At 36.1% G+C, this 115,343-nt stretch carries 114 protein-coding genes, 1 tRNA gene, 2 pseudogenes and 2 riboswitches (2 of these 119 cut by a window edge); of the genes and pseudogenes, 38 read left to right on the top strand and 79 right to left on the bottom strand.

What is annotated here, in order from left to right; all coding sequences use genetic code 11:
• Window positions 1-245 carry the 3' end of a biotin synthase BioB gene (gene bioB / locus AC5YGB_RS05020; RefSeq protein ID WP_496136812.1) on the top strand. The gene continues 736 nt to the left of window position 1, outside the view, so 245 of the gene's 981 nt are visible here — the last part of the coding sequence; its start codon lies beyond the left edge, outside the window; it ends in the stop codon at window positions 243-245.
• On the opposite strand, the gene murG is transcribed toward bioB, so the two are convergent.
• Both murG and ftsW read right to left on the bottom strand, forming a co-directional pair.
• A complete protein-coding gene (gene murG, locus AC5YGB_RS05015; RefSeq protein WP_496136811.1) occupies window positions 196-1,221 on the bottom strand; it encodes an undecaprenyldiphospho-muramoylpentapeptide beta-N-acetylglucosaminyltransferase in 1,026 nt (341 codons plus the stop codon). The two genes, bioB and murG, sit on opposite strands and share 50 nt — an antisense overlap.
• Window positions 1,214-2,341 (bottom strand): putative lipid II flippase FtsW, encoded by a 1,128-nt coding sequence (gene ftsW, locus AC5YGB_RS05010; protein WP_496136810.1) that lies wholly within the window; start codon window positions 2,339-2,341, stop codon window positions 1,214-1,216. The genes murG and ftsW overlap by 8 nt, the downstream gene beginning before the upstream one ends.
• Before the next feature lie 142 nt (window positions 2,342-2,483).
• Here ftsW and AC5YGB_RS05005 point away from each other — a divergent pair, with 142 nt between their 5' ends.
• The 9 genes from AC5YGB_RS05005 to AC5YGB_RS04965 all read left to right on the top strand — a co-directional run bounded on the left by AC5YGB_RS05005 (window position 2,484) and on the right by AC5YGB_RS04965 (window position 12,726).
• Window positions 2,484-4,070 (top strand): ABC-F family ATPase, encoded by a 1,587-nt coding sequence (locus tag AC5YGB_RS05005; RefSeq protein WP_496136809.1) that lies wholly within the window; start codon window positions 2,484-2,486, stop codon window positions 4,068-4,070.
• A gap of 118 nt (window positions 4,071-4,188) precedes the next feature.
• Window positions 4,189-4,788, top strand: coding sequence for a riboflavin synthase (locus AC5YGB_RS05000; protein ID WP_496136808.1), 600 nt, complete (start codon window positions 4,189-4,191; stop codon window positions 4,786-4,788).
• Window positions 4,789-4,794: 6 nt separating this feature from the next.
• The gene (gene ribB / locus AC5YGB_RS04995; protein WP_053820028.1) at window positions 4,795-5,871 is read left to right on the top strand and encodes a 3,4-dihydroxy-2-butanone-4-phosphate synthase; all 1,077 of its coding nucleotides are present in this window, start codon (window positions 4,795-4,797) and stop codon (window positions 5,869-5,871) included.
• Complete coding sequence (gene ribH, locus AC5YGB_RS04990) at window positions 5,871-6,329, top strand: 6,7-dimethyl-8-ribityllumazine synthase (RefSeq protein WP_496136807.1); 459 nt, start codon at window positions 5,871-5,873, stop codon at window positions 6,327-6,329. Before ribB ends, ribH begins: the two co-directional genes overlap by 1 nt.
• Window positions 6,326-6,739 carry a transcription antitermination factor NusB gene (gene nusB / locus AC5YGB_RS04985; RefSeq protein ID WP_271802791.1) on the top strand — a complete coding sequence of 138 codons (414 nt, stop codon included), beginning with the start codon at window positions 6,326-6,328 and terminating at the stop codon, window positions 6,737-6,739. Before ribH ends, nusB begins: the two co-directional genes overlap by 4 nt.
• A 298-nt stretch (window positions 6,740-7,037) precedes the next feature.
• On the top strand, window positions 7,038-8,033 hold the full coding sequence (locus AC5YGB_RS04980) for an ABC transporter substrate-binding protein (RefSeq protein WP_020024405.1): 996 nt from the start codon (window positions 7,038-7,040) through the stop codon (window positions 8,031-8,033).
• Window positions 8,034-8,147: 114 nt separating this feature from the next.
• Window positions 8,148-8,951: an ABC transporter ATP-binding protein gene (locus AC5YGB_RS04975; protein ID WP_020025396.1), complete on the top strand. Its 804-nt coding sequence runs from the start codon at window positions 8,148-8,150 to the stop codon at window positions 8,949-8,951.
• Window positions 8,951-10,219: an ABC transporter permease subunit gene (locus AC5YGB_RS04970; protein WP_496136806.1), complete on the top strand. Its 1,269-nt coding sequence runs from the start codon at window positions 8,951-8,953 to the stop codon at window positions 10,217-10,219. The genes AC5YGB_RS04975 and AC5YGB_RS04970 overlap by 1 nt, the downstream gene beginning before the upstream one ends.
• A 38-nt stretch (window positions 10,220-10,257) precedes the next feature.
• Window positions 10,258-12,726 carry an FAD-dependent oxidoreductase gene (locus tag AC5YGB_RS04965; RefSeq protein WP_496136805.1) on the top strand — a complete coding sequence of 823 codons (2,469 nt, stop codon included), beginning with the start codon at window positions 10,258-10,260 and terminating at the stop codon, window positions 12,724-12,726.
• Window positions 12,727-12,729: 3 nt separating this feature from the next.
• Here AC5YGB_RS04965 and AC5YGB_RS04960 read toward each other — a convergent pair whose 3' ends face one another.
• Both AC5YGB_RS04960 and pdxR read right to left on the bottom strand, forming a co-directional pair.
• Window positions 12,730-13,485 (bottom strand): TSUP family transporter, encoded by a 756-nt coding sequence (locus AC5YGB_RS04960; protein ID WP_496136804.1) that lies wholly within the window; start codon window positions 13,483-13,485, stop codon window positions 12,730-12,732.
• 5 nt (window positions 13,486-13,490) lie between these two features.
• Window positions 13,491-14,975: a MocR-like pyridoxine biosynthesis transcription factor PdxR gene (gene pdxR, locus AC5YGB_RS04955; protein ID WP_496136803.1), complete on the bottom strand. Its 1,485-nt coding sequence runs from the start codon at window positions 14,973-14,975 to the stop codon at window positions 13,491-13,493.
• Window positions 14,976-15,090: 115 nt separating this feature from the next.
• Between pdxR and AC5YGB_RS04950 the strand changes: the two genes are divergently transcribed.
• The 4 genes from AC5YGB_RS04950 to AC5YGB_RS04935 all read left to right on the top strand — a co-directional run bounded on the left by AC5YGB_RS04950 (window position 15,091) and on the right by AC5YGB_RS04935 (window position 20,018).
• Complete coding sequence (locus tag AC5YGB_RS04950; protein WP_496136802.1) at window positions 15,091-16,452, top strand: aminotransferase class III-fold pyridoxal phosphate-dependent enzyme; 1,362 nt, start codon at window positions 15,091-15,093, stop codon at window positions 16,450-16,452.
• 34 nt (window positions 16,453-16,486) lie between these two features.
• Window positions 16,487-17,605 (top strand): alanine dehydrogenase, encoded by a 1,119-nt coding sequence (gene ald, locus AC5YGB_RS04945; RefSeq protein WP_496136801.1) that lies wholly within the window; start codon window positions 16,487-16,489, stop codon window positions 17,603-17,605.
• 24 nt (window positions 17,606-17,629) lie between these two features.
• Window positions 17,630-19,402, top strand: coding sequence for a sulfoacetaldehyde acetyltransferase (gene xsc, locus AC5YGB_RS04940; protein ID WP_496136800.1), 1,773 nt, complete (start codon window positions 17,630-17,632; stop codon window positions 19,400-19,402).
• Window positions 19,403-19,466: 64 nt separating this feature from the next.
• Entirely contained in the window at window positions 19,467-20,018 is a 552-nt protein-coding gene (locus AC5YGB_RS04935) for a DUF924 family protein (protein WP_496136799.1), read from the top strand.
• A gap of 10 nt (window positions 20,019-20,028) precedes the next feature.
• On the opposite strand, the gene AC5YGB_RS04930 is transcribed toward AC5YGB_RS04935, so the two are convergent.
• The 5 genes from AC5YGB_RS04930 to aceA form a co-directional block, all read right to left on the bottom strand.
• Entirely contained in the window at window positions 20,029-20,451 is a 423-nt protein-coding gene (locus AC5YGB_RS04930) for a heme-binding protein (protein WP_496136798.1), read from the bottom strand.
• A gap of 270 nt (window positions 20,452-20,721) precedes the next feature.
• Window positions 20,722-22,863 (bottom strand): malate synthase G, encoded by a 2,142-nt coding sequence (locus AC5YGB_RS04925; protein WP_496136797.1) that lies wholly within the window; start codon window positions 22,861-22,863, stop codon window positions 20,722-20,724.
• Complete coding sequence (gene rraA / locus AC5YGB_RS04920; protein WP_496136796.1) at window positions 22,860-23,339, bottom strand: ribonuclease E activity regulator RraA; 480 nt, start codon at window positions 23,337-23,339, stop codon at window positions 22,860-22,862. Before rraA ends, AC5YGB_RS04925 begins: the two co-directional genes overlap by 4 nt.
• Entirely contained in the window at window positions 23,340-25,133 is a 1,794-nt protein-coding gene (gene aceK / locus AC5YGB_RS04915; protein ID WP_496136795.1) for a bifunctional isocitrate dehydrogenase kinase/phosphatase, read from the bottom strand.
• A gap of 67 nt (window positions 25,134-25,200) precedes the next feature.
• Window positions 25,201-26,508, bottom strand: a complete 1,308-nt coding sequence (gene aceA, locus AC5YGB_RS04910; RefSeq protein WP_496136794.1) for an isocitrate lyase — start codon at window positions 26,506-26,508, stop codon at window positions 25,201-25,203.
• 214 nt (window positions 26,509-26,722) lie between these two features.
• On the opposite strand from aceA, the gene AC5YGB_RS04905 reads away from it, so the two are divergent.
• The 7 genes from AC5YGB_RS04905 to AC5YGB_RS04875 all read left to right on the top strand — a co-directional run bounded on the left by AC5YGB_RS04905 (window position 26,723) and on the right by AC5YGB_RS04875 (window position 35,307).
• Complete coding sequence (locus AC5YGB_RS04905) at window positions 26,723-27,412, top strand: IclR family transcriptional regulator domain-containing protein (RefSeq protein WP_496136793.1); 690 nt, start codon at window positions 26,723-26,725, stop codon at window positions 27,410-27,412.
• A gap of 161 nt (window positions 27,413-27,573) precedes the next feature.
• Complete coding sequence (betB, locus tag AC5YGB_RS04900) at window positions 27,574-29,028, top strand: betaine-aldehyde dehydrogenase (protein ID WP_496136792.1); 1,455 nt, start codon at window positions 27,574-27,576, stop codon at window positions 29,026-29,028.
• Window positions 29,029-29,041: 13 nt separating this feature from the next.
• The gene (gene betA / locus AC5YGB_RS04895; RefSeq protein ID WP_496136791.1) at window positions 29,042-30,739 is read left to right on the top strand and encodes a choline dehydrogenase; all 1,698 of its coding nucleotides are present in this window, start codon (window positions 29,042-29,044) and stop codon (window positions 30,737-30,739) included.
• Between the two features lie 85 nt (window positions 30,740-30,824).
• Window positions 30,825-32,027: an enolase C-terminal domain-like protein gene (locus AC5YGB_RS04890; RefSeq protein ID WP_496136790.1), complete on the top strand. Its 1,203-nt coding sequence runs from the start codon at window positions 30,825-30,827 to the stop codon at window positions 32,025-32,027.
• Window positions 32,028-32,048: 21 nt separating this feature from the next.
• On the top strand, window positions 32,049-33,014 hold the full coding sequence (locus tag AC5YGB_RS04885) for an NAD(P)-binding domain-containing protein (RefSeq protein WP_496136789.1): 966 nt from the start codon (window positions 32,049-32,051) through the stop codon (window positions 33,012-33,014).
• 93 nt (window positions 33,015-33,107) lie between these two features.
• On the top strand, window positions 33,108-35,036 hold the full coding sequence (locus tag AC5YGB_RS04880) for a M3 family metallopeptidase (protein WP_496136788.1): 1,929 nt from the start codon (window positions 33,108-33,110) through the stop codon (window positions 35,034-35,036).
• Between the two features lie 52 nt (window positions 35,037-35,088).
• Window positions 35,089-35,307, top strand: a complete 219-nt coding sequence (locus AC5YGB_RS04875) for a hypothetical protein (RefSeq protein WP_053820046.1) — start codon at window positions 35,089-35,091, stop codon at window positions 35,305-35,307.
• A gap of 6 nt (window positions 35,308-35,313) precedes the next feature.
• Here AC5YGB_RS04875 and fabF read toward each other — a convergent pair whose 3' ends face one another.
• The 15 genes from fabF to AC5YGB_RS04800 form a co-directional block, all read right to left on the bottom strand.
• Window positions 35,314-36,555: a beta-ketoacyl-ACP synthase II gene (gene fabF, locus AC5YGB_RS04870; protein ID WP_496136787.1), complete on the bottom strand. Its 1,242-nt coding sequence runs from the start codon at window positions 36,553-36,555 to the stop codon at window positions 35,314-35,316.
• Between the two features lie 121 nt (window positions 36,556-36,676).
• Window positions 36,677-36,904 carry an acyl carrier protein gene (acpP, locus tag AC5YGB_RS04865; RefSeq protein ID WP_020024381.1) on the bottom strand — a complete coding sequence of 76 codons (228 nt, stop codon included), beginning with the start codon at window positions 36,902-36,904 and terminating at the stop codon, window positions 36,677-36,679.
• Window positions 36,905-37,087: 183 nt separating this feature from the next.
• Window positions 37,088-38,971 (bottom strand): DNA topoisomerase IV subunit B, encoded by a 1,884-nt coding sequence (gene parE / locus AC5YGB_RS04860; RefSeq protein WP_496136786.1) that lies wholly within the window; start codon window positions 38,969-38,971, stop codon window positions 37,088-37,090.
• A gap of 83 nt (window positions 38,972-39,054) precedes the next feature.
• On the bottom strand, window positions 39,055-40,695 hold the full coding sequence (gene groL, locus AC5YGB_RS04855; protein WP_020025419.1) for a chaperonin GroEL: 1,641 nt from the start codon (window positions 40,693-40,695) through the stop codon (window positions 39,055-39,057).
• A gap of 12 nt (window positions 40,696-40,707) precedes the next feature.
• Window positions 40,708-40,998, bottom strand: a complete 291-nt coding sequence (locus AC5YGB_RS04850; protein WP_020025420.1) for a co-chaperone GroES — start codon at window positions 40,996-40,998, stop codon at window positions 40,708-40,710.
• Window positions 40,999-41,041: 43 nt separating this feature from the next.
• Window positions 41,042-41,869, bottom strand: a complete 828-nt coding sequence (gene rpoH / locus AC5YGB_RS04845; protein WP_271770484.1) for an RNA polymerase sigma factor RpoH — start codon at window positions 41,867-41,869, stop codon at window positions 41,042-41,044.
• A 50-nt stretch (window positions 41,870-41,919) separates the two neighbouring features.
• Window positions 41,920-42,546 carry a guanylate kinase gene (gene gmk / locus AC5YGB_RS04840; RefSeq protein WP_496136785.1) on the bottom strand — a complete coding sequence of 209 codons (627 nt, stop codon included), beginning with the start codon at window positions 42,544-42,546 and terminating at the stop codon, window positions 41,920-41,922.
• Between the two features lie 22 nt (window positions 42,547-42,568).
• Window positions 42,569-42,835 (bottom strand): oxidative damage protection protein, encoded by a 267-nt coding sequence (locus AC5YGB_RS04835; RefSeq protein WP_496136784.1) that lies wholly within the window; start codon window positions 42,833-42,835, stop codon window positions 42,569-42,571.
• A complete protein-coding gene (murJ, locus tag AC5YGB_RS04830) occupies window positions 42,832-44,361 on the bottom strand; it encodes a murein biosynthesis integral membrane protein MurJ (RefSeq protein WP_496136783.1) in 1,530 nt (509 codons plus the stop codon). Before murJ ends, AC5YGB_RS04835 begins: the two co-directional genes overlap by 4 nt.
• A 16-nt stretch (window positions 44,362-44,377) precedes the next feature.
• Complete coding sequence (gene lpxA, locus AC5YGB_RS04825) at window positions 44,378-45,175, bottom strand: acyl-ACP--UDP-N-acetylglucosamine O-acyltransferase (RefSeq protein WP_496136782.1); 798 nt, start codon at window positions 45,173-45,175, stop codon at window positions 44,378-44,380.
• A 2-nt stretch (window positions 45,176-45,177) separates the two neighbouring features.
• Complete coding sequence (gene fabZ / locus AC5YGB_RS04820; protein WP_496136781.1) at window positions 45,178-45,624, bottom strand: 3-hydroxyacyl-ACP dehydratase FabZ; 447 nt, start codon at window positions 45,622-45,624, stop codon at window positions 45,178-45,180.
• Window positions 45,625-45,628: 4 nt separating this feature from the next.
• Window positions 45,629-46,627 (bottom strand): UDP-3-O-(3-hydroxymyristoyl)glucosamine N-acyltransferase, encoded by a 999-nt coding sequence (gene lpxD, locus AC5YGB_RS04815; RefSeq protein ID WP_496136780.1) that lies wholly within the window; start codon window positions 46,625-46,627, stop codon window positions 45,629-45,631.
• Window positions 46,624-47,082, bottom strand: a complete 459-nt coding sequence (locus tag AC5YGB_RS04810) for an OmpH family outer membrane protein (protein ID WP_496136779.1) — start codon at window positions 47,080-47,082, stop codon at window positions 46,624-46,626. The genes lpxD and AC5YGB_RS04810 overlap by 4 nt, the downstream gene beginning before the upstream one ends.
• Before the next feature lie 46 nt (window positions 47,083-47,128).
• The gene (gene bamA, locus AC5YGB_RS04805; RefSeq protein ID WP_496136778.1) at window positions 47,129-49,438 is read right to left on the bottom strand and encodes an outer membrane protein assembly factor BamA; all 2,310 of its coding nucleotides are present in this window, start codon (window positions 49,436-49,438) and stop codon (window positions 47,129-47,131) included.
• A 129-nt stretch (window positions 49,439-49,567) separates the two neighbouring features.
• On the bottom strand, window positions 49,568-49,930 hold the full coding sequence (locus AC5YGB_RS04800) for a gamma-butyrobetaine hydroxylase-like domain-containing protein (protein WP_496138017.1): 363 nt from the start codon (window positions 49,928-49,930) through the stop codon (window positions 49,568-49,570).
• Between the two features lie 84 nt (window positions 49,931-50,014).
• Between AC5YGB_RS04800 and dapF the strand changes: the two genes are divergently transcribed.
• On the top strand, window positions 50,015-50,833 hold the full coding sequence (gene dapF / locus AC5YGB_RS04795; protein WP_496136777.1) for a diaminopimelate epimerase: 819 nt from the start codon (window positions 50,015-50,017) through the stop codon (window positions 50,831-50,833).
• Here dapF and AC5YGB_RS04790 read toward each other — a convergent pair.
• The 8 genes from AC5YGB_RS04790 to AC5YGB_RS04755 all read right to left on the bottom strand — a co-directional run bounded on the left by AC5YGB_RS04790 (window position 50,830) and on the right by AC5YGB_RS04755 (window position 55,990).
• Window positions 50,830-51,633: a symmetrical bis(5'-nucleosyl)-tetraphosphatase gene (locus tag AC5YGB_RS04790; RefSeq protein WP_496136776.1), complete on the bottom strand. Its 804-nt coding sequence runs from the start codon at window positions 51,631-51,633 to the stop codon at window positions 50,830-50,832. The two genes, dapF and AC5YGB_RS04790, sit on opposite strands and share 4 nt — an antisense overlap.
• 8 nt (window positions 51,634-51,641) lie before the next feature.
• Entirely contained in the window at window positions 51,642-52,019 is a 378-nt protein-coding gene (gene apaG / locus AC5YGB_RS04785) for a Co2+/Mg2+ efflux facilitator ApaG/CorD (protein WP_020025433.1), read from the bottom strand.
• On the bottom strand, window positions 51,997-52,752 hold the full coding sequence (rsmA, locus tag AC5YGB_RS04780; RefSeq protein WP_496136775.1) for a 16S rRNA (adenine(1518)-N(6)/adenine(1519)-N(6))-dimethyltransferase RsmA: 756 nt from the start codon (window positions 52,750-52,752) through the stop codon (window positions 51,997-51,999). Before rsmA ends, apaG begins: the two co-directional genes overlap by 23 nt.
• Entirely contained in the window at window positions 52,742-53,698 is a 957-nt protein-coding gene (gene pdxA / locus AC5YGB_RS04775) for a 4-hydroxythreonine-4-phosphate dehydrogenase PdxA (protein WP_496136774.1), read from the bottom strand. Before pdxA ends, rsmA begins: the two co-directional genes overlap by 11 nt.
• 7 nt (window positions 53,699-53,705) lie before the next feature.
• Entirely contained in the window at window positions 53,706-54,089 is a 384-nt protein-coding gene (locus tag AC5YGB_RS04770) for a DUF2177 family protein (protein ID WP_496136773.1), read from the bottom strand.
• 64 nt (window positions 54,090-54,153) lie between these two features.
• Window positions 54,154-55,101, bottom strand: coding sequence for a lipoyl synthase (lipA, locus tag AC5YGB_RS04765; protein ID WP_496136772.1), 948 nt, complete (start codon window positions 55,099-55,101; stop codon window positions 54,154-54,156).
• Window positions 55,085-55,696 (bottom strand): lipoyl(octanoyl) transferase LipB, encoded by a 612-nt coding sequence (gene lipB, locus AC5YGB_RS04760; RefSeq protein ID WP_496136771.1) that lies wholly within the window; start codon window positions 55,694-55,696, stop codon window positions 55,085-55,087. Before lipB ends, lipA begins: the two co-directional genes overlap by 17 nt.
• Window positions 55,697-55,702: 6 nt before the next feature.
• Window positions 55,703-55,990, bottom strand: a complete 288-nt coding sequence (locus AC5YGB_RS04755; protein ID WP_496136770.1) for a DUF493 family protein — start codon at window positions 55,988-55,990, stop codon at window positions 55,703-55,705.
• A gap of 70 nt (window positions 55,991-56,060) precedes the next feature.
• On the opposite strand from AC5YGB_RS04755, the gene AC5YGB_RS04750 reads away from it, so the two are divergent.
• The 4 genes from AC5YGB_RS04750 (at window position 56,061) to mnmH (ending at window position 59,221) form a co-directional block, all read left to right on the top strand.
• Window positions 56,061-56,378: a rhodanese-like domain-containing protein gene (locus AC5YGB_RS04750; protein ID WP_496136769.1), complete on the top strand. Its 318-nt coding sequence runs from the start codon at window positions 56,061-56,063 to the stop codon at window positions 56,376-56,378.
• A 63-nt stretch (window positions 56,379-56,441) separates the two neighbouring features.
• Window positions 56,442-57,092, top strand: a complete 651-nt coding sequence (locus tag AC5YGB_RS04745) for a dUTP diphosphatase (RefSeq protein WP_496136768.1) — start codon at window positions 56,442-56,444, stop codon at window positions 57,090-57,092.
• A complete protein-coding gene (gene selD, locus AC5YGB_RS04740; protein WP_496136767.1) occupies window positions 57,093-58,136 on the top strand; it encodes a selenide, water dikinase SelD in 1,044 nt (347 codons plus the stop codon). It abuts the gene before it with no gap.
• Window positions 58,133-59,221 carry a tRNA 2-selenouridine(34) synthase MnmH gene (gene mnmH / locus AC5YGB_RS04735; RefSeq protein WP_496136766.1) on the top strand — a complete coding sequence of 363 codons (1,089 nt, stop codon included), beginning with the start codon at window positions 58,133-58,135 and terminating at the stop codon, window positions 59,219-59,221. The genes selD and mnmH overlap by 4 nt, the downstream gene beginning before the upstream one ends.
• On the opposite strand, the gene AC5YGB_RS04730 is transcribed toward mnmH, so the two are convergent.
• The 9 genes and pseudogenes from AC5YGB_RS04730 to AC5YGB_RS04690 form a co-directional block, all read right to left on the bottom strand.
• Window positions 59,218-59,481, bottom strand: coding sequence for a 2Fe-2S iron-sulfur cluster-binding protein (locus AC5YGB_RS04730; RefSeq protein WP_020024353.1), 264 nt, complete (start codon window positions 59,479-59,481; stop codon window positions 59,218-59,220). The two genes, mnmH and AC5YGB_RS04730, sit on opposite strands and share 4 nt — an antisense overlap.
• Window positions 59,482-59,495: 14 nt before the next feature.
• Window positions 59,496-60,632: a class Ia ribonucleoside-diphosphate reductase subunit beta gene (gene nrdB, locus AC5YGB_RS04725; RefSeq protein ID WP_496136765.1), complete on the bottom strand. Its 1,137-nt coding sequence runs from the start codon at window positions 60,630-60,632 to the stop codon at window positions 59,496-59,498.
• Window positions 60,633-60,644: 12 nt separating this feature from the next.
• Window positions 60,645-62,960 carry a class 1a ribonucleoside-diphosphate reductase subunit alpha gene (gene nrdA / locus AC5YGB_RS04720; RefSeq protein WP_496136764.1) on the bottom strand — a complete coding sequence of 772 codons (2,316 nt, stop codon included), beginning with the start codon at window positions 62,958-62,960 and terminating at the stop codon, window positions 60,645-60,647.
• A 164-nt stretch (window positions 62,961-63,124) separates the two neighbouring features.
• Window positions 63,125-63,994, bottom strand: coding sequence for a DMT family transporter (locus AC5YGB_RS04715; protein WP_020025446.1), 870 nt, complete (start codon window positions 63,992-63,994; stop codon window positions 63,125-63,127).
• 372 nt (window positions 63,995-64,366) lie between these two features.
• Entirely contained in the window at window positions 64,367-64,771 is a 405-nt protein-coding gene (locus AC5YGB_RS04710; protein ID WP_496136763.1) for a Fic family protein, read from the bottom strand.
• Between the two features lie 126 nt (window positions 64,772-64,897).
• The gene (locus tag AC5YGB_RS04705) at window positions 64,898-65,641 is read right to left on the bottom strand and encodes an ATP-binding cassette domain-containing protein (RefSeq protein ID WP_496136762.1); all 744 of its coding nucleotides are present in this window, start codon (window positions 65,639-65,641) and stop codon (window positions 64,898-64,900) included.
• 14 nt (window positions 65,642-65,655) lie between these two features.
• Window positions 65,656-66,802, bottom strand: a pseudogene (locus AC5YGB_RS04700) (amino acid ABC transporter permease).
• Window positions 66,803-68,012: pseudogene (locus tag AC5YGB_RS04695) on the bottom strand (amino acid ABC transporter permease).
• Window positions 68,013-68,123: 111 nt separating this feature from the next.
• Entirely contained in the window at window positions 68,124-69,131 is a 1,008-nt protein-coding gene (locus AC5YGB_RS04690; RefSeq protein WP_496136761.1) for a transporter substrate-binding domain-containing protein, read from the bottom strand.
• A gap of 435 nt (window positions 69,132-69,566) precedes the next feature.
• Here AC5YGB_RS04690 and AC5YGB_RS04685 point away from each other — a divergent pair, with 435 nt between their 5' ends.
• Complete coding sequence (locus tag AC5YGB_RS04685) at window positions 69,567-71,441, top strand: NAD+ synthase (protein WP_496136760.1); 1,875 nt, start codon at window positions 69,567-69,569, stop codon at window positions 71,439-71,441.
• Window positions 71,442-71,449: 8 nt separating this feature from the next.
• Here AC5YGB_RS04685 and AC5YGB_RS04680 read toward each other — a convergent pair whose 3' ends face one another.
• The 6 genes from AC5YGB_RS04680 to AC5YGB_RS04655 form a co-directional block, all read right to left on the bottom strand.
• Window positions 71,450-72,739: an aminodeoxychorismate synthase component I gene (locus tag AC5YGB_RS04680; RefSeq protein ID WP_496136759.1), complete on the bottom strand. Its 1,290-nt coding sequence runs from the start codon at window positions 72,737-72,739 to the stop codon at window positions 71,450-71,452.
• A gap of 4 nt (window positions 72,740-72,743) precedes the next feature.
• Window positions 72,744-73,391 carry a tetratricopeptide repeat protein gene (locus AC5YGB_RS04675; RefSeq protein ID WP_496136758.1) on the bottom strand — a complete coding sequence of 216 codons (648 nt, stop codon included), beginning with the start codon at window positions 73,389-73,391 and terminating at the stop codon, window positions 72,744-72,746.
• A 46-nt stretch (window positions 73,392-73,437) separates the two neighbouring features.
• Entirely contained in the window at window positions 73,438-74,286 is an 849-nt protein-coding gene (locus tag AC5YGB_RS04670) for an OmpA family protein (RefSeq protein WP_496136757.1), read from the bottom strand.
• A gap of 10 nt (window positions 74,287-74,296) precedes the next feature.
• The gene (gene tolB / locus AC5YGB_RS04665) at window positions 74,297-75,571 is read right to left on the bottom strand and encodes a Tol-Pal system beta propeller repeat protein TolB (protein ID WP_496136756.1); all 1,275 of its coding nucleotides are present in this window, start codon (window positions 75,569-75,571) and stop codon (window positions 74,297-74,299) included.
• Entirely contained in the window at window positions 75,568-75,765 is a 198-nt protein-coding gene (iscX, locus tag AC5YGB_RS04660) for a Fe-S cluster assembly protein IscX (protein ID WP_496136755.1), read from the bottom strand. Before iscX ends, tolB begins: the two co-directional genes overlap by 4 nt.
• A 75-nt stretch (window positions 75,766-75,840) precedes the next feature.
• On the bottom strand, window positions 75,841-77,946 hold the full coding sequence (locus AC5YGB_RS04655; protein ID WP_496136754.1) for a RelA/SpoT family protein: 2,106 nt from the start codon (window positions 77,944-77,946) through the stop codon (window positions 75,841-75,843).
• A gap of 144 nt (window positions 77,947-78,090) precedes the next feature.
• On the opposite strand from AC5YGB_RS04655, the gene AC5YGB_RS04650 reads away from it, so the two are divergent.
• The 3 genes from AC5YGB_RS04650 to ssb are packed head-to-tail and all read left to right on the top strand — an operon-like array spanning window position 78,091 to window position 80,522.
• Window positions 78,091-78,864 carry an outer membrane protein assembly factor BamD gene (locus AC5YGB_RS04650; protein WP_496136753.1) on the top strand — a complete coding sequence of 258 codons (774 nt, stop codon included), beginning with the start codon at window positions 78,091-78,093 and terminating at the stop codon, window positions 78,862-78,864.
• Between the two features lie 15 nt (window positions 78,865-78,879).
• Window positions 78,880-80,037: an MFS transporter gene (locus AC5YGB_RS04645; RefSeq protein ID WP_496136752.1), complete on the top strand. Its 1,158-nt coding sequence runs from the start codon at window positions 78,880-78,882 to the stop codon at window positions 80,035-80,037.
• 17 nt (window positions 80,038-80,054) lie between these two features.
• A complete protein-coding gene (gene ssb, locus AC5YGB_RS04640) occupies window positions 80,055-80,522 on the top strand; it encodes a single-stranded DNA-binding protein (protein ID WP_020028110.1) in 468 nt (155 codons plus the stop codon).
• A 3-nt stretch (window positions 80,523-80,525) separates the two neighbouring features.
• Here the strand turns inward: ssb and acpS are convergent, their stop codons facing one another.
• The 8 genes from acpS to AC5YGB_RS04600 form a co-directional block, all read right to left on the bottom strand.
• Window positions 80,526-80,915, bottom strand: coding sequence for a holo-ACP synthase (gene acpS / locus AC5YGB_RS04635; protein ID WP_496136751.1), 390 nt, complete (start codon window positions 80,913-80,915; stop codon window positions 80,526-80,528).
• Window positions 80,912-81,643: a pyridoxine 5'-phosphate synthase gene (pdxJ, locus tag AC5YGB_RS04630; protein WP_496138016.1), complete on the bottom strand. Its 732-nt coding sequence runs from the start codon at window positions 81,641-81,643 to the stop codon at window positions 80,912-80,914. Before pdxJ ends, acpS begins: the two co-directional genes overlap by 4 nt.
• Window positions 81,644-81,651: 8 nt before the next feature.
• Complete coding sequence (gene recO / locus AC5YGB_RS04625; protein WP_496136750.1) at window positions 81,652-82,338, bottom strand: DNA repair protein RecO; 687 nt, start codon at window positions 82,336-82,338, stop codon at window positions 81,652-81,654.
• Window positions 82,331-83,215, bottom strand: a complete 885-nt coding sequence (era, locus tag AC5YGB_RS04620; RefSeq protein ID WP_496136749.1) for a GTPase Era — start codon at window positions 83,213-83,215, stop codon at window positions 82,331-82,333. Before era ends, recO begins: the two co-directional genes overlap by 8 nt.
• Window positions 83,215-83,877: a ribonuclease III gene (rnc, locus tag AC5YGB_RS04615; RefSeq protein ID WP_496136748.1), complete on the bottom strand. Its 663-nt coding sequence runs from the start codon at window positions 83,875-83,877 to the stop codon at window positions 83,215-83,217. The genes era and rnc overlap by 1 nt, the downstream gene beginning before the upstream one ends.
• Window positions 83,878-83,880: 3 nt before the next feature.
• Entirely contained in the window at window positions 83,881-84,675 is a 795-nt protein-coding gene (locus AC5YGB_RS04610; protein ID WP_496136747.1) for a thymidylate synthase, read from the bottom strand.
• Window positions 84,672-85,460: a prolipoprotein diacylglyceryl transferase gene (gene lgt / locus AC5YGB_RS04605; protein ID WP_496136746.1), complete on the bottom strand. Its 789-nt coding sequence runs from the start codon at window positions 85,458-85,460 to the stop codon at window positions 84,672-84,674. The genes AC5YGB_RS04610 and lgt overlap by 4 nt, the downstream gene beginning before the upstream one ends.
• Before the next feature lie 131 nt (window positions 85,461-85,591).
• A complete protein-coding gene (locus AC5YGB_RS04600) occupies window positions 85,592-86,068 on the bottom strand; it encodes a DUF1643 domain-containing protein (RefSeq protein WP_496136745.1) in 477 nt (158 codons plus the stop codon).
• A gap of 77 nt (window positions 86,069-86,145) precedes the next feature.
• On the opposite strand from AC5YGB_RS04600, the gene AC5YGB_RS04595 reads away from it, so the two are divergent.
• Complete coding sequence (locus tag AC5YGB_RS04595) at window positions 86,146-87,129, top strand: D-cysteine desulfhydrase family protein (RefSeq protein ID WP_496136744.1); 984 nt, start codon at window positions 86,146-86,148, stop codon at window positions 87,127-87,129.
• Window positions 87,130-87,137: 8 nt separating this feature from the next.
• Here the strand turns inward: AC5YGB_RS04595 and AC5YGB_RS04590 are convergent, their stop codons facing one another.
• The 13 genes from AC5YGB_RS04590 to AC5YGB_RS04530 form a co-directional block, all read right to left on the bottom strand.
• The gene (locus AC5YGB_RS04590; RefSeq protein ID WP_271770573.1) at window positions 87,138-88,634 is read right to left on the bottom strand and encodes an ABC transporter permease; all 1,497 of its coding nucleotides are present in this window, start codon (window positions 88,632-88,634) and stop codon (window positions 87,138-87,140) included.
• Window positions 88,627-89,691: a quaternary amine ABC transporter ATP-binding protein gene (locus tag AC5YGB_RS04585; protein ID WP_053820092.1), complete on the bottom strand. Its 1,065-nt coding sequence runs from the start codon at window positions 89,689-89,691 to the stop codon at window positions 88,627-88,629. The genes AC5YGB_RS04590 and AC5YGB_RS04585 overlap by 8 nt, the downstream gene beginning before the upstream one ends.
• Window positions 89,692-89,756: 65 nt before the next feature.
• Window positions 89,757-90,719, bottom strand: coding sequence for an ABC transporter substrate-binding protein (locus tag AC5YGB_RS04580; protein ID WP_020024322.1), 963 nt, complete (start codon window positions 90,717-90,719; stop codon window positions 89,757-89,759).
• A gap of 152 nt (window positions 90,720-90,871) precedes the next feature.
• Complete coding sequence (locus AC5YGB_RS04575) at window positions 90,872-91,621, bottom strand: alpha/beta fold hydrolase (RefSeq protein WP_496136739.1); 750 nt, start codon at window positions 91,619-91,621, stop codon at window positions 90,872-90,874.
• Between the two features lie 34 nt (window positions 91,622-91,655).
• On the bottom strand, window positions 91,656-92,033 hold the full coding sequence (locus AC5YGB_RS04570; protein WP_496136737.1) for an NUDIX domain-containing protein: 378 nt from the start codon (window positions 92,031-92,033) through the stop codon (window positions 91,656-91,658).
• 37 nt (window positions 92,034-92,070) lie between these two features.
• Complete coding sequence (locus tag AC5YGB_RS04565) at window positions 92,071-92,844, bottom strand: surface-adhesin E family protein (RefSeq protein WP_496136736.1); 774 nt, start codon at window positions 92,842-92,844, stop codon at window positions 92,071-92,073.
• Window positions 92,845-92,935: 91 nt separating this feature from the next.
• A complete protein-coding gene (locus AC5YGB_RS04560; RefSeq protein WP_026364836.1) occupies window positions 92,936-93,364 on the bottom strand; it encodes a thermonuclease family protein in 429 nt (142 codons plus the stop codon).
• Between the two features lie 160 nt (window positions 93,365-93,524).
• Entirely contained in the window at window positions 93,525-93,893 is a 369-nt protein-coding gene (locus tag AC5YGB_RS04555) for a DUF4174 domain-containing protein (RefSeq protein ID WP_496136734.1), read from the bottom strand.
• A 128-nt stretch (window positions 93,894-94,021) separates the two neighbouring features.
• Window positions 94,022-94,351: a hypothetical protein gene (locus AC5YGB_RS04550; RefSeq protein WP_496136733.1), complete on the bottom strand. Its 330-nt coding sequence runs from the start codon at window positions 94,349-94,351 to the stop codon at window positions 94,022-94,024.
• Window positions 94,352-94,424: 73 nt separating this feature from the next.
• Entirely contained in the window at window positions 94,425-95,039 is a 615-nt protein-coding gene (locus AC5YGB_RS04545; RefSeq protein ID WP_496136732.1) for a tetratricopeptide repeat protein, read from the bottom strand.
• A gap of 200 nt (window positions 95,040-95,239) precedes the next feature.
• Window positions 95,240-95,521 (bottom strand): hypothetical protein, encoded by a 282-nt coding sequence (locus AC5YGB_RS04540; RefSeq protein ID WP_496136731.1) that lies wholly within the window; start codon window positions 95,519-95,521, stop codon window positions 95,240-95,242.
• Window positions 95,522-95,529: 8 nt separating this feature from the next.
• Complete coding sequence (locus AC5YGB_RS04535) at window positions 95,530-95,748, bottom strand: hypothetical protein (protein WP_496136729.1); 219 nt, start codon at window positions 95,746-95,748, stop codon at window positions 95,530-95,532.
• A gap of 3 nt (window positions 95,749-95,751) precedes the next feature.
• A riboswitch (SAM riboswitch) is annotated at window positions 95,752-95,819 on the bottom strand.
• Between the two features lie 90 nt (window positions 95,820-95,909).
• Window positions 95,910-95,986, bottom strand: a tRNA-Arg gene (locus tag AC5YGB_RS04530).
• Between the two features lie 236 nt (window positions 95,987-96,222).
• Between AC5YGB_RS04530 and AC5YGB_RS04525 the strand changes: the two genes are divergently transcribed.
• On the top strand, window positions 96,223-96,414 hold the full coding sequence (locus tag AC5YGB_RS04525; protein WP_496136728.1) for a zinc ribbon domain-containing protein: 192 nt from the start codon (window positions 96,223-96,225) through the stop codon (window positions 96,412-96,414).
• 32 nt (window positions 96,415-96,446) lie between these two features.
• Here the strand turns inward: AC5YGB_RS04525 and AC5YGB_RS04520 are convergent, their stop codons facing one another.
• From AC5YGB_RS04520 to AC5YGB_RS04510, 3 genes are all read right to left on the bottom strand, one after another.
• Entirely contained in the window at window positions 96,447-97,271 is an 825-nt protein-coding gene (locus tag AC5YGB_RS04520; protein ID WP_496136727.1) for an XAC2610-related protein, read from the bottom strand.
• 376 nt (window positions 97,272-97,647) lie between these two features.
• Entirely contained in the window at window positions 97,648-98,865 is a 1,218-nt protein-coding gene (locus AC5YGB_RS04515) for an MFS transporter (RefSeq protein WP_496138015.1), read from the bottom strand.
• A 16-nt stretch (window positions 98,866-98,881) separates the two neighbouring features.
• The gene (locus tag AC5YGB_RS04510; protein WP_496136725.1) at window positions 98,882-99,340 is read right to left on the bottom strand and encodes a thioesterase family protein; all 459 of its coding nucleotides are present in this window, start codon (window positions 99,338-99,340) and stop codon (window positions 98,882-98,884) included.
• Between the two features lie 177 nt (window positions 99,341-99,517).
• Here AC5YGB_RS04510 and AC5YGB_RS04505 point away from each other — a divergent pair, with 177 nt between their 5' ends.
• Window positions 99,518-100,945 carry a S41 family peptidase gene (locus AC5YGB_RS04505; RefSeq protein ID WP_496136724.1) on the top strand — a complete coding sequence of 476 codons (1,428 nt, stop codon included), beginning with the start codon at window positions 99,518-99,520 and terminating at the stop codon, window positions 100,943-100,945.
• A gap of 44 nt (window positions 100,946-100,989) precedes the next feature.
• Here the strand turns inward: AC5YGB_RS04505 and lepB are convergent, their stop codons facing one another.
• The 5 genes from lepB to pheA all read right to left on the bottom strand — a co-directional run bounded on the left by lepB (window position 100,990) and on the right by pheA (window position 106,270).
• Window positions 100,990-101,904, bottom strand: a complete 915-nt coding sequence (gene lepB / locus AC5YGB_RS04500) for a signal peptidase I (protein ID WP_496136722.1) — start codon at window positions 101,902-101,904, stop codon at window positions 100,990-100,992.
• 64 nt (window positions 101,905-101,968) lie between these two features.
• Window positions 101,969-103,273, bottom strand: coding sequence for a 3-phosphoshikimate 1-carboxyvinyltransferase (aroA, locus tag AC5YGB_RS04495; protein WP_496136721.1), 1,305 nt, complete (start codon window positions 103,271-103,273; stop codon window positions 101,969-101,971).
• 8 nt (window positions 103,274-103,281) lie between these two features.
• On the bottom strand, window positions 103,282-104,133 hold the full coding sequence (locus tag AC5YGB_RS04490; RefSeq protein ID WP_496136720.1) for a prephenate dehydrogenase/arogenate dehydrogenase family protein: 852 nt from the start codon (window positions 104,131-104,133) through the stop codon (window positions 103,282-103,284).
• Window positions 104,127-105,194 carry a histidinol-phosphate transaminase gene (hisC, locus tag AC5YGB_RS04485; protein ID WP_496136719.1) on the bottom strand — a complete coding sequence of 356 codons (1,068 nt, stop codon included), beginning with the start codon at window positions 105,192-105,194 and terminating at the stop codon, window positions 104,127-104,129. Before hisC ends, AC5YGB_RS04490 begins: the two co-directional genes overlap by 7 nt.
• Entirely contained in the window at window positions 105,191-106,270 is a 1,080-nt protein-coding gene (pheA, locus tag AC5YGB_RS04480; RefSeq protein WP_496136718.1) for a prephenate dehydratase, read from the bottom strand. The genes hisC and pheA overlap by 4 nt, the downstream gene beginning before the upstream one ends.
• 123 nt (window positions 106,271-106,393) lie before the next feature.
• Window positions 106,394-106,511: riboswitch (cobalamin riboswitch) on the top strand.
• An 89-nt stretch (window positions 106,512-106,600) separates the two neighbouring features.
• On the opposite strand from pheA, the gene AC5YGB_RS04475 reads away from it, so the two are divergent.
• The gene (locus AC5YGB_RS04475) at window positions 106,601-108,607 is read left to right on the top strand and encodes a TonB-dependent receptor domain-containing protein (protein WP_496137998.1); all 2,007 of its coding nucleotides are present in this window, start codon (window positions 106,601-106,603) and stop codon (window positions 108,605-108,607) included.
• Between the two features lie 22 nt (window positions 108,608-108,629).
• The gene (cobO, locus tag AC5YGB_RS04470; RefSeq protein ID WP_496137997.1) at window positions 108,630-109,223 is read left to right on the top strand and encodes a cob(I)yrinic acid a,c-diamide adenosyltransferase; all 594 of its coding nucleotides are present in this window, start codon (window positions 108,630-108,632) and stop codon (window positions 109,221-109,223) included.
• 4 nt (window positions 109,224-109,227) lie between these two features.
• Here cobO and radA read toward each other — a convergent pair whose 3' ends face one another.
• From radA to glyA, 3 genes are read right to left on the bottom strand one after another with little or no spacing between them, the layout of a single operon-like run.
• Window positions 109,228-110,589: a DNA repair protein RadA gene (radA, locus tag AC5YGB_RS04465; protein ID WP_496137996.1), complete on the bottom strand. Its 1,362-nt coding sequence runs from the start codon at window positions 110,587-110,589 to the stop codon at window positions 109,228-109,230.
• Window positions 110,590-110,593: 4 nt separating this feature from the next.
• Complete coding sequence (gene nrdR / locus AC5YGB_RS04460; RefSeq protein WP_020028140.1) at window positions 110,594-111,046, bottom strand: transcriptional regulator NrdR; 453 nt, start codon at window positions 111,044-111,046, stop codon at window positions 110,594-110,596.
• Window positions 111,047-111,051: 5 nt separating this feature from the next.
• Entirely contained in the window at window positions 111,052-112,305 is a 1,254-nt protein-coding gene (gene glyA, locus AC5YGB_RS04455) for a serine hydroxymethyltransferase (protein ID WP_496137995.1), read from the bottom strand.
• A gap of 223 nt (window positions 112,306-112,528) precedes the next feature.
• Here glyA and AC5YGB_RS04450 point away from each other — a divergent pair, with 223 nt between their 5' ends.
• The 3 genes in view from AC5YGB_RS04450 to AC5YGB_RS04440 are tightly spaced (at most 50 nt apart) and all read left to right on the top strand, a layout consistent with a single transcriptional unit that may run on beyond the window.
• Window positions 112,529-113,815 carry a D-amino acid dehydrogenase gene (locus AC5YGB_RS04450; RefSeq protein ID WP_496137993.1) on the top strand — a complete coding sequence of 429 codons (1,287 nt, stop codon included), beginning with the start codon at window positions 112,529-112,531 and terminating at the stop codon, window positions 113,813-113,815.
• Window positions 113,808-114,887: an alanine racemase gene (gene alr / locus AC5YGB_RS04445; RefSeq protein ID WP_496137992.1), complete on the top strand. Its 1,080-nt coding sequence runs from the start codon at window positions 113,808-113,810 to the stop codon at window positions 114,885-114,887. The genes AC5YGB_RS04450 and alr overlap by 8 nt, the downstream gene beginning before the upstream one ends.
• A 50-nt stretch (window positions 114,888-114,937) precedes the next feature.
• On the top strand, window positions 114,938-115,343 hold the start of the coding sequence (locus tag AC5YGB_RS04440) for a phytanoyl-CoA dioxygenase family protein (RefSeq protein ID WP_496137991.1). Its footprint extends 410 nt past the window's final position; only the first 406 of its 816 coding nucleotides appear in the window; the start codon lies at window positions 114,938-114,940; its stop codon lies beyond the right edge, outside the window.

Genomic DNA, 115,343 nt, shown 5'->3' with positions numbered 1-115,343 from the left:
GAACAATTGCTGTAGCAAGAATTTTAATGCCTAAGTCAGTTGTTAGACTTTCAGCTGGAAGGCTCGATATGGGAGAGGGTATGCAGGCGTTATGTTTTTTTGCTGGCGCAAACTCAATCTTCTATGGTGAGCAGTTATTAACAACAGATAACCCAACGGTCGCAAATGACAAACTCCTTTTTAGCCGTCTTGGAATTAATGGAGAAGATTATCAGCAATCTGTTGCTCAGGAGTTGACACTTTAAGTGATTCTAATTTTTTAGCCATCTCATGTAGCTTGTCTTTACTGAGAGCCTCTATCTCTCTGTCGATTGCTTCGGGATTAAGATTTTCTTCTTCTAAAAGAATACCAGCTTTATTTTTAGAGAGAATCTCAGCATTAATTTTTTGATGACCGTCTATTGCATAAGGAAATGGAATGATTATAGCTAGTGAATTGGAAGCAATCAATTCAGAAATTGTCATAGCTCCAGCTCTAGAAACTACCAGGTCTGCCCAAGCATAAGCTTCTGCCATATTTTCTATAAATGGCTCAATTTTTGTTCCAGAATGCTGTGAGTTTTTATATAATAATTTTACCTCTTCCAGATGATTTTCTCCAGTCTGATGCCAGATTTTTAGAGGTGTTTTAATCTGAGGAATGGTTTGATTAATTTTTTTGGCACCCAAAGAACCACCCAGAACCAGTAAGTTTTTAACTGATTTAGGCTCGTTTTTAGGGATTGGATTAAACAGTATCGGATTTCCAGTCGTAATTGCGCCTATACTCTCAGGAAAAGTATTTTCAAAAGCTTGAAAGCATTTGAAAGCAAGTCTGCTCAGAAGTCTGTTTGTTGTTCCAGGAACACTGTTTTGTTCATGAATAAATAAAGGTATAAATAACAATTTAGAGATTAAACCACCAATTCCTGAGGCATATCCACCCATTCCAATGACAATGTTTGGCCTATACTTTATAAAAATAATAACAGTTTGAAAAAACCCACAGCCTAGAAGAAAAAAAGCTTTCAGAATAACTAGTAAATTTTTACCTCTAAGGCCACTGCTGGAGACTCCATGGAATTTATAGCCGTGCCTAGGAACTAACCTACTTTCCATAGCATTTTTGCCACCAAGCCACTCTACAACTGCATCTCTTTCTTGAAGCTCTTTTGCAATAGCTAGTGCAGGAAAAATATGACCACCAGTACCACCAGCCATAATGAGAATTTTTTTAGACATAATTTATTTGTTTTGAATACTTTGTTCTATTTTCCATATCAACTCGAACAATAATTGCCAGTGAAATAATTGCAAAAATCATAGAAGTGCCTCCATAGCTCAACAAAGGCAATGTAAAGCCTTTAGGAGGCAAAAGACCTAAATTCATTCCAATATTTACTGTTATTTGCATTGCAAACCAAGTACAAATTCCAAAAACAACATAAGAGCTATATTGACGCCCTTTTTGAAGGGCAACTTTAGCAATAGAGAATCCTTTTAAGAGAATAAAAAGGAATGATAGTAAAACAAATAACATTCCCACAAAGCCTAACTCCTCCCCAATAACTGCAAAAATCATATCAGTATGCCTTTCTGGAAGAAGTGCATATTTTTGAATACCTGCGCCAATCCCAGTTCCAAACCAGTCTCCTCTGGCAATCCCAATTAAGGCTTGCTGAGTTTGGTGTACCTTAGGATCTGTGCTTCCCCAAAAATCATCAACCCAAAAGGATGTTAAACGGGCCATTCGATTTGGGTTAAATGCAATAAAAATACCAACAAAAATAAATAAAAGAGATGTGACAATACTGAGCTGCTTTAGATAAACCCCTGCAGCGTATAGCATTGCCATTGCAGTTAAGGATATTATCAGAGTAGCACCAAAGTCTGTTTCAAGCATCAATAGGATATCAGCTAGACCAATAATTACTAGTGTTTTTACAAAGCCCTTCCATGGCTTTCTAATGTCTTTTTCTTGGCGGATTAGAAAGCCCGCCATAAAAAGTATCATGGATAGTTTCATCAGTTCTGAGGGCTGAAATTTAAAAAATACTAGGTTAATCCACCTCGTTGAGCCATTAACTGTATGACCTATGGGTGGAGGAAAAAATACAACTGCAAGAAGAAGCAAGGATAGTATAAATAAAGGAATAGAATACTTTTGAAGGACTGAAATGGGTGTATTTAGAACAATGAATCCAGCAAATAAACCTGCACAAATAAAGAAGCTTTGCTTAAAAAAATAAGAATAACTTGAAAAATATGCCAATGAGGCAGAAAAGGACATAATCCAACCAAATATTAACAAAGCCAAGATTGTGAACAATAATGACTTGTCAGGCATTTGTCTTGTTCGCATTTTCGGATTTAATCTCATAAGCAAATATATTTTATACTTTTATTTATTGAAAAGTTCTACTAGATATTGATGTGTTTAATTGATGAGCTATTTTTGAGTCTATATGGGATAATCTTGTCTTTTTATAATTTTTATTTAAACAATGATTTCTACTGCTAACATCACCATGCAGTTTGGTGAAAAGCCTTTATTTGAGAATATTTCAGTCAAATTTCAAGCTGGTAATAGATACGGCTTGATTGGTGCAAATGGTTGTGGAAAATCAACCTTAATGAAAATATTGACTGGAGAATTAAAGCCCACCCATGGCTCTGTTTTGGTTGGAGAAGGCCAAAGACTTGGTGTCTTATCGCAGGATCAGTTTGCTTTTGAGAAGTATCGAGTTGTAGATACGGTAATCATGGGTCACAAAGAGCTATGGAAGATAAAAGAGGAAAGAGACAGGATATATGGTCTTCCAGAAATGAGTGAGGAAGATGGAATAAAGGTGGCTGAATTAGAAATGGAATTTGCTGAAATGGATGGTTATTCAGCAGAATCATCAGCTAGTGAGTTACTTCTAGGTCTTGATATACCTTTAGATCAACACTATGGGCTAATGAGTGAAATTGCTCCTGGCTGGAAGCTTCGAGTTCTTTTAGCGCAAGCTCTGTTTTCAGATCCAGAAATTCTTTTATTAGACGAGCCTACCAATAACCTTGACATAAATTCTATCAGATGGCTTGAAGGGGTTTTAAGTGCAAGAAAATCAACTATGGTTATTATTTCGCATGATCGTCATTTTTTAAACGGCGTCTGTACTCATATGGCTGATCTAGATTATGGCGCACTAAATGTCTTCCCAGGAAGTTATGATGATTTTATGGTTGCCGCAACTGCAATTCAAGAAAGGATGCGCTCCGATAATGCTAAAAAGGAAGAAAAAATTAAAGATTTAAAACATTTTGTATCGCGATTTTCTGCGAATGCTTCTAAATCGAAGCAGGCGACATCTCGTCTTAAACAGCTAAATAAGATTGAATTAGATGATATTAAGCCTTCTTCAAGAGTTAGTCCATATATTATTTTTAATCAAAACAAAGAATTATTTAGAAATGTACTAGAAGTCCAGGGTTTGAATAAAAGCTTTGAAGATGAGCAAGTTTTAAAAGATATTAATATCATGATTGAAACTGGTGAACGGGTTGCAATTATTGGACAAAATGGTATTGGAAAGAGCACTTTGCTTAAAACCATATTTGGTGAAATTGAGCCCGATGGTGGAATTACAAAATGGAGTGAAAATTCAAATATTGGATATTATGCTCAAGACCATAATGACGAATTTGAGAAGGATATGAATGTTTTAGATTGGATGACACAATTTAAAAACGAAAAAGATGATATTCAAGTTATGCGATCTGTCCTTGGAAAAATGCTTTTTGGAAAGGAAGATGTAAAAAAATCTGTCAAATCTTTGTCAGGTGGTGAAAAAGGAAGAATGATTTTTGGAAGACTTATGTTGCAAAAGCCAAATATATTGTTAATGGATGAGCCAACAAACCACTTGGATATGGAATCTATTGAGGCCCTAAATCTGGCATTGGACAATTACAAAGGTACTTTAGTATTTGTCAGTCATGACAGGGAGTTTGTTTCTTCTTTATCAACTAAAGTAATCGAGCTTAAAGATGATGGAGCTCACTACTATTCAGGAAATTATGAAGATTACTTGTTGACTCAGGTGTGAATTAAATTAATGCTTGCATAGAAATCTATTAATTACTGTATCTATTAATTGATGGTTAAATAGTTAGTAGAAATATATTAAATATAAATATACTCAAACTTATAAAAATATTTGTCAAATGTTTACAGGGATTATTCAAGCTATAGGAAGTATTCAAGAGTTTCGTTCTTCAGATAATGGCGCTAATTTGAAAATCAATTCAAATACACTTGATATAAGTGATTCTAAGATTGGAGATAGTATTGCTGTTAATGGGGTATGTTTAACAGTCACCCAAATTTCAGGTGAATGGTTTGCTGCAGATGTTTCAAACGAAACGATAAATTGCACAACTTTTTCAGATTTATCGCAAGGTGATGATGTTAATCTTGAAAAATCTCTTAGATTTAATCAAGGGATTGATGGGCATTTGGTAAGTGGTCATATTGATGGAGTTGGTTCAATTCAATCCATTAATAAAGATGGAGATAGTTTTCGCTTTAAGATTTTGGTTGAGGGCGAAATTATTAAATATATTGCTAAAAAAGGCTCAATATGCATCAATGGAGTAAGTCTAACTGTCAATAGCGTTAAGGATAATATTTTTGATGTTAATATAGTTCCCCATACTTTTTCAGTAACTACGCTAAGAGATCTTTCTACTGAGTCAAATGTAAATTTAGAGATTGATCTAATTGCTAGATATGTTGAAAAACTTAAAATTTCAGATAAAGATTAGACAATTATGAATGCTTCAATAAAGGAACTTATAGAAGATTATAAGCAAGGAAGAATGATTATTCTTATGGACGATGAGAATCGTGAAAATGAGGGTGATTTATTAATTGCATCTGAAAAAGTTACAAAAGAAGATATTAACTTCATGGCGACGCATGGACGAGGTTTAATTTGTCTTACTTTGACTCAGCAGCGTTGTCAACAACTAAACTTGCCTTTAATGGTGTCTCAAAATAGTGATCTTCATTCTACAAACTTTACAGTATCTATTGAAGCTGCATCAGGTGTCACTACAGGAATTTCAGCTGCAGATAGAGCTAAAACAATTTTAGATGCTGTTGCTAAAGATGCTAAGCCAATAGATATCGTTCAGCCTGGCCATGTTTTTCCTTTAATGGCCCAACAAGGTGGTGTTTTAATACGTGCTGGCCACACTGAGGCGGGCTGCGACTTAGCTCGTTTAGCGGGATTTGAAGCTTCATCAGTGATTGTGGAAATATTAAATGATGATGGCTCAATGGCTAGAAGCGATGATTTGTATAAGTTTGGGAAAAAGCACGGTATTAAAGTAGGCCATATTGCTGATTTAATTCATTACAGAGTTGAAAATGAAAAAACAGTTGAAAGAATAAGCCAAAGGCCTTTTAAAACAAAGTATGGTCAATTTGAACTTTTTTCATATTTAGATACAATCCATAACGATATTCATATTGCCCTTGTAAAGGGCAAAATTAATGAAACAACTGAGCCATATGTCAGAGTCCATATGGAGAATATCTTTAAAGATGTCTTACAAGAAAATAATCGAGGTTTTAGTATTAATAGTGCATTAGACATGATTTCAGAGGTTGAAAATGGTGTCTTCTTACTTTTACGTAAACAAGATAATCAGGCTATCCTTGAAAATATAGATAACCAGGACTATAGAAGTAATGATGATGGAAAAACTTTTGGAATCGGTGCGCAAATTCTTTCTGACTTGGGTGTTACGAATATGAAGTCACTAGGAAAGCCAAGAAAATGGCCAGGTCTAGAGGGTTTTGGTATCACAATAACTGAGTACGTAAATATTAAGGAGAAGTAATGAATAATATTGAGGGTGATTTAACTATTAACAATAAGAAAGTGGCTTTAGTTGCAGGTCGATTTAATTCTTTTATAGTTGAGCATTTAATTAGTGGGGCCAAAGAGGCTTTACTTAAGAGTGGAACTAAAGAATCAGACATTGATCTTATTTATGTTCCAGGTGCTTTTGAAATCCCACTTGCCCTTAAAAAAGCCTCAAGTACTGGTAAGTATGATGCCATCGTAGCTTTAGGTGCAGTAATTAGGGGCGGGACTCCTCACTTTGAATTCGTTGCCGGAGAGTGCGTAAGAGGTATATCCAAAATTTCTCTAGAGAATGAAATACCAATTGCTTTTGGTGTGCTCACTGTTGACACAGTTGAGCAGGCTATAGAGCGCTCTGGAACGTCTGAAAATAAAGGCACTGAGGCTGCAGAAAGTATTATTAGAATGATCAATTTACTAGAAAAACTGTGACTCCTAAGCAGCGTTCAAGAGCGAGAGTAGTCCAAGCTTTGTATCAGTGGTTAGTTTCTGGAGGCAATATTAATGACATAGAATTGCAATTCTTAAATCAAAAAGAAGGCAAGATTTCAAAAGCTTTTTTCTCAAATTTATTATTAAACATTCCAAAAAATATAACTATTCTTGATGAAATTATTAAGCCATCACTTGATCGTGATATTGATGAACTTGGCCCAACAGAAAAGGCAATTTTATATTTAGGTGTTTATGAATTGAAGTTCCAGCCCGAGGTACCTTACAAAGTCGTTATTAATGAAGCTGTCGAATTATCTAAACTTTATGGTGCTGATGGTTCATATAAGCTTGTTAATTCGTCACTTGATAAAATTGCCCCAGAGCTAAGATCCCTTGAGATTTCTTAAATAGCTTTATTTGAATAGAGTGTTTTTTTGTAAATTTATACAAAGCGTAAAAAATGAATTTTTTCAAATGGACTACTAAAAAATCTTAAGCTGGTTCTATAGTTCTTTTTTTATTCTCTCTTGAAATAAATTAAACTGATCTTGAAAAATTGATTGATTTTATCTTTTTTCATGGTAGTATTTCAGTTCGGCCATAAAAAATTTATCTATTTTTTTAACAGGTTTAAATAATATCCTGGTGAAATTTTTTTTATGAAAGAAATGGTACAATAATATTTATATTAATTTAGGAGAAATAATGAAAAGTATTTATAAAAAACTTGGAGCAACAATTGTCAGTGCTATGGCTACTGTCAATGTAATGGCTCTAGATGAGTTAAATGTCGCTTATTTTGAAGAGTGGCCAATGCCTTTTGAGTATGCAAAGCAAATTGGTGCATATGATGAAGCATTAGGAATGAAAGTTAACTGGAAGGCTTTTGGAACAGGTACAGCAATGTCGGCTGCAATGGCTTCTGGTGATATTCATATCTCTGTGAGTCAAGGTGTTCCTCCATTTATCGTGGCAGCTTCAACTGGCCAAGACATTCAAATCGTTGATGTGGCAGTAAGTTATGCAGACAACGACAACTGTGTTGTAGCTTCAGGTTTAGAAATTGATGCAAGCAATGCTTCAGAATTGGCTGGTAAAAAAGTGTCAGTTCCAATTGGAACAGCTGCTCACTATGGTTTCTTAAAGCAAATGGAGCATTTTGGTGTTTCAGTCGATTCGATGCAAGTAGTTGATATGGCTCCACCAGAGGGTGCGGCTGCTTTAGCTCAAGGAAGTATTGATATGTTTTGTGGATGGGGTGGTTCACTTCGTCGTGCTCTAGATCATGGTAATGTGCTTCTAACTGGTGCTGAAAAAACTGCACTAGGTATTTTAGTTTGGGACGTTACATCTGTACCAGCAGGATTTGCTGATGAAAATGCAGAAGTTCTTCAAACATTCTTAGGTGTTACTGCAGCGTCTAACGCGATGTGGAACTCAGGAGGTTTTACTTCATTGATGCTACCTCATATTGCTAAGGATGCTGGTATGGACGAAGATGCTACAGCAGAAACAATGGCTACTTTTGTATTCCCTTCAGTTGCTAACCAACTTGGTGATAACTGGCTTGGTGGTTCAGGTGCGGCTTTCCTTAAAGGTGTAGCAGATGTATTCGTTAATAGCGGAAATATCCCAAGTGCTCGTGGTTCATATGCTAATGCTATTAATACTGATGGTTTAGAAGGATTGGCAGCACAATAAAGTACTTTGTTATTAGGCTTAATTAAAGTCTATTAATAATGTATTAGTTATACAAAAGGTGGCGCACTTCTAGTGTGCCACCTTTTTAATGATTTAAAGAATTCGGAGCTAACTTTGAAAGGTTTATCAATTGAAAATATATCGATGCGGTTTGATTTGAAGAATGGTTCTTCAGTGCAAGCACTCAAAGACGTATCTTTGGACATTGAAGCAGGACAAATTATTACTGTTCTTGGTCCCTCAGGTTGTGGAAAAACAACATTATTAAATATCGTTGCTGGTTTTCTTGCGCCGACGGAAGGAAAAGTCGTTCTTAATGGGCAAACTGTTCAAGGTCCAGGAGCCGAGCGTGGAATGGTTTTTCAACAGGGTGCTTTGTTTGAGTGGATGGATGTTCGTGCTAATGTTGCTTTTGGTCCTCGTATGAAAGGAACTCCAAAAGCAGAACAAGATGAAAAGGTTAAGCGCCTTCTAGAAATTGTTGGATTAGCTGATTTTGAAGATAAAGCTGTTTATGAGTTATCGGGCGGTATGCAACAAAGAGTCGCTTTGGCGAGATGTCTCGCAAATGATCCAGATGTCATTTTAATGGATGAGCCCTTAGGCGCTCTTGACGCACTAACAAGAGAAAAAATGCAGGGTTTGGTTTTAAAACTTTGGAAGGAAACAGGAAAAACAATTTTATTAATTACTCACTCAGTTGAAGAGGCTGTCCTTTTGGGCGAAAGACTTTTGGTTCTTGCTCCAAGACCAGGAAGAATACATAAAGAATACAAGTTGCCGTTTGCTGAAATGGGAGTCAATATGGACTTAAGAGAGGTTAAAAAATCTGAAGGCTATTCTGAAACTCGAGATGAGATCCTCTCTATTATTTGGGAGATGGAAGAAGAAATTATGGGCAGGGCGGACGAAAACTAATGACTATTTTAATTATTTATATCTTAATTTTCATAGCTGCTTTTTACTTAGTAAAGATAGTCAGTTCAATTAGAACCGTAAAAGATGATTTTACAAGTTTAAAGACTGTTACATTTGGTGACGAAAGTGCAGTATCACCCAATAGAGCTGCATCCATTATTTCAGTTATTGCAATTTTTGCAATTTGGGCTGCGTTTACTGGCTCTAAATATATTCCAGTTCATGTTCCTGGGCCATTTATTGGTGAACTTTCGTTTGAGTACACTGCAATGAATGCATTAGGACAAACTGATGATGCTGAAGTTACAGTTACAGTTTATGATGTTCAGTCTGGAGATATTCCAGATAAGCTAGAAGTTGATCCTGGCTCAGGTTTTGCTCTAAACGATACTGCCCAGATTATTACTTACAGAAGTGGTTTAGTAAAAGTCCAAAAAAATGATGTTGGCGGCAAAGAAAAAGGTTACAAAGTGATTGCTATTAATGGCCAAGAGATATCACCAAGTACTGAGCTTTTTATTGACAATGCCCGAATCTATATGACAGCAAAGGGCACCTTGAGTGTAAAACCTGAACAAGGATGGCAGATGCAGCCTGTTTGGCTTCCTGCTCCAGAAGCTGTCGGCTCAAGATTATTAAAAGTTTATAATGAAGGTTTTAAAAACTTCACACTTTTTGAGCATCTAGGTTGGTCCTTGCTTAGGGTTGTTGTTGGCTTTGTGGCTGGAGCTATTGTTGGAATTCCTTTAGGTTACGCAATGGGACTTTCTGGATGGTTTCGTGGTTGGTTTGATCCGATAGTTGAATTTATGAGACCAGTGCCTCCATTAGCTTTAATTCCATTAGTCATCATCTGGTTTGGAATTGGTGAACAAGGAAAGATTATCTTGCTATTCCTTGCTTCACTTTGGATCATGACAATTTCTGCTAGGGCGGGCGTATCTGGTGTAAAAATTTCTAAAATACATGCCGCATACTCCTTAGGCGCTTCTAAGTGGCAGATTATGAGATTAGTTATTGTTCCAAATAGTTTGCCAGAGATATTTACTGGTGCCCGAGTGTCTATGGGTGTCTGCTGGGGAACTGTTGTTGCGGCAGAGCTTGTTGCCGCTCAAAAGGGTGCTGGCATGATGATTATTAATGCCTCTAAGTTTCAGATGACTGATCTAGTTATTATGGGAATTGTACTAATTGGAGTTATTGGATATGCAATTGACATATTAATGCGTTTTTCAGAAAATTATCTTGTCCCATGGAAAGGTAAATAGCTTTTTATAATTTCTTACTTTTTTTGCTGGAATAAATAATGTCCCAAATATTACCCAAACAAGCACAAGTTGTCATTATTGGAGGGGGAGTTGTTGGATGCTCGGTAGCCTATCATCTCGCTAAACTTGGTTATACAGATGTTGTGCTTCTAGAACGTAAAAAACTTACCTCTGGAACCACATGGCATGCGGCAGGACTTGTTGGCCAAATGCGCTCTTCTCTCAATTTGACACAAATGGTTAAGTATTCAGGCAATCTTTATGAAACTTTAGAGGCTGAAACTGGTATGGCAACTGGCTACAGACGGACTGGCTCTGTGAGCCTCGCCACTAATCAAGAAAGGCTTACTGAATATAAGCGAAATGCCTCGCTTGCAAAAGTGCATGGCGTAGATGTTCAAATTTTAACGACTGATGAGTTAAGGGATAAAGTCAATTTCTTTAATCTTGATGATGTAGTTGGTGGTGCGTGGATTCCAAAAGATGGAAAAGCTGATCCAGCAAATGTTGCAATGGCCTTAGCCAAAGGTGCAAAAAATAAAGGTGTTAAAATTTTTGAGGATGTAAAGGTCACTGGAATTCTTAAGGAGAATGGAAAAGCAACTGGAGTTCAAACTGAGTTTGGGGAAATTAAATCTGAAGTAGTTGTTAATTGCGGCGGAATGTGGGCCAGAGAAGTTGGAAAAATGGCTGGTGTTTCAGTGCCGCTTCATGCATGTGAGCACTTTTATTTTCTAACTTCAGCAGTTCCAGGGTTAGGAGATATGCCTGTAGTAAGAGTTCCTGATGAGTCAGCATACTACAAAGAAGATGCTGGAAAAATTCTGGTTGGCTTATTTGAGCCTAATGCTAAACCTTGGGCTCAAAATGGAATTCCCGATGATTTTTGTTTTGATCAAATTCAGGATGATTTAGATCACTGTATGCCTTATCTTGAGTTAGCAATGAATAGGGTTCCAGTAATGGAAAGCCTTGGTATTGAAACTCTTTTTAATGGACCTGAAAGTTTTACTCCAGATGACAATTTCCAAATTGGAGAGTCTCCAGAATTAGGAAACTTTTATGTAGCAGCAGGATTTAACTCAATAGGCATTCAGGCTGCCGGTGGAGCTGGAAAGTACCTTGCAGAGTGGATTATTGCAAAAGAGCCTCCTTGTGACTTATGGGATGTTGATATCAGAAGAAATCAGTCCTTTCAAAGCAATAAAACTTATTTAGCCAACAGAGTAACTGAAACTCTGGGTTACCTTTATGAAAATCATTTTCCATACCACCAGTACGAGACTGCAAGAGGGCTAAGAAAAACACCTCTTTATGATTTCTTTAAAGAACGTGGGGCTTGTTATGGAGAGGTTGCAGGTTGGGAGAGGCCTAATTGGTTTGTTCCTAAAGAAATGATTGGAAAAGTTGAGCCAAAGTATGAATATTCTTGGGGCAGACAAAATTGGTTTGAATTTCACAAAATTGAGCAACAAGCTATTAGAGAAACGGTAGGTATGTATGAAATGTCTTCATACGCCAAAATTAGGGTTAAGGGTTCTGATGCGATGGATTTCCTCCAGCTTGTCTGTGCTAATGATGTTAATGTTGAGTCTGGTAAAATGGTTTACACTCAGTGGCTAAATGACAAAGGTGGTATTGAGGCAGATGTAACTGTAACCCGTTTAGAGGCTGATGATTATCTTATAGTTAGCGGAACAGTGTGCCTTAATAGAGACATGCATTGGCTTCAAAAAAATATGCCAAAAGACGCTAACTGCTCATTGTTTGATTCAACAAGTTCTGAGGGGTGTATTGCCATTATGGGCCCAAATTCAAGAGATTTACTCCAATCCCTTACAGATACTGATATGAGCAACGAAAGCTTTCCATTTGCAAATGTTCGAAATATTGAGATAGGCATGGCAAATGTTAGAGCTCATAGAATTACTTATGTTGGTGAGTTAGGATGGGAGCTATACTTTCCAATTGAATTTTCAAGTTATGTTGCTGAGTTAATTGATGAAAAAGGTATAGAGTTCTCTCTCAGGCAGATTGGAATGCATACGGTTGATAGCTGCAGAATTGAAAAAGCGTATAGACATTTTGGCCATGATATTACTGATGAAGATCATGTCATTAATGCAGGCCTTGGATTTGCAGTAAAGCTTGATAAAAAACCTTCTAAATATGGCAACTTTATTGGCTATGACTCAGTTCAATCAAAAAAAACTGTTGGGTATGATATGCGAGTCATGCAATTTTTATTAAATAATTCAGATTTAATGCTTTACCATAATGAGCCTATTCTAAAAAATGGGGAAATTGTTGGTCATTTAACTAGCGGAACATATAGCCATACTCTGGGAAGTGCTGTTGGTCTTGGCTATATACCCTGCAAACCTAATGAAAGCCAAGAGGATATCTTGAGCGCTGATTACTCAGTCGAGGTAGAAGGTGTTATTGAGAAGTGTAAGGTTTCTCTCAAGCCAATGTATGATCCACTAAATGAGAAAATTAGAATCTAATAGTTAGTTTTGCATAAATACGCCTATTAATGTTGCTACTCCAACTATTCCAAGTGCTATCAGAGAGAAGTTTCTATAGTATTTATTCCCAGAAACATTAAAAAACCTTGTGCCTAAATATGTAGAAAAAACATAGAGTGGGGCGGTTATTGCACCTGTCAAGAGAATATTTTTTGTAAATAGACCAAAAAAGTAAAGGCTAATAATAGCGCTTATTACTAGACCAGAAGTAATAACTAAAATATTTGCACGTGCAACTTCATCACTGTCGTTCTTAGATAATAGAACAGTTACATATGGTGGACCTCCCATACCTGTTGCTCCCTGCATTAATCCACTAATAGCTCCTCCTAGGGTGAGAACATGATTAGTTATCGTAGATTTAATTCTCCAACCACTACCAATAAGAATAACAAAAAATATTAATAAGATAGACATCAAAGTTTTTATGATTTGTTCATCTATTGAAACTAAAAATACTGTTCCTAAAGGAATAGTCAACATCATTGTTAACATCATAGGGGTTATCTCTTTCAAATTAGATTTCTTAACGCCAATAAAAGTCAAGTATATAGTTGCCGGGATTTCAATGACAATATTGAAAACCATCGCAAAGATTGGAGAGTAGAAATAGGATAAGATTGGGATCATAAGTAACCCTGATCCAAAACCAATGAACCCTCTTAAAAAACCAGAAAGAACAACAACTATAACGATTAAAAAATAATTATCAGGAACAAAGTTAAAGAAACCTTCCATTAAATTTAGTGAGATTTAGAAATCAAAGATTTAATTTCTTTGATGATAATATCCATACCCTTATTTATCTTGTTTGTATCTATAGCGGAATACCCAAGATGTAAAAAATTTGAAGGAGGGTTTTTCTCATTAAATAATGTATTTCCAGATCTTACTGAAACACCTTTTTTTAAAAGTCTCTTGCAAAGTATATCGCTATCAACTGATTCAGGAATTTCAACCCAAAAAGTTGAGCCTCCAAGAGTTGGTGCACAGGACAATAGTGGCTCTTGATGAATTTTTTCATTAATTAGTCCCCATCGTTCTTTATTTGTTTTTTGTATTTTGGTAAACATGTTATGGTAATGACCTAAGCCAATAAATAGAGCAACGGATCTTTGGTTGTTTGCAGGTATGTGTCTTATCATCAAGCGCCTTAATGCTTTAGCCTCTTTTATGAAGCTCTCTGGTGCAACCATATATCCAAGCCTTAAGCCTGGCGCAAATGCTTTAGAGAAGCTTCCAACATAGATGACGTTATTATCTTTATCAAGACTTTTTAATGAAGGATGAGGTTTTTTTTGAAAGTTAATTTCAGCTTCATAATCATCCTCAATAATAACCATTTGATTTTCTTTGGCAACTGATAGAAGTTCATTTCGTCTATCCATGCTCATAGTGACACCGGTTGGATATTGATGACTTGGAGTCGTAAAAATAATATCAGTTTTAGGGTCAATATCTTTGATGACAATTCCATCCTTATCAATACTAATTGGGACAATATTGTCAGTTTTTGAGCTAAATATATTTCTGACATCTGGATATCCTGGGTTCTCCATACCCACAACAGTGCCTTGTTTGGTAAGTAAGCTGGCGATTATATATATCGCATTCTGACTTCCTGATGTAATTAGAATTTGATCTTTATTTGCCCAAATACCTCTCTTTGGAAGTACCTTAGATTGAATCTGTTTAATTAAAGAGGGGTCATCATTGTCGACATGATCTATATTCCATTTTTGAATTTCAGGAAGTGTCGATGAATGCCTGACTACTTCTCTCCATTCGTAGTAAGGAATTAGACTTTTGTCAATTTGACCAATAGTAAATGAATAGGGGAGACTTTGCCAGTTCTCTGGATTATGAATATTTGTTTGGGTCGATGGTTTTTTTGTGATTAACTTATCATGCCATATAGGTGATTCAACATTACTTGACTGTTCACTATCATTTGAATTGTAGCTCTCATAAAACTGCTCATTAACATAATACCCTCTCCTTTCTTGAGGAGTAATATAGCCATCAAATTCTAACTCTTTATAGGCTGCAATGACTGTATTTCTTGCAACTTTAAGAGCACTTGCGAGATTTCTGGATGATGGGAGGGGTTCATTTGGACCAATTAAACCATTTGTAATTGCATCAATCAACTGCTGGCGAATTTGAAGTTGAAGGGTCCGAGGCTTATCATGCCTAAGAGAAAAAAACTGGTTCCACATTTCATCCATTATTCTGGCCTATTAATTGTAAGTTTCCTGGTTCTATATATATGTTAAATCAGGACCAGTTATATTTTACAATTCGTTTCTTAAAAAATGCACTGAATTTGAACAAGGAGGGAGTATGTCAAATACTACAGTTGTAGATAATGCTAAAGATCACGTCTGGCACCATTTAACTCAACATAAAGCTTTTGAAGAGAACGATCCTTTAGTGATGACTGAAGCAAAAGGTATGATCATAACAGATTCTAAGGGTGATGAATATCTAGACGCCACCTCTGGAGGTGTTTGGACCGTTAACCTCGGCTATGGAAGAGATGACATGGTTAAGACAGTCTCCGATCAACTTTCAAAAATACCATACTTTGCTGGTGCCTTTGGAAATGAGCCAGCGTCTCATTATGCTCAAGAAATAACATCTCTTATGCCTGGAATGAATCGCGTTTATTATTCAAACTCAGGCTCTGAGGCGAATGAAAAGGGATACAAAATGGTCCGTCAGTTAGCACATTTTGATAACGATGGAAAAAAACATAAAATTATTTTTCGTGATCGTGACTATCATGGCACCACTATTGGAGCTATGAGTTCATCGGCTCAAATTCAAAGAAAGAAACAGTATGGGCCTTTTGCGCCTGGTTTTGTAGAAATGCCTAATTGTTGTTGCTATCGTTGTCCGTTTGGTAAAAAGTATGGGGAATGTAATATTGAATGTGCAACAGTACTTGAAGATATTATTTTGAAAGAAGACCCTGATACTGTTGGTTCAGTTGTGCTTGAGCCGATTACTGCTGGTGGCGGTGTAATTCCTCCAGTTCCAGAGTATTTCCCAATCATTCAGTCGATTTGTAAAAAATATGACGTTTTGTTACACATTGATGAGGTAGTTTGTGGACTTGGAAGAACAGGAAAATGGTTTGGTTATCAGCATTTTGATGTGCAGCCTGACATTGTCACAACAGCAAAAGGTTTGGCGGCTGGATATGCGGCAATATCTGTAACTATTACATCTGAAGAAATTTTTCAAAGATTCAAGCAAGATCATACTAACCCAGATAGTTACTTTAGAGATATTTCTACTTTCGGTGGCTGTACTGCTGGTCCAGCAGCAGCGCTTGAGGTGGTTAATATTATCAAAAAAGAAAATCTCCTTGAAAACGTAACAAACATGGGTAACTATCTTAAGGATAAGTTGAATGCTCTTCAAGATAAGTATGAAATTATTGGAGATGTTAGAGGAAAAGGATTGTTTTGTGGTGTTGAGCTAGTCAAAGATAGGCAAACTAAAGAGCCAGTTCATGAAAGCGTTGCAATAGCTATTGCGGGGCATTGTTTAAAAAATAAAGTAATGATTGGAAGAACCAATCGTAGCTTTGAATTTAATAACAATGTACTGCTTTTTAGCCCTTCTTTCATATGTTCTAAAAATGAAATTGATCTAATTGTAAATGCTGTTGATAATGCAATTTCAGCAAATACATAAATAACTTTATAAATAAATTTATAGGAGAATTACTATGATTATTGGTGTTCCAAAAGAAATTAAAAACCATGAGTACAGAGTAGGATTAACGCCTAGAAGTGTTAAGGAGTTTATTAATCATGGCCACAAAGTTTTAGTTCAAACCAATGCAGGTGTTGGAATTGGCGCAAGTGATGATGAATATTTAGATACTGGGGCTGAAATCATATCTACTGCCAAGGAAGTTTTTGATAAAGCGGAAATGATTGTAAAAGTAAAAGAGCCACAAGCAGAAGAAATTGAAATGCTTAGAGAAGGTCAAATTCTATACACTTATCTTCATCTCGCTCCAGATCCAGAGCAAACTAAGGGTTTGGTAGAAAGTGGTGCAATTTGTATAGCCTATGAAACAGTCACATCTCCAAGAGGGGGCCTTCCATTATTAGCGCCGATGTCAAAGGTTGCTGGAAGAATGGCAGTCCAAGCTGGCGCTCACTTTTTAGAGCATCCAAATGGTGGCATGGGTGCACTACTTGGTGGTGTTCCAGGGGTTGATCCACTTAATGTTGTGATACTAGGTGGTGGTGTTGTTGGTGCACACGCAGCCCACATGGCTGTTGGAATGGGAGCTGATGTTTGGGTACTGGACAACAATCCTGATACTCTGGAGCAGCATTGGCAACAGTTTGGAAGAAGCACAAATACTGTCTTCTCTACAAAAAGCTCAGTTGAAGAGTATGTGCTTCAGGCAGACCTGGTTATTGGTGGTGTTTTAATCCCAGGTGCTGAGGCACCAAAATTAGTTTCTAAAGAGATGATTAAGGCAATGAAGCCTGGATCTGTGATTGTTGATGTTGCAATTGACCAAGGTGGTTGCTTTGAAACTTCGAAAGCAACAACACATGCTGAGCCAACTTATATTATTGATGATGTGGTTCATTATTGTGTGGCAAATATGCCTGGAGGCGTTCCAAAGACATCTACTTATGCCCTGAACAATGTAACATTGCCGTTTGGGCTGAGTATTGCAAATAAAGGCGTTAAGCAAGCTTTATTAGATGATGAACATTTGAGAGCGGGATTGAATGTCCACAGCGGACAAGTAACCTGTCTTGAGGTGGCTCAAGATTTGGGATATGATTATGTCCCAGCGCTTGATATGCTCAATAAATAAATAATATAAATAGGAGAGAAAGAAATGGCAAAGATGACCTCAAGTGAGGCTTTCGTTGAAACAATGGTCGCTAATGATGTAACTGATATCTTCGGCATCATGGGCTCAGCTTTTATGGATGCAATGGATATTTTTGAACCAGCAGGTATCAGATTTATTCCAGTAGTTCATGAACAAGGCGCTGCGCATATGGCGGATGGGTACTCAAGAGTTAGTGGTAGACATGGTGTAGTGATTGGTCAGAACGGTCCTGGTATCTCCAACTGCGTAACAGCTATTGCTGCTGCTTACTGGGCTCATAGTCCTGTTGTTATTGTTACTCCTGAAGCTGGAACTATGGGCATGGGCCTTGGAGGCTTTCAAGAAGCTAATCAGCTTCCTATGTTCCAAGAGTTTACTAAGTACCAAGGTCATGTTGTTAATCCCATGAGGATGGCTGAATTTACGGGTCGTTGTTTTGATAGAGCTATGAGCGAAATGGCTCCTACTCAGTTAAACATTCCAAGAGATTACTTTTATGCAGATGGTGAGTTTACAATTCCTACTCCAAGAAGAATTGATAGAGGATCTGGAGGCGAGGATACTTTAAACGAAGCTGTTGCTTTAATTGCAAAGGCTAAGTTTCCAGTTATTGTTTCAGGTGGTGGCGTTGTTATGGCGGATGGCGTTCAAGAATGTGCTGCATTAGCGGAACGTCTTGGTGCACCGGTCGTTAATAGTTATCTTCACAATGATTCTTTCCCCGCGAGTCACGATTTATGGTGTGGTCCACTAGGTTATCAAGGCTCAAAAGCAGCTATGAAGTTAATCTCAAAAGCAGACGTGGTTATTGCTCTAGGGACTCGCCTTGGTCCTTTTGGTACGCTACCTCAGCACGGGATGGATTATTGGCCTAAAGATGCTCAAATTATTCAAATTGATGCTGACCACAAAATGTTAGGTTTAGTAAAACCTATCAATGTTGGTATCTGTGGTGATGCGAAAGCTGTAGCTGAAGTTCTATGTCAAAAACTCAATTCAGAAACGTTGAGCTGTGATTCAACTAAGTCTGAAAGAGCCTCAACAATTGCTGATGAAAAATCAGCTTGGGAACTCGAGCTTGATGAGTGGATTCATGAAACTGACTCTTATAGTATGGATATGATTGCTAACAAAGAAGAAGGATGGCTTCATCCAAGACAAGTCCTACGCGAACTTGAAAAAGCTATGCCTGAGGATGTCATGGTCTCTACTGATATTGGAAATATCAATTCTGTAGCAAACAGCTATCTTAGATTTGAAAAGCCACGTAGTTTTTTTGCAGCGATGAGTTTTGGAAACTGTGGTTATGCCTTTCCAACAATTATTGGAGCCAAAGCAGCTGCTCAACACAGACCCGCTGTTTCTTACGCAGGTGATGGTGCTTGGGCAATGAGCATGGTTGAAACTATGACTTGTGTGCGTCATGATATTCCAGTGACAGCAGTTGTTTTTCATAATCGTCATTGGGGCGCTGAAAAGAAAAACCAAGTAGATTTTTATGACAGACGTTTTATTGCTGCTGAGCTTACTGATCAGCACTTTGTTAATATTGCAGAATCAATGGGTGCTGAAGGAATACGAGTTGATAAACTTGAAGATGTAGGTCCAGCTCTTAAAAAAGCGATAGATATGCAAATGAATGAAAGAAAGACAACAATTATTGAAATTATGTGTTCAAGAGAGCTTGGAGATCCGTTCAGAAAAGACGCGTTAAGCAAGCCAGTTAGATTCCTTGATAAGTATAAAGATTTTGGTGAAAAATCTCCTCATAGATAAGTCTTAACTATCAATCCCTCAGAGTGGTATATTATTGCGCTCTGAGGGAATAAATTTTTATACAATGAATGAAAATTTGATAACACCATCTGATGTTTTAGATTATTGGTTTTCAGAAAAAAGCAAACAATTCTGGTTTGCTTCAACTCCCCAAGGAGACAACGAAATTAAAGTACGCTTTGAAAGCGTTTGGGAAAAAGCTGCTGAAGGAGAATATAGTCAGTGGAGAGAAACAGCTGATGGCTCTGTTGCTCTTATAGTAATTTTGGATCAGCTTCCCCTAAATATGTTCAGATCAGATCCAAAAGGCTTTCAAACAGAGAATATGGCAGTTGAAGTAGCTTTAAATGCAATCAACAATGGGTTTGATGAGGAGCTCAATGATGAAAAGCTATTGTTTCTGTTTATGCCATTGATGCATAGTGAAAATATTGATCATCAAAATTTACAAGTTTATTTGTTTGATAAGTACAACTTTAACCTTGAGTTTTCAAAGCATCACAGAGATCTCGTTAAAAAATTTGGTCGCTTCCCACATAGAAATGAAATTTTAGGGCGCATGAGTACCATGGAGGAGCTTGACTATCTTCTTTCTGATAACGCATTTAAGGGTTAGGACTTATTATTTATTTAACAGAAAGTATTGCGTCAATCCCTGCTTGAGAAACCACTATATCTTGGTCAGAGCTGCCAGAACTGCAACCAATCCCACCAACAATCTGACCATTAACAAAAAGAGGCAGGCCACCACCAACTACACAAAAACGACCTTGATGTGAGGTTTGAATACCAAATGCTGGCCCATGATTAATAACAGATTTACCATAATCTAAGGTCGCCTTTCTAGCTGCCGCAGCAGTAAATGCCTTATCGATAGAGACATTAATGCTTGTAATTTTTGCATTATCCATTCTTGTAAATAACATGAGGTGGCCACCATCGTCCACAATAGCGATATCCATATCTATTCCTAGTTCAATTGCTTTATTAATTGCACCATCCATCATTTTCTTTGTATCTTCAAGTGTAAGTTTTAGTACTTGTTTCATAATATAACTCGAAAAGCAGCTAATTCGTTTAGTTGCAAACTCTGTTTAACTTTATCATAGATAATATGACTCATAAAAACCCCTTTATATTGATCACTTTCGTAATAATATAGCTACATTTTCAATGAGTAGATTTAGTAATTATCAAAGGTGATTTAGGTCAAATCAACTGACATATTTATTGCGGTTTAATATTTAATTTAAGTTAGCGTTTCATAGAAGATAAGAACTACTCGTTTCCAAGAAAAATTGACAACTCATCTACTTTACCTACTTAGCTTCAAGAAATTTACGTCTAAACCTTATTAATATATCTTCTGTGTATCCATTTGCCTGATCTGCTCCTTCAAATGCAAGCGCTATTGAGGCTTTGTAAGCAAAACTATTATAGTTTGGCGCTAATGCAAGATAGTTAGGATCATGTTTGTTTTGTTCATCTACAATTAGAGCCATATCTTGAAATGCTTTATTTACTTGATCTTTCGTACATATTTTATGATGAAGCCAGTTTGCCATATGTTGTGAAGAAATTCTTAGTGTAGCTCGATCTTCCATTAGACCAATATGATTGATATCTTGGACTTTTGAGCAACCAATTCCTTGATTAATCCATTTAACGACATACCCTAAGATGCTCTGCGCATTGTTATTGATTTCTTTAATAATCTTCTCTTCAGATAATTGATCAGCTAACTTTAAAAATGGAATTTTATACAGGTCGTCCTGGTTTGGTTTTTGGTGCTTAGATAAGAGCTCTTGTTGCTGTCTAAATACATTAAAACGATGATAATGGGTAGCATGTAAAGTTGCTGCTGTTGGTGAAGGAACCCATGAACAGCTTGCTCCAGCCTCTAAATGGACCATTTTGTTATCTAGCATTTGACGCATTTGGTCGGGCTGAGCCCACATACCTTTTCCAATTTGTGCTCTTTTATAAAGACCACATTCAAGGCCTGAACTGACATTATTTTCTTCATAGGCAGAAAACCATGCCTCTTCTTTTATGAGGTTTTTGCAGCGCATCGCTCCCGCCATCATAGAGGTATGTATTTCGTCACCCGTTCTATCAAGAAATCCAGTGTTAATAAAAATGATGCGATTTCGAGCTTCGTAAATACAGGCTTTTAGGTTTATAGTTGTTCTTCTTTCTTCATCCATAACCCCAATCTTAAGGGTGTTTTTCTTAATTGACAGTGCTTTTTCAACTGCTGAAAATAAATCCATAGTGAATTTAACTTCTTCAGGGCCATGAAGCTTAGGTTTGACAATATAGATACTACCTTTTTTGGAATTCATTTTGAGTTTTAAATCATGAAGGGCAATCAGTGAAGTGACCATTGCATCCAAAATACCTTCTGGGATTGGTGATCCATCATTATTCGTGACCATTTCAGTTGTCATGTGGATGCCTACATTTCGAACAAGCGTTAAACTTGTTCCAGGTAGCTTACAGATAGCACCATGAGTATCAGTATAGGTCTTATCTTTATTCAATGATCTCGAAATAGTTTCACCACCCTTTACAAAAGAGGCACTTAATTCACGCTTCATGAGTCCAAGATAGTTTCGATATGCATGAATTTTTTCTTCGTCTGAGACAGTGGATGCAGAATCCTCAAAGTCAACAATTGTAGTCACAGCAGACTCCAATATGACATCAAAGATCCCACTCTTATGAAGGCTCCTTTCTTGGTCACATACAATCTCAATATGAAGATTATTATTTTTTAATAATATATTTCCATTTTCAGTAAGCCCAATATATTGAGTAGGGTTTATTAAGGTTGCTACTTCACCGTCATTCAAATTAAAAATTAAAGTTCCCTTATACTTAACTTGAGTTGTAATTTGTCGATATGAAGTGCCCTTGAGGGGTGCAATTTCATCGAGAAAATCACAAGCAAGTTCTGCTGTTCGATTCACTCTTTGAAGATTATGCGCAAATGAGGTACTCATGCTACCTTTATTAGGTATGACATTGGTTCCATAAAGTGAGTCAAAGAGGCTACCCCATCTTGCATTTACAGCATTAAGGACAAATCTTTGATTAGTAATAGGGACAACGAGTTGAGGTCCTGCAATTTGAGAAATTTCATCGTCAACCTCTTCTACTTCAATAGAGAATTCATCTGGCTTTTCAGCGACATAACCAATACTCTCCAAAAATTCTTTATATTTCTGAGGATCGATACGTTTATTTTGAAGATGCCACTCATCTATTTGTGATTGTAATACATCACGTTTATCCAAGAGTAATTGGTTAGACTCTTGAAGTTGACTCAAAATTTTCGAAAGCGATTCGAAGAAATCGGTTGCAGTGATTTCTAATCCATCACATACTTCGTGATTAATAAAGTCAAAGAAGATTTTATCAACTTTAATATCTTGAATTATTTGTTGGTCAACGTTCATGAATTTACCTTATTTTCAATTACAATTACACCATCTTCATCAGCATAAAGATAGTGATTTGGGATAAATTTTACATTTGAAAAGTCAACAGTTAAATTTCTTTTTCCTTTTCCTTTTTTAATACTTTTTCGAGGGCAAACGCCTAGAGCCCTTATGCCAATAGTCATGGAATTAATCTTTACAGAATCCCTAATTGATCCATTTACAACAATTCCCTCCCACTCATTTTTAATTGCGTCTGATGCTCTTTGATCGCCGAGCATTGCACACCCCAAAGATTCTCCAGCATCGATAACTAAAACGCAGCCTTTGCCATTCATTTTTAAAGCTTCTTCGACGAGAGAATTATCTTCAAAGCATTTGATAGTAACAATGCGACCTGAAAAAGCAGTCTTATCTCCATAGCTTTTAAATATGGGATCTAAGTACTGAACATGTGGATGCAGCTGATCTGAAATATCACAGGTTGACATCATTTAGTTGTCCTTATAAATTTCACACATACGCTTTTCAGAACCATAGGGGTAATAATCCATCACACCATTTTGTTTGATTTTTTCTTGAATAGAAACCCAATAGTCAGCATCTAGTAATTTTTTATACTTTTTATTGAATACTTCCTTCATGTAAGGATTTGGCAGCATAAAGTATTTAAATTCTTCAGGAAATACATCGTTCTGACCCACGTAATACCAGGGTTCAGAGGCCATCTCTTGTTCATATGTTTTAGCTTTAGGTATTTTTTTAAAGATAGGAGTGCTCATTAATGTAATTTCATCATAATCATAAAACACAACTCTATTCTGGCGGGTTACACCAAAATTTTTGGTTAGCATGTCTCCAGGGAAAATATTTGAATTAATTAGCTCGTCAATAGCCTTTCCATAGTCATTAATGATATGATTTTGTTGTTTTTTATTTGCAGTTTCAAGATACATATTTAGAGGCGTCATTTTGTTTTCAATATACATATGTTTGATTATGAGCAGGTCATTCTCTATCTCAATATTGGAACTCGCCTTTTTTTCTAATTCTTTAAGTAAAGCATCATCGATATCTTTCAATGGAAAGGCAACATTTGAAAATTCCCAGGTATCAGCTAGCCTTCCAATTCTGACATGATTTTTTACGAAATAGTATCTATCCTTGACCATTTCTTTTGTGCCCATCTTAGGAGGTGCAAATTGATCATTGATTACTTTAAAAACATAAGGATACATAGGAAAAGTGAAAACCGACATGACCATCCCTTTAATGCCCGGAGCAATAATTAATTTTTCACTAGTGATTTTTGAGTATTTAAGGAAATGCCTATATAAAAGCGTTTTGCCTTGTTTGTGAAGGCCAATTGCGCTATAGAGGACAGCCCTTGTTTTTCCAGGTAGAAGTTCTTTTAGATACTCTACAATGGCAGAAGGGTAATCAGTCGTTATAAAAAAATAGGATCTAGAAAAGCTAAAAATAATAGATATTGATCCAATATCAGTCAGCAAACTATCAACATATAGCCCTTTATTTTCATCATTCAATAGTGCGATAAGAACAGGGACATCAGAATGGAGCTGGGTGACAATTTTTCCTACAATATAAGCACATTTTCCTCTAATAAAAGGGGTACTGATAAATTGAAGCTCAAATACCTCAGACTGAAGTCTTGGCATTTGTTTGATAAGTTGTTCTTGAAGTCTTTCGATGTCTTGATTAAGATTCCTAAATTTGCACTTAAATTTATAGTTATTTAGGACTGAAGTTAAAGTCTCTTTAAGCTGACCATCATCGACAAAATAGCTATCGATAACTGGCTCATCCATATCGATATAGTTCAGAGAGACGCAGGGTTTAGTAAAAATATATTGATTATTATAAAAGCTTCTTGAAAATATCCTGCAAAAGACTGAGTTGTAAAAGGTTTCTGCAAGCTCAGGTTGCTTATGAGACGTGATTAGTTCAATATAGACATGTTTAGTGTTTTTCCAAAAATCTGAATTAAACTTATCCATCTTCTGAGTCTCATTGAATTCAGCTTTTGCACCATACAGTGTTTGTTTTTTTAATTCAGAAGATAGGTTTTTACAAAACACATCAACCTGCTCATCATAGAAATTAAGTCTAAGCTTAGAGTCATTCTCAATTTTTCCCCATTCTTTTTCCTCAAAACATCTTTTTGCTTCAATGGATGCACTTTTAATGTTTTGATAATGATGCTCGAATCCCAACAAAATCTTCTTGGCAATTGAGAGTGAGATTTTTTGAGATGAGCTGCTTAGCATTTTAAGTTCGTTATATGTAGAAGCCCTTCAAATATGAAGGGCATCATAGAATTATTACTGATAAGACTTAACTAAACTGCTCTTCCTCAGTTGAGCCTTTCAGTGCAGTTACTGATGATTCTCCACCCTGAATAACAGTAGTAACATCATCAAAATAACCTGCTCCAACTTCTTGCTGATGAGATGCAAAGGTGTAACCTTTCTTTGCAGCATGAAACTCTGGCTCTTGAACCTTTTCAACATAGTGTTTCATGCCTTCGCCTTTTGCATATTCATAAGCAAGGTCAAACATGTTATACCACATATTGTGTATGCCAGCCAAAGTGATAAATTGATACTTATAACCCATCTCAGAAATCTTTTCCTGAAAAGAGGCAATTTGACTATCATTTAAATTCTTTTTCCAGTTGAAAGATGGAGAGCAATTGTAGGCTAGAAGTTGGCCGGGATTCTCTGCAAGAACTGCTTCTGCAAACTCGCGCGCAAATCCAAGATCAGGTTTGCCCGTTTCACACCATACCAAGTCAGCATAAGGGGCATAAGCAACTCCTCTTGAGATGGATTGTTCAAGGCCATTTTTAACAACATAAAAACCTTCAGCAGTTCTCTTTCCAGTAATAAAGGCAGCATCATGTGGATCAACATCCGAAGTAAGAAGATTTGCTGCTTCTGCATCAGTCCTGGCAAGCAGAAGTGTAGGGACACCCATAACATCTGAGGCCAAGCGAGCAGAAATCAGTTTTTGTACCGCTTCTTGTGTTGGCACTAGAACTTTACCACCCATATGGCCGCATTTCTTGACTGCAGCTAACTGATCTTCGAAGTGAGCACCAGCAGCACCATTGGCAATCATATTCTTCATTAACTCAAATGAATTCAATACGCCGCCAAATCCAGCCTCTGCGTCGGCAACGATTGGTAAAAAGAAATCAATATATTTATCATCACTAGGGTCGATACCTTGGGACCACTGAATTTCATCTGCTCTTTTAAATGTATTGTTAATTCTTCTTACCATAGTAGGCACAGAGTCATAAGCGTAGAGTGATTGGTCCGGGTACATTGTTTCAGAGGTGTTTCCATCAGCAGCAACTTGCCACCCAGAAAGATAAATTGCCTCAATGCCAGCCTTTGCCTGCTGCATTGCTTGACCTGCAGTGATTGCTCCCATGCAGTTGACATACCCTTTTTTGGATGAGCCATTAACCAGATCCCAAAGCTTTTCAGCCCCTCTTCTAGCATATGTACATTCAGGCTGAACTGATCCACGAAGCCTTACAACATCTTCAGCAGAATAAGTTCTTTTGACGTTGGACCATCTGGGATTATCTTGCCAGTCTTTCTCTAATGCTTTAATTTGCTCTTTTCTGTTCACCTTTCTCTCCTTAGTTATCACTATTTTATGAAATAGATTCTTTTAAAATATTATGTGTTATGTCAGTTTTTAGACAGATATCATATTTAACATATCAGACCTAAAGTATTGATAAAACTACTAATTGCATACCTTTTTTCATAATACCAATATTACATCTAGAAAGTTTATTTTTTTCACTATATAATATATATTTTTCATAATATGAAATTAAATGAAGCCAAGGTCGATTGATAAGAACTACAATGCCATAGAAAAATGCTTACAAATACTATCTATGTATTCTTTAGACAAGACTCAATTTTCTATCAAGGAGATTTGCATTCAATTAAACTTTAACGTTTCAACTGCATATCGAATTCTGTGTACTCTTGAGGAGTATGGATATGTATCCCGCTTAAAAAATAAAGACTATGTCATTGGGACTCAGGCACTCTATTTGAGTGCAATATACACTCAAAGTAATCATCTTGAGCAAATCAGACCTATTGTTGATCGAATAAGAGATATATCTGGTGAAACCTCATCTTTTTTTGTAGAAGAGGATGACAATCGTATTTGCTTGTATAGGGCTCATTCTCGTGATGAAATTAGACATAATATTGAGCAAGGATCTCGATTAGAGCTTAATAGAGGGGCATCAGGACGAATCATTTTGGCTTATGGCAAGAGACAAAAAGATAAAAAAGGGTTTTATAAAGATATTCGTGACCAGGGTTACTATCTATCAATTAATGAACACAATGCATCTCTATTTGCTTTAGCAGTACCGGTACTGTCGAACAGTGATAAATTTGTGGGTGCGATTGTAGTTTCAGGACCGATAAGTCGCTTTGACGATCAACAAAAAATATCATTATTAAAGCTTTTGAATGATCAACTAGATAATATTGTAATGCCATAGTCTATAGGTGATATGGGACTAAGTTGGTTAGACGTGATTCCTCTATTTATATCTACAAATTATTAATTAATAGTTTCTTAATTTTTTTTATTTTCTCTTGTTCATATGTATCATTACTTATTGGATTATGTCCGAACAATTTTACTACTTATTATTAAAATATGAAGCACCACCTATATATCGATGGCAATTATTTAGCGTCTTCCTCTGGCGAAACATTTAAGTCGATCAATCCTGCGAATGGAGAGACGATTGCTATTGTTGATCAGGCAAGTGAAAAAGATGTTGAAAAGGCAGTTTTATCGTCTGAGAGAGCTTTTAGTGTTTGGAGTCAAATGAGTGCATTTGAGAGAGGTAGAATTCTTCTCAAAGCCGTCTCTATTCTTCGAGAAAGAAATAATGAGCTTGCTGAGCTTGAGGTTCTAGATAGCGGCAAGCCACTCCAAGAGGCAAACTGTGTTGATATTCAAACTGGGGCTGATGTCATTGAATACTATGCTGGATTAGCACCCACTCTTCAAGGGTCTCAGCAGGACCTTGATTCGAATACTTTTTTTATGTCTAAAAGAGAGCCCTTAGGAGTATGCGCTGGTATTGGGGCATGGAATTACCCTATTCAAATTGCCTGTTGGAAGTCCGCTGCATGTCTTGCTGCTGGAAACACTATGGTTTTTAAGCCTTCTGAAGAAACACCGCTCAGTGTTCTAAAATTGGCTGAGATATATACCGAGGCAGGAATACCTCCAGGTGTCTTTAATGTGGTCCAGGGCGACTATAGAGTTGGTCAATTTCTGACAAGACATCCTAGAATTGCTAAAGTTTCATTTACTGGTGAGAGTGGTACTGGAAAAAAGGTAATGACTGATGCCTCTGGATCATTAAAGGAGGTAACCTTGGAGCTTGGAGGAAAGTCACCTTTAATTATCTTTAATGACGCTAACCTTGATAATGCAGTTTCTGGAGCTCTTTTGGCAAATTTTTATACGCAGGGTGAAGTCTGTACTAATGGCACAAGAGTTTTTGTTCAGTCTGCTATTTATGACAGGTTTCTTGAATTGGCATGTCAGCGAACTAAAAATATTAAAGTTGGCAATCCCTTGAATATAGAGACCCAAATGGGAGCATTAATTAGCTCTAAGCATCTTGAGAAAGTTATGGGCTATATCGATCATGCTAAAAAATCAGGTGCACGACTTATAACTGGTGGCAACCGATTTAAATCGGATGAAACTACCAATGGCTTCTTTGTCGAGCCTACCATTTTTGCTGATTGTGAAGATGAAGCAAGTTTTGTAAAAGATGAAATTTTTGGCCCTGTAATGTCTGTGCTCCGCTTTGAAGAGGAGTCTGAGGTTATTCAAAGAGCAAACAATACTAGGTTTGGTCTGGCAGCTGGAGTTTTTACTCAAGATATTAGTCGTGCTCATAGAGTCATTAACGAACTTGAGGCCGGAATTTGCTGGATAAACAGCTGGGGAGATTCTCCTGCTGAAATGCCAGTTGGAGGGTTCAAAGAGTCAGGAATAGGTCGAGAGAACGGCCCTGAAACTTTAAAGAGCTATACTCAAATCAAAAGTGTCTTTGTTCGCCTTGATGATGTTGAGAGTCCTTACTAAATAATGAAAAAGTATGAAAATAAATTTTGATTACATTGTTGTTGGTGCTGGTTCTGCGGGGTGCGTTTTGGCTAATCGTTTGAGTGAATCAGGCAAGCACAGTGTGGCTCTTCTAGAGAACGGTGGTAGTGATAAAAATATCATGATTCAAATGCCAACAGCGCTCTCTTATCCGATGAATACAAATAAGTATGCCTGGCAATTTCATACTGAGCCGGAGCCTTTTTTAGATAACAGAAAAATGCATTGTCCAAGAGGCAGAGTCATGGGAGGGTCCTCCTCAATCAATGGAATGGTTTATGTTCGAGGACATGCTGAAGATTTTAACCAGTGGGAGGAACATGGTGCTAAAGGATGGGCTTATAAAGATTGCTTGCCTTACTTTAAGCGCTGCGAGAGTTGGCATGAAGGCGAGAATGATTATCGAGGTGGAAATGGCCCTGTTTCAACTTCGAATGGTAATAATATGAAGCTTAATCCGCTATATAAGGCTTTTATTGAGGCTGGAAAAGAGGCTGGATATCCAGAAACTAAAGACTATAACGGAGAACAGCAAGAAGGCTTTGGCCCAATGCATATGACAGTAGGTGGTGGGGTTCGCTCTTCAACATCTAATGCCTACATTAAGCCAGCAAAAAATAGAACTAATCTCAAGATATTAACTAACGTACTTGTTCAAAAAGTCATACTTGAAAATAAAATAGCTACGGGCGTTGAGTATTCAATAAATGGAAATAAAAAAGCTTTAAAGGCAAATAAAGAGGTGATTCTTTGCGCAGGTTCAATTGGATCGCCACAGCTTCTTCAGTTGTCAGGCATTGGACCAAAAAAAGTTCTAGATGATGCAGGTATAGATGTTTTGCATGAGTTGCCAGGAGTTGGAGAAAATCTTCAAGACCATCTCGAGGTTTACTTCCAATATCATTGTAAAAAACCAATTACACTTAACAGTAAGCTAAACCTTTTCAGTAAGGGGCTTATAGGCATTGAATGGATATTAGCAAAGACCGGATTAGGCGCAACTAACCACTTTGAATCATGTGGCTTTATTCGCTCTCGTGCTGGCCTTAAATGGCCAAATATACAATACCATTTTCTTCCAGCTGCCATGCGATATGATGGAAATGCGGCTATGGATGGGCATGGCTATCAGGTTCATGCTGGCGTTAATAAAGTCACCAGTCGAGGTAATGTTCGGATAAAAAGTTCAGATCCAAAAGCAAAGCCAACAATTATTTTTAACTATATGAAAACTGAGCAAGATAGACAGGACTGGAGGGACTGCATTCGTCTCACTAGAGAAATTTTGAGTCAGCCAGCGCTTGATGATTTTAATGCTGGAGAGGCGAGCCCTGGTTTAGATGTGAGCAGTGATGAAGAAATTGACGCTTGGGTGAGGGCAAACGTTGAGAGTGCTTACCACCCATCATGCTCTTGCAAAATGGGTTCGCTTGATGATCCAATGACGGTCGTCAATAATGAAGGTCAGGTTAATGGAATAGAGAATCTTAGAGTAATTGATTCCTCAGTTTTTCCAACCATCCCAAATGGTAATCTTAATGGCCCTACCATCATGTTGGCAGAAAAAATGGCGGACTCGGTCCTTGGTAAAAAGCCCCTCATATCTAGCAATGTGAATGTATGGATTGATTCGAGCTGGAAGGAACTTCAACGTCTGAGTAATCCCAAGCGAAAAGTAACACAGGATTAAATATTTCAATTGTTTAAAAATTTACTTGCTTCTTTGTATAAATACGTATAAAAATTAACTCAACTTACTCATAACTTCTTCATCAATGGAAGTAGCTAAACTAAATACTTATGTTGTTGCAACACCAGAGCCTCACATCGGAGGGATGTATTGGATTTTTCTGTCTATTGAAACTAAGTGTGGAATTTTAGGAGTTGGTGAAGTGTACTCTGCATCTTTCCATCCTGAGGTTGTTGTCAAAGGCATCAAAGATGTGTTTGAAAGATATCTCAAAGACCATGACCCTCACCACGTTGAACGTTTTTATAGAGAGTGTTTCTCGAGTGGTTTTACTCAAAGGCCTGATTTAACGATGATGGGAGTCTTAAGCGGTCTTGAGATGGCTTGTTGGGATATTATTGGAAAAGCTGCAAATAAGCCAATTTATGAGCTTATAGGAGGCAAAGTTCATGATAAGCTTCGTTCATATACTTACCTGTACCCAAAAGACAAGAATGGAGTGCTTAATTACGAAGACCCGGAGCTTGGCGCAGAGTCTGCTGTCAGTTTTATGGAGCAGGGCTTTAGTGCAATTAAGTTTGATCCTGCTGGTCCTTACTCTTCATACTCTGGGCATCAAATTTCATTAAAAAGGCTTGCTCACTGCGAAAACTACACTCAAAAAATTAGGGAAGCAGTTGGTGATAATTGTGACATCCTTATTGGTACGCATGGGCAACTCTCTCCGTCATCAGCTGTAAGACTTGCAAAAAGACTTGAGAAATTTGATCCCCTATGGTTTGAGGAGCCAGTTCCACCAGGGCAATCTAGTGCAATGAGTGAAGTTGCTAAAAAAACTAAGATTCCAGTTGCAACGGGCGAGCGATTAACAACAAAGTATGAGTTTTATGATGTTTTAAAAAATAATGCGGCTTCCATTATTCAAATGAACCTAGGTCGGGTAGGTGGAATCTTGGAGGCTAAAAAAATTGCGAGTTTGTCAGAAGTTTTTTATGCTCAGATCGCACCCCATATTTACAACGGCCCAGTTGGCGCTGCTGCTAGTATTCAGCTTTCTGCTGCAACCCCAAATTTTTTAATTATGGAAAGTATAAAGACTTGGGATGGTTTTCACTCCGAAGTTTTAAAAGATTCAATTCAGTGGAGTAATGGAAATATTATTCCATCAGATAAACCTGGCTTAGGTATCGAGTTGAATTTTGACGTTGTTATTTCAAACTCACCCTACAAAGGAAAAAAACTTCACCTTTCTATGAATCAAAAGCCATATTACGTTGACGATGATTAATTTAGTATTTAGGAGGGTTTAATGAAGGTAGGTTTTATTGGTCTGGGTAATGCAGGTGGAAAGCTTGCAGGAAGCTTATTAAGAAATGGTTTTGATCTTACAGTTCTTGATCTCGATAAGTCATTAGTGAATGAGTTTATAGATCGAGGTGCATCGAGCAGTATCTCCCCAAGAGTGATGGCTGAGCTTTGTGATGTTGTAATCACTTGTCTTCCATCACCAAAGGCATGTTCAGAGGTTATGGAGTCGAAAGATGGAGTTATAGCTGGCCTCAGAGAAGGGAAGGTTTGGCTGGAGATGAGTACAACCGATGAGGCTGAAATAAGAAGAATAGGAGCAATCGTTGAATCAACAGGAGCCCTCCCAATTGACTGTCCTGTGTCAGGAGGTTGCCATAGAGCAGATACTGGAAATATTTCAATTTTTGCTGGTTGTAAAAGAGAGGCATTCGATAAAGCCTTGCCGATTCTTACAACAATGGGAAGACGAGTCCTTCATACAGGTGACTTGGGAACAGCATCAACATTAAAAGTAATGACTAATTACCTCGCTACAGTTAATCTAGTATCAATTTCTGAAGCCCTTACAACGATGAAAGTGCTTGGTATGGATATGAATGTCACCTATGAAGCAATAAAAGCCTCGTCAGGCAATTCGTTTGTTCATGAAACAGAGTCGCAGGTCATTTTAAATGGAAGTAGAGATATAAGCTTCACGATGGACCTAGTATCTAAAGACGTAGGAATATTTAATGAGCTTGCTGAACGAAAAGGGCTTGAATTGGAAATTGCACCTATGATTGTAGAAATTTTTAAGGATGGCGAAAAACGTTACGGATCGCGTGAGCTATCTCCAAATATTATTAAAAGGCTTGAAGAGAAAGCAGATGTTGAGGTTCTGGGTAGTGGATTTCCTCCTGAGATGATCGATGAAGAGCCTGAAGAGAAAGGTTATGAGGTTGAGATTCAGAACAGGAAAGATAACTAATTTCACTCAATCTATCTCGAAACAACTTCAAAACTTCATGTAATAAACAAGCCCGTTATTTTATAATTTTATATTTAATCATTCCTTTATCTTATGAGTGCTGACTTAAAACCTAATTTCGAACCTGACAACATCGTCAAAAATATAAGCAAAGCTATAAACATTGGAATGACTCATTCTGCCTTAGCAAGCAATGGGGTCGACTGGGATAGTGTTGTTGGTGTTTTGGATGAGGCCGAGCATCTGATTGGAAAAGAGATGAGCGTTAACTCTCATCTGAACTCAGTTAGGTTTTCAGATGAGTTCAATACGCAGTATGAAAAAACACTTCCTTTAATTTCAAATTTTTATAGTGATCTTGGTGCAAATAAAGATCTTTACCAAGCATTTAAGAGGGTTAGTCAGACTGAGTTAAATATCCAACAACAGCATATTGTGAATGATTCATTGCGAAGCTTTGAACTCTCTGGTGTTGCTCTAGATGGAGCTAAGTCTGAGCGATTTAAAGAAATTAAAGAGCAGTTAAGTGTTCTCAGTAATCAGTTTTCTAAAAATGTTTTACAATCAACTAATTCATGGAAAAAAACTGTCTCAGCTAATGATTTAAAAGGGTATGGCGCTGATGAGTTTTCTAAGGTCAAAAAGGGCGATCACTATGAGATCAGTCTCCAAGTGCCAGTTTATATTGATCTTATGACTTATGCTGATAGTAGCGATCTCAGAGAAGAGGTTTATAAGGCCTACATTTCAAGGGCTTCAGATATTGGGATTACTTCGAAAGAGTTTAATAATCGTCCAATTATGGATGAAATTTTAAAACTACGATCAGAAATGTCAGAATTAGTTGGGTTTTCAAATTATGCTGAATATTCGACCCAGTCAAAAATGGTTGAGTCACCAGATGCAGTTGTTGAGTTTTTAAAGAGTCTTATAGAGCTTTCAACCCCGCAAGCAGAAGCTGAATTGATTGATCTAGAATGCTTTGCAGGACATCCTTTAATGCCTTGGGATTTGATGTACTACTCAGAAAAATTAAAACAAAAAACATTTAGTTTTAAAAGTACTGACTTGAAACCCTTTTTTCCTGAAAGCAGTGTTTTTGATGGTTTATTTGAAACCATTCAAAATCTCTACAATGTTAAATTAACTGAAATTCATGAAAAGACCTATCATAAGGATGTAAGAGTCATTAATCTTGAAGATAATAATGGAGTAATTGGAAGAATATATTTAGATGTTTATGCTCGTGAGAATAAGAGGGGCGGTGCATGGATGTCAGATTATCAGGGACTTTTCAAAGAATCATTGCCGGTTGCTTTTGTTGTTTGTAACCTTAACTCTCCCTCAGAAGGGAAGCCTGCTCTATTCGATTTTGATGAAATTGTAACTATCTTTCATGAATTTGGTCATGCACTTCATCATCTTTTAACAAAGGTTCCTTTTCCATGTGCTGCGGGCATTAGTGGTGTTCCTTGGGATGGTGTTGAGCTTCCTAGTCAGTATATGGAAAATTTTTGTTATGAAAGGGAGGTGGTTAATTTAATTTCAGGTCACTGGGAGACAGGTGAAAAACTTCCTAATGTGCTATTTCAGAAGGTAATTGAATCCAAAAACTTTCAATCTGGTCTGCAAATGCTTAGGCAGTGTGAGTTTGCTTTATGGGATATCAGTACTCACATGACAAGCAATGACACATATGAGGTCCTCGGAAAAGTTAGAGAGAAAACAGCTCTATTACCTATAGTTAATGAAAATCGTTTTCTTAATTCATTTTCTCACATCTTTAGTGGAGGCTATGCAGCAGGTTATTTTAGCTATAAGTGGGCAGAAGTCTTGGCAGCGGATGCTTATGAATTTGTTAAGGAGAGTGGAGGAATTGGATCTAAATCATCCAATGATTTCAGAAGGCGCATTCTTGAAATTGGGGGAAGTTTGGATTTTATGGACCAATATGTCAAATTTAGAGGAAGTAGGCCAAAAATGGATGGACTTTTAAAAGCCTCTGGAATTTCGATTAAATGATATGAAACTTGGTAAAATAAAATTTTTTTGCTAACTATAACTAGAACAAATAATGATTAAATATTTATTAGGTGCAATTCTTACATTAGCCATTATTGGCGGCGCCTTTTCATTCCAGTCTAATGACCAAAGTTGGCAAATAATTGTTCATAAAGAGGAAGCTTTCAAAAGTGTCACTAATGGTGCCCTAAGAATTTATAAGATTGGATTAGGTCTTTTTACAGATACAGACCTAGTTGACAAGGCTTCAATTATATTGGAAGAAAGTTAATAGCTTCTAGGGTACTTTAGAAATCAAGATTGATCCGTTTGTACCACCAAACCCAAAAGAATTTGAAATTGCGTGATCTATTTTCATTTCTCTTGCTTCATTAGCTGCATAATCTAAGTCGCAATTTGGATCTTGATTAAATATATTAATCGTTGGAGGTGCTATTTGGTCTCTAATGGCTAAAGCAGTAAATACTGCCTCAATTCCACCTGCAGCTCCAAGAAGATGTCCAGTCATCGATTTTGTTGAGCTCATGACAATATTTTTTGAGTGAGCACCTAATGCTAATTTGGCAGCATCCGTTTCAGCAATATCACCAGCAGGCGTAGAGGTTCCATGTGCATTAATATAGTCAAGCTGGTCTTCATTAATCTTGGCGTTTCTCATAGCGTTTTTCATGCACCTTGCAGCTCCCTCGCCTCCTTCGGAAGGAAGCGTCATGTGATATGCATCACTACTCATACCATATCCAGCAAGCTCTCCATAAATTCTCGCACCACGTTTTTTAGCGTGTTCATATTCTTCTAGGACAACGACACCAGCTCCATCACCAAGGACGAACCCGTCTCTATCAACATCCCAGGGTCTTGAGGCCGTCTCAGGATCATCATTTCTTGTTGAGAGTGCGCGCGCAGCTGCAAAGCCGCCTAGTCCGCAATTGGTAGAAGACATTTCAGTTCCTCCAGCAATCATCACGTCAGCATCACCATATTCAATTATTCTTGAAGCATCTCCAATATTATGAGTTCCAGTAGTGCAAGCAGTAACAATGGCAAAATTAGGCCCTTTAAGGCCATATTTGATAGACATATTACCTGAGACCATATTGATGATTGAGGAGGGCACAAAGAAAGGTGAAATCCTTTTAGGGCCTTTTTCTCTAAATAAGTCTGCTGTTTTTTCAATCGTTGTCAAGCCGCCAATCCCAGCTCCAATTGCAACACCAATTCTTTCAGCATTATGTTCTGTAACCTCAAGTCCACTATCTTCAAACGCTTGAATACCAGCAGCCATTCCATAGTGAATGAAAACATCCATTTTTTTTGCTTCCTTTGGGCTTAGGTACTGGGCGACATCAAAGCCTTTAACAGCTCCACCAAACTTGACTGTTTGAAGTTCAGTATCAATATTGTCAATTGGGGCAATACCAGAAACGCCATTAATAATGTTTTTCCAGACATCATTTACATTATTACCAACTGGACATACAATGCCTAAACCTGTTATCACAACTCTTCTTTTACTCATAATGGATTAAGTGTTAAATTTAATGAAGTAATTTTAAAGGATTTTACAAATTAAAAATTGAGTAAAAAAAAAGGCGTTTTACTTTTTAAAGTAAACGCCTTAATAGATTTATTGATGAATGTTATGTATTTGCGTTAATGTAGTCGATTGCCTGTTGGATAGTTGTAATATTTTCAGCTTCCTCATCTGCAATTTCACAATCAAACTCTTCTTCAAGTGACATTACAAGTTCTACAGTATCTAATGAATCCGCCCCTAAGTCGTCTATGAATGATGCATTGTTATCAATTTCACCACTAACATCTAACTGCTCACTTACAACTTTTCGCACTCTATCTTCAATACTCATTTTGAGTCAAATCCTTAAATTGTTTAAAAGTGTATATTTTATCTTCAAAAAACACTAAATAGCGTTAAATTTTTAAATATTTATTGATAAATATTAGTACTGTTTAATTAATGTATTTTGGAATTATGTTTTTAAGAAGAAATTAAATTTAATATATCACTAATCACTGATAGTAGATATTATTTAGACATTAGCAAGATTGCCTTTTGTTTCTAGCCAAGATTTTCGATCAGATGCTCTTTTTTTGGAAAGTAGCATATCCATAGTCTCTTGTATCTGAAGAGGATGGTTTAGAGTGAGCTGAATCAGTCTTCTTGTATCAGGCTGCATAGTAGTTTCTCGGAGCTGCTTAGGATTCATTTCACCAAGTCCCTTAAATCTTTGAACCTGAATTTTTTGACGTTGATTTTCTTTTAAAAGCCTTGCTTCAAACTGTTCTTTTTCTTTATCATCAAGTGCATAAAAGACTTGTTTTCCAGCATCTATTCTATAAAGCGGAGGCATTGCAACATAAACATGTCCTTGGCTCACTAACTTAGGAAAATGTTTGACGAAGAGTGCGCAAATTAATGTCGCAATATGAAGGCCATCTGAGTCAGCATCAGCTAAGATGCATACCTTTCCATACCTCAATCCAGATAGATCATTGTTATCTGGCTCTAGACCAATTGCAATACTGATATCATGAATTTCATTTGAAGCAAGAACTTGAGATGAGTCAACCTCCCACGTATTAAGAATTTTACCTCTTAAAGGAAGTATTGCTTGATAATTCTTGTCTCTTGCTTGCTTTGCTGAACCACCAGCAGAATCACCCTCAACTAAAAAAACTTCTGTTTGCTCAAGATCAGAACTCGTGCAATCTGAGAGCTTGCCAGGGAGAGCTGGACCACTAACAATTTTTTTTCTGACAACTTTTTTAGCAGTTTTTAATCTTGATTGAGCATTAAGAATGGCTAATTCAGCAATTTTTTCTGCGATATCAGTATGCTGATTGAGCCACAAACTAAAAGAGTCTTTAACGACACCAGAGACAAATGAGGCGCATTCTCTTGAGGAGAGTCTTTCTTTTGTTTGACCAGAGAATTGAGGATCTAAAATTTTAATTGAAAGAACATAAGCAATTCTTTGCCAAACGTCATCAGGAGTTAGCTTAATATTTTTTGGAATAAGGTTTCTAAATTCACAGAATTCTTTAAGGGCATCAGTCAGTCCAGATCTTAGGCCATTAACATGGGTTCCTCCACCAATAGTTGGAATAAGATTCACAAAACTTTCGGCAGTAATATTGCTGGTGTTTTCAGTCCAAGTTAAAGCACAATCTAATTGCTCTTCCTTGGTTTTAAAAGAGGTTAAAAATGGAATAGATGGGATGCATTCAAGACCATCCAAAGAGGCCTGCAAGTAATCTTTTATGCCATCTTTAAAGACCCAAGTATCTTCAGTTTCATCAATTTCATTTTTAAAATTAACCTCAAGACCAGGACATAAGACAGCTTTAGAGCGAAGATTATGTCTCAGTTTTTTTATTGAAAATTTTACTGAATCAAAAAATTTCGCATCGGGCATAAATTTAATCAGAGTTCCTGTATTGCGCTTCCCAACAGCGCCTATTTCCTCAAGATCATTGGATTTGACACTGGATTCAAATTTCATATAGTACTGCTTTGCATCTCTTTTAATCCAAACTTCAATTGAGCTTGATAGGGCGTTTACGACAGATATGCCAACACCATGAAGCCCACCAGAGAACTGGTACGAGTCGTTTGAAAATTTACCACCAGCGTGGAGTTTAGTCAGGATGACCTCAACGGCAGGTGTTCCTTCTTTTGGATGAATATCTATTGGTATTCCTCTACCGTTGTCTTCGACCGACATAGAGTTGTCTGTGTGAAGCGTAACATTAATCTGGGTAGCATAGCCCGAGACTGCCTCATCGACACTATTATCAACCACTTCTTGTGCAAGATGATTAGGGTTTTCAGTGTCTGTATACATGCCTGGGCGTTTTTTGACTGGCTCCAGGCCAGTAAGAACTTCTATAGAAGATGCGTCGTAATTAGACATATTTTGAATTGGGTTTGAGTGGCAATAATAATACCAAAAAAAAGCCCCATAAAATGGGGCTTTTCACTATAAAACAAATAGAATTACATCATACCTGGCATGCCGCCACCCATGCCGCCCATATCAGGCATTGCAGGACCGCTTTCTTGAGGCATATCAGTTATCATTGCTTCAGTTGTAATCATTAAACCAGAGATACTCGCTGCATGTTGAAGAGCTGCACGTGATACCTTGGTTGGATCTAAGATACCCATTTTAAGCATGTCTCCATACTCTTCTGAAGCAGCATTGTAGCCATAATTACCCTTGCCTTTTAAAACTTCATTTAAAACAACTGAGGCCTCACCACCACCATTAGTAACGATTTGTCTTAAAGGCTCTTCTAAGGCGCGTCTACAGATGCTGATACCTACATCTTGATCGCTGTTATCACCTTTAAGTTTATCTAGTGATGAGATAGCGCGTACAAATGCGACACCTCCGCCAGGAACAACACCTTCTTCAACAGCTGCGCGAGTTGCATGAAGTGCATCATCAACACGATCTTTTTTCTCTTTCATTTCAACTTCAGTTGCCGCGCCTACTTTAATGACTGCAACGCCGCCAGAAAGTTTAGCTAAACGTTCTTGCAGCTTCTCTTTGTCATAATCTGAGCTTGTGGCTTCAATTTGAGTTTTGATTTGACCAATACGAGAGGTGATATTCTTTTTAGCACCTGCACCATCAATCACTGTAGTATTGTCTTTGCCGATTTCAATACGTTTAGCAGTGCCTAAATGCTCTTCAGTAATAGCTTCTAGTGACAAGCCAACTTCTTCAGAAATAACTGTTCCGCCAGTAAGGATTGCAATATCTTCAAGAATCGCTTTACGACGATCACCAAAGCCTGGAGCTTTAACAGCAGCTACCTTAACAATGCCGCGCATATTATTAACAACAAGAGTTGCTAGTGCTTCACCCTCAATATCTTCAGCAATAATAAGAAGAGGTTTTCCAGCTTTTTGAACCGCTTCAAGGGCTGGTAATAAGTCACGAATATTTGCAATTTTTGAATCATGTAACAAAATATATGGATGCTCAAGGTCTGCAGACATTTTTTCCTGGTTATTTATAAAGTATGGTGAAAGGTACCCGCGATCAAACTGCATTCCTTCAACGACATCAAGTTCGTTTTCAAGAGTTGAGCCCTCTTCTACCGTAATTACACCTTCTTTTCCAACTTTTTCCATAGCCTCAGCAATAATTGAGCCAACAGATGTGTCTGAATTGGCTGAAATAGTTGCAACTTGCGCAATTGCTTCACTGTTTTTACATGGTTGGGATGCTTTTTGTAGATTTGAGACAACTGCCGCAGTGGCTTTATCAATGCCCCTTTTTAGATCCATAGGATTCATTCCAGCTGCTACAGACTTAACACCCTCAGATATTAGCGTTTGAGCTAAAACTGTAGCGGTAGTTGTTCCATCTCCCGCAATATCATTAGTTTTGGAAGCAACTTCTTTAACCATCTGGGCACCCATGTTTTCAAATTTACCTTCAAGTTCAATCTCTTGAGCAACAGAAACTCCATCTTTAGTGATAGAAGGAGCACCAAATGATTTGTCTAAAACCACATTTCTACCTTTGGGTCCAAGTGTAACTTTCACTGCATTTGCAAGAGTGTTTACCCCTGACATCATTAAATCTCTAGCTTCTGAGCTAAATTTTACGTCTTTCGCTGACATTATAAATCTCCTTTATTCTTCAATTACTGCAACAATTTCATCTTCACTCATCACTAGAAGCTTTTCGTCTCCAACAGTGATTTCAGAACCTGAATATTGACCAAACATTACCGTGTCACCAACTTTAACATCCAATGGGATTAAGTCTCCTTGTGAACTAATTCTTCCATTTCCTGCTGCTACAACCTCGCCTCTTGATGGCTTTTCAGTTGATGAATCAGGGATGATTAAACCACTAGCTGTTGTTTTCTTTTCTTCTACTCTTCGAACGATTACACGATCGTGTAGGGGACGGATTTCCATGTTTTCTCCTGGTATTACATAAAAAATTGTCGTAAAAAAGTTGTTACTCTTCTAGACGTTCTTTAAGCTTTTTGATAGCTTTATTTTCAAGTTGACGAACCCTTTCAGCGGAAACACCATACTTGTCTGCTAATGTATGTAAGGTCGATTTTTCTTCTTTCAAGTACCTAGCTTGTAAAATATCGATACTTCTCTCATCCAAAGAAGAAAGAGCTTGATAAAGCTTATTGTGTTGGTCTTCTTGACTTTTGTTGCTGACCACTAATTGCTCTGGATTTTTACCAGGATCAGATATGTAGTGCTCAGGAGTGTAAGTGTCTTCATCATCATTCACTTCAAACGCAACATCGTTGAGTTGAAGTCTTGATTCCATTTCAATAACATCTTTTTCTCTAACGCCTAAATCTTCAGCGATTACTTTTGCCTGCTCGCTGGTTAAAGATTGGAATATGTTAGATTTAGCTTGTTTTAGTTTGAAAAAGAGTTTTCTTTGTGCTTTTGTTGTAGCGACCTTAACAATTTTCCAATTCTTGAAAATATATTCGTGAATTTCAGCGCGTATCCAGTAAACAGCAAATGAAGAAAGCCTGACTTTTTTATGAGGGTTGAAGCGTTTAACCGCCTTCATTAAGCCGATTGTGCCTTCTTGGATTAAATCTGCTTGCTCGAGTCCATAACCCTTGTAACCGTGAGCAACAAACGCTACAAAGCGCATGTGCGCTAGAACTAGCTTTTGGGCTGCAGATAAGCTTCCATCCTCATAAAGTTCGATAGCTAAGTTATATTCCTCCTCTGGGGAAAGAATAGGAGGGTACTTTTGTACCTCTAGATCTCTAGATACGTTTTTTATCGATAATGCTAATTCACTCATTAAGTTTCCAAGTACGATAAATCAGAGGCAAATTATACCAAAAAAATGATTTATATCAATTCATTAAGTAAATATTTATGTCTTAAAACTTGTTTTTCAAGTGTTAGTTCAGATTTATTGAAAATATCATTGGTATGATGAATGATGGTTTTTAAATTTGATAATGCGTCTTCAAAGATATCATTAATCACGAGATAATCAAATTCGTCATAGTGTTTCATTTGATTTTCAGCGTCAGACATTCTATTTTTAATTGTTTCATCATCATCCTGACCACGACCCTTAAGTCTTTCGAGTAAAGATTTTTTTGAAGGAGGCAATATAAAAATACTAATGGCATTAGGCATATTTGCTTTAACTTGACGAGCTCCTTGCCAATCAATCTCGAGAATTACATCAATATTTTTATTCAGATTTTCCTGAATTTTCTCTCGAGAGCTTCCGTATAGGTTTCCAAATACTTCGGCATGTTCAACAAATTCTCTATTAAGAATCATTTTTTTAAAGTCAGTTTTAGAGATAAAGTGATAATTGACACCATCAACTTCACCATCTCTTGGTTTGCGCGTAGTGTGGGTGACTGACAAGTATAAATGTTCTGAGTTTTTGAGTAATGCATCGACTAAGGTTGTTTTTCCACACCCTGAAGGAGCAGCAATGATGAATAAATTAGACATTAGTTAGTAGAGTTTTTTATCATTATTTTGGAATATATCCCTTGATTTGATCAAGATCATTGTCCGAAAAAAAATACTTTTCCATTTGTTCTTTTAAGTAGGCTTGAGAAGACTCTTCAAATAAATTTAAGTTATTTTCATTAATAAGCATTGTTTGGTGATCAAGCCACATTTGCCACGCTTCCTTAGAGACTGAATCTAATATTTTTTTTCCAAGCTCACCAGGGTAGGGGGCTCTATCTAAACCTTCTGATTCTTTTTTTAATTTAACGCAATAAACTGTACTCATAAATTTTTAAATCTAACTCCAAGTATAAATAGTGATAAAAAATAGATAGCTATTGATATAGCTATCGTCTTAACAATGAGCGCAGATCTTTCGATCATTGAGGACCCATAATAAATATCAATATCCGAATCAAAATAGATAATGTATAAAGACATTATAAAGACTGATAATATAACTTTAAATAACATTTTATATAGATTAATGTGCAACTTATAGATAGACTGCTTGATTAAGAAAAAGTAAAGTATCAAGGCATTTAGCAGCGCTGAAATAGAGGTTGCTACAGCTAGGCCAACATGTCCATAAAATTGAACTAATATAAGGTTTAAAATAATATTTGAAACCATTGCAACAACTCCAGCCTTGACAGGTGTTTTGGTATCTCCTCTAGATAAAAAAATAGGTGCAAAGATTTTAATAGCAATAAATGCCATTAATCCTGAACCATAAGCTTGAAGACTATATGAAGTTTTTATTGCTGAATTAATATCAAATGCTTCATATTGAAAAAAAGTAACAATCAATTCTTCTGAAAGAAGAACTAATCCAATACAAGCTGGAATACCAAATAAAACTGCCAATATAATTGCTCTATCAATAGTTTCGATAAAGTTCTTAGAATCTTTTTGAGCATGATAATTACTTAGTTTTGCTAAAGCAACAGTTGCAAGTGCTATTCCAATCAATGCCAATGGAAACTCCAATAATCTATCTGAATAGTAAAGCCAGGAAACACTTCCTGCAATAAGTGTTGAAGCAATCATGGTATCAACCAAAAGGTTTATTTGAGAGACCGAAACTCCAAATAATGCAGGCAACATTCTTTTTTTAAGTGTTACAAGAGCTTGATGATGTCCAAATTTTAATTTTGGTAGTCTTTTAATTTTTCTTAAAAAAGGAATTTGAAATGCAAGCTGCGCAATACCGCCTATTAAGACGCCCCATGCAAGGGCCATAATTGGAGTTGATAGATATTCTGATAAGAAAATTGCACTTAAGATTAATGAAATATTAAGTAAGACAGGTGTAAATGCGGGGACTATAAAATTATCATAAGTATTAAGAATTGATCCTGATAAAGCTGTCAGTGAAATAAGTAATAAATATGGAAAAGTTATTCTTAGCATGCTTGACGCTAGTTGAAACTGGGAATTATCAGATTGAAAGTAGAATCCCCATGCAAATAAAAAGATAATAAGAGGTGCAATAATTACAGCTACAAGAGTAATAATCATTAGAACACTTAACAGCTTGGTCGCTATATGATTAATTACTAACTGAACTTCTTGATCACTATGATTTGCTTTAGTGGCAGCTAAGATTGGTAAAAATGCTTGAGAAAATGCACCTTCAGCAAACAAACGTCTAAAAAAGTTTGGAATTCTAAATGCGACTAAAAATGCATCTGTCAGCTCATTAGCACCAAAAAGCCTTGCAATAACAAAGTCTCTGATGAGACCTAATATCCTTGAAACAAAGGTCATTGCAGAAACAATGCTGCTTGACCTTATAAATGATTTGGACATGATTTATGGTAATTAATTACTCATCTGCTGGACCGCGCATAATGCCCACTCTTGAATTCCTGATGCATTTTACGAATTGCATGACTTCAGGGCTATCAGACTCTGATGCTTCAAGCTTACTAAGAGCTTGATCCAAAAGCCTTCCCTGAGAGTCCCTATAAACTACCTTAAAGGCTCTTTTAACTGAAGAGATAGAACTCGCACTAAAGCCTCTTCGTTTCATTCCTACAGAATTGATACTTCTAATTTTTGGATGAATCCCTGAAGCAACCATATAATCAGGGATATCTTTGTTAATTTGGGACCCCATTCCTGCATAAGTATGCCTACCAATGTTACAAAATTGTTTCACTAGTGCAAACCCTCCAAGAATAGCCCAATCAGAAATTCTAACATGTCCAGCTAGAGAAGCATTGTTCGACATGATGATATGATTTCCAAGTTGGCAGTCATGAGCAATGTGAACATATGACATCAGCATATTATTTGAACCAATCCTTGTTAAGGAGTTTTCTTTTTCTGTGCCTCTATTAATTGTACAGAACTCCCTTATCAGATTATCATCACCAATTACTAGATTACTTTCTTGACCTTCTTGATAGGTAATATCTTGAGGGTCTCCTCCAATTGATGCAAAAGAATAGATATGATTGTTTTTTCCAATTTTAGTGGGGCCTTCAATTACTGCATGAGAGTCAATAACTGTTCCAGCACCAATTTCAACGTTAGCACCAACTAGGGCATATGCAGATATTATTGCATCCTTATGGATTTTTGCACTCTCATGAATAATAGCTGAGGAATTAATAGGCATTATCAGTTACCTGCTTTTTTTTGTGTGCATAAAATTTCCGCTGATGTGACAAGTTCCCCTTCAACTTTTGCTGTACAATTAAATTTCCACATGCCGCGCTTAACTGTAACAACTTCTGCATGGATTTCAAGCTGATCACCAGGCTCAACAATTCTTTTAAAGCGAACTTTATCGACACCAACCAACATATATATTTGACCAACTTCAGGTCTTCCTACTTCTGATTTAAACGCCAATATTCCAGTTGCTTGAGCCATAGCCTCAATAATTAAAACACCAGGCATGATTGGCTGGTCAGGAAAGTGACCAGTAAATTGTGGCTCATTAAAAGAAATATTTTTAATAGCTGTCAAATTTTTTCCTGATTCAAAGCTTATTACCCGATCAACAAGTAAAAAAGGGTATCGATGAGGTAAAAAATTTTTAACCTCGTTTATATTCATTTCCATAGTATTACCTAATATTCTTTAATTTAATCTTCATAAAAGTGGCAATTTTATCAAGTTTTGTTAGCCATATGCCTACCTTTTTCCATTCTGAATGAAGCATAAGAGGGACAAAACCAGTATATACGCCAGGTTTAGTAATGTCTCTATTGACAGTACTAGTAGCATTTATAACAACATCATCTGAAATCTTTAAGTGCCCAACAATGCCTACCGCACCTCCTATCATGCATCTTTTGCCAATAACTGTTGTTCCAGCTATGCCTGTTTTTGCTGCAATAGCGGTATCTTCACCAATAATAACGTTATGAGCTATGTGAATAAGATTGTCAATCTTTACGCCATCATGAATTTCAGTATCTGAAATAGTACCTCTATCAATCGTAGTATTAGCTCCAATTGATACGTTATTCCCAATTAAAACATTTCCAAGATGAGCAATAGAACTCCATTTTTTATCAGAACCCCTTGCATTACCAAAACCTTCAGAACCAATTACAGCTCCTGGAGAAATTACGCAGTTGCTTCCAATTTGACACCCCCTTTGAATGGTAACATTTGATTCAATTATTGAGTTAGGGCCAATTGTGACATTATTTTCGATTACACAATTAGCTCCAATTGTTGAACTCTTTCCAATCTTGACATTTTTACCAATCAAACTATTTTCTGCAACTTTTGAGCCTGGATAATTTAATTGATGTTCATGATTAAAATCTCCAATATCTTGAGTAATTTTAAATTCATGACTAAGGCTTGAGTAAGCAAGATAAACATCGTCAATTAAGATAAAGTCTCTTGGACAGAACTCTATCAGACTTTTATTGATAATAAAAGCACCGGCTGTTGAATTTATTAAAGATTCTTTATATTTTTTATTAACTGCGTAAGATATTTGACTTGAATCTGCAGAGTCTAAGGCGCCAATACCATGAATTAATTTGGAAGAGTCTCCTTCAATTGAGCCTCCAACTAGCTCAGCAATTTCTTTAAGTGTTAATATCATGGTGAAAGTTTTTCAATTTTTTCTATGATATTTTGAGTTATGTTAACCTTGTCGCTCACGTAGGCAACATCTTTATAAAAAATGAGATCATAGCCTTCCTCTTGAGCGTAAGCATTAATTGTTTGATTGACAAGAGTTTCAATTTCATTAAGAAGATTGATTTTTTTATTATTCATTGTTCTCTGCCAGTATTCAGTTTCTCTCTTGAAGGTATTCTCTAAATTTATAAGCTTAGATAATTCTATTTCATCAACACTGGAATCGCTAGTTTTTTTATTTGATTCAATATTCGCTCTAAGAAGCTCAATGTGTTGAAATAAATCTAATAACTCTTTCTTTTTTGGCTCAAATGAACTAGAGATTAAATCTATACTCTTTTTATATTGAGGAAGATTTACAACAACTTGATTTGTATCAATAAAACCAATTTTAATATTGTCTGCATTTGCTGACAATTGAAAACTGCACAATAAAAATATTAGTAATACCCTCATAGGGTTTTTAGAAGCCAGTTCCTAATGAGAATCCAAAGTCTTCTGTAATATCACCATCTTTTTTAATAATAGGGGTTGAAATAAACGCTCCAATTGACCCTATGGGACTTAAATAAGCAAACCCAAGCCCAGTTGACATTCTAATATCACCAAATTTAATATTTGAGCTACTTTCAAAAATATTACCTGCATCTATAAAGGCACTCATTCTCATCTTTTCATTATTATCAAAAAAGAAAGCAGGAGTTATTAGATTTGCACTTCCAAGTATTGCAATTTCACCACCTTTTGCTTTCCCATTAAGATACAGTGGCCCAAGTGTCTTGTTTCCAAAACCTCTCACTGAACCACTACCTCCTCCAAAATTTCGCTTAAAAAATGGAAGTTTTTTGTCATCATATCCTTTGGAAAGGTTAAAGTTTCCGGTTAGTTTTAGAGTTATAGTTTCATTTACGGGGTTATAACTAGTATGGTCTAAATTAAAATCATAATATTTATAATCACCTATAGGGAGGGAGATGCCAGTAGAAAGTGAATTCTTAATCCCTTCTGTTGGGTACAAATAGTCATTAAGTGTATTCTGACTCCAATTAACATTTATTTTAAATTCATCTTTGTCATTAGATAAACATTGAGATGATTCATAATCTAAGCTAGCAAATAGTGTGCTGCATTTAACATCATTATTTGAATATTCAAACTCAGTATTAATTTTTGTATCATTACTTAGAGGAACACCATATCCAAAGTTAAAACCAGTTGTGTCAACTTCATAAGAGTTCTCAGCAATATCATCATCATTTATTTCACTTTTAAAAGCTCCAAAACTAATACTATGTCCTTCATCATTAAAATTAGGATTCATAAAATAGAAACTAACTCTATTGTAAGATTCTGAAATTTTAAAATTAGCATTAAGAGTATTTCCACTTCCAAATATATTTTTTTCTTGTATGCCAGCTCCAAGCGCTATTCCATAATTATTGCTGTGCGAAACTGAGAAACTTACAGAGCCAGTTTGTGTTTCTTCAAGAGTATATTTGACATTAATTTTGTCAGGCATTCCTTCGACTGGAGAGGTTGAAATATTAACATCAGAAAAATATCCAAGTCTTCTTAATTTTAGAAGAGAGTCCCTTAAAATACTTCTAGAGTATAGGCCTCCCTCTGAAATACCAATTTCTCTTCTTATTACCTCATCCTGAGTTCGGGTGTTTCCTGATATTATAATTCTATTAATGTAAATTTTATTATTAAGTTTAATATTGAAGTTGATGTTTACTGAATTTAAAAAATCCGATGTTACAGGTTTAATTTCTATATATGCATAACCTTTATCTGCATATAAATCTGTTAATGTTTGGATATCTTTGATAATAAGATTACGATTAAATATATCTCCTTCTTTCATAGTTATTTGACTCTCAAGCTCATTTTTGCTAATAACCCCTAATTCCCCATCAAAAGAAATTTTTCCAAGTTGGTATTGGACTCCCTCAAGGATTTCGATATTTATAGAGATTTTCTCTTTCTTATCATCAAGCTCTGATTCGATTTTAAGAATCTCAAAGTCCAAATATCCTGAATCAAAATACTTATTCGTAATTGAATCAATTCCTTTAGTCAAATCATCTTCAGTGAACAAGTTTTTATTAGTAAAAAAACTAAATAAGTTTGATTCACCAATTTTGAATAAGCGAATCAAATCATCTTCAGAAAGCTTAACATTGCCAGAAATTGAAAGTTTGTCAATCTTAGCCCTCTCACCTTGCTGAATAAGTAATTCAATCCCCACTCTATTTTGAGTGTCAGTAGATACATTTTGGTTAATTACGATATTATAGTAACCAGATTCTAAATATTTAGCCACAAGAATTGATATAAAGTCATCAAGTTTATTTTGTGTAAATGGATTGCCAGTAGAAAGATTATTCTTCACAAGCTCCTCATCAAGTAGTTCATTGCTCATCAACATCTTTTCACTCTTAAGCCAACTTGAAATACCTGAGCCAGAATCAAGATTGAAGTCAAAATACTTTATCGTAGGATTCTCTACCAAGGTGATATCTAAATTACCCTGTGTATTAGAAACACTAATGTCAGAGTAAAGGCCAGTTTTAAAAAGTGATTGAATAATTGCATTACTAGTAGTGCTTGAATATTCATCACCAAGTTTGACAGGTAATTCTTTCAATAAGGTGCTTTCAGCATTGTTGTTTAGGCCTATGAATTTAATCTCATTTATTGTATTTGAGTAGGCATTTGTTGTAAAAAATAAGAAAAGAAGAAATAAGGATTTTATTAATTTATTTTTCATTTTTTTTACCTTTAATAATTAAATTTGTTTTTACAAAGATGTTTGGCACATAAAATAAACTCTTAATAAAGTGATTTTAACAAATTAACCTCGCTTGTTGTCAATCTAACAAAAATTAAAATCTTCACTTTAAATAGAAACTTTATGATAATTTTTATTGTTATTGTCCTTTACGCGATTACTGTAATCCCGCCACAATTCTTCTTTATCGACTCCTAAATGAAGCAAATAACTCCAGGAATAGATTCCAGTAGTATGCCCATCACTAAAATGTATAGCAATTGCATAATTGCCCATTGGTACAAGAGATGATATTGACACATCTTGTTTGTTTAACTGCAATGTTTCTTGCCCTGGACCATGACCTCTCACTTCTGCTGAAGGTGAATACACTCTTAAGAATTCACTAGTCAAACCATAATCATCTTCTTTGAAGCTAACAGTGAGTAGTTTTTTATCTTTGCTAAGCGTTATATTATTTGGAGGGGTCATTCTTTTTAATGGAAGATTAATGTTAATAAATTTTAACATAGCAGTAATTGAAAAACTCTTAAGACAAACAGTTAAAATATAATAATGATAAATTTTACAAAAATGCATGGCTTAGGAAATGATTTTGTTATCATGAGCAATCTTGATGGGGATGTTTGTCTTTCTGTTGAAGAAATACGTCAATTGGCTGATCGTCGCTTTGGAATTGGTTTTGACCAACTTCTGATGATTGAATCTGCAACCTCAAAAGTTGCTGATTTTAGATATGTCATATTTAATGCTGATGGCTCTGAAGTAAGTCAGTGTGGGAATGGTGCAAGGTGTTTTGCGCTATATATTCAGAAAAAAAACCTTTCATATAAAAATCCTCTGACCGTTGAGACGAATGCTGGCCGCTTAGTTCTAAATATAAATAGTGATGACACTGTAAAAGTTGATATGGGAGTACCTAATTTTGAGCCTTCTAAAATACCTTTAAACTTAAATCAAGTGTTACCAGAATATAATGTTGAAGGCTATATGATTGGATCACTGGCCATTGGAAATCCACATGCTATTTTGATTCAAGATGAAATTAATGACATTGATGTTATTGCTTCTAAACTTCAGTCTAGTGAGTTATTTCCAGAGGGAGTTAATGTTGGCTTCATGAAAGTCTTAAATAAAAGTGAAATTCAGCTAAGAGTAATAGAGAGAGGGGTTGGGGAGACTCTTGCTTGTGGCTCTGGTGCATGCGCTGCTGTAATTCATGGAGTAAGACAGGGGCTACTGGATTCTAAAGTCATAGTCCATTTGAATGGTGGAGATGCAACTGTAGAGTTTGAAGGAGAGAAGGTCTATTTAACTGGACCTGGTAAGTTTGTTTATGAAGGCTCTGTTAACCTGAGAAGTGGATCTTCTTAGATTTCAACTGAATCCTGCGAAATATAAATATTGTTTGATAAATTGTAAGCTGTAAGCTGTCCGCCCCAGATGCATCCATGGTCTAGAGGGTAAATGTTATTTGTGTCTACATTGTTTAGTGAAGACCAATGCCCAAAAAAGATTTTTTGCTCTTTCAATAAGCGGTTTTTATGAAGAAACCAGGCTTTATAGTCTGTTGGATTTTTATCAACATTGAGTTTATGTTCAAACTCAAGCTCGCCATCTTCCTTGCAAAATCGCATCCTCATCAAGGCATTGATTGTGTAACGACATTTTTCCTCAATAGTAAGAGTTTCTGACCATGAGTGAGGTAAATTACCATACATCTGAGATAAAAATTCACTTGGATTTTTATTTCGAAGTTGGCTGTGAACCATCGCAGCATTATTGATGACATCTGATTGAGACCAGTTTGGTGGAACGCCAGCGTGAACCATTAAGGAGTCCTCATACTCGATTACTAAAGGCCTCTCAATAAGATAATCTAACAAAGTATTTTTATCATTAGCTTCAAGAATATCATAAAAGGTATCTTTTTTATTTGGATGTCTCTCTGTAAGGGCGCAAACTAGTAGATGGAAATCATGGTTTCCTAACACCATGTTTGCGTTATCTTTATTAGAAAGTATAAACCGGAGTGTTTCTAATGAATGAGTTCCACGGTTGACAACATCACCTAAGAAATATAAACGATCTCTATCAATATTAAAGTTAATTTTTTTTAGAAGTGCATTAAGGCTATTAAAGCATCCCTGAACATCACCAATGGCATAATCCATATAACTTTTTAATGCAAGGTATGAGGTTCGCTCAATGTAAATTCAGGGATGTCTGCATCAAACCTTTGGCCTATGTCGCTAATCATTCCATAAGAGCCTTTCATGGTCCCTGTCTCAGTACTAATAATTGCTCCAGAGCTATATTTAAAGCTTTCACCAGGTGATAAATGTGGCTGTTGACCAATAACACCCTCACCAATTACCTCTTCAGTTTCGCCCGATTCGTCTTGAATGAGCCAACGCCTTGTCCTAAGTTGAGCGCCAGTATCACCTTGATTAGTAATCGTAATGGTATAGGCATAGGCATATTGTTTATTAAGGATATCTGATTGATCCGAAAGGTAGGTTACTTCAACATTAATTTCAATTTTGTTTTTCATAATCATTCATAAGAGTTACAAAGTTTTCAACGCTTAACATTTCAGCTCTTTGAGATAGATCAATGTCAGTTTGAGATTGATTTAGAACTAATTTTAAACAATTTTTTAGTGTTTTTCGTCTTTGAGAAAATGCTATTTTAACGATCTCCTCAAGAGGCTTAGAGTCTTGAACGAGCGGCTGTTTTTTAGTTTTTAAATAGAGTATAGCAGATTCAATTTTGGGTTGTGGATCGAAAGATTCTTTAGGCACAACAAACATAAGTTCGGTATCAAAAAAAGTCTGCATAATGACGCTTATCCTTCCATAGACTTTACTTCCAGGAGGGGCTACTATTCGATCTACAACTTCTTTTTGAAGCATAAATGTCATATCAATAATATTATCCCTATAGTTAAGCAAATGAAACAACAAAGGAGATGATATATTGTATGGAAGATTGCCTACAATTCTAACCTTCTGCTTAAATTGATCAAAATTAAAAACCAAAGCATCAGACTCATGAATAGTTATTTTTATATTATTCTTTTTTTTAAGAAGGGCTATTAAGTCTCGATCAATTTCAATGACGTGAATGTTTTCCAAATAATCTATTAATGGGAATGTTAGGGCGCCTTTTCCAGGCCCTATTTCAATGATATGATCATTTTTTTTAGGAGAGATTGTTGAAACAACTTGGTTAATGATCTGATGATCAACTAAAAAATTTTGGCCAAATCTTTTTCGAGGTTTATGAGGCATTACTGCTTAGTTTTTGAAAGAATGACAAGGCGCAGTTAAAACTTCCAAGACTAATATTGCCACTCCCCGCAAGGCCTAGTGCAGTCCCATGATCAACTGAGGTTCTAATAAAAGGAAGACCAAGCGTAATATTGGCTGCATTCTTAAATCCACTTGCTTTTAAAACGGGTAAGCCTTGGTCATGGTACATTGCAAGGACGACATCAATATCTTTTAATGAGTCAACAGTAAAAGCAGTATCTGCTGGAACAGGGCCAGAAAGCCTGAAACCATTTTTACTCAGTGTTTGAATCACGGGCGTTATTGTCTTTATTTCTTCATCTCCAAGATATCCATTTTCACCAGCATGCGGATTAAGTCCACATACTAGAATGCTTGGATTATTAACCCCTAAATATTTAAAATCATTATTAATAATTGAAATCACTTCCGTCAGTGATTCTTTAGTAATATTTTTTGGAACATCTTTGAGTGCTAAATGCGTTGTGGCAAGAGCTACTTTAAGTTTTGCGGTTGCGAGTAGCATGACAGTTTTTGAGCAATTAGATAATTCTGCTAAATATTCTGTATGCCCACTAAATTTTATACCTGCTTGGTTAATTACTGCTTTATTTATTGGGCCTGTTAGAATGCCATCACAAGTCTTATTTAAGCAGTCATGAGTGGCCTGTTTAATGATAGATAGAACATACTCAGCGTTATTTGGGTTAAGCTGTCCAGGCACGGTTTTTTCTTTAGATTTAATTGGAAAAATACTTAATTCACCAGCCTTATTAGTACTGCTCTCTTTGAGAATAAGTGGTAATTTAAGTAATTTAGCCCTTTCAATGAGAGCATCTGGGTCTGCGTAGACCCTTAGATTTTTAGTCCTATCTTTTTGAGCACAAATGATTGCAATATCGGGCCCAATTCCAGATGGTTCGCCTGAAGTAAGTGCAATTGTCATAGGAAAATCAGTTTAATTTATTAATTGTAAATACGGTAAGTGCTGCAACTGCGCCTGAAAGGAACATTCCCCAAAGTATATCTGCTACAACTAGCTTTAAACTAAATATATTCATTGTTGCGTAAACGGTTAAATCATAGGTTCCATAGGTCACTAAGCCAAAAAAAGCACCAATTAAAAACACGTTTAAAAGTGTATTATCTTGATTAGGGTTAATGACAAAAAATATGAGCCCCAGTAAGAAAATCACATAAAAAAGGAGTGCTGGAGGAATTTTGAGCTCCATAAGGGACGATACCTCTTGTTTGTACATAGGCGTCGCCACAAAATAAATCCAAAAAACATCGATGATGAAGAAAAAGATTAGCGCTATAAAGAATGTTTTAATCATAATATTAGTATACTTTTAAAGGTTTAGAGAAAGGTCAATTTTATTTTGTTAAGTTTTATCTAGTTTAGTTAACAAGCTCCCCTTTAGCTTGGAGGTCTGCATGATAGGAGGATCGAACCATTGGACCGCTTGCTACCTGCGAAAAGCCGAGTTCCTCAGCTATAGTTTTGTAGTGTTCAAATTGCTCTGGTGAAATATACTCTTCAACGGCCAAATGATGATGACTAGGTTGCAGATATTGACCAAGAGTAAGCATATCAACTTTATGTTTTCTTAAGTCTTTGAGTACTTCTATGACCTGCTTTTGGGTCTCTCCAACACCGAGCATTAATCCTGACTTAGTTTTGACTGATGGATGTTTTTCTTTAAAGTTTTTAAGTAGCTCCAAAGATTGCTTATAGTCTGAGCCAGGTCTCACTTTAGGATATAAGCTTGGAACGGTCTCTAAATTATGATTAAAAACATCAGGCGGACAATCTTGAAAAATATCTAAGGCTTTTTCAACTCTTCCACGAAAGTCTGGGGTTAGTATTTCAATTTTAACTTTAGGCGTTTTTTGCCTGATAGCGTCGATACATTCTTTAAAGTGCATAGCTCCTCCATCTCTAAGATCATCACGATCTACTGATGTAATGACAACATACTTTAACGCCATTTTAGAAATAGTATCAGCCAAGTGATTTGGTTCACTGGCGTCTAATGGTTTTGGTCTGCCATGAGCAACATCACAAAAGGGACAGCGCCTTGTGCAGATCTGACCCATAATCATAAAGGTTGCCGTTCCATGGTTAAAGCACTCACTGAGGTTGGGGCACTGAGCCTCTTCACAGACCGTGAACAATTCCTGACTTCGAAGGGTACTCTTTAACTCATTAACTTTTTTTGAGTTTGTATGTCGAATTCTTATCCAGCTTGGCTTTTTTAATGGCTTTCTCTCAGAGTCTGGCTTGATCTTGAGCCTGCTGATTTTGGATTCACCTTTTAAGGCTTTAATTTCAAGTTCTTGAGACATAATTTGAAAGATGGCGAGTTAGTTGTTTTTTGATCTCAGATAATTCAAGCGTATTATCCGTTAGATTTGACATCTGGGTAACATTTAAATCCTTGAAACCGCAGGGGTTAATTAGCTTAAATGGAGAGAGATCCATATCAATATTTAAGCTCAATCCATGATATGTTCTTCCATGCCTGACTTTTAGTCCTAACGCTGCAATTTTGGATCCATCAACGTAAACACCCGGAGCACTGCTGACCTTATGAGATGAGATCGAGTACTCTTCAAGTAGATCAATGACTGATTGTTCAATCAAACTGACCATTTTTTTTATACCAATCCCAAGTCTTTTTATGTCAATTAAACAGTAGACAATCAATTGACCTGGAGCGTGATAAGTGATTTGACCACCTCTATCCGATTGAATCACTGAAATATCGGTTTCTTCTAATAGATTTTCAGATCTGCCTGTAAGGCCTTGAGTGAAAACACTTTCATGTTCCAAAAGCCAAATTTCATCAGGAGTGTCAGCATTTCTAGAGTTAGTAAAAGAGATCATTTCTTTCCAGATTGTGGTGTAGTCTTGCAAGCCTTTTTCACGAATTTGAATCATGCTACTTTATAAAAGATAAGAAACTAGAGGGCAGTTTTGAAGGTCTTCATTTATTGAATCAAGCTGTTTTCTACTTGTTGCAATGATTCTAATGGTCACAGAAACATACTTTCCCTTTGAGCTTTTCTTATGCGTGATTTGATTACTATGCAGTTTTCCAACGTATCTTTCAACGATAGCACCAACTGTATCTATTAAATCAGGCTGATTTAGCCCAAAGACTTTTATTGGATAATCACAAGGGAATTTAAAAATGTCTTCATTCATTTCAGTCACAACGTAAATTTTACCCATTAAAGTTACCTGTACATAATTGTTAATAATAAAATATAATTAATATTTTTTATATTAAATAAATTTACCAATGATAGAAGACTTAACTCCCCAAGAATTTCAACAATCGATAGCAGATGAAGGTCATATTCTCATTGACGTTAGAGAAAAATCAGAATTTGATCTTTGCAAGATTAATGGCGCAATTAACATGCCTATGAGCTCCATTACTGAAACTTTTTCTGATCTAGATTTAAGTTTAAGTTATTCTCTTTATTGTCATCATGGAATGCGTTCCATGCAGGTTGCTAATTTTTTATTATCAAAGGGCTTTCAATCTCTTTATAACCTTAGAGGTGGTATTGATGCCTGGTCCAGAGAAGTTGATAATGCTGTTGAAAGGTATTAAGTTTTTCTTGATGCTATCTAATATTAAACTCTTATAGTTTATAAATCCACCAATTAAAATAATATGAATCAAATTGAACAAATGTTTTTGCTTCAAATGCAATTAAACAATCAAACAAATGGCCAAGTATGGATTAAAGGATATACTAAAGAAAACCGACAAATATCTTGGTATAGGGGGATTTACATGGAGGTTGCTGAAGCAATTGACTCGTTTAATTGGAAGCACTGGAAAAATATCGATGATGAGCCCGATTGGGATAATATAAGGGTAGAGCTAGTTGATATTTGGCATTTTGTTATGTCTGAATCGATTCGTATCAACGATCAATCTTATGCCAATAGGCACCTAGATATTAAGGCTAAAGGAGATTATGATACTGATACATTGATATCCTTATTGGAAAAGATGCTGAAATTATCTGTTGTATCTAGTATCGATAAAGAAATAAACAATATTAGGGAGATTACGGATACATTCTTTATCATAATTTCACACTTAGGTATCGATGTTGAAAATTTGTATAAGCGCTATGTTGTCAAAAACCAATTGAATACTTTTAGACAGCAAAATGGCTATAAAGATGGCTCATATATAAAGATTTGGGGGGGTGTTGAAGACAATGTAGTTGCTTTTGATATTATGAATATGAATCCTAAAATTACCCCAACTGAACTTTATGATAAGCTGGATTCTGCTTACTCTAAACTCTAGATGGCTACTGAACATATAAAACTAACTGAATTCAGCCATGGCGCTGGATGTGGCTGCAAGATTTCACCAAAACTTTTAAAAGAAATTTTAGGAACTAAACTAGATAGCTTGGTCGATTCAAATTTATTAGTAGGGCATGAATCAAGTGATGATGCTGCTGTTTATGATCTAGGGGATGGTAGGGCACTCATAAGTACTACTGATTTCTTTATGCCAATTGTGGATGATCCTTTTGATTTTGGAATGATTGCTGGTAGTAATGCATTAAGTGATGTTTATGCGATGGGTGGTAAACCCTTAATGGCTATTTCAATCTTTGGATGGCCCATAAATATGCTTTCCACTGATGTTGGTGCAAAAGTCATTGATGGCGGCCGAGAGATATGCAGGCAGGCAGGAATTTCTCTTGCTGGAGGCCATAGCATTGACTCACCAGAGCCAATTTTTGGTCTTTCAGTGTCCGGAATTGTAGAAATTAAAAACTTAAAAAGAAATATTGGTGCAAAGGTTAATGACACCTTGTTTTTGACTAAGCCATTAGGAATTGGTATTTTATCGACTGCGCAAAAAAAGAAGATTGTGAGTGCCAATGATCATGCTACTGCAGTCAAACAAATGTGCACTTTGAATGATATTGGTTATAAATTAGCTACGATCCATGGGGTTAATGCAGTTACAGATGTTACAGGTTTTGGTTTAGGCGGCCATCTCCTAGAGGTTTGTAAAGGAAGCAATACATCTGCAGAGATAATTTTCGATACGCTTCCATTGCTTCCAAATATTTTGAAATATATTGAAAATGATTGTGTTCCTGGAGGCACGCAAAGAAACTTTGATAGTTATGGAGAACAGATCAGCAGAATATCAAATCTTGAAAAATCAATTATTTGCGATCCTCAAACCAGTGGTGGTCTCCTAGTTTCTGTTTCAAATGATGCTTTAGAAGAATTTGAGAAGCTTATGGAGTTAAATGGACTTCATTTAAATCCTATTGGAAAAATCACTCAAAAGAATGCTGAGTCTCAAACAATCATTTTGAAATGAGCAATCTCGAAGAAATTGATAATTTTTCCAAAATCTTTAAAGCCAATCTCCCTTTACTAGATGTAAGAGCCCCAATCGAGTTCTCTGGAGGCTCTTTCCCTCAAGCGGAGAACTTTCCCTTAATGAATGATAGTGAAAGACATCAAATTGGCATTTGTTACAAAGAAAAAGGTCAAAATTCAGCTATTCAACTTGGTCATGAGTTAATCAATGGAAAATTAAAACAAGAAAGAGTTGAGAAGTGGCTTGATTTTGTTAGTAAGAACCCAAAAGGGGCACTTTATTGTTTTAGGGGTGGCTTACGCTCAAAGATAACTCAAGAGTGGATTTATGAGGAATCTGGGGTCTCTTACCCAAGAATTAAGGGTGGATACAAGGCCCTAAGATCATTTCTTCTGTATGAAATGGTTAGAATTACAAATAATAAAGAGTTTATTGTGATTGGGGGCCAAACTGGCTGTGGAAAGACAATACTATTGAATGAGATTGATAATAGTATTGATTTAGAGGGTCTTGCCAACCATAGAGGATCTGCATTTGGGAATAACGTATCACCTCAACCCAAGCAAATTGATTTTGAAAATAATTTAAGTATTGAATTAATTAAAAAAGAGTCTTTTAGTCAATTGTTAATTGAAGATGAGGGTAACAATATTGGAATGATTCATATTCCTGATTCCATCAAATTAAAATCACGTGACTCTAAAATTATTTTATTGACTGCTTCACTTGAGGATAGATTGCGAATTAGTTTAAAAAGTTATGTTGTCGATATGGAAAGACAATTTAAAGCAATAAATTCAGAAAAAGGTTTTGAAAATTTTTCAAACTATTGGCTTATGAGCCTATATAAAATCCAGAAGAGGCTAGGTGGTGATAGATATCAATCACTCTTAACTCAGTTAAAGTTAGCCCTTAAAAATCATCAAAATAATGCTGATATCAGTGATTATTTACCGCTCATTGAATCACTTTTAGTTGACTATTACGACCCCATGTATAATTTTCAAATAAACAATAAAAAACAAAGAGTTATATTTGAAGGAAATTGCAAAGAAGTGAAAAAATTTTTAGAAAAGAATTAAATCTTTGTTGTTATTTTTATGTCAGAAACTGGCCTTGATTGGCAGGCTAAGATTTCACCCTGAGATAATGGTACAAGACACTCTTGATGAACTACATCACCTTTAACAAGTTTTAAAATACAGCTGCCACAATGACCCTGTCTACAGCTATGATTAACTAAGACGTTGTTTGCCTCAAGTTCAGTGAGTATAGAATCTTCTCCATAGACATAGAGCGACTCTGTTTTTCCATTAATATTATCGACATCAATTTTGAACATTTGATGCTAAGCACTTAAAGCTTAAAGTCACTAAAATCTTCGTCTTCAGAGTCAATAGTATTGTCAATCGCACTTACAAGATAAGAGGTAATCTCAGTCTCTTGTGGGGCAACTTGGACATTATCAGAATCAAGCCAGTGGTTTAACCATGGCAGTGGGTTCGTAGTTTGTTCAAAAATCGGCTGCATATTGAGAGCCGACATACGAATATTGGTAATATATTCAAGGTATTGCTTAAGAATTTGTGCATTAAGTCCAATCATAGAGCCGTCCCTGAAAAGATACTCGGCCCACTCTTTTTCCTGATTCGCAGCATCTTTAAACATCTGAATAACTTCTGCTTCACACTCAATGGCAATGGCTTGCATATCAGGGTCATCCTTACCATCACGCATTAAATTAAGCATGTGCTGTGTGCCTGTGAGATGAAGCGCTTCATCTCTAGCAATTAGCTTAATAATTTTTGCATTACCTTCCATTACCTTTCTTTCCGCAAAAGCAAATGAACATGCAAAACTGACATAGAAGCGGATAGCTTCTAAAATATTTACAGACATTATTGTTAAATAGAGAAGTCTCTTAAGAGAATACATATTAATGCTAAGAGTTTTTCCATCAATTTGATGCTCACCTTCACCGTTGAGGAGGTAGGCCTGCGTATGCTTAATTAACTTATCATAATGTTTAGAAACGCTTGTCGCTCTTTGAATAATCTCTTCAGTTTTCATGATTTCATCAAAAACTGCGCCTGGTTCATTAACAATTGCTCTAATAATGTGAGTATACGAGCGAGAATGGATGGTCTCTGAAAAAGCCCAAGTTTCAATCCAGTTTTCTAACTCAGGAAGAGAAACAATCGGAAGAAAGGCAATGTTAGGTGAGCGTCCTTGAACAGAGTCTAATAAAATCTGATATTGAAGGTTAGATATAAAAATATGCTTTTCGTTTGGCAATAACTTACCAAAATCAATTTTGTCTTTTGACACATCAATTTCTTCGGGTCGCCAAAAAAAAGAAAGTTGTTTTTCAGTAAGCTTTTCAAACATCTCAAATTTTTGTTGATCAAAGCGTGCAACATTTACAGCATCACCAAAGAACATTGGCTCTTTGAGCGTGTCATTAATTTTTTGATTAAATATACTATAGGACATAATTAATAAATTTTATAGTTTACAAACACCATCTTCACAGTCATCATCGCCCTTTATAGCAGCATTTTGATCATCACTGGCTCCATCTCTAGTTGTATGGTAATAAAGCGTCTTAATGCCATACTTATAAGCCTTTAAGAGGTCCATTAAGAAAAGCTTCATTGGCACTCTATTTCCATCATATTGCGAAGGGTCATAGTGAGTATTTGTTGAGATAGATTGATCAACAAATTTTTGCATAATTGCACACAATTGAAGGTAGCCTTCATTGTCTTTGATATCCCAAAGCAGCTCATAACTTTTATGAAGTTTTTCATACTCAGGAACAACCTGTTTAAGAATTCCATCTTTAGATTGCTTGACAGATATATAGCCTCTTGGAGGTTCAATGCCATTGGTGGAATTAGAAATTTGAGACGAGCTTTCGCAAGGCATAAGAGCAGTTAAGGTTGAGTTTCTCAGGCCTTTAGCTTTTATATTTTTTCTTAAAGTGTCCCAATCAAGCTCAAGCTCAGTATTACAGAACTCATCAATATCTTTTTTATAGCTATCGGTTGGCATTATGCCTTTTGCATACTGCGTCTCAGAGAAAAGAGGGCAGGGACCAAACTCTTCTGCGATTTCATTTGACGCTTTCAATGAGTAATATTGAAGCGCTTCAAATGTTTGATGGATTAATTCATTGCCAGATCCATCAGAGTATTTAGCACCATTCTTGGCTAGATAGTAAGCTAAATTTGTTACTCCAATGCCAAGTGTTCTTCGATTATTACTAGCAATCTCCGCAGCTTTTAGTGGGTAATCTTGATAGTCAAGCAAAGAATCAAGAGAGCGCACAATAATATCAGTAATGTCTTCAAGTTCGTCAAGACTCTCAAGAGCCCCTAAGTTAACTGCAGAAAGCGTACAGAGCGCTACTTCACCTTCTTTATCTTGAACAGAGTATAAAGGTTTTGTTGGCAATGTAATTTCCATGCAAAGATTAGATTGCTTAACTGGAGCTTGTAAAGGGTCAAAAGCACCATGAGTGTTGCAATGATCAACATTTTGAAGATATATACGACCTGTATTTGCTCTCTCTTTCATAAACATTGCAAATAGTTCACGAGCACTAATTTGCTGTTTACGAATAGAATCATCTTTCTCGTACTTTTCATACAGTTTTTTAAACTTTTTTTGATCAGCAAAAAAGGAATCATAGAGGCCAGGAACATCATTAGGCGAGAATAAGGTGATATTTTCATCTTTTAAAAAACGTTCGTACATTAAGCCATTAAATTGAACACCATAGTCAAGATGTCTGATTCGATTTTCATCGGTACCGGTATTATTTTTTAAAACAATTAAGCCCTCAACTTCTAGATGCCACAAAGGGTAAAAAAGCGTTGCAGCGCCTCCTCTTACACCACCTTGAGAGCATGATTTAACCGCTGTATGAAAGTGCTTAAAGAAGGGAATACAGCCAGTATGAGTAGCTTCTCCGCCTCTAATTGGGCTGCCAAGAGCACGAATTTTTCCAGCATTAATTCCTATACCAGCGCGTTGAGATACATATTTGACAATTGCACCAGAAGCAGCACTAATGGAGTCTAAATCATCATCTGTTTCAATTAAAACACAAGAGGAAAATTGACGAGTTGGCGTTCTCACGCCAGCCATTATTGGAGTTGGTAATGAGATTTTGAAGTTAGATGAGGCATCATAAAAACGCTTAACAATTTTAATTCTAGCCTTGCCTTTGTATTCTTGAAATAAGCACATTCCAACGAGCATGTACAACATCTGAGGAGACTCATGAATCTCACCAGTTACACGGTTTTGGACTAAATATTTACCCTCAAGTTGCTTAACTGCAGCATACGAAAAGTTCATGTCACGCCAATGATCAATATAATTATTGAACTCTTCAAACTCAGAAGCGTTATATTTATTTAGTATATCTTTATCATAAATCCCTAAATTTGTAAGCTTAGTAACGTGATCAATTAAGGAGGGTGGAGTGAAGGATTTAAATGCTTTTTTTCTAAGATGAAAAATTGCTAAACGAGCTGCTAAATACTGATAATCAGGAACATCAGTTGAAATTAAATCTGCAGCAGACTTAATAATAGTTTCATGTATGTCTTCAGTTTTGATACCATCAAAAAATGCTAATTGAGCATTAATTTCAACTTGAGAGACAGAGATATTTTCCAAGTCTTGTGAGGCCCAATGAACAACACGATGAATTTTTTCGAAATCAATTGACTCTTTTGAGCCATCTCTTTTGGTAACTAATATTTCTTGATCGACAGCTTGTTCTTTAACTGCCTGGATTTCCTGGTTCAAACTCAACTCCTAAAAGGGTACTACATTTAGTGCTTACGATGATAAATATACACTAAATATAGAATATAATTAATATAGATGAAATATTATTCAGATAATTATGTTGAATTTTTATCTAACTAATTGAAAAAAAAGAGAATATCGTAAGAGAAAAAAAATTAGAATTAAGTATTTTTCCTTGATATGAAAATACCAGAAATAATAAGGAGAAGTGCCAAAATATTTTGCCAAAGAATATCTTCCCCAAGTAATAAAGCTCCAAGAAAAAAAGCAACAACGGGTATTAAATAATTAATATTAGATAGAAATGTAGCGCCAGCAGTATTAATAATGATAAAGTAAAGAAAGGCAGCAATCCCAGTTGGTAGGGCACCTAATAATAAAATACTCACACCACTAATAAATGGAATATTAGAAAAATTAATAAAAAAGATGTTGGGCCAAATAAAGAAAGAAAGTAAACTCGCAACTAATAGAACGCTAGCACTTGACACTAAGGGGTCATAAGAAGGAAGTCGAGAGGCGATAATGGTGTTTATAGCATAAGCACAGGCAGCACCAAGAACTAATAAAATTCCAAAAAGAGTATTGTTGCCATTATTAATAGAAGGTCCAAGTATAAAAAGAACTCCGGATATACCAATGATAAAGCCCAAAATTTTAAATCTAGTGAGTTTGTCATTGGGAAGAAAAATGTGAGCCAAAACAAGTGTAACTAAGGGCATAAAAGCCATAAGTAAGCCAGCCATACCAGACGTAATAGTTAATTGACCAGTTGCGATAAGCAGATAAGGCAAAATGTTTCCAATCACTGCATAGACAATAAAGTGCAGCCAGGGAGTTATCGTTCTTGGAAAAGATTTGCCATAATAAAGCGCAATAGCGAACATAGTAATAGCTCCAATGACTAGTCTGTAACCAACAACTTGCTCAGGTGTGAAAAATAAAAGCGCACGATCAATAAGGAGAAAAGAAGAACCCCACACGATAACAAGCAAGCCTAAAAGCTGATAACTTCTTTTATTTATAGACATATTAGAAACATTGGGACCAAGTTAAAAAAAAGACAATATTAGAACTAGTAGGGTGGGACTAAGGAATATATTATCCATATTTCTTAATATAGGGTTTAAGTATGTTGCATTTGAAAAGAATTAGTATTATTTAACATAATATAAATTATACGAATATAATACGTATAAAAAACATGAAATTTAATAGAATATTCATAAAAAACAATGAGTTACGCAATGAACCGCAAATTTACACATATAGAGCACTTTATTAACTAATACAGGAAAGTTATTATTAAAATTATAAAAGTAGCTTAAATCGAATATTTAGAGTGAAAGGGTGTTTTGATATAAAAAAAAGACCCTTTTCTACAATACTAGAGCTTTATTTATTTAATCTTTAACTCTTCTCTTAACAAACTTACCAGTTGTCCTATATTTTTGACTTGGACTTTTGGGACTTTCAGGAATAGTTAACTCTAAGAATTTATGATCGATAAGTGGATTTATTATTACAGTTTTAAACTTAGACTTATTGGTTCTTTTTAGAATCTTCATTAATTCTAAAGCGGTACTTTCATTCTTGCATTTTTTTAAAATTATTAGATGGTCCCTGCTTAGTCCCTTCTTAGTCCCTTTATCTCTAATATGACTTTCAGAGTCATACGTAAATGATAATTGCTCTACTTCTTGACCAATTTTTTTACTACGTTTTATGTCTTTAGTCCAGTCTTCATTTTGGACTAATTCTGCTGATATTTCTTTTGTAGAGTTTTCTTTTTTTAAAAACTTAAACATCTCTGATATATGTAAGTTAATTACTAACAATTATATTACGTATTAATGGTTCTGGTTGGTATTAAGTTTGCAGAATTGGCAAACATTAAACTCTCTTAAATCATTATTGTCTTATTATAGATATTGCTAATGAGTTAATATTTGGTTTAAGAATAGCTGTAATCTGTCTGATTCTGCATTTGTAAAGAAGTTTTCTGGATCATTTTCTTCAACAATCTGGCCATCATCCATAAATATTATTCTATTGGCAACTTTTCTTGCAAAGCCCATCTCATGTGTTACACAAATCATTGTTATGCCTTCTTTTGCCAACTCAACCATTACATCTAGCACTTCTGAAATCATCTCAGGATCTAAAGCAGAGGTAGGCTCATCAAATAGCATTATTTTTGGATTAGTGCATAGAGATCTGGCTATTGCTACTCTTTGCTGCTGACCGCCACTTAGCTGATTTGGATATTTTTCAGCCTGGTCTTTAATACCTACCCTATCTAATAGTTTTAAAGCTTTCTCCCTGGCCTCTTGCTTTGTCTCATTATGAACCCATATTGGTGCAAGTGTAAGGTTGTCAACTATCGTAAGATGAGGAAATAGATTAAAGTGCTGGAAAACCATTGAAACTTCACTTCTAATCTTTCTGATTTTTTGTGCATCATCAGTAAGCTCAGTTCCATCAACAAGTATTTGCCCTTCTTGAAATTTTTCCAGAAAATTTACACATCTAATAAGTGTAGATTTTCCGCTACCAGAGGGTCCGCAAACAACAATGATTTCACCCTCTTTAACATTTAAATTGATGTTTTTGAGGGCATGAAAATCCCCATACCATTTATTTAGATCACTTATTTCAATAATATTTTCTTTTTTCATAATACTTAGCCTGATTAATTTGTATTTTCTGTATTAAAACGTAATTCTAATTTTTTTGAGTATCTTGACATAGTGTAAAGCATAACCCATAAGACCATTGCAACAAACACATACCCTTCTAAGTGTCTTCCAAGCCATTCTTTATCTGCTGCAGCACCAGTTACTACAGCTAGGAAGTCCATTAATCCGATGATCAGCACTAATGTCGTGTCTTTAAATAAAGAGATTGAAGAGCCAACAATATTTGGGATTGAAATTTTTAACGCCTGAGGAAGAACAATTAGTATATTTTTTTGATAGTAACTCAAGCCAATAGCATCTGCAGCCTCATATTGCCCTTTTGGAATAGCCTGAAGCCCTCCTCTCACAACTTCTGCCATGTATGCCGCCTGGAAGAGAGTTATTGCAATTAAAGCCCTAACAAGCTTATCCATGCTTACTCCCGAGTCAAAAAATAGGTAATACATTGGAGGCCATAAAAAGAATGGTAATTAACGGCACTGCTCTAATAAATTCAATATACATTACCGAGAAAAATCTTACTGTTGATAACTCTGATTGCCTTCCTAGTGCTAATAATATACCAATAGGAAATGAAATAATAATTCCAAATGAGGCTATGATTAAAGTTAACATCAAGCCGCCTAATTTATAGGTTTCTACTATTGGAAGAATTCCTAGGCCTCCAAGCAATAAAAAGTAGGATATAACGGGATATGCAACCATAAAAGATAGCAATATTTTATTTTTATGTTTTAAGTTTTTTATAAGCTTGACACTAATAAATAGAAGTGCAGTTATGGCAAAAACAGCATTAGGTCTCCAAAGTTCTTCTCTTGGATAGAAGCCATATATAAACATATCAAATTTCTCATATATGAATGGCCAGCATGCAGCACTTCTGCCACAATTTGAGTTTGTTGCCATTTCTTCACTAAATTGGATATTGAATCCAAAGATATTGACTGTTCCAAAACTGAAGTTAGCGCTAATTAAGAGCCAATTCAAAAGGGGTGGCACGATAATATAAAGTAGATACAAAGAAATAGCAGTTAAGATGCTATTTGTCCAAGTAGAGAAGAGATTTTCTTTAAGCCACAAGGTTACTCCAATTTGAGACTTGGGTGGCATTCTGGTAGTTTGTAGTTGATTTATTGGCATTTATCGACCCTGTATTGCCATTTTTTTGTTGACATAATTTAGTAAGACTGAAATTGCTAATGAGATTACTAGATATACCAGCATAACCATCGTTAGAATTTCAATAGCCTGCCCTACCTGATTAAGAACAGTTCCTCCAAATGCTGACATGAGTTCTGGGTAGCCAATAGCTGCTGCCAGGGAGGAGTTTTTGGTTAAATTTAAATACTGGTTAATAGTTGGCGGAATAGCTACCCTAAGGGCTTGCGGTAATACTACTAACTTAAGTGATTGAATCGGGGTAAGTCCAATTGCTGCTGCAGCCTCTTTTTGACCTTTATCGACCGCTTCAATTCCAGATCTAATGGCTTCAGCAATATAGGTTGCAGTGTATACACTTAATGCAAGCGTAAGGGCTACAAATTCTGGAACAATCGCCAGCCCTCCCTTTAGGTTGAATTTTCCTAGTATTGCGTAATCTAATTGAAGGGGCGACCCAAGTAATAAGAAAACAATAATAGGAAATATAAGAATTAATGCAAGCGAGTATCCAATCGTATTAGTTTGTTTGCCTGTCTCATCCTGTTTTCTTTTAAAGTGACGTTTTAAATAAATGGCAGATCCGACGCCAATAATGAAAGCAATAAAAACCCATAAAAAGCCGTCTTGTGGGATAGGATTTGGTAAAATAAAAGCCTCGATTGTTTATAAAAATAAAATCTAAAAGAGAAATACTCTTTTTTGGGTGAGGCAATGCATTTAAAAAAATGTTATACCAAAATAAGATTTGTAAAAGAATAGGAATATTTCTAAATAATTCAATGTAGGCATTTGAAAGCCTGGAGATTAAGTAATTACTAGATAATCTAGCAATACCAATAAGAAGTCCTAGTATTGTTGAGAGAATGATGCCAACCCCAGCACAAACAAAAGTGTTTATTATTGCCACATAAAAAACTTCAAGATTGGAAGAGTTAGGAGAAAATTTGACAATATAACTTCCAAGAAAAGGCAGAATGTCAAAACCTGATCTTCCCTCAAGAAAGGTAAATCCAGAAACAATACCTCTTGCTTCAATGTTCTCATTGAGGTTTTGAATCATCATATAAAACAAACTAAAAATAATAACTACTGTAGCTACTTGAATAAAGAGAGCCCTTACTTCATTATTGTAGATTAATTCTTTAAAAGTAAGATTTTTAAGATTAGAAAATTTATTAATAGACTTCATAAATTTATATTAAATTCGAATATTTTACTGAGAGCTTTTGATCAAAAAAGGGCAAAAAAAAACCAGCCTGTTAAAGTATAACAGGCTGGTTTAAATTTTTTAGATATTTAATTATCTAAATGCTGGGGCATAAAGGATTCCACCTTTAGTCCACAACTGGTTAGGGCCACGAGAAAGACCAATTGGAGTGTTTACACCAATGTTTCTCTCAAAGCTTTCACCATAGTTACCTACTTGCTTAATAATATCGTAAGACCAGCTAGGGCTTAAATGAAGATATTCGTGAGTCTGAGACGCACGACCAGCAAGACGTTCAACAGTAGGGTTGGTTGTAACTGTATCAATATTTTCGCTAGTTACACCACTTTCTTCTGCTTGAATCATAGCAATTAGAGTCCACTTAACAATATTGAACCACTCATCATCGCCCTGGCGCACAACTGGGCCTAAAGGCTCTTTAGAAATAACATTACCAAGGATCACAGCAGCATCAGGATCATCCATAGCAGCACGTAGAGAAGCTAGCTGAGATACATCAGATGTTAAAACATCACAACGACCAGCGAGGAATCCATCAAGTGATTGTGCACTTGTCTCAACTACGACTGAATCATATGAGATTCCATTAGCACCTGCCCAATCAGCTAGGTTTAGTTCTGTAGTAGTACCCGCTTGAATACAAACAGAAGCACCACTCATTTCCATAGCGTCTGAAACGCCAAGAGATTTCATAACCATGAAGCCTTGACCATCATAATAGTTAACACCTGCAAAGTTTAAGCCTAATGAAGCGTCACGTTGCATAGTCCATGTTGTATTTCTATAAAGAACGTCGATTTCACCAGACTGAAGTGCAGTAAATCTTTCTTTAGCTGTTAAAGGAACATACTTAACTTTAGAAGCATCGCCAAATACAGCAGCAGCTACAGAACGACATCCGTCAACGTCAATACCTGTCCAGTTACCAGCTGAGTCTGGAGCAGAAAATCCAGTTACACCAGTTGTAACTCCACAGTGAAGTTCGCCTCTGTCTAATACATCAGCTAAAGTTCCAGCTTGAACGGCAAAAGAGCCCGCAACAAGAACAGAAGCCAAAGACAATTTAAATAATTGTTTCATTTTGTTTCTCCTATGAGATATTAAAAGTATAAAAAACCATCACAAATAAATGAGGGTTCAAGAAATTTTATCACTAGTTATAGATAACATTCGAATTAATTAATAAAAAATAATTTAAATCAATTCAACTAGCGATGCCTATTTAAACCTATTAATTCAATAATTATGTGTATTTAGAAAGCTAAAAAGTTGAATTTAATTCAACTTAAGTATTGAGTTGAAATTTTGTTTTTTTTAAATATTAGTTTGCTTATTTGTAAATATACTAAAAAAAAAAGATAAAAAAAATACCATATATTTCTATATATATCAATAGGTTATAGCTTATTTAGTTATATATTACATATATATATATATTAAATTTTATCAATATTAGTTATTTTATACCTTTAGTGGTATAAAATAACTAATATATAGTTTAACTAACGAAGTACTGTGAATATTAAAACAACCGAATACCTAGCTATGGTGCGTAATAAGACAGGATATTCTGATTATAAAATTGCAAAAGAATATGATATAAATCAGTCAAATCTAAGTAAATATAACTCTGGAAAGGCGGCTTTAAGTGAAACACATGCCTGGCTGTTTGCTAATATCCTTAATATTGATCCCGCTGAAGTCGTTGCAAATACTAAGTTAGAGCATGCAATAAATACTGGAAATAATTTGAAGTCTAAATTTTGGCAAGAGCAGCTTAATAATATATTTTCTGAGTCTCTACCAATTAAAATTCAAATCGCGCAATTTAACCCTATTGTTGGGGATATTAAGATAAATGCACAAAAAATGCTTGATTTGACTATTGAAGCTAATAATGCTGGAGCTCATTTAATAATATTTCCAGAGTTGGCTTTGACTGGTTATCCTCCTGAAGATCTATTGTTTAGAGATGGATTTATTAATCAGGTCAAAGATGAAATAACAAATTTCTGTAATTTGGCGCCTTCAGACATTTCAATTTTATTTGGTGCGCCGAACAAAGCTGATGACTTTCTTTTTAATAGTGCCTATCTTATTCAAAATAATCGAATCATTAATATTTATAACAAGCAAGAATTACCAAATTATGGTGTTTTTGATGAAAAGCGTTATTTTTCATCCGGCGTTGATTCTTTTGTATTTGAATGTCAAAATACCAAAATAGGCGTGTTAATTTGTGAGGATCAATGGGTTGAAGGCCCCATTTTTAATTTATGCCAATCGAGTATTGATATTGTAGTTTCGCTTAATGCCTCACCATTTCAACTTAATAAGCAAAGTGAGCGCATAAATATCTGTAAAAATTATGCTTTAAAGTTTGATATTACCTTCATTTATGTGAATATGGTGGGTGGCCAGGATGAGGTTGTATTTGACGGTAACTCCTTCATAGTTAATAATCAAGGAGATGTATCACTTCAACTCCCAGCCTTTAAAGAGCTGAGTGTTGCTCATATTGATACAACATTCACTCCTTCTTTAGCGAGTAAAGAATCTTTAATTTATTCTGCCATTGTTTTAGCAACAAAGGACTATATTCAAAAAAATACTTTTGGTGGTGCTTTAATCGGTTTATCTGGAGGCATTGATTCTGCTTTAACTTTAGCAATTGCTGTTGATGCAATTGGTGCAGAAAATGTTCATGCAGTTATGATGCCATATCAATTTACTTCTGATATGAGCCTAAAAGACTCTGAGCTTCAAGCTAAGACCCAGGGTGTAGAGTTTTCTAGTATCGACATCCATTCAATGGTTGACTCATTTAACTTATCACTGAGTGATCAATTTAGAAATACTTCTAGAGATACTACTGAAGAAAATATTCAGTCACGTGTCCGTGGAACCCTTTTAATGGCTTTATCTAATAAATCTCATAAGCTTGTCCTTGCAACAGGCAATAAGTCTGAAATGGCTGTTGGCTATGCTACATTATATGGTGATATGTGCGGCGGCTTTGCGCCACTGAAAGATATATCAAAAACTATGGTGTATAAGCTTGCAAAATATCGTAACACACTTTCTAATGTCATTCCTGAAAGGGTAATAACTAGACCTCCTTCAGCAGAGCTTGCGCCTGATCAAGTTGATCAAGATTCTCTTCCATCCTATGATATCTTGGATGATATTTTGATGAGATTTGTAGAACAAAAACAGTCTGTTAATGAAATTATAGAAAATGGTCATAACTCTGAAGATGTCAGCAAGATTACTTCTTTAATCTTAAGAAATGAATACAAAAGAAGACAATCTGCACCTGGGCCCAAAATAAGTAGTAATGCCTTTGGAAAAGAAAGGCGTTACCCTATGACGTCAAAGTTTAAACCCTAGAGTTGTTATTACTCAAAAACCTTAATCAATCCTTGGGCTTTATGACGAGTCTCAGCAAGTTCTCTCAAAGGGTTAGAGTCGAATACAATTCCCGCACCAGCTCTAAAAGTGAGAGTGTCTCCCTGATGGATAAAGCTTCTAATAAGAATATTGAAGTCCATTTTACCATTTTGACTTACATATCCTACTGAACCTGTATATGCCTCCCTAGGCATTTGCTCAAGTTCATTAATAATTTCCATACATCGAACTTTAGGGCAGCCTGTTATTGTTCCACCTGGAAATAATGCTTTGACAATTTGCTTAACTCCAATATGCTCTCGAAGGTTGCCTTTTATGTTTGAAACGATATGATGAACATAAGGGTAAGTTTCTAAAGTCATTATCTCATTAACATAAACGCTTCCATATTCACACACCCTTCCCATATCATTTCTTTCTAGATCCAAAAGCATAACGTGCTCAGCTATTTCTTTAGGATGACTAATAAGATTTTCTTTTTGAGCATCATCTAAGTGCCCTACTGCTCTTGGGTGCGTTCCTGCGATTGGCCTTGTCTCTAACACACCATCATTGACACTAAACAATCTCTCAGGCGAAGATGAAATAATACTAAAATTTTCGTATTGAACTAAAGCTGAAAAGGGAGCCGGATTAACCTTTTTAAGTTGTTTATATATTATTGCCGAATTTTTTTTTGAGCTTAGAGCATATGACCACTTTCTCGATAAGTTAACCTGAAAGACATCACCCGCAACAATATAATCTAGGCTGCTCTTAACACCATCTGTAAACTTTTCGTTGCTTTCCTCTGAAATCTTGCCATCTAGAGGCTTGTCTGGTATGGCTTTAATAGCTTTAATATCTAATAATATTTGGTTAATTCGTGTGTGATTATTATCTTCATCAATCACATATGTTTTTTTGAGTTTATGATCGGTTATTATTGCAGTTGGAATTTTTACTGCGTAAGCAATAGGAATATTAGATTTGTGAAGTTTGGTTGCTAAGGTAGGCTCAATTTGCCCAATGAGTTCATATGATAAGTATACAAACCACCCACCATTAAAAGGAAGGTTTGTGTTACCGCTTTTTTGTTTACACTGGCTTTCAAGTTCATTCAAAAAATCAAAATCTGCAAAATCTCTCAGAACAATATTTTCTTCTGGAAAAGCAAATAAAATTGAATACCTATTATTTTCATTATGATTTACACTTTCGAGTAAAAACGGATATCTTTCTTTGTTTAGATAACAAAAAGATGCCAAGTCAACTTTTTGAATTTCTATAGTTGCCACTTATTTAAAGGTTTTGAATGAGTGCAGAAGCTTTATTGAAAAGAATATGACTTGGATAATCTTTAAGCATTTGAGTTAAAAGCATCTTGGCTTCACTGGCTTCATTAAGTTCTATATAAACTTTAGACAATTCATATAAAGAGTCAGCATACTTTGGATGTTCAGTACCTAAAATTTGAAAATCTAAATATGCATTTTTTGACTTCAGGTAAGACTCGCTGTAGAAGTAGGAGCGACCAAGCCATAATTGTGTATCTGAAGAGCTTTTATTACTTGGAATAGTGTTAAGATGACTTAAAAAGAGTTCTATGGCTTTATCATAATTTCCAAGAACAAAACTACTCTTTCCATCTCTATAAAGCTTAGAGGGCTGTAGACTAGTTTCAACTGATTTTTCTGATTGATTGTTGGTTGCTTGGCTTAATTCAATCATCTGAAGAAGTTCGTCAATTTTTTCAGAATTAAGTCTTTGATTTTCCCGCAAGATTTCAATCTCACCTTTTAAAGTAAGAATTTCATTGTTCAAAGACTTTACATCTTTATTGATTTTCAGTATTGCAAGATCAGCATTTAATCCTTCACCAGAAGTAGCTCTAAACGACATCAATAATAATGAAAAACAAAATAATGAAAGATAGTAAACCTTTTTCATCAGACGATAGAATATCTAATTAAACTGATTTTTAAACAAATTGCCTTTAGTAGTAAGAGAATTCTACTCTTCGGTTTTTCTCCCAGGCTTCCTCATTGCTGCCAGTCAGGATAGGCGACTCCTCTCCGTAACTTACAACGATGATTCTATCATCTAGGTTATATAGACCAAGAACTTCTTTTACACTCAGGGCTCGATTCTCACCTAGTGCAAGGTTATATTCACGAGTTCCTCTCTCATCAGCATGCCCTTCTAAGCGAAGGTTTACTGATGGATTTTCTTGCATGAAGTTTGCATGTTGGATGATTGTTCTAGTCGCTACTTCATCAATTTCAGTATCGTCATAGGCAAAATACAACGTAAATGAATCTGCAATATTACCAAACTCACTGATTGCAGCCTCAGTTGCGGCAGCACTTTCTAATAATGCTTCTACTAATTCATCTCGATTTGCCAGGTTACCATCTGCGTCTAATGCTACAAGTTCAGTTAAACCTTTAGCAACAGCAATCTCAATAAGCTCATCATCTGACATTGACTCTAATTCTTCAGATTTACTTTCAAGTAGAGCAGCACTTTCAACAATTGCATTAATAATTTGGTCTCTATTTAAAAGATTTCCATCATCATCAAGAAGTATTAGGTCTTCAAGACCTTTTTCTCTTGCAATAGCAATTAATTCATCATTAGATAATTCTTCGAGTTCATCGATTGTGAAACCTCCAGCATCATCTATTGCAATAAGAGTTTCTTCTCCACTTAGCATAGCAACTTCAGTTGCATCGTCTGATGGGTTGATTAAATCCAAAAATTTATCGCCAAGCTCAGAAATACTCGATGTAGCACATGAGCTTAGAAAAATTACACTTGATAGTAATAGAATTTTTTTTGACATTTTAGGTTCCTTAATTTGAATAGTTTGACCAGCTAGGCTCTCTTACCTCACCTTCTTTTTGCATTAACTCAACAACTTGATTATTATTTAGTGAAATTATAGACAATATTCCTTTATTGTCCCTATTAGTTGAGTAAATAATCATACCACCATTTGGTGAAAAATAGGGTGACTCATCCGATTTATTTTGCGTCATTACTGTTAAGTCTCTTGATGCTATGTCAAGAAGCGCTAATCTATAGTCTTTTCCAACTCGATGAATAAGAGCCAAATCTTTTCCATCAGGAGAAAAAACTGGTTTTGCGTTATAGCGCCCCTCAAAAGTTGCTCTAGAAATTTTTCCTGATTTAAGATTTTTAATATAAACCTGAACCTGTCCTGTTCTATTGGAAGTAAATGCGATTTTGGTTCCATCAGGAGAAAAACTAGCTTCAGTATCAATAGCAATACTAGTAGTTAATGGAATTGGTTTAGACTTAAAATCATATAGATAAATATCTTTGTTGCCATTTTTTGATAGTGTTAGAGCAATACTCTCACCATCAGGATGCCAAGTTGGTGATGACGCTATTCCATCAAATTTTGGTAATTTAATTGGAATTGTTTTTAAAAATGGCGTCATTACAAAAACTTCTGATCTGTTATTTTTAAAAGAGACATATGCAAGTTTTTTTTGATCTTTTGACCAGGCAGGGGAGAGAATTGGATTTGATGATCTAACCACTGTTTGAGGATTGAATCCGTCAGAGTCTGAAATTTGCAGCTTGTATGTTCTTCCTCCATTGTTATTTTCAGATACTGTTACATAAGAAAGTCTAGTATCGAATGAACCTTTTTGCCCCAATAAAACATAATAGATTTTGTCACTTAAGAAATGTGCAATTCTTCTAAAGCCACTATTGTGGACTCTAATTTTCTTTTGATAGAGGCTTTTCTCTGAAAAAACATCATAAATGTAAATGTAGACGTTATAAACTTTACTACTTACTTGTTCAATTTTACCAAATACCACAGCATCTTTTTTATGCTCTTGCCAAAAATTAAAATCAATTTGATTAGTTATAAGGGCTTCTGAACTAAGGGCATTGAATTGACCTGAGCGATTCAGATTATCTCTAATAATTTTTGCAATATCAACATTATCAGAATTTCCAATCACCTCAAATGGAGCTATTACAATTGGAAAAGCGGCCTCTCTTGATTTGATAATGTTAACTTCTAGAAGTGCATTTGCAGATAAAGAAATGAATACACTTAATGAGATTAAAAATTTTAAAACTTTCATTCGTTCTCCTCAATCCAGTTCATTTGTATAGCCTCAAGAACCCTTTCTCCACATTTACTCTGACCTTCATCAAACTCTTCTAGATTAAGCACAAGTTGACGAAGATCAACAAAATTAATTGTTTTTGGGTCAATTTCAGGAAAGTTATCCGCCAGAGAGATTGCTATTTCTAATGAATCGGTCCAACAAATCATTATCGTTTAAAGAGCAGTAAATTTAATGCTCTAATTTTAATCAATTCAAGTGTTCGAGTTAAACATTTTTAAAAATTAAAGTCTACCAGCTGAAATTAAGTGAGGTAGCTTATTAAGCTTATTAAGAACACTGCTAAGTTCAATAACATTAGTAACTACTAGTGTGATATAAAAAAGCCTATCTGATCCTGGTCTTTGTTTTTGTTCAATATTTTCAATATTAACTCCAAGATTTGCGAGCGTATTTGCTATAGCAGCTAATCTTCCACTTCGGTTCTCAACTAAACAGCTTATTGCAACTTCAAACTGTTCTATACCATCTGACTTCCAGTCAACCTCCATCCATTGAGCATTTTTTTCTTTGATGTGTTCAAGATTTGAACAATTTGAACGATGCAAAACTAATCCCTTTTGTGAGGTTAAAACGCCAGTTACTTCATCTCCTGGTATAGGAAAGCAGCAATGAGCAAAATTTATTGCCATACCTTTGGTTTGGCCTAAAGAAATAGTGTTAATAGTTTCGTTATTAATATCTTGTAATAGCTTATTAACAACTACTGCTACAAAAATTTCAGACAGTCCAACTCGAATATATAAATCTTCAAAATCAACACAATTGAGCTCTTTAAAACATTTATTCCATTTATCTAATGGGACGTCGTTAATTTTAATATTTTGAAATTTTAAAGCGTCAGCTATTAATAATTTGCCAAGTCTTGAAAGCTCCACTTTAGAATTATCTTTCAAGTGAGCTTTGATAGCAGTTTTTGCTTTTGAAGTCACAACAATATCTAGCCAACTTGGCTTTGGCTTTACAAATCTTCCAATAATGATTTCAACTGTTTGCCCTGATTTGAGGCGAGTTGAAAGCTCTACTTCGTTACCATTTATTGTTGCTTTTTGAGCCTTTTTTCCTATATTAGTGTGAACAGCATAAGCAAAGTCAAGGACTGTAGCTCTTAAAGGTAACTGAATTATTTTTCCAGCAGGAGTAAAAACAAAAACTTCATCAGAAAATAAATCTGATTTAGTACTTTCTAAAAAATCAACTGATGTATCCGTATTTTGCTGAATATCTAATAATGAGCCCATCCAATTACGCGCTAATTTTTTTGAAGGCTTTTCCTTATTTTTATAGTGCCAATGAGCTGCAATACCATATTCAGATATAAAATCCATCTCTTGTGATCTAATTTGGACCTCAATAAACATTTTTCTTGGGCCTATTAAAACAGTATGAAGAGACTGATACCCATTTGGTTTAGGCACCGAAATATAATCTTTAAACTTTAGGGGAATAGGTTTAAATAAACTGTGAATATGCCCTAATGCTTGATAACATGCATTCGTATTTTCAACTACAACACGAAATGCATGCATATCTAAAACTTCTGAAAATTTTCGTGACTTAATTTTCATTTTATTATAAATACTTGATGGTTGCTTTTGGCGCCCTTCCACTGTTGCAACAATTTGCTCAAACTTTAATCTACTCTCAATTTCAGATTTAATAAGGTTTATTGTTTTCTTTTGATTTCCATATTGCTTATTAATTTTTCTCTTAATAATTATGTGTTTTCTGGGGTGTAATGTTTGAAAACAAAGGTCGTCTAGCTCAACTCCGATACTATGGAGACCTAATCTTCTGGCAATTGGCGCATGTAGTTCAGAAGTTTCTTTTGCTTTCTGCACGCGTTTTTCTTCACTCATCGAACCAATAGTTCTCATGTTATGAAGTCTATCTGCTAGCTTGATAATCATAACTCTCATATCTTTTGACATTGCTAATATGAGTTTTTGAAAATTTTGTGCCTGTTTTTGTGAGCTAGAAGTGAATTCCAGGCTTGTTAATTTTGACACTCCTTCAACTATATGTGCAACTTGCTCCCCAAATTCATTTTTAACATCCTCGTTTGTAACCGAAGTATCTTCTATGCAATCATGAAGAATAGCTGCAACTATACACAGATAGTCTAATTTTAGCTCTGCAAGAATCAGTGCAACTGATAATGGGTGACTAATATAGGCTTCTCCAGATTTTCTGTACTGTCCAGAATGTGCCTTATCGGCAATCATATAGGCCCTTTTAACTAATTTGATCTCTTCTTCAGAAAGATATTTACCTAAAACTCCATACAAAAAGGACGCCTGGGATTGAATTTGAAAAAAATTAGTTGCCATTAAAATCTATTTATTTATTATTATTTTTTCATGGTAATTATATAATCATGTTGATGAGAGCTATAAGTTCTTTGCATAAAGGTTTCCAGATAAAAAGCACACTAGTATAATTTCCTATTCCATATTTAATAATCAAAAGTTAAAATGAATAAACGCTCTATATTTCTTATCTCATCTGTTTTGTTTTTGTCAAGCTGTTCTTTTATAGGTGGCGCCAAAGACACAAAGAAACTTGTCGCTGATGGATTAACTCCTAAAGAATTATATGAACAAGCTAAGGATAAGGAAGATAGCGGAATATTAGATCAAGCCATTGATCAGTATGAAATTATCTTATCATCATATCCTAGCTCTAAGTATGCTATTCAGGCAAGATTAGATATTGCCTATAGCCTGTTTAAGAAAAAAAAATATAATAGGGCTATTATAGAGTTAGATAAGTTTATTAAAAGATATCCTAACCTTCCTTCTTCACCCTATGCATATTACTTAAAAGGAATCGTAGCTGAAGAAAAGTCAAGCTCACTTCTTGATAAATTAATTACTGATAGCGCCCAAAGAGATGTGGAAAGTGTAGCAGATGCTTATCAATATTTTGTTGAATTGATTGAAAATTTTCCCAATTCTGTTTACACTGAAAATGCCAAAGAGAGGCTAGTTAAACTTCGAAATACTCTCGCAAGGCATGAATTTTATGTTGCTGTCTACTATACTGAAATTGGCTCCCATATAGCTGCTATTAATCGTTCAAAGTTTATCATTGAAAATTATCCAAATAGTGCATCGATTCCTGATGGGCTTCATCTAATGGCATACAATTATGACAAGATCAATGCAGATGAGTTAGCCATTGATGCCAGAAAAGTTTTATCCTCGAGCTATCCAAACTACTCACCAGGCTATTCAGTTAAGAAGTAAGCATATATTTTATTTATGAGTTCAGCTGAAAGGTTCTTTGCATTAAAGGTTTCGCTGGTTATGGCGATAAGAATGCTAGGTTTATTTATGTTATTTCCAGTGATGAGTGTTTATGCTGGAGATTATGAAAGTGCAACCCCTTTTCTTATTGGAATGGCAATAGGAATTTATGGCCTAACACAGGCTATATTTCAAATACCTTTTGGTTACCTCTCAGATCGGTTTGGTAGAAAACCAATTCTGTTAATTGGCCTCCTAGTCTTTCTTCTTGGCAGCATTTTAGCAGCTAATACTTCAAATATTATCATTGTTGTCATTGGTCGTGCATTTCAAGGGGGAGGTGCTATATCAGCTGTTCTTATGGCGTTTTTAGCTGATTCAGTTAGTGAAGAAAATAGAGCAAAGGCGAATGCATTCGTTGGATTTCAAATAGGGGTTGCTTTTATGCTCTCACTTCTCATTGGACCAATCATTTCATCAAGAGTTGGGCTTTCAGGCCTTTTTTGGATAATTGCACTTCTATCTTTGATTGCTATGATTATTGTGCTCTCTTTAAAGCAAAATAATTCTATTACATACTACAAATTATCTTTTGGAGCATTTAAAGAGACTTTTACAAAAGAGTTACTTGCCCTTGATTTTAGTATTTTTTCACTACATTTAATTCTGGCTGCTGGGTTCATTGTGATGCCTCTTCTTATAATGGAAAATCAAATTGTAAGCATGATAGATAATTGGCAGCTCTATCTTCCAGCAGTCCTATTATCATTTTTAGGAATGATTCCTCTAATTATTATCTCTGAAAAATTTAAAAAGACAAAGTACATATTATTAATTAGTATTTTGTTGCTTATAGTGAGTCAAATTATCTTCTTTAGTTTAAATTTAAACTTCAAGGTTTTCCTCATTACCTTAACTATATTTTTTGTAGCATTTAATACTGTTGAGGCTTTGCTCCCTTCTCTATTATCCAGAACTGCAAGCGCTTCAAAGAGAGGTTTAGCAATGGGAATTTTCTCTACATCACAATTTCTTGGCACCTTTATTGGCGGAGCAATTGGTGGTTTTATTTATGACATTTACAATTTAAATAGTGTATTCTTATTTACCATATTTGTAGCAATAATCTGGTGGCTTTTGATTCTTTTTATGCCACTGAAATCTAAAACTTAACAGGAGTAATCAATAGAATGGCTGGAATAAATAAAGTAATTTTGGTTGGTAATTTAGGCGCAAAACCAGAAATTAAATATGCTTCAAATGGAAACGCAATTAGTAATTTATCTATCGCAACAAGTGAATCCTGGACAGATAAAAGTACTGGTCAAAAGCAAGAAAGAACAGAATGGCATAGGGTTAGTTTGTTTGGTAAGGTAGCTGAAATAGCTGGCCAATATCTTGATAAAGGCTCAAAGGTTTATGTAGAAGGCAAACTCCAGACAAGAAAATGGCAAGATCAAAGTGGACAAGATCGCTACACTACAGAGGTCGTTATTAGTGGCTATAGTGGGACTCTTCAAATGCTAGATAGAAGGGATGATATGAATTCAAGTGCTCCAATGCAGCAATCTCAGCCTCAAGCGCAGCAAGCCTCTCAACCAGCGCCTGCAATTACTCCAGTTGCGCCTGATGAATTTGAGGATGATATTCCTTTTTAGCTGTTAAGAGCTTGAGTCTGACTCGAGTACAACAAATGCTACTGCATGATTACTTTCATCAGAAATACTCAAATGACCCTGCTTAATTCCTTTTTCTAGCAGGTACAGCCTAAGTTTTTCACTTGGCATAAAGTAAGGCTTACCATTTTCGTTGTTTCTTATTGTAAGATCTTGGAAGCTAACCACCCTTCCTATTCCAGTTCCCAAGGATTTAGCAAATGCCTCCTTAGCTGCAAACCTCTTTGCGCAAAAGGCCGCACTGTCAGCTTTATTAGTAAATAGAGCTCTCTCGTGTTCTGTTAACACTCGATTGATAAAGCCATCACGGTTTTTGATCAAAATATTTTGGACTCTCTCTATGTTTACTATATCTGTCCCAATACCGTAAATCACAAACCTCTTGCCTCTTTTATTAACTGTTTCATTTCAGATGTAGCGGCTCCTAAGCCGACAAAAAGAGCTCTGGAGATTATTGAGTGACCAATATTTAGCTCTACGACACTGTTAATTTCAGCAATAGCTTTTGTATTGTCAAGAGTTAAACCGTGTCCTGCATTGACCTGTAAGCCAAGACTGTGTGCATAAGCACAAGCTTCTGAGATTTTTTGAAGCTCTTTTTGCATTTCAGCTGCAGATGATGCGTCTGCATAATGACCTGTATGAATTTCAATAATTGGTGCGCCGCATTCAACAGCTGCCTCAATCTGATAATTGTCAGGATCGATGAATAAAGAGGCTTTAATGTTGTTTGTGCTTAATTCAGAACAAACTTCTTTGATTCTGCCTAATTGAGATAGAACATCTAAGCCTCCTTCAGTCGTCAGCTCTTGCCTCTTTTCTGGAACGAGGCAGCAGTCTTCAGGCAAAATTTTAGTTGCTATTTCTAACATTTCATCTGTCGCAGCCATCTCCAAGTTCATTTTGGTTGCGAGCCTAGATTTTAATTCCTCTACATCTTGATCCTGAATATGGCGTCTATCTTCTCTTAAGTGAAGAGTAATGCTATCTGCACCTGAACCCTCGCATATTTTTGCAGCATCAATCAAGCTTGGGTAACGAGTACCTCTTGCTTGTCTTAATGTAGCAATGTGATCAATATTTACACCTAAAAATATATCCATCATTAGACCTAATTCACAAAAAACAATTCTTTACTTTTAAGAGGCTTATCCCCAAGTAAGGATTTTAATCTTTTTCGATTCATTTTTTTCAAAATACTTAATTCTTTCGTTGAAGAAATAGGCTTATTAGATTTTGAAAGGTGAACAAGTGTTCTGCCTTGAATTTCTCCTTCAACATTAGGCGCAAAGCCTTGATCCTCAATATAGTCATAATGGAGATTGTCATTAATGATATTGCCATCAATATCATCTTCAAAGTCAAGACCATAGCCTAAATCTTGTAACAATTGGTTTTCAAATACACGAAGGGTATACTCTTTTGCACTTGCATCTAATGAGCTAATACTCCTAATATAAGACCAATAGGATTCAAATATTTCACTATGCTCATCACCTTCGGGAAGAAGTTTTTGTATAAGTTCATTGACATACATTGCCATAACAAGATCGTTACCTAATAGGCGCCTTGGCTCGTCTGAAATTTCCCATTGAGACAGGCTTTTTAAATCGCCTTTTCCTTTGTATGATATGCTTAAACATTGAAACATTTGAAGAGAGGTTTTACTACTTCTTGCACCTCGAGCAATGAGCCTTAACTTTCCATGATCTTTTGTAAAAAAGTCCAGTAGGAGAGAGTTTCCTTGATACATTCTTCTATGAATTAAAAAAGCGGGTGAATTTTCGACTCTAGTCATAACCCAAAGATGCTAATGCTCTTTTGTCGTCTGACCAGCCTTGCCTAACCTTAACCCATAATTCGAGGAATACTTTTGCTTCCAGAAAGCCCTCAATTGATAGTCTAGACTCCATTCCAATTTTTTTAAGCATACCGCCATTTTGACCAATGACAATGCTTTTTTGTGAGGCTTTGTCAACAAAAATACGTGCTGCTATTCGATACATTTTGCCGTCTAGCTCTAGCTTTTCAATCTCAACGGTAATGTCGTAAGGCAGTTCATTCGATAGATTTCTCATCAGCTTTTCGCGAATAAATTCAGAGATCACAAACTTTTGAGATCGATCTGTGATGTAATCCTCATCATAGATCGCATCCTGTTCTGGAAGGTATTTTAAGATTAACTTTCGTAGTTTTTGAGTGTCTTTTCTTTCAAATGCTGACAATGGAAAGACCTCTGTGGCTTCAAATTTTTCACTTAAGGTCTCGAGAAAGGGGAACATTTTATCGGCTGACTCTAACTTATCTATCTTATTAATGCAGAGTATGACTGGGATATCTACCTTATTAAGGTGCTCCATTACTCTAGCATCCTCTTTAGTCCATTTAAAAATTTCAACAATCCAAATGATCATGTCTACATCGTTAAAACTAGAGCTAGCAGCCCGATTCATATATGAATTAATAGCTTTATTGTTGCCAATATGTATGCCGGGAGTATCCACAAATACCATCTGGTAATTGGCTTGAGTATCAATTGCATTTATCCGGTGTCTTGTTGTTTGTGGACGATGAGAAGTAATCGATAATTTTTGTCCAATCAACTCATTGACAAGAGTAGATTTGCCGACATTGGGCTTACCAACAACTGCAATGGAGCCTGATTGAAAACTCATTATTTTAAAATTTCCTCTAAAATTGACTGAGCACAAGCCTGCTCTGCCCTTTTGATGCTTTTAGCATTTTTTTCAGAAGTAAGATTGAGTTCTGAGACAGTACAGCTCACATAAAAAATTGCATTATGGTCTTTTCCTTTGGTCTTAATCAGCTCATAGCTTGGCAGAGAATGCCCTTTCTTTTGAAGTAGCTCTTGAAGTTGAGTTTTAAAATCTTTTAATGAATCCTCTGGTTTCGCCTGATTAAGTAAGTCATTAAAGAGGTTTAGGATTATATTTTTTACAGTTAAATAGTCAGAATCAAGAAAGATAGCGCCCAGTATTGCTTCAAATGCGTCAGCAAGGATCGATTCACGTCTAAAACCCCCACTTTTAAGTTCTCCATGACCCAATGTTAGACTTTCAGAAATATTTAGAGTTTTGGCTAAATTTGCAAGAGTTTGTCCTCTTACAAGATGAGAGCGAAGTCTTGATAGTTGACCTTCATCAATTAAAGGATAGCGTAAGTATAGCTCTTCCGAAATAACGCACCCTAGAACACTATCACCTAAAAATTCAAGTCGCTCATTATTACTCTTGCTGACACTTCGATGCGTAAGCGCTTGCTTCAGCAGAGCAATATCGTTAAATTTATAAGTGAATTTTTTTTGAAGTTTTTCCATTAATTAAACTGCTACTGGGGCTTTAATGGGGTCATCATGCTCGTAATCAATGAGCTCAAAGTCTTCGTATGCATAATCAAATATGCTCTCAGGTTTTCTATTAATTTGAATAGTTGGCAGCTTTTTTGGTGTTCTTTGAAGCTGAGTATCAACTTGGTTAAAGTGGTTTGTATAGATATGGCAGTCACCTCCACTCCAAACAAAGTCACCTACCTCTAGGTCACATTGCTGAGCTACCATATGGGTCAGTAATGCATATGAGGCGATATTAAATGGCACCCCTAAAAATATGTCTGCACTTCTTTGATAGAGCTGACATGAGAGCTTTCCTTTTGCAACGTAAAACTGAAAAAGAGCATGGCAAGGCTGAAGGGCCATGCTTTCAAGTTCTCCAACATTCCAGCTTGAAACAATAATCCGTCTTGAGTCTGGCGCGTTATTAATCAGATTAATTGCTTGCTGAATTTGATCAATTTCATGGCCGTTAGCATTTTTCCATTTACGCCATTGAGCGCCATATACAGGGCCAAGATCTCCATTTTTATCAGCCCATTCATTCCAAATATTGACTTTATTATCTTTCAAGTATTTAATGTTGGTGTCACCCTTTAAAAACCAGAGTAACTCATGAATAACTGAGGGGACGTGAACTCGTTTGGTGGTTACAATTGGAAAGCCATCATCAAGGTTGAAGCGCATCTGGTGGCCAAATATGCTTTTAGTGCCTGTTCCAGTTCTATCTGTTTTTTCAGCGCCTTTATCTCTAACAAACCTCAAAAAATCTAAGTATTGTTTCATGTTTGACCCTTTAAATTATAAGATTTATTTAAAAAATAGAGTCCAATTAGTATCATTGGAAAGCTGAGCAGTTGGCCCATTGTCAGCCAGTCAAATGCTAAATAACCAATATGTGAATCTGGAGTCCTAATAAATTCAATTATAAATCTAAAAAAGCCATAAAAAATAAGGAATAAGGCCGAGGTTGCAAATAATGGTGGATTCTTTTTACTAAACATCCAAAGTATTATGAATAACAAGAGGCCTTCTAAAAAAGCCTCATATAGCTGAGTTGGAAATCTTTGCTCCCAGAGTCCGCTCTGATCCGGCGCCAAAACTCCCCAAGAGCTATCAGTTACCCTACCCCAAAGCTCGCCATTAATGTAGTTTCCTAGCCTCCCAAATCCTAAGCCCAGCGGAACAAGTGGCGCAATAAAGTCTGTTGTTTGAAAAAACGAGAACTTATATTTTCTATTAAAAATCAGCATAGCAATAAGTACACCAATAAATCCTCCATGAAATGACATCCCTCCATTCTGGAAATTAAAGAATGTGAGTGGGTTTGAAATAAATATTGAGAAGTTATAAAAGATTAGATACCCCAGCCTACCGCCTAGGACGGCTCCTAGAGCACCATAAAAAATAAGGTCATCAACATGCTTTATATTCCATAAAGTACTCAATTTTGCGCGATACTTAGCTAAGAAATAGGCTGATAAAAAAGCCAAAAGATACATAACACCGTACCAGTAAATTTTGACAAAACCAAGGTCTGCTAAAACAGGATCAATGACAATATACTTCATAGATTAGAACATGCCTCTTGTGAAGATTTATTGGTAATTTTAGTTAAGAATTTATACATATTATTTAAAGACAAATTATATGCATTATTGAAAGATGAATGTATTTAAGTCCTTATGGATGAGTCAAATAATTAACTTGGATATTGGATGGGAGAAAGACCTTTCTTTTGATAGAGGGGATGGGCTGGCTGCCCTGTTTTGTTAACTTTAAGACACATAGGGTTATTAATCAAGTCTAATACTTCTTTATCTCTATTATGTAGCGCCCCATCATTACCCCATGCAACGAGAACGATCCCAGATTCTTTCTGATGCTCTATTATGAATTTATTATTGTCCTCACCAATTGGATTATTTGCTTTTCTTAAGTCACTAGGTAAGGTTGCTTTAAAGGCAAAGAGATTAACCATTATGAGTCCTCCAAAACCCCATCGATAAGCATAATGCATAGATCTTCTAATCGTTGGATCATCTTTTTTTTCATCTGCAGTAGAGGGGTTTAGTCCAATAATTAATGCAGGCTTTTGGCTTAGGTTCCATACTCTTGAAAGAGAGTATCTGTATTGATTACAGGGTGAGAAAATAGCACTTTTTTTTATAATTTGCATTTGAATTAAAACTTTAACTATAAAATCATTTTAAATAAATATTTAAATCATTTACTAAAACAACTATCTCTCTTTTTATGTTTGACAAATTTGAACGAATTGATCTTGGTCACTTCCCAACACGCATTGAATATCTTAAAAATATCTCTGATATGCTAAAGGGTCCTCAAATATTTATTAAAAGAGATGACTGCACGGGTCTGGCAACTGGAGGAAATAAAACAAGGAAGCTGGAGTTTATCCTTCCAGATGCTATAAAAAATAACGCTGATCTTATCGTTACTGTTGGTGCTATTCAGTCAAATCATGCCAGGCAAACTGCTGCTGCATGCGCTAAAATCGGAATGAAGTGTCTCATAGTTTTAGAGCAAAGACTTGAAAATGCACCTGAAAGCTATATGAATTCAGGAAATGTTTTCTTGAATAAAGTATTCGGTGCTGAGATGATTTTGTGTCCCAAAGATAGAGATGTAAAAGAGTTTGCTGAAGAAATTATGGAAGATCAAAAAAGGGATGGCCATAATCCCTATTTTATTCCAGTTGGGGGCAGCAATCGGCTAGGAGAGTTAGGTTATATAGAATGCATGCGTGAGATTCTCGAAAACCCTAATAAGGACTCATTCAGCCATATTGTTTTAGCTACTGGGAGTGGAGGAACACACGCTGGTCTTGTTGCGGGAAAAACTCTTTATAAAAGCAACACTAAAATTATTGGGATAAGTATTAAAGATAATAAATCTAATCAAGAGAAAAGAGTTCTTAAATTAACTCAAAACTCCTGTGAATACATAAGTTGCAATCCGCCCATGGAGGAGGATGTTATCGTTTTTGATGATTATGTTGGCCCAGGTTATGCAATGCCGACAGATGGAATGAGAGATGCGCTATCTTTGATGGCAACGAAAGAGGCTATTTTGCTCGATCCAGTCTACACCGGAAAAGCATTTGATGGGCTCATCAATTTAGTCAGAAAGAACTACTTCAACTCTTCAGACAGGGTGCTATTTATTCATACTGGTGGGTCAGCTGCACTTCCGGCTTTTGAGTGGGCTTTTAGTTAACTTAAAGCTTAGTCCCTTTTCTTGCCTTGTATTACTCTATCAAGGATTAGGGCGCAGAACAAGATTGCAATTCCGGCTAAGATTCCTTGGCCAACATTGGCATATTGAAGAGCCTCCAAGACATCTTGGCCTAAGCCTTTTGCACCAATAAGTGAGGCAACTACAACCATCGCAAGACTCAGCATCACAGTTTGGTTAACACCTGCCAGTATTGTTGGCATCGCTAAAGGTAGATCAACCTTGGTCAATAGGTACCACTTCGAAGCGCCATAGGCTATAGCGGCCTCCCTGATTGACTCAGGAACTCCTTTTAAGCCAAGGACGGTTAGTCTAACAACTGGGGTTCCACCAAAAATCATAGTAATAATAACTGCTGATACCTTTCCAGTTCCAAAAAAGGCGATCACAGGAATCATAAATACAAACGCTGGCATAGTCTGCATGAAGTCCATAATGGGCCTAATAAAGGCATAAAATCTCGGCCTTGTCGAGCAATAAATGCCCAAAGGGATACCAATGGAAATGCTAAGTATTGCAGCAGTTCCAAGAAGAGCTAGAGTTGTCATCGCTTTAATCCAAAACCCTAGTAATCCCATGTAAGCTAAAAATGAGAGTGAATATAGAGCTGCCCTTGGTCCTGCTGAAAGGCCTGTCATTAAAACGATCGCACTAATGACAACAATCCAAGGTGTGGTTACAAAGAGCATTTCAAGAGAGTCAAGAACCGAGCGAATTCCAATAGTAATTGCACTAAAGAGGACATCTCCTTTAATTACAGCATAATCAAAAGTTTTTTCAACGCCATCGATTGATGCAAGTCTTATATCTGGGTGTGTTGGGAAGTCTGCAAACAGCTCCACAAGATATGGAAAGCTATAGTGAACAGAGGAGAAGACAATGATGATTAATGCAAAAGTTATGCTTAGCAGATAGTTCTTAAACTCCATTCCAGGGCTAATAAGCTTGTTTGATAGCCACTCTGAGAACCGTCTTTCTAGAATTGAGTTTGCTAATACGCCTTGTATAAGTCTGATCAAGAGAAAAAGAATGATGCCGCTGATAGCAATCCAAATCCCTGACGCCTCTATATTTTGCGCCTCTTGAAGGTAGCCCGCTATCGAGTCTTCTAAAGACTTAATAGTTCTTTTGAACATTTCAACTTTATCAGAGTTGCTTTCTATGGCTGATTGAAGCTGTTTTTGTCTAAAGTCAATGGTCGACTGAATTTTATCGATCTTGGTATAGGCCTCTGCACTAATGTTTCCAAAAAAACCCCGAATGATTTGGACAATAGCAAAGGTTTCAATAATTAGGAATGCCAGTGACCAATTCCATATGTTCCTTATACCAAACCACATTGAGCCAAATAAGAAGGCAAATAAATTGAACGATAATACAAACTTAGATGTATTGTTTATCTTTTCAAATTCGTGAATATAGTAATCAGGGCTTGTCTTTACAAAATCCTTGATTTGATCTGTATTGATATAGTTATCTTTACTCATCTTGGCCCTCTACAATGGCGACCAGTAAGTCTTTTTGAGAGACAATACCTATTTCTTCATTGTTCGAATTATTGATTATGATTGGCATGTCGCTTGAAACTGAAGTCTCAATCAGGCTACTTAAGTCATCATTTTCATTCATATTTAGGGCACCCTTAGGAACTGCCCCGTATTCCTTTTTAAAGGCATCAACTGGCTTCATAATTGATTTAGCTTTTACGACTTCTAGTCTAGATATCCCTTTGACGAAATCAGCTACGTAATCATCCTCTGGATTCATCACTATTTCTTCAGGGGTGCCAATCTGAATAACCATACCATCTCTCATGATTGCAATTCGATGACCCACTTTAACGGCTTCATCTAGGTCATGAGTAATAAATACTGTCGTCTTCTTTAACTGTTTTGATAATTTTATAAATTCTTTTTGGAGTTGTCTCCTAATAAGAGGGTCCAGTGCGCTAAAAGGTTCATCCATTAGAAGTATCTCTGGATCAGCTGCTAGGGCTCTTGCCAGTCCAACCCTTTGCTGCATTCCACCAGAGAGTTCATGGGCGTACTTATTTCCCCATCCTTGCAACTCAACGATGTTTAATATTTCATTTGCCTTGCCATATCGCTTATTCTTGTTGACACCTCTAATCTCTAGAGGCATTGCAATATTGTCGATGACTGATCGATGAGGCATCAAGGCAAAGTTTTGAAAAACCATACCTATTTTTTTATTTCTAAAATCTTGAAGTTCTTGTTTTTCAAGAGCCATGACATCTTGGCCATCAATTAGTATTTGACCCATGGTAGGCTCTAATAATCGATTGATATGCCTTACAAGAGTAGATTTTCCACTTCCAGAAAGGCCCATTACGCAGAATATTTCTCCTGGATTAATATTAAAGGATACATCTGACACGCCAATTACTGAGTTATATTCTTCTAAAGCAACTTGCTTTGAAATATGTTGTTTAGTAATGGCATCTAATGCTTCTTTTGAAGTATTACCGAATATCTTAGAGATATTCTTAATTTCAATAAAGCTTCCTGAGTTTTGTTGAGGCATGACTTGTAGAATTAATTAAAAAAAACCGGCGTATAAAACGCCGGTTTTAAGACGAACTAGCTAGATTATAGACCTAACCAGCCATCAACTGTATCTTCATTTTGTGACATCCAGTCTCTTGCAACATCAGCTGGATCTCTTTTCATTACTGACACTTCGTAAGCTAACCAAGAAACATCATCAGACGTTAGTTGGAAATTATTAAAGAACTCAACAATTGCTGGTGATTTGCCTTCTAATGAAGTTCCCCAACCAATTTGAATATTCTTTAAAGCATCTTTAGAAGCTACATAAGAGTTTTTATACCAATCTGCATCTTCTTTAGGTTGAACCATTTTATATGCAGCTGGGTCATGAGTTGGCTCTGTAAGCATTACTACATCAGCCATTCCCCAAATAGCGTGTGGCTTATAGCAATAGAATGCATAACCTTCACCCTTCTTAATTGAGTCTAGAACACGTGCATTTTTAACTGCTTCAGCAGCTCTAACTGGCTCAATACCTGCATCGAGAAGCTTATAGTCTCTAACCTTAACTTCGTTTACATTAGCAGAGGCCCAGCCATCAGCACCAATCCAAAATTCACCTTTACCATTACCGTCACTATCCATTGCAGCGACAACTTCAGGACGCCCTAAGTCAAAAATAGATGTAATATCCATTTCTGCAGCGAATGCCTGCGACACGCAATAACCTTGGTTTCCTTCGTAACTCTTAGAGCTTAATTTAAGAGTGCCCTTAGGAACTAGGTCATTTGTATATGCTTGCTGGTTAGGTAACCAGACATCTGGATGAACTTCAATCTCACCCTTGCTTCTATCAATTGCTCCATAAATGGCAGTATTGTTGCCTGGGACCAGCTCAACTTCTCCACCCATTTTGTCAGTAATAACTGCAGATAAAAGGTTTGCAATAGCTGTTGCGCCTGTCCAACCCGGATCGCCAATATTCACTTTTTCAGCGTATGTTGTCATAGAAGCAGACAACGCTACAACAGCTGCTATAGCTGTTTTCTTCATCATTTTCATTATTTTCTCCTCAAATATTTAGATTTTTTTCAAACGATTTTGATATTATCTTTTTTTGTTTGAAAAATTTAGTATACATCAATTAATATATATCTTTTATGCATATTTTCATATTATGAAAACTTATGTTTCATAATGAAACTAACTTGATCTTATGAGAGGAACTCTTTAATAATTTTATTAACTAGCTCAGGTTTCTCCATATGAGAGTTGTGAGCGCAATCCTTTATGATTTCTAGTTTAGAGTTATGAATGCCACGTTTAAGTATTTCTTGCTGATTCCAGTCATATGAACGGTCCTTGTCCGACCATAGAATCAGTGTTGGTGATTGAATCTTATCTAGCTGCCCTCTCCCATCCCAAGAATCCCAAGCATCAAGGCTTGCCAAAGCTGCCTGAGTAGTTGCCTTAGCACCTTCATCCAAACACAATTGATAGCCATCACCTAGTAAATAATCAACAAACCATGTCTTTGCGATATTTTCTCTAGTCTCTTTAATTCCCTTTTCTTTGATTTTGTTTCTGGATTCTTCAATCGTTTCAAATCGATTTGGCAAGACCCCAATTGAGCCAGTTCCAAAGCAGATCAATTTTTTAACTCTCTCTGGGAATAATGCGGCCATCTCCTGAACTATCATTCCGCCCATAGAGTGACCTAATAGGTAAAAAGTTTCGACTCCTAGTGCATCTAATAACTCGAAAACTTTGACTGCATTATCACGGATAGTTGAAGGTGCAATCATAAATGCACTCTCCCCATAGCCAGGGAGTGAAGGCATGATTAGCTCAAAGTGATCCTTCAGCTCTTCTTGAAACTTCCACATATCCTGACCACCTAAATAGCCATGAACCAATACTAATGGCTTACCCTTTCCAATTTTTTTATAAGATAAAAGTTTCATGATTGAGAATGATAAAGTATTTAAAAGACTTTAATTATAGTAGTGAAGTAATATTCCCATCTCCTGCAACAAAGTGGTATTGATCAAAATCTTCTTTTGCGACCCATTCGATTGCCTCGTGTTCAGAGAGTATCAATTCCCCTTGATTTATAGTGCAGACAAAGTAATGTAAGACAATGTCAATTTCGTCATCTTTATATTTTTCTTCAGCTATTTTGTTGTGAATAGTGATAGAGACATTGAGCTCTTCAAGAATTTCCCTAGACAGAGCCTCTTCAAAGGTTTCGGACCTTTCAACCTTTCCACCAGGGAACTCCCACAAGAGACCCATATATTTGTCTCGATTTCTTTTAGCTATGAGGTAATGGTTGTTTTTTTTAATTATTGCAGCAACAACATGAGTAGCTTTCATTGGAGCATTACATCATTAAATAATGACTCTAATTATACTAGTTGGCACTAAATTTGATAATGAGTTTTTTTTTGAAATCTGCTTGATTTTGAGGAAGTGGGAGCGGGGAAGATTTAAAGACTGCCCTTCTGATAGAGTTACCAAAGGCTTGCGATTTACTTTTTGCCGCTGAGGAGTCCTCAATACTACCAACATCACACCCTAAAATTTTGACACCCTCTATTGCACCGTTCATTGCTTGATTTATTTGGACGTTACAACTCCAATTCGTATCGACGTTATCGTACTTCCAAAAGGATTTTATTTTTGTATTAATTGCTTTGACATAGGAAGAATTGCTATTACTGACTTGAGTGGAATTTTTCATATTTAGTGCCTCTCTTCTTTGCCTTTCAAACTCTTCATTTCTTTTATTTAAAACCTCTATACGCTCTGCTTTTTCTTCAGGAGACAGTCTAGACATTTCACAAATGAAACTCAATAAAACATCAAAGCCACTGTTAGGTGCGTAATATTCCCAGGCGCTTACTACTTCTTTCTCAACCCCTTCTCCTTCACCCATAGGAAAAGGAAATCTGGAGCGCTTATTGACTTTAAATCCCTTTAAGTTGCAATCGCCTTGTGCATAAGTCTTCTCACTTCCGGTGCTCCATGTATCCATATACCACCAATAGATAAAACCATCCTTTTCCTCTAATGTTTCAAAATCAATATACAAAGAGGCATTGTTTCCTGGTAAGACGTTTGTCCACTCAGAATGTGCACAAAGAGAGACGAAAAGAGAGATTAATAACAGTGATATTTTTTTCATGTGCGTATTCTATTTAATGAGCATAAACAGAAGGTGAAGATTGGAAGTTGTTTAGATGTAGATTATTTAAACCTGTTTTCAAAGTTTAAAATCAATTACACCAGCTTGATTTTTTACCACCACTATACTTATAAGCCAATTCATTTTCAAGAAGTTCTTTTTCTAGGCTCATTCCATCTACTATTACATCAGCAACTATTCTAAAGTACTTGCCTCTCTGAAGCTCGTGCAGTCTAATCTCTTTTGCATTTGCGAGCTTACTTCTGACGAAATCTCTTGCCTTAAGGGCCAAATCTCTCTCATATTGACACTTTCCTTGTATTTCAGGAGTATCTACACCCTTTAGCCGAATAGGTATGTTTTTGCCTACTAAGGGGGGCAGAGAGTCTATATTTACTCTAAAAGTATCTCCGTCATAGACGCTGATCACTTTTGATACCGTTGCTGTGCCATATTCAGTCGCGGCTTGAGCGATAAAAGCTCCAAGACAAAGAGCAATAACTAGAAATATTTTTTTCATAATAGTTTGATGTTGGTGCGCTCGAGGTGATTCTGAAACTTCATAAACCCCTTTCACAGATTTTAAATACTTTTGGATCAGGATAGTGCTTCGATATATCTTTAAAAAGTATTTATGACTTGGATACTCCAAAGTGTGGAAGTTATCCTACAACAAAACCTTAATTACATTTTTCATTTTGTTCAGTCATTTCACTCTTTCTTATTGGCATTGTATCAATAATATTGTGAATTTCTTTCAGTAATGAGGTGTCATTTGAATATGACTTATCTCCACCATCATAACCAATTAACCAAAGTCCATATTTATTCTTATATCTATCTGGAATAGTATATTTAATAATGTCATCTCCAACAATTCTGATGTACTTCAAATTTCTTTCTTCATTTTTACAACTATTTGTTTTAAAAAAATTGTCAGTTTCATTAATGAAATAAGTATCTTTTGTAATAAAGAGGACTATTCTTTTGTCCCATGAAAATGAATTAATATATTCTTCTAAATTTATTTTTCCGCTTGAATTACTCATGATTGGAAAAAATAAAGTTAACAGTAAGCACAATCCTTTTATCCTGCTCATCGTCTTTAATCACCAGGCTAGTACTGAACTGTATAGGTAAGAGAGGAAAATAAGATTAGGAGTATTTTTTTCATATTTTAATGAATACGCCCATTTTTATCCAACTCGGTAAATGCATCTTCCCAGCTTGGGATATTGTTTGTTTCGTACCCATAAACTTTCCCACTGCCAATCTTAGAAAGATTTTTCATAGCTTTTAAATGGGCTGGAGATGTTAAATAACCTAGCATATGTTCTTTTGATTTCCACACAGTTAATGTGTGTTGGTATCCATTAAGTGAATTGAGCGCACAATGCAGTATTCCTTCAGCTTTTTGGGCATCTTTTGACGCAGGGATTGCGAATGTCCAAAACCTAATCCAGCCAAGTAACCCTTTTGGTTTAACTCCTGTTACTGATACATACATCTATCAAAAATCCATAATTATTATATTAAAATATGATGATAAGATATTGATATTGTTTAACTTTTATTACCAATTAAAAGTTATTCTGGAGTACTTCAACGGCATCCTTGAATCCTAGCTTTGCAGACTTCTCAAACCAAGCCTTAGCAACATCCATATCTTGAATTAAGCCTTCAGAACTAACAAGTCCTCTGGCATTGATCCATCCAAGATTAAACTGCGCCATAGCATTTCCATTATTAGCAGCAATTTCCATTTCCAGTAATACATTTCTATGCTCATTGTCATAGAGTGTCGCTAAATTAGCATAAGCGTCATCACTTCCATTAAAGGTCGCCCTTTCAAACCAATATATAATTTCCACAATATCTTCGACTGTGTCATTCTTCCAACCAGCAGCCAGTCTCCAACCTAAATCATATTGAGCCTTGGCATTATTATTTTCAGCAGCCCTCATTAACCACATTTCACCAACTTCTGGAATGTTTAGAGCATTAGGGTCTCTGAAGTACATTGAAAGCACATACTGTGCTGTAGAGTCACCATTATTAGCTAAATCAACAATTAGGTTTGATGCTCGAACAAATTCACCCTGTCTAGCCATTGCAAGGCTGTCATCAATAAGATAGCTATCATCAGCAAAAACTAATTGAGTAAGAAAAACTAGTAGAAGAAGAAATCGCTTCATTTATTACCAAATTTATAGCGAACAATCAAAGGAAATTAGGAGAAGCACCTTTGATGTGAGAACGTTCACTAAACAATCTAATCTCACTTTAGTGTTTTTAAAAAAGAACTACATTGATATTCTATAAAGTTACAGAAATTGATTTATGTTTTGTTGATGAATTTATGATGGAGATTGGACTATATACCAATTAAACAAAGCTACTCTTTAATTTTCTCGTATCCATACGATATTGATGTATGAATCCAATTAACATTCCATAGAAGAAGCATCAGGCTTTGAAGGATATCTCTATTGAGCTCATTAAAAAGCCTAATATTGATTGGTTTTCCTTCAATGTCTAATATATTCTTCGCGTGAAAGATGATTGCTGGAGCAGCATATGGCTCTCTTTTAGAGCCGTCTTTATCCTTTACCCGTAATTGCCCGTCAACTGAAAACGTATTTATATAATGCGTTAAGAAATACTCTGAGACCGTCACCTCCTGCTTTAATATATCAGTAAAGATTTCAGAGAGTAGCTTAGTCCCGATTCATCAGGTTCAATAAAATAATCTGCCTTCGATTTCACATAAACTGTCCAAGCATCATCTAGTGAAATATCTTGCTTAGCAGCAAAGTTATGAACAGAATTAATTATATTTTCTTGCCCTGGCGGACCGACAATGATACTTAAATGGTGTGAATCGGATTGGTTTTGGTATGACATACCTTCCTCCTTTTTAGTGTTTTAAGGGAAATCCTAAGGTACACAATATGGAACAAATACCTAGTTCGTAGGGTGAACTATTCCTTTATTTAGGATGAATTATACTAGCAATTTAATTCATATTCTATAAGGTTTCTCAATCATGGCATATGATTTGAGTTTGGTGCGCTCGAGGTGATTCGAACACCCGACATTCGGCTTCGGAGGCCGACACTCTATCCAGCTGAGCTACGAGCGCAATATTTAGTTGATAAGCCGCAGTTTAGTGATACTAAAGGTTTTATGCTTTTTGCTCATATAAATCTCGCAATAAGTGCAAGTGTGATTATATGTTAATTATAATCAGGGGCATTTTTATTTGAATAGATAATAGGAGATCAATTATGGGTTTTTGGTTTGAAATTGTAGTTATTGCGCTTTTGTCAGCTATATCAATAAATTTACAGAGAATTTATTTATTGATGCAAAATAAAAATGGAATATAAAGCAATCACTTGTTTTTTTTGTTTTGAGCAGTTTGAAGTTTCGTTAGAGGTTGGAACCTCTTTTGTTGGGAGCATCAGCGAGATTTATGATTGTGAGGTATGTTGTAATCCAAATAAACTTGATTATGAAGTTTATGATGGGGAGATAAAAATCAATAATGTTGGTGATGGAAATGAGTAAATTTTTTCACAGCTTTCGAGTTACTTTTATACTTAATCTTCAAGTCCTGACATAGCCTCATCTAGGATTTCTTTACCATCTATGACGTCATAAACATACTTGGTGCAAGGAATATCATCTCCATTTTTATCCCAAGTCTCATAGTCAATCTTGCGAATTAATTTGAACTTATAGTCTCTCAAAGGATAGTCACTAAAAACTCGTTTATAAGTCTCATAGGAGGAGCTACAAGCACCGCCAGCATAATACAGCTGGATTGTCTTATTATCTGAATCAAACTTCGTTGTAGCATCTATATTGCTATATGGTAATGTGTCGGTTAAATCTAGGATATTAAAGTAGCTTGTATCTTCTATTTCCTGAATCAAATAGACCTCATAAGCATCGTGATGCCTTTGACCTTGCTTCCTATTAGCTATGACTAACTCCTTGATGCCATCAAAGTTCATATCGCCAAAAGCAAAGGGGGCATTAGCTATATCACTAAACTTCATTTTAATAACCTCTTTACTGGCTATAGTTTCCGCATCCATCCTATATTTTGGGAAACTGAACATCCTATTGCCAATATTGAAAAAATCAGTTTTAATGGTAAATTTGACGTCTCTATCAATTAGCTTGAAATTGATATTAGCAGGACCATTAAACATAGGCACTAATCCCCAGTTAGGAAACCATTCAACATCAACTATGTAGCGCCCTTGTATGACATCAGTGAACTCAATATAAATGGGTGTTTTGCCATCCAGTAATTGATAGTGAATTGGTAAGCCATTGTCCATATACTCAGCCAAATCATCTTCAGCAGCGGCATTGATTCCTATAGAGAGGAATAAAAGAAGGAGAAGTTTTTTCATAATCAAGTTATGAGGGATTCAGCCCCAGGGTGAGCGCCCAATACTGAAACTGATAACCACAATAGAAGAAATCCCAAAACGGTGTAAACTAGAAAGCCTACAAAAACTATGATTAAACCAATACCTAACTTACGATACTTGGTACGTTTTAGAAAAAATAATCCACAAAAAGGGACTAGTAAAAATCCTATTGTAAGAGGAGTAGGAACCAGAAAATCTATCATAATTTGTTTAGGTGAGAGAATCGTTCAGCAGTAGATTGTTGACTCTCAATCCCTACAGAAAAAATTTATATATTTCATGTTATAAAAAAAGCCCCCTCATTAGGACCCAAGTCAAGATTAATATGCCAATAATTTTAAGTGGCTTTTCCATGTTAAACCGATTGTGGTTTTTTGTTAATAATTAAAAAGAAAATGTAAGACATCAAACTTAATAATAAGAAAACTGAAAAGGACGCTTTAAATCCTATGATTTCACTAAAGCCCAAACCTTTAACTAAGTCGATTACAAGGCCAATAAACCATTGCATTATAAAAGCTCCTAAAAAAATTAATAAATTAAATGACGTAAGCGCCTTGCCTGCTAGATGGCTTTGAAAAGACAAGCCTACAGCTGGCTGTATTACAGTCAAGAAGACTGAAGTTAGGATAAATAATGTTATATAAAATGCACCCGCTTTTGGTCCTAAAAGGATAATAGTTAACATCACTAAAAAACTTAATGGTATGCCAAGTTTTAATATTTTTATTGCACTAAAACCCAAATTTGTAATCTTAGGTAAAAAATAACCCCATAAGAAAAATGAAACTAGCATTGTAATATTTATCCAAAACAATCCTGTAGCGCTTTCAAGAGGAGAATACCCTGCTACTCTTGTCATCCAGGGTCCTGCCCACAGAGTTTGGATTGCCATTAAGCCGCCATAATTAAACAATCCCAGCGGAATAACACTGATAAAAAATTTATTTTTCCATACATCGGCAAATGAGCCATTTAAAGACTCATCTTTTTGGTGATCCCATTTTGGAATAAAGGTCAACATCAAAATTATGCTAATTAGTATTAACACTGCAATTCCACCAAACATCCACCTCCAGCCCAGCGTTGGTAATAAAAGTTGAACAGGAAGTGTTGACGATAAAAACCCTAACGAAGCAATCATTAACATCCATGAGTTTGCTCTTTGCTGTTGGTTTTCCGCAAACCAAACTCTATATCCTGTTAATGGCGCCATTAGGCAAGCGCTTACCCCAACTCCAATTAATATCCTGGAAGCTAGTAAACCTGAAAAGCTTTGGGCTAGGGCAAAAGAGATAGTTCCAATAAAGGCAATTAATGTAAATGAAGATACAATTTTTTTGGGTCCAAACTTATCTAACAAATACCCAAGAGGTATTTGCATGGATGCAAAACCTAAAAAATAACCGCCAGCAAGCAGCCCCAAATCTGCTGCCATTAAATCAAATTCAATTGTTAATACTGGAGAAAGTGTAGCTGTGATAGCTCTTAACAAGCACGATAAAAAATAGCCAAAAGCAAAAACAAAAAAAACAATAATAGCTTGTTTTTTTGGAAGAATATAATCATCCATCGTTAAGTTTGAGTCATCAGGAAGAGCTTTTACTGAGGATTTCAACTTTAGTTTTTTCAAAACTAATGATTGTATTTCTTACCTCATAAGGTATTGAAGCTTTTCTATTGTTGACGTAATCAAATGCAACCACTTTTGCATCACCAATAGCGACAAGCCTTTGGTGATTATGACTCTTTACTTCATATTTCATAGTGAAATACTGATCTGCCATTGAGTTTACTCTAACGCCTACTGAAATACTATCTGGATAAAAAAGTGGATGAATAAACTTGCACTGGGTGGAGCCCAATATCGTTGAAATTCTTGACTCTCCAAACAAGTCACCAGAGTTTATATTTTCAAAGTATGCAATTCGAGCCGTTTGAAAATACTTGAAATACTCAATATTATTAACATGCTGGAGTGCATCCATATCTCCCCAGTCAACTTTAATGTCAATAATAAAATTAAAGTCTTTTAAAATTTTGTCCATATGAAATGCCCTTAATCCATTTTCTTTTTTAGATTTAAGATGACAATTTTAGTTCAGCATACATCTTTATAAATTAAAAGTTAAAATGTTCTTCATAAAAACTATATTATTTCTTCATGCTATATTGTTAGTTTATTAGTACAATTAAATTTTTTTTTGAGACCTTCAGGCATCCTTATGATCAACTTAAAGACTTTTTTTAAATCTTTTGCGCTTTCAGTTTTTATTTTATTTGCAACCTCAACTGTTGCAGATGATGACAATTACTCACCCCTTGACTCCCCATCATTCTTCGAGGGGCTAAATACCTTTACTGCTGTATTCTCTCAAATCAAACAGATGTATGTTGATGACATTGATGATGAAACACTTTTTAACAATGCTATAAGGGGTCTCATTGAAGGACTAGACCCTCATTCGAGTTTCTTAGAGCCAGTTGCTCAGTCTAAGGTCAGCGAGAGCACTATGGGTAAATTTGGAGGTCTTGGGATAGTCATTGGTACTAAAGGTGACTTTATAGAGGTAGTATCTCCAATTGATGATACCCCTGCTTACAGGGCTGGACTCAAAGCAGGAGATATTATTTTGCAAATCGGTGACCAAAATGTAAGTCAAATAAATCTCGAGGAGGGTGTCAAGCTTATGAGGGGTGCTCCTGGAACAACCATTAAACTAACAATTGGTAGGCCTGATATTGCTCCTTTTGTAGTCGAGATCACCAGAGAAGTTATCACAATAACTTCGGCCAAAGGTCTGATTGTCTCTGATGGTATTGGTTACCTTAGAATCGCACAGTTCCAAAGGCCAACAGCTGAGGTTGTAGAAAAAATTATTGCTAACTTAGTAAGGAAAAATGAAGGTGATCTTGATTCACTGATTATTGATTTAAGAAATAATCCTGGTGGACTCCTTGATTCTTCAATTGATATTTCTAATTTATTTATTGATGAGCCAGGAATCGTTGTTTACACGGAAGGCAGAACTCCTACTTCAAATATGTCTTTTCCAACTAAACCGGGTGATATCTTGAATGGTGCGCCAATTGTTGTCCTCATGAATGTGGGCTCTGCATCAGCCTCTGAGATTGTTGCTGGCGCTCTGCAAGATCACAAACGCGCTATCATTATGGGTGAAGAGTCCTTTGGTAAAGGCTCCGTCCAGTCCATGATGAGTCTTCAGGATGGTTACGGTCTTAAACTTACAACTGCTAGATATTTCACTCCCTCAGGAAGATCTATCCAAGCGAAGGGAATTTCTCCAGACATTGCACTCGATAACATTTCATTGAAAGATGAAGATGAGGAAGAAGAGTCAATAGACTTTAGTTCAAAGGAAAAAGATCTTAAGAATGCGCTATCAGCGCAGGATGAAGATGAAACTAAACCTGAAGATACATCAGATTCAAAGTCAGACTCTACTGAAGTTGATACTTTAGGTTCGCAAGATGAAGTTAATCCGACTGAGCTTACCCCAGAGGAAATCCTTGAGTCACAGGATAAGATTGCTGCTGAACGTGATCAGGAGTTCATAGACCTTTTACTCGAAGACTACTATGTCCATGAAGCTGTGAACGTTCTTAAAGCTTTAAAGATTTATAATAAATAAAACCAAGGTGCTCTCAGTTATTGAATTGAGGGCACTTTTAATCTTTAGTCAAATCCACCGATCCTACTAAATTGCATGGTGTTGAAGTTCCAGTCCCAGTGCATCCAGATTCCAATTGCACGCCCTATAATGTAATCCTCTGGGACGAAGCCCCAGAATCTAGAATCACTGCTGTGTGCACGATTATCACCCATTACAAAATAGTGTCCCTCAGGGATCGTAATTTCAGGAAGCTCTTTTGAGTGCCCTTTGGGATTTAAAAGGATTTCATGAGGCATTGAGTCTATGAACTCTTGAACAAGTTTGTAGTTATTCATGGGTTTGCCTGAGTCGACACCGATATAAGGCCCAATTATCTTAATATCCATTGAATTATCGTTGATAGTCAATTGATCATTTTTATATGAAATTATATCGCCAGGACCAGCAACAATTCGTTTAATAAAATCAACCCCTGAATAGCCAGGGTTTTTTTCATAATTTGGATACCTAAATACAATAACATCACCCCTATTTGGTTTTGAGAATTCAACAAGTTTGGAGTTTGATATAGGGAGTCTGAAGCCATAATCAAATTTATTGACTAGTATAAAGTCACCCGTTAAAAGCGTCGGCATCATTGAGTTTGATGGAACACGAAAAGGTTCAAATATAAACCCCCTAAAGACTAACACTAAAAGTAAAACAGGGAACAACTCGATTGACCACTGAACAAGTTTAGGCCTGTGGCTATATTTTTCAGATTTTGAGAACTTTAAAAAAATTAAAAAATAGGCAATTTTGCTAAATTTTGATTTTTCTACTATGGCATCTGATGCAGGCTCTTGATCACCCTTAGAAAGAGCTAGATCAATCAAAACAATAACAATTGCAAATATCATTGCAACAAATAGCCATGAGAGAACATCCCAAGCAAAGAATGGTTCAGCGTTTTTTAATACTGCTTCGTATATAGACATAGAATAGAGTTTTTTTTAAAGGGCGTATTATAACAACCTGATGGCTTTTTGCTTAACTTAGTATCTAAGCGCTTTCAGTAATACTCATTCCGATTGAGTTGGCTAGTGCAACAAAATTAGGGAAAGATGTTTTTACATTATCAACCCCTTCAATCTTTATATCTGAATCTGAACTGACCGATGCAATGGCAAATGCCATAGAGATGCGATGGTCATGGTGAGACTCAATGGGTGTGGTTTGTTCTTTAAATTTACCGCCTACTATCCTAATACCATCTTCTAGCACATGATTTAAAATACCCAGCGATGTTAATCCATCAGCCATCACTTGTATCCGGTCTGACTCTTTCACTCTAAGCTCTTTTGCGCCTGTCAGAAGGGTTTCACCATCAGCACAACAGGCAGCAATAAATATTGCAGGGAACTCATCAATAGCCAGTGGGACTAGTTTTTTTGGAATTTGAATCCCTTTGAGGTTTGAAGATCTAACTCTAATATCTGCAATTAATTCACCAGCTTCAACCCTCTCATTCATCAGCTCTATATGGCCGCCCATTAATTTAAGAATATCAATGACGCCTGTTCGAGTTGGATTGATGTTAACCGCTTCTAAAACAATATCAGCATCATCTGATATGCATGCTGCAACCATAAAAAATGCTGCTGAAGAGATATCACTAGGCACTTCAATATTGCAAGCCTTTAAGTATCCTCCACCTTCAATCGATATTTTGTTGGGTGAGGTTTGAACTTCATAACCAAAGCCTCTGAGCATACGCTCTGTATGATCTCTTGATATGCCGTTCTCAATAACTGTTGTAGAGCCTTTACTATAGAGGCCTGCTAATAAGATACAGGATTTAATCTGAGCTGATGCAACAGGCAAAGTATACTCGATAGCCGACAAAGTCTTTCCGCCGTTAATCGAAAGAGGTGGCATTGAATTTAGACCTGAGATGTCTGCACCCATTTGACGAAGAGGCTCAATCACTCTTCCCATTGGCCTTTTGGATAGTGATTTGTCTCCGCAAAGCTCTGAGTTAAATGATTGTGCACTCAGAAGGCCCGACATCAGTCGAATTGAGGTTCCTGAATTTCCAAGATTTAAAGAGTTTGTTGGCATTTTTAAGCCATGCATTCCAACACCCTGAATGATCACATCAGAGCCTTTTCGCTCAATAGAAACTCCCATTTCCTTGAATGCGTTCAAGGTCGCCAAACTATCCTCTCCCTGAAGGAATCCTGAGACCCTAGTTGTTCCCGTTGCAATTGAACCGAGCATGATAGATCTATGGGAAATTGATTTATCTCCAGGCACCCTGATTGATCCTGATAATGATTTAGAGTGTGACGTTACAAAGCTAGCCATCGATTAACTTAACCTACCCATGAATCTCTTGTATTTTTCGCAGTCCTGAATAGCAACTCAAGTTTTTCACTGTTATCGCTATTGATAGCATCTTTAAGCTCACTAAGAGTTGCTTGATAGCCATTTATATGATCAGTGATTTGATCTTTGTTTTGTAGGCAAATATCTCTCCACATGACAGCATCGCCAGAGGCAATCCTTGAGAAGTCTTTAAACCCTCCACCTGCATAGATTGAAGCCGTTGGGTTTTGACTCACTAGATAATTGACAAGAGAGAAAGCAAGCATATGGGGTAAGTGGGAGGTCATACCAAGTAGCTCATCGTGAGACTCAGGACTCATAAAGTCTACATCAGCACCAACCTTACTCCACATGTCGTGAATGATTTGAGTGGACTCAGGCGCATTATTCTCTAAGGGCGTAATGATGACTTTCTTGTCTTCAAATAGATCCGGAACGCTGGCCTCAAAGCCACTCTTTTCCTTTCCAGCAATCGGGTGTGCAGGTACAAAGCATTTAGATTTTTTAGCTAAAACTTCGTTCACAATTTTTATGATATTAGTTTTAGTGCTGCCAACATCAGTAATAATGACTTGATCAGAGATGAATGGCTCTATTTCTTTAAGTATTTGCTTAAAAGTTCCAACTGGAGTAGCAATAACAACGATATCAGCATCTTTAATTGCCTCAGCCATATCAGTTGATAGCTCATCAATGATATTGCCTTTTTTAGCCTTCTCTAGTCGAGATTGATCTCTACCATATCCGCATACTAAATTAGCTAATTTGTTAGCCTTTATGGCTTTTGCAAGAGAGCCTCCAATAAGTCCCACACCTATGATTGTAATTTTATTTAGCATAAGATTTTGTTAAGAGCAGCTATGAGATGTGCATTTTCTTCGAAAGTGCCAATTGAAATTCTAAGATATCCACTCATCTCAACAGGCCTAACAATGACTCCTTCTTTAAGAAGAGCGTTATATATGTCCATGGCATCATCAAACTCAACAGCAATAAAATTTGCATGCGATGGTATAAAGTTTAAATGAAGCGATTTAAAACATTCGACCAACTGCTCGTATCCATCAGAATTGACCTTGATAGATTCTGACAAGTAGTCATCATCTTTCAAGGCAGCAATAGCCGCAACTTGTGCTGTGAAGTTCACATTGAATGGCTCTCTGACGCGATTAATGAAATCAGCAATTAGAGGGCTACAAAGTGAATATCCAACTCGAAGACCAGCTAGTCCATATGCCTTAGAGAAAGTGCGAGTAATGATAAGGTTACTAAATTCACTCAGCCATTCAATGGCAGAGTCATCAATATTTAAATATTCAAAATAGGCTTGATCAAGAACCACAGGAATGCCTTCAGGAACTTGTTTTAAAAAGTTATAAACCTCTTTATCAGTAAGAAGTGTGCCAGTTGGGTTATTAGGATTAGCAACAAAAATAAGTTTAGTATTCGTTGTAATCATACTCAGCATTGAATCTAAGTCGTGGCCAAAGTTTTTTGCAGGTGAGACAACAGCAGTTGCCCCTAAAGCCTGAGTGACAAGTGGATAAACAACAAATGCATACTGTGAAAAAATAACTTCATCAGTTTGTTTTGAGACAAAAACCCTTGCGATTAACTCTAATAGCTCATTCGACCCATTACCCAATGAGATCATCTCAGAGGTCACATTATGTTTGGTTGCGATAGCCTTTTTAAGTTCGAAGCAATTACCATCTGGGTAACGATTGATACTCGAAAGTGAGTCATTAATTGCCTCTTTGACTTTACTGCTGATCCCTAAAGGATTCTCATTGGAGGCAAGCTTAGAAATTTTAGTTAAGCCAAGCTCTCTCGCAAGCTCTTCAATTGGCTTTCCTCCTTGATATGGACTCAAGCCAAGGATTGATTCACAGGCGTTCATAAGACTGCTATTGGGTACGAGCCAAGAATTTCCAACTTAGAGACTTTAGATTTGATCTTGGAGATAGCATCTTTCACAATGTCGTTATTTTGATGCCCTTCTATATCAATAAAAAACAGATATTCCCACTTTACACCAGGTATGGGGTGTCTTGCTAACTGGAGCATATTAATGTTGTTATCTTTAAAAGGCTCCAATAGATCAAAAAGAGCACCAGATTCGTGCTTTGTCACAACCAATAGTGAGGTTTTGTCATTTATTCCCATTGGCACTTCATCCTTTCCAATAACTATGAAGCGAGTAACATTTCCAGCATTATCTTCGATATTTTTAGCTACTCTTTGAAGACCATAAATGTTTAAAGCAACCTTTGAGGCAATGGCAGCAGCATTAGGCTCATCTTTAACCATTCTAGCACCTAAAGCATTTGAAGCTACTGGCCTTAACTCTGTATTTGGATAATGATTAGCTAGCCATCTATGGCACTGATCAAGTGCTTGTTGGTGCGCATAAATTACCTTAATTTCTTGAGATTGATCCTGCATCATAAGGTGATGAGCAACAGCAATTTCAACCTCTCCACAAATATTTAAGTCATGACTATAAAGCATATCAAGAGACGTTCCAATGACACCATTTGAGGAGTTTTCAATAGGAACAACGCCATATTGCGCATTATCAGTTTCAACTTGATGAAAAATCTCATCCACTGTTCCACAGTCAAGCGGAGAAACGCCATGACCAAAATGTTTGAGTGCTGCTTCTTGAGTAAACGTACCCTCAGGACCTAGAAAAGCGATTTTTAGTGGCTGCTCAAGTGCAAGGCATGCCGACATAATCTCTCTAAAAATGAGAGCAATATCTTTGTCCTTAAGAAGACTTTTGTTTCTTTCAATCACTTTACTGAGAACTTCAGCCTCTCTCTCAGGACGATAGAAAGCAGTTTGAGTATTTGATTCTTGCTTAACTAGTGCAACCTCTGCAGCGAGGTCTGCACGCTCAGAAATAAGGAGCTGAATCTTTTGATCCAGTTCGTCAATTTCTGACCTTAAATTTTGAAGCGACCTACTTTTCATTAGCAAAGCTTTAGTTGAATGTTTTGGGTGTATTTTACCTAAGACTTAATCCACTTAAAAGCATTGTTATTATTATGTATATGAATAAAAAAAACTTTAGTAATTAAACTATTGCGCATTTTTTAAAAAAAGATATAATCTGACTAAATTTGACGACGGAAGTTGGTGTGATTCCAACGCTGCCCTCGCAACGGTGTTTCTTCTAGATTAGTCCGATACGTGTCAAATTGATTTACTTAATACTACGATGGGTGGTGAGTTAAGGATTCATAATTGATTGACTCTTTATCTCTCAATCCCTCTTTAAATTTCTATTTATAAGGGGTCATAATGTTTAATAAAAAAATATTTCTTGCTGTCTCTTTTTCAGCACTTGTTTTATCGCAACCTTCAAACGCTGTAATCGGTCCAATCAAAATTACTTTAAATCCTACAGAGTTATCTTCTAATTACTTTAATGAAGTGGATACTTTTGCTCCATTTTCATCAGAGGTTTATACGCAAGATGATATTAAAAATTCAAATGCAACCAATATCTATGATTTTTTATCACAAAACACCTCGCTATCACTTGCTCCATCGTCTGGAAATAGATTTTCTAAAAAAATCTCCGCTCGTGGTTATGGTTTAACTATTGGTTCTCATAATCTTGTTGTTACTTTAAACGGCAGAAGACTCAATAATATTGATACTAGTGGCCCAGAAATTGCTGGAGTTAACATCAATGATATTGAAAGAGTCGAAATTACTAAAGGAAGTGGGTCAGTAATTTATGGTGATAGCGCGATGGCAGGTGCTATTCATTTTTATACAAAAAAGAATATACAGACTAAAATATCAACAACCTCAGGAAATTATGGCGTCTCTCAAACCTCTGCATCTGTTGGTATTAATGATGAAAAAATTGACTTAAATATTTCTTTAGATAACTCCAAGCATGATGGCTTTCATAAAGCTGCTACTGGAGGAGTTAAAGATAAAGGCAAACAAACTAAATCAAGTATTGGTGGCACCTATACTACTGATGGTGGGACAGAAATATCACTAGACCTTTATAGAACTAATTCTGACATTAGATATCCAAACTACCTTAGTGATGCTCAATTTGAAGCTGACCCAACTGGAAGTGGATCTGGAAGCAGATACACCTACCGTGATGCTGAGTCAAGTACAACTAACTTCAAAGTAAAACGTAACTGGGGTGAAAATTTTGAATTCACAACAAATAGATCAGCTATTGATAAAGAAAGTAGAAATTTTTACTCTTACTCAGGAGCAACCGTTGATAACTACAAGTATGATTATAAGAGCAATGACTACCTATTAACATATACAAATGGAGAAATAAAAATTGATAGTGGTGTAAATATATTTGATGGGAAGAGAACAGTTGAATCAACCAGTGTTAGCTCTCGTAATACAACTTCAAAGGAAAACTTAGGTGTATTTTCTCAGCTTCAATATTTCAGAAATGATTCAGTATTTACCGTTGGTGCTCGCTCGGAAAAAGTAGATTATAATTACAGCCCTGAGTCTGGCACTGCATTGTCTGGCGAATATGATTTAAATGCGTTTGATATTGGTATAAATACCTCTTTGAGCCCTAATACCACTATATTTACGAATTATAACCATGCCTTTCAAGCCCCTTTAATTGATCGATTCTTTATTTCTGCTACATGGCCTGCTACCGGTCAAGTATTCAACGGGTTTGTCCGCCCATCTAAAAGCAGAACCTTCAATATTGGACTAAACCATCTAACTGATAATTCCAAGACTAAGTTAACCTTATATCGCTCAAATATTAAAGACGAAATGTTTTTATGTAAGTCAAATGCAGCATCAGATTGTGGGCTATATGGTGATAATCTAAATCTTGATAAATCTCATAAGCAAGGTCTAGAGCTTCAGAATAAATATGTTTTTAGTCCAAAATGGTCCACTAGCCTTAATTACGCTTATACAATTGCTAAGATAGATTCGGATGATAAAGGCGAAGGTGTATTAAATGGAAAAACAAATCCAATGACCTCAAAGCATAATATTTCAGCTTCTGTTATATATAGCTTGAGCAATAAGACTAATATGACACTGACTCAAAAATATCGTAGTGAAGCTTTTGCAGAAGAGGATTATGCAAATATATTTACAAAAAAACAGCCGGAATATAATTCAACAAACTTTAACTTTTCTTACAACCCCAACGATGACCTAAGCTTTTCTTTTGATGTTGAAAATTTATTTGAAAATAGCTATGGAACGCGTTTGAGAGATGATGTTATATACCCAGGTAACTCGACTAGAAATATTAAAGCAGGACTTACATACAAATTTTAATGCACTATGAAGGCTTAATTAGATGAGTGAAACTAGCTATAAAAAGCGCATGCAGCGTAAAAAAGAATATATTGATTCCCGTATTGATGAAGCTAATATTGATACTGGAATCATTGTTCTTTTGACTGGTAATGGTAAGGGGAAGTCATCTTCAGCTATGGGTATGATTTGTAGAGCTCTTGGATATAACATGAAGGTTGGTCTTGTTCGCTTTTTAAAGGGTGAGCAGCAGACAGGAGAAGATCTTTTTTTAGATAATCACCCAAATATTCTTTCTGCTCATATGGAAAGTGGTTTTACATGGAACACTCAAGATCAAGAACTGGATAAGAAAAGAGCCATTGAAACCTGGCTTGAGGCAAAAAAATTTCTTTCTGACTCTAAGATTTCTGTAGTTGTTTTAGATGAAATTACTTACATGATTAATTACAACTATCTTGATGAAGCTGAAATTTTGAATACACTATCAAACAGACCTGAGAATCAACATGTCGTTATAACCGGAAGAGCTGCCAGTAAAGGCTTAATAGATGCTTCGGACACTGTGAGCGAGGTTGAGGATGTAAAACACGCTTTTAGAGCTAATATTAGAGCTCAAAAAGGGATTGACTTATAAATAATTAACTGTTTTCTAAAAGGTATTGAATTGCTTGATATAAATACCCAACTGGAATCACTTGTATACCTTTTATGGGCTTTTTGGGCTCATTCCCTTTCGGGATAATAGCCAGCTCAAATCCTTGCTTTTGAGCCTCAGATAGCCTTTCCTGGGCATTATATACCGGCCTTACTTCACCGGTTAATCCAACCTCGCCAAACGCAATCCATTTACTTGGGATTACTTTATCTCTAAGACTTGAGACAATAGAGAGCATCACAACTAAATCTGATGCAGTTTCGCTCACTTTAATACCACCAACTACATTGATAAAAACATCCTGATCAAACGTTGCAATTCCTGAATGTTTATGAAGAATAGCAAGCTGAAGAGCAAGTCGATTCTGATCTAGCCCTACGCTGACTCTTTTTGGTGTTCCATTCGATTGATCAACCAGTGCTTGTATTTCGACCAAAAGCGGTCTGGTGGCTTCTCTAGTAACCATGACCATTGATCCAGATGAAGGATTCTCTTGATTAGAAAGGAATATAGAGGATGGATTGCTAACTTGTTGAAGCCCCTTTTCACCCATCGCGAATACGCTTATCTCGTTCACTGCACCAAAACGATTTTTTACAGCCCTAATAATTCGATAACGACCCCCAGCATCCCCCTCAAAGTATAGGACTGCATCCACCATATGTTCAAGTATTCTTGGTCCCGCAAGCGCTCCACCCTTTGTTACATGGCCAATCATCAATAAAATAGTATTAGTTTGCTTAGCGAACTGAGTAAGCTGAGCTGCGCAGTCTCTGACCTGAGTTACAGATCCAGGCGCTGATGCTGAAAGATCAGTCACCATCGTTTGAATAGAGTCAATAACAATCACTTTTGGTTTTACGTCTTTAGACAGCTTGATTATTTTCTCTAAGTGAGTTTCACCTATAAAAAGAATATCCTCCTTAATACCAAGTCTAATTGCCCTTTCACTAACCTGCTCAGCAGACTCCTCTCCACTGACATACAAAGTTGTATTATCACTATTGAGTTTAGCCAAAGCTTGAAGAATTAGAGTAGATTTGCCAATTCCAGGGTCACCCCCTATCAGAACTACTGATCCATCAACAAGACCACCACCAAGTGTTCGATCTAACTCCGATAGGCCAGTTGAAAGGCGATCTTTATTTTGTGCTTTAATCTCAGTTAGATTTTGAACTTTTGAAGCTGGAAGGTCCTTTAAGCTCTCTGGCTTGGATGATGTTGCTTGCGATATGACAATTTCTTCAAGTGTGTTCCATTCTTTGCAGTCTAAACACTGGCCAGCCCATTGGTGGTGAGACGCCCCACACTCTCGGCATACAAACTCTACTTTTGTCTTAGCCATAAGATTACTTATTGATTAACTTGTCAATTTCACTCTTGAATTCTTCGATATCTTGGAACTGCCTATAAACAGAGGCAAAACGAATATAGGCTACTTCATCAAGCGCTCTAAGCTCCTCCATAACCCACTCACCTAGCATCGAAGAAGGAACCTCTCTATCATTTTGCGCCATCAATTTCCTTTGAATTTTTTGAATGGCCATTTCAATTTTTGAAGTTTCAACAGGTCTTTTTTCAAGCGCCTTTAGCAAACCTGAGCGTAACTTATTTTCACTGAAGCTCTGCCTAGAATCATCACTTTTAATCAACCTTGGAAGGTTAAGGTCAACGGTCTCTCGAGTTGAGTGTCTCTCCCCGCATGCTAAGCACTCCCTTCTTCGGCGAACTTGTGAGCCATCATCCAGTAGTCGAGTATCTAAAACCTTGGTGTCATCAGATTGACAAAAAGGACAGCGCATCTGAGTTACTTATAGACTGGAAATCTAGAGCAAAGCTCTTCAACCTTTACCCTAACTTCATTTATGACTTCATTATTTTCAATATCATCACAGATGTCACAAATCCAGTTAGTGATATCCTTACACTCAGATTCACCAAAACCACGCGTCGTTGCCGCGGGAGTTCCAATTCTAATTCCACTGGTTACAAATGGAGATTGAGGGTCATTTGGTACAGAATTCTTATTAACAGTAATATGGGCTGAACCTAGAGTTGCATCAACTAGCTTTCCTGTCAATCCTTGCTCAATAAAGCTAACTAAAAATACATGGTTATCAGTTCCACCTGAAACAACATCATAACCTCTTTCCATAAAGACACCAGCCATCGCTCTTGCATTTTTAACGACTTGCTTCTGATAAGACTTAAAGTCCTCACTCATCGCTTCTTTAAAGGCAATAGCTTTAGCTGCAATAATATGCATTAATGGGCCACCCTGGATTCCAGGAAAAATGGCAGAATTAAGTTTTTTTTCTATTTCTTCGTTGGCTCTGGCAACAATTAAACCGCCACGAGGCCCCCTTAAAGTTTTATGAGTTGTTGTCGTGCAGACATCAGCAATATTTATTGGCGAAGGATAGTCACCTGTGGCAACTAGACCTGCGACATGAGCCATATCTACTAGTAGATAGGCATCAACCATATCAGCAATATCCCTGAAACGCTGCCAATCAATAATTCTTGAGTAAGCTGAGAATCCAGCAATAACCATTTTTGGTTTGTGCTCTAGAGCAAGTCTCTCAACCTCATCATAATCAATTTCACCAGTAGACTCATCAAGCCCATACTGAAAGGCTTTGTAGTGCTTTCCTGAAAATGATGGCCCCGCACCATGAGTCAAGTGCCCACCATGAGCAAGACTCATGCCTAATATTGTATCACCCGGAACTAGAAGCGCTTGAAAGACTGCTGCATTAGCCGTTGAGCCTGAATGTGGCTGAACATTGGCATAGGCCGCTCCAAAAAGCTCTTTTGCTCTGCTGATAGCAAGAGTTTCTGCAACATCAACATGCTCACAACCACCATAGTAACGCTTACCAGGATAACCTTCTGCATATTTATTAGTCATTTGACAGCCTTGAGCGTACATTACAGCAGGAGAAGTATAGTTCTCAGATGCAATTAATTCGATATGAGCCTCTTGCCTAGCTTCCTCAGCACTTATGACCTTAGCGATATCGGGATCAACATCATTTAATGTAAGATTTTTATCAAACATAACTCGCTCCAAAAATAGATAATTAATATGATGATTTTAAACGCTTTATTTCAAAAAGCATAGAGATAATTATTCTTTTTTTACAAGCATTTATAGTATGATTTTTATATGGTTATTATTTAAAAATATTTAAAGTATATCCTTCAATAAATTACTCAATTTCTAGAACAAATAATCCATATTTCAAAGTGGTAAAATTGACATTTTTAATTCCCATAAAAGAATGAAAGTTCTCGTTTTAGGTGCTGGAGTAATTGGAACAACTTCAGCCTATTTCCTTGCTAAACAGGGACATGATGTTACTGTCATTGACAGGCAAGATAGTGTTGCTATGGAGACTAGCCATGCGAATGCTGGCTGCTTATCCTATGGCTTTACATCCCCTTTGGCGTCTCCTGGACTTCCCCTTAATATTTTAAAATGGGCTTTGTCAGGGCGATCACCTCTTGTTGTTAACCCAAACATGAGCATTGAGACTATTAAGTTCATGTATCGATTGTATAAAAACTGTAATTTAAAAAGCTATGAAGTTAATAAAAGTCGTATGCTTAGAATTGCTAATTACTCTCAAAAAGCATTACTTGAAATTGAGGGAGATTTTGATATCAATTATGTGCAGAGAAAACAAGGCTCTCTTCAACTTTTTTGGGATTACAAGGAGATTGACAAGGCAAAGAAAGATATTTCAATTTTAGAAAAATTTAATATTAAATCTGAGCTTCTTGATCCTGAGGGTTGTTTAAAGATTGAGCCTGGCCTTAAATATGTAAAAAATAAAATTGCTGGGGGGATTCAATTTACAGATGACTTTACTGGAAATTGTTATTTATTTTCAAATGAGATTTATAAAAAATGTTTAGAAATGGGCGTTAATTTTGAGTTCAAGACTGAAATTAATGCCATTGAAACACACAATAATGCAGTTTCTGCAGTTTTAACCAGTAAAGGGGAATTTAAAGCGGATTGCTATTCTGTTTCTCTTGGTAGTCACTCCAATAACATCCTCTCTCAAATTGGCATTCAAACTCCTATTTATCCTGTCAAGGGATACTCCATCACTCTCCCTGTTTTGGCTGATAAAGATGCCCCTCAATCTACAATAATGGATGAGAGGAATAAAATTGCAATCACCAGGCTAGGAGAGACAATACGTGTTGCTGGAATTGCTCACTTAACTGACTTTAATAAGGAATTAAGAGCCAAATCACTCGAGTCTCTAAAGCAAGGTATAGATAGATTATTTCCCAACTCATATGAACAGACAAATGATTTAAATTTTTGGACGGGCTTTAGACCAAGTACGCCGGATAGCACTCCGATTATTGGGCCTACGCCTTACAGTAATTTATATCTAAATACAGGGCATGGAACCCTTGGATGGACAATGTCAGCGGGTTCTGGCAAACTATTAGCTAATTTAATTTCTGGAAGTGAGCCTGAAATATCTTTAGAAGGAATAGATATGAGCCGTTATAGCTTTGCCAATAGAACACCCCAAAATTATGGCTAGAAAATGCATTGCCTCGATCAACCTTAGTGCAATTAAAAAAAACTATCTCTATGCTAAATTATTAGCTCCTCAATCCCAGGTGATAGCTGTTGTTAAGGCAAATGCCTATGGCCACGGCGCTATAGAGGTTGCCCACCAACTTGAAGGTGATGCTGATTGTTATGGTGTTGCTTGCTCTGAAGAAGCCCAGGAGCTTAGAAATTCAGGAATTCTCTCCACGCCCATACTTTTGATGGAGGGAATTTTTGAAGAGTCTGAGATAGAACTGGTAAGCCAATTAAACCTTTGGCTGGTTGTCTGTAATTCCCTTCAAGTGCAATGGGTGCTTAATAATAAGTCAAACTTCAAATTTAATATTTTTATTAAAATTGACTCTGGTATGGGGCGTTTAGGGTTTCAAGAGGATGAATTTATAAAAGTTTCTCAACTGCTTGAAAATAGTAAAAATGTTGAAAACATCACATTAATGTCACACTTTTCCAGCGCAGATAACCTAGAAAGTAACTCAACAGACAAACAATTATCAAGATTTAATAGCCTTCTAGGTTCAAATAAAAAACGAGCTTCGCTCGCAAATTCGGCTGCAATAATGGCTCATGGAGATTCACATAGAGACTTCATAAGGCCAGGAATTATGCTTTATGGCTCTTCCCCTTTTCCATTCAGTGAGAATTTCAAGGATCTGCTGCCAGTCATGACACTCTCTTCGACAGTTATTTCTATTAAACGCTTTAAAAAAGGACAAACTATTGGCTATGGCGATAGATTTACCTGCAAAAAAGATACTACTATTGGCGTAGTTGCAATTGGTTACGGCGATGGATACCCCAGAAGTGCTAGGGATGGTACACCCGTTTTTATTAATGGCTCTGTTGCCAAACTAGCAGGCAAAGTCTCTATGGATATGATCACAATTGACTTGGATGGGGTTCTAAATCCTCAAATAGGTGATCGTGTGGAGCTTTTTGGAGATAATATCCCTGTTGACGTGGTTGCTGAAAACTGCAATACAATTTCTTATGAGATATTCACAAAAATTACAAATAGGGTTTACAAAACTTATATCTCTTAAACTCTAAAGCTAATATAATCTCCAATGTATATTTTTAACATTCTTTAATCATGTTGACGTCAACTCAAATCTCATCCTACAATAAAAATGGCTACCTCGTTGTCAAAGACTTTCTTAGTGACGCCCAAAGAAAACTTCTAATGGAACGTGCTGAAGCGTTAATTGATGATTTTGATCCGTCCTCATCGCACTCAATTTTTACAACCAACGAACAAGAAAGATCAAGTGATGATTACTTTTTAAGCTCAGGAGACCAAATTCGATTCTTTTTTGAAGAAAAGGCGATTGATAGCAAGGGTAACTTTACTGTTCCAAAGCAAAAATCAATTAATAAAATTGGTCACGCACAGCATGAATTAGATCCAATTTATAAAAAGGTGATTAATTCGCTTGATATCCCAGAGATTGGTAAGCAATTAGGAATTCAAAAACCTCGCAAACTTCAATCAATGCATA

This window comes from Candidatus Pseudothioglobus sp. uisw_142 (assembly GCF_059512465.1).
The sequence above is the reverse complement of the archived record's forward strand: the minus strand, read 5'-3'. Positions and strand labels throughout refer to the sequence as shown.

Excerpts from the sequence above, each read along its gene's own strand:
- AC5YGB_RS04545 (WP_496136732.1), bottom strand. The coding sequence starts at position 95,039 with ATGAAGCGATTTCTTCTTCTACTAGTTTTTCTTACTCAATTAGTTTTT.
- AC5YGB_RS04750 (WP_496136769.1), top strand. The coding sequence starts at position 56,061 with ATGATAGAAGACTTAACTCCCCAAGAATTTCAACAATCGATAGCAGAT.
- AC5YGB_RS04885 (WP_496136789.1), top strand. The coding sequence starts at position 32,049 with ATGAAGGTAGGTTTTATTGGTCTGGGTAATGCAGGTGGAAAGCTTGCA.
- recO (WP_496136750.1), bottom strand. The coding sequence starts at position 82,338 with ATGACTAGAGTCGAAAATTCACCCGCTTTTTTAATTCATAGAAGAATG.
- AC5YGB_RS04580 (WP_020024322.1), bottom strand. The coding sequence starts at position 90,719 with ATGAAAATGATGAAGAAAACAGCTATAGCAGCTGTTGTAGCGTTGTCT.
- AC5YGB_RS04800 (WP_496138017.1), bottom strand. The coding sequence starts at position 49,930 with ATGACCCCTCCAAATAATATAACGCTTAGCAAAGATAAAAAACTACTC.
- AC5YGB_RS04565 (WP_496136736.1), bottom strand. The coding sequence starts at position 92,844 with ATGAAAAAAATATCACTGTTATTAATCTCTCTTTTCGTCTCTCTTTGT.
- ribH (WP_496136807.1), top strand. The coding sequence starts at position 5,871 with ATGAATAATATTGAGGGTGATTTAACTATTAACAATAAGAAAGTGGCT.
- AC5YGB_RS04525 (WP_496136728.1), top strand. The coding sequence starts at position 96,223 with ATGGAATATAAAGCAATCACTTGTTTTTTTTGTTTTGAGCAGTTTGAA.
- AC5YGB_RS04850 (WP_020025420.1), bottom strand. The coding sequence starts at position 40,998 with ATGGAAATCCGTCCCCTACACGATCGTGTAATCGTTCGAAGAGTAGAA.
- nrdR (WP_020028140.1), bottom strand. The coding sequence starts at position 111,046 with ATGCGCTGTCCTTTTTGTCAATCTGATGACACCAAGGTTTTAGATACT.
- AC5YGB_RS04550 (WP_496136733.1), bottom strand. The coding sequence starts at position 94,351 with ATGTATGTATCAGTAACAGGAGTTAAACCAAAAGGGTTACTTGGCTGG.
- AC5YGB_RS04520 (WP_496136727.1), bottom strand. The coding sequence starts at position 97,271 with ATGAAAAAACTTCTCCTTCTTTTATTCCTCTCTATAGGAATCAATGCC.
- pheA (WP_496136718.1), bottom strand. The coding sequence starts at position 106,270 with ATGAAAAGTAGGTCGCTTCAAAATTTAAGGTCAGAAATTGACGAACTG.
- AC5YGB_RS04935 (WP_496136799.1), top strand. The coding sequence starts at position 19,467 with ATGAATGAAAATTTGATAACACCATCTGATGTTTTAGATTATTGGTTT.
- AC5YGB_RS04585 (WP_053820092.1), bottom strand. The coding sequence starts at position 89,691 with ATGCCTCAACAAAACTCAGGAAGCTTTATTGAAATTAAGAATATCTCT.
- mnmH (WP_496136766.1), top strand. The coding sequence starts at position 58,133 with ATGAGCAATCTCGAAGAAATTGATAATTTTTCCAAAATCTTTAAAGCC.
- nrdB (WP_496136765.1), bottom strand. The coding sequence starts at position 60,632 with ATGTCCTATAGTATATTTAATCAAAAAATTAATGACACGCTCAAAGAG.
- bamA (WP_496136778.1), bottom strand. The coding sequence starts at position 49,438 with ATGAAAAATAAATTAATAAAATCCTTATTTCTTCTTTTCTTATTTTTT.
- fabF (WP_496136787.1), bottom strand. The coding sequence starts at position 36,555 with ATGAGTAAAAGAAGAGTTGTGATAACAGGTTTAGGCATTGTATGTCCA.
- apaG (WP_020025433.1), bottom strand. The coding sequence starts at position 52,019 with ATGATTATGAAAAACAAAATTGAAATTAATGTTGAAGTAACCTACCTT.
- AC5YGB_RS04690 (WP_496136761.1), bottom strand. The coding sequence starts at position 69,131 with ATGAAACAATTATTTAAATTGTCTTTGGCTTCTGTTCTTGTTGCGGGC.
- era (WP_496136749.1), bottom strand. The coding sequence starts at position 83,215 with ATGAGTTTTCAATCAGGCTCCATTGCAGTTGTTGGTAAGCCCAATGTC.
- AC5YGB_RS04710 (WP_496136763.1), bottom strand. The coding sequence starts at position 64,771 with ATGTTTAAGTTTTTAAAAAAAGAAAACTCTACAAAAGAAATATCAGCA.
- fabZ (WP_496136781.1), bottom strand. The coding sequence starts at position 45,624 with ATGGAAATGAATATAAACGAGGTTAAAAATTTTTTACCTCATCGATAC.
- pdxR (WP_496136803.1), bottom strand. The coding sequence starts at position 14,975 with ATGGATGAAATGTGGAACCAGTTTTTTTCTCTTAGGCATGATAAGCCT.
- AC5YGB_RS04595 (WP_496136744.1), top strand. The coding sequence starts at position 86,146 with ATGTTTGACAAATTTGAACGAATTGATCTTGGTCACTTCCCAACACGC.
- selD (WP_496136767.1), top strand. The coding sequence starts at position 57,093 with ATGGCTACTGAACATATAAAACTAACTGAATTCAGCCATGGCGCTGGA.
- lepB (WP_496136722.1), bottom strand. The coding sequence starts at position 101,904 with ATGTCTATATACGAAGCAGTATTAAAAAACGCTGAACCATTCTTTGCT.
- cobO (WP_496137997.1), top strand. The coding sequence starts at position 108,630 with ATGAGTGAAACTAGCTATAAAAAGCGCATGCAGCGTAAAAAAGAATAT.
- ald (WP_496136801.1), top strand. The coding sequence starts at position 16,487 with ATGATTATTGGTGTTCCAAAAGAAATTAAAAACCATGAGTACAGAGTA.
- AC5YGB_RS04930 (WP_496136798.1), bottom strand. The coding sequence starts at position 20,451 with ATGAAACAAGTACTAAAACTTACACTTGAAGATACAAAGAAAATGATG.
- lpxA (WP_496136782.1), bottom strand. The coding sequence starts at position 45,175 with ATGCCTATTAATTCCTCAGCTATTATTCATGAGAGTGCAAAAATCCAT.
- AC5YGB_RS04590 (WP_271770573.1), bottom strand. The coding sequence starts at position 88,634 with ATGAGTAAAGATAACTATATCAATACAGATCAAATCAAGGATTTTGTA.
- AC5YGB_RS05000 (WP_496136808.1), top strand. The coding sequence starts at position 4,189 with ATGTTTACAGGGATTATTCAAGCTATAGGAAGTATTCAAGAGTTTCGT.
- AC5YGB_RS04730 (WP_020024353.1), bottom strand. The coding sequence starts at position 59,481 with ATGTTCAAAATTGATGTCGATAATATTAATGGAAAAACAGAGTCGCTC.
- AC5YGB_RS04610 (WP_496136747.1), bottom strand. The coding sequence starts at position 84,675 with ATGAAACAATACTTAGATTTTTTGAGGTTTGTTAGAGATAAAGGCGCT.
- AC5YGB_RS04790 (WP_496136776.1), bottom strand. The coding sequence starts at position 51,633 with ATGGATTATGCCATTGGTGATGTTCAGGGATGCTTTAATAGCCTTAAT.
- dapF (WP_496136777.1), top strand. The coding sequence starts at position 50,015 with ATGATAAATTTTACAAAAATGCATGGCTTAGGAAATGATTTTGTTATC.
- hisC (WP_496136719.1), bottom strand. The coding sequence starts at position 105,194 with ATGAACGCCTGTGAATCAATCCTTGGCTTGAGTCCATATCAAGGAGGA.
- AC5YGB_RS04670 (WP_496136757.1), bottom strand. The coding sequence starts at position 74,286 with ATGTCAAAAAAAATTCTATTACTATCAAGTGTAATTTTTCTAAGCTCA.
- AC5YGB_RS04475 (WP_496137998.1), top strand. The coding sequence starts at position 106,601 with ATGTTTAATAAAAAAATATTTCTTGCTGTCTCTTTTTCAGCACTTGTT.
- AC5YGB_RS04515 (WP_496138015.1), bottom strand. The coding sequence starts at position 98,865 with ATGGATGATTATATTCTTCCAAAAAAACAAGCTATTATTGTTTTTTTT.
- alr (WP_496137992.1), top strand. The coding sequence starts at position 113,808 with ATGGCTAGAAAATGCATTGCCTCGATCAACCTTAGTGCAATTAAAAAA.
- radA (WP_496137996.1), bottom strand. The coding sequence starts at position 110,589 with ATGGCTAAGACAAAAGTAGAGTTTGTATGCCGAGAGTGTGGGGCGTCT.
- AC5YGB_RS04925 (WP_496136797.1), bottom strand. The coding sequence starts at position 22,863 with ATGAACGTTGACCAACAAATAATTCAAGATATTAAAGTTGATAAAATC.
- AC5YGB_RS04835 (WP_496136784.1), bottom strand. The coding sequence starts at position 42,835 with ATGAGTACAGTTTATTGCGTTAAATTAAAAAAAGAATCAGAAGGTTTA.
- acpP (WP_020024381.1), bottom strand. The coding sequence starts at position 36,904 with ATGAGTATTGAAGATAGAGTGCGAAAAGTTGTAAGTGAGCAGTTAGAT.
- aroA (WP_496136721.1), bottom strand. The coding sequence starts at position 103,273 with ATGGCTAGCTTTGTAACGTCACACTCTAAATCATTATCAGGATCAATC.
- AC5YGB_RS04575 (WP_496136739.1), bottom strand. The coding sequence starts at position 91,621 with ATGAAACTTTTATCTTATAAAAAAATTGGAAAGGGTAAGCCATTAGTA.
- AC5YGB_RS04745 (WP_496136768.1), top strand. The coding sequence starts at position 56,442 with ATGAATCAAATTGAACAAATGTTTTTGCTTCAAATGCAATTAAACAAT.
- groL (WP_020025419.1), bottom strand. The coding sequence starts at position 40,695 with ATGTCAGCGAAAGACGTAAAATTTAGCTCAGAAGCTAGAGATTTAATG.
- AC5YGB_RS04705 (WP_496136762.1), bottom strand. The coding sequence starts at position 65,641 with ATGAAAAAAGAAAATATTATTGAAATAAGTGATCTAAATAAATGGTAT.
- ribB (WP_053820028.1), top strand. The coding sequence starts at position 4,795 with ATGAATGCTTCAATAAAGGAACTTATAGAAGATTATAAGCAAGGAAGA.
- xsc (WP_496136800.1), top strand. The coding sequence starts at position 17,630 with ATGGCAAAGATGACCTCAAGTGAGGCTTTCGTTGAAACAATGGTCGCT.
- AC5YGB_RS04875 (WP_053820046.1), top strand. The coding sequence starts at position 35,089 with ATGATTAAATATTTATTAGGTGCAATTCTTACATTAGCCATTATTGGC.
- AC5YGB_RS04755 (WP_496136770.1), bottom strand. The coding sequence starts at position 55,990 with ATGGGTAAAATTTACGTTGTGACTGAAATGAATGAAGACATTTTTAAA.
- AC5YGB_RS04490 (WP_496136720.1), bottom strand. The coding sequence starts at position 104,133 with ATGCTAAATAAAATTACAATCATAGGTGTGGGACTTATTGGAGGCTCT.
- AC5YGB_RS04980 (WP_020024405.1), top strand. The coding sequence starts at position 7,038 with ATGAAAAGTATTTATAAAAAACTTGGAGCAACAATTGTCAGTGCTATG.
- murJ (WP_496136783.1), bottom strand. The coding sequence starts at position 44,361 with ATGTCCAAATCATTTATAAGGTCAAGCAGCATTGTTTCTGCAATGACC.
- AC5YGB_RS04675 (WP_496136758.1), bottom strand. The coding sequence starts at position 73,391 with ATGAAAAAGGTTTACTATCTTTCATTATTTTGTTTTTCATTATTATTG.
- AC5YGB_RS04560 (WP_026364836.1), bottom strand. The coding sequence starts at position 93,364 with ATGAAAAAAATATTTCTAGTTATTGCTCTTTGTCTTGGAGCTTTTATC.
- rraA (WP_496136796.1), bottom strand. The coding sequence starts at position 23,339 with ATGATGTCAACCTGTGATATTTCAGATCAGCTGCATCCACATGTTCAG.
- rsmA (WP_496136775.1), bottom strand. The coding sequence starts at position 52,752 with ATGCCTCATAAACCTCGAAAAAGATTTGGCCAAAATTTTTTAGTTGAT.
- AC5YGB_RS04970 (WP_496136806.1), top strand. The coding sequence starts at position 8,951 with ATGACTATTTTAATTATTTATATCTTAATTTTCATAGCTGCTTTTTAC.
- ssb (WP_020028110.1), top strand. The coding sequence starts at position 80,055 with ATGGCTGGAATAAATAAAGTAATTTTGGTTGGTAATTTAGGCGCAAAA.
- iscX (WP_496136755.1), bottom strand. The coding sequence starts at position 75,765 with ATGATTTGTTGGACCGATTCATTAGAAATAGCAATCTCTCTGGCGGAT.
- AC5YGB_RS04450 (WP_496137993.1), top strand. The coding sequence starts at position 112,529 with ATGAAAGTTCTCGTTTTAGGTGCTGGAGTAATTGGAACAACTTCAGCC.
- lipB (WP_496136771.1), bottom strand. The coding sequence starts at position 55,696 with ATGATTCAAATTCGTGAAAAAGGCTTGCAAGACTACACCACAATCTGG.
- AC5YGB_RS04960 (WP_496136804.1), bottom strand. The coding sequence starts at position 13,485 with ATGGAAGGTTTCTTTAACTTTGTTCCTGATAATTATTTTTTAATCGTT.
- AC5YGB_RS04655 (WP_496136754.1), bottom strand. The coding sequence starts at position 77,946 with ATGGCAACTAATTTTTTTCAAATTCAATCCCAGGCGTCCTTTTTGTAT.
- AC5YGB_RS05005 (WP_496136809.1), top strand. The coding sequence starts at position 2,484 with ATGATTTCTACTGCTAACATCACCATGCAGTTTGGTGAAAAGCCTTTA.
- AC5YGB_RS04770 (WP_496136773.1), bottom strand. The coding sequence starts at position 54,089 with ATGATTAAAACATTCTTTATAGCGCTAATCTTTTTCTTCATCATCGAT.
- rnc (WP_496136748.1), bottom strand. The coding sequence starts at position 83,877 with ATGGAAAAACTTCAAAAAAAATTCACTTATAAATTTAACGATATTGCT.
- AC5YGB_RS04555 (WP_496136734.1), bottom strand. The coding sequence starts at position 93,893 with ATGAGTAATTCAAGCGGAAAAATAAATTTAGAAGAATATATTAATTCA.
- glyA (WP_496137995.1), bottom strand. The coding sequence starts at position 112,305 with ATGTTTGATAAAAATCTTACATTAAATGATGTTGATCCCGATATCGCT.
- ftsW (WP_496136810.1), bottom strand. The coding sequence starts at position 2,341 with ATGCGAACAAGACAAATGCCTGACAAGTCATTATTGTTCACAATCTTG.
- AC5YGB_RS04880 (WP_496136788.1), top strand. The coding sequence starts at position 33,108 with ATGAGTGCTGACTTAAAACCTAATTTCGAACCTGACAACATCGTCAAA.
- lipA (WP_496136772.1), bottom strand. The coding sequence starts at position 55,101 with ATGTCTCAAGAACTTGAAATTAAAGCCTTAAAAGGTGAATCCAAAATC.
- AC5YGB_RS04715 (WP_020025446.1), bottom strand. The coding sequence starts at position 63,994 with ATGTCTATAAATAAAAGAAGTTATCAGCTTTTAGGCTTGCTTGTTATC.
- aceK (WP_496136795.1), bottom strand. The coding sequence starts at position 25,133 with ATGCTAAGCAGCTCATCTCAAAAAATCTCACTCTCAATTGCCAAGAAG.
- AC5YGB_RS04535 (WP_496136729.1), bottom strand. The coding sequence starts at position 95,748 with ATGTCATACCAAAACCAATCCGATTCACACCATTTAAGTATCATTGTC.
- AC5YGB_RS04645 (WP_496136752.1), top strand. The coding sequence starts at position 78,880 with ATGAGTTCAGCTGAAAGGTTCTTTGCATTAAAGGTTTCGCTGGTTATG.
- betA (WP_496136791.1), top strand. The coding sequence starts at position 29,042 with ATGAAAATAAATTTTGATTACATTGTTGTTGGTGCTGGTTCTGCGGGG.
- pdxJ (WP_496138016.1), bottom strand. The coding sequence starts at position 81,643 with ATGGATATATTTTTAGGTGTAAATATTGATCACATTGCTACATTAAGA.
- AC5YGB_RS04600 (WP_496136745.1), bottom strand. The coding sequence starts at position 86,068 with ATGCAAATTATAAAAAAAAGTGCTATTTTCTCACCCTGTAATCAATAC.
- AC5YGB_RS04650 (WP_496136753.1), top strand. The coding sequence starts at position 78,091 with ATGAATAAACGCTCTATATTTCTTATCTCATCTGTTTTGTTTTTGTCA.
- murG (WP_496136811.1), bottom strand. The coding sequence starts at position 1,221 with ATGTCTAAAAAAATTCTCATTATGGCTGGTGGTACTGGTGGTCATATT.
- tolB (WP_496136756.1), bottom strand. The coding sequence starts at position 75,571 with ATGAAAGTTTTAAAATTTTTAATCTCATTAAGTGTATTCATTTCTTTA.
- lgt (WP_496136746.1), bottom strand. The coding sequence starts at position 85,460 with ATGAAGTATATTGTCATTGATCCTGTTTTAGCAGACCTTGGTTTTGTC.
- AC5YGB_RS04905 (WP_496136793.1), top strand. The coding sequence starts at position 26,723 with ATGAAGCCAAGGTCGATTGATAAGAACTACAATGCCATAGAAAAATGC.
- lpxD (WP_496136780.1), bottom strand. The coding sequence starts at position 46,627 with ATGATATTAACACTTAAAGAAATTGCTGAGCTAGTTGGAGGCTCAATT.
- pdxA (WP_496136774.1), bottom strand. The coding sequence starts at position 53,698 with ATGACAATTGCACTTACTTCAGGCGAACCATCTGGAATTGGGCCCGAT.
- AC5YGB_RS04510 (WP_496136725.1), bottom strand. The coding sequence starts at position 99,340 with ATGGACAAAATTTTAAAAGACTTTAATTTTATTATTGACATTAAAGTT.
- AC5YGB_RS04950 (WP_496136802.1), top strand. The coding sequence starts at position 15,091 with ATGTCAAATACTACAGTTGTAGATAATGCTAAAGATCACGTCTGGCAC.
- gmk (WP_496136785.1), bottom strand. The coding sequence starts at position 42,546 with ATGTCTAATTTATTCATCATTGCTGCTCCTTCAGGGTGTGGAAAAACA.
- AC5YGB_RS04890 (WP_496136790.1), top strand. The coding sequence starts at position 30,825 with ATGGAAGTAGCTAAACTAAATACTTATGTTGTTGCAACACCAGAGCCT.
- betB (WP_496136792.1), top strand. The coding sequence starts at position 27,574 with ATGAAGCACCACCTATATATCGATGGCAATTATTTAGCGTCTTCCTCT.
- rpoH (WP_271770484.1), bottom strand. The coding sequence starts at position 41,869 with ATGAGTGAATTAGCATTATCGATAAAAAACGTATCTAGAGATCTAGAG.
- parE (WP_496136786.1), bottom strand. The coding sequence starts at position 38,971 with ATGTCTAATTACGACGCATCTTCTATAGAAGTTCTTACTGGCCTGGAG.
- AC5YGB_RS04570 (WP_496136737.1), bottom strand. The coding sequence starts at position 92,033 with ATGAAAGCTACTCATGTTGTTGCTGCAATAATTAAAAAAAACAACCAT.
- AC5YGB_RS04965 (WP_496136805.1), top strand. The coding sequence starts at position 10,258 with ATGTCCCAAATATTACCCAAACAAGCACAAGTTGTCATTATTGGAGGG.
- AC5YGB_RS04505 (WP_496136724.1), top strand. The coding sequence starts at position 99,518 with ATGATCAACTTAAAGACTTTTTTTAAATCTTTTGCGCTTTCAGTTTTT.